Here is a 113,850-nt window from a genome sequence, read left to right on the forward strand (position 1 = left end):
CGTGCGCGGCGGTGAGTGCCCTGAGCACGGCCTCCCGGTTGGAGGTGTGGACGGCGACCGCGTGCCGGACGTTGGTGTCCCGGGTGACGAAGTACGGGATCCGCGCGTGCTCCAGGGCGGTGGCGACCAGTGCCAGGTTGTTCTGGACCACGTCCCAGGGGGATTCGCTGCCCAGCCGGCGGCACAGCTGTCCGCCGTCGCGCACGAGGCCCCGGTCGCAGCGGAGGACCGGGCGCGGCACGGCACGGCGCGGGCCCTGGAGGAACGGCTGCTCCGCTCCGACCGGGGCCTCGTGCGCGACGGCGGACAGCTGTGCCGCCGGCTGGGCAGCGAATCCCCCTGGGACGTGGTCCAGAACAACCTGGCACTGGTCGCCACCGCCCTGGAGCACGCGCGGATCCCGTACTTCGTCACCCGGGACACCAACGTCCGGCACGCGGTCGCCGTCCACACCTCCAACCGGGAGGCCGTGCTCAGGGCACTCACCGCCGCGCACGGCGGCAGCGCGGTCTACGTGGCGCTGCTCAACGAACGCCAGAGCCCCACCGCCACCGTCCTCGCCGCCTTCGCCGAGAAGTACGCCCAGGCCACCTGCCCGGCCGTGCGCGTCTACCAGAACGCCGTCACGCCCGCCCGCACCCTCCGCCTCGCCGGGGTCTACGGCTGCACCATCAACTTCTGGGAGGAGGACGCGGAGGACCCGTACATGATGGTCTCCCCGGTCCGCACCCTGGTGGGCGACCGGGTGCCCACCCGGACCATGCGGGTGCACGAGACCGTGCTCGGCGGACGCGCCTACCCCACCATCGAGCCGTACGCCCACGCCGTCCACGGGGACATCGGCTTCCCCGTCGACGCCGTGTACACCTGGGTCAACGGCGGTGACGTCTCCTGGCTGGAGCGGAAGAACGCGGTGATGCGCGCCCTCGGCATGCAGACCGAGGACTCCGCGAGCAGCGCCGCCCGCTTCCGCGACCGGGACGAGCTGCGCTACTCGCTGCGCTCCATCGACATGTACGCCCCGTGGATCCGCACCATCCACCTGGTCACCGACCAGCAGGTGCCGGAATGGCTCGACCCGAGCCACCCGCGGATCAGGGTGGTCGACCACCGGGAGATCTTCGCCGACCCGTCGGTGCTGCCGACGTACAACTCGCACGCCATCGAGAGCCAGCTGCACCGCATCGACGGGTTGTCCGAGCACTTCCTGTACTTCAACGACGACGTGTTCATCGGCCGGGTGCTCCAGCCGGGCATGTTCTTCCACGGCAACGGCGTCGCCAAGCACTTCATGTCCCCGACGACCGTGCCCATGGGACCGGCCACGACCGGCGACGAGTTCAACATGAGCGCGGCCAAGAACAACCGCGGCCTGATAGCCGACACCTTCGGACAGGTCCTCGCCCACTCGTTCCTGCACGCGCCGCATCCGCTGCGGCGCAGCGTCCTCGCCGACATCGAGCGCCAGTACCCGGACGCGGTCGCGGCGACCGCCGCCAGCCGCTTCCGCAGCCACTCCGACCTCGCGATCGCGTCGTCGCTGCACCACTACTTCGGCTTCCACACCCAGCGCTCGGCCCCGGGCAGCATCAACTGCGGCTTCGTCAACGTGGGGCTGAGCGAGCACAAGCAGCGGCTCTCCCGCCTCCAGCTCAACCGCCCGCACGACGTCTTCTGCCTGAACGACTACCACGACGGCGACGTCACCGAGGACGAGCAGGACGCCGTCCTGGCGGCCTTCCTGCCCTCGTACTTCCCGGTGGCCAGCCAGTTCGAGGCGGGTTCCCCGCGCAACCAGCGCTTCCACGCCGGACAACTGCCGCAGTGGCCGCTGTGAGCACGTCCCGCGCCGTCCGCCGTTCGCCAGCCGTGCCCGATCGGAGCATCCACCGACCATGACCCAGCCCGCCGGGGCGAACTCCACCTCGCTGTTCCAGGTGTTCGCCCACGCCGACGACGACCTCTACTTCGTCAACCCCGACCTGTACCGGCTGCTGACCGCGGGCCACCGCGTCACCAGCGTCTACCTCACCGCCGGTGAGGCCGACGGGCGCAACGTGGACACCCGCGACCCGCTGCGGGACCAGGCCCCGGTCGACTTCGCCGGATACATGGAGGCACGCCAGAACGGCCTGTGCGCCGCCTACGCCACCATGGTCCTCGGCGACCGGGAGGCCCCCTGGGCCCGGGAGCCGGTCGAACTCGTCCCCGGCGTGGCCGCGGAGCGGTTCTACCTGGAACAGGCGCCGCACGTGCAGCTCTTCTTCCTGGGCCTGCGGATGGCGGACGCCGCGCACGGCTTCCCCGCGGACCAGCCGCAGGCCCGGCTGACCAGCCTGTGGGACGGGCGCGCCGCCCGCCAGCCCACCCTGCTGGCCGCCGGGTCCGAGCTGCACCAGCCGCAGGCCCTCGGCCGCGAGGACGTCGTCACCGCCCTCGTCCAGCTGCTCTCCTACGCGCAGCCCACGGCGCTGTGGACCATGGACCCGGACCCGCTGCACGAGTCGTACGACGAGGCACGCGGCATCACCTCCAGCGACCACGCCGACCACACCGCCACGGCCCAGTTCGCCCGCGAGGCGCTCCGCCGCCACCTGCGCGCCGGGGGCCGCCCGCCACTGGTCGAGCACTTCACCGGCTACGGCAACAAGAACTGGCCGAGCAACCTGAGCGAGCGCTCCCACGCGCTGAAGAAGTCCCTGGTCGACGTGTACGCGGGGGCCGACGGCCACACCTGCGCCCACCGCCACTGCGGCGACCTCCAGCTCGGTGACGGCGCCGACATCCGCCGCTACGGCTGGAGCACCCGCAGCCGCTACCCGCAGGGCACCCGGTGGCTGCACCGGCAGGCCGACGGCCGGCTCGCCGCCTACGCGGTCCTCGGCGACCAGGCCGCGGTGTGGACGGAGACCGAAGCCGGCGCCGGACGCTTCGAGGGACCGCTCCTGCTGCCCGGCGGCGACCTCCTGCCGTATCTCGACGTCGCCCCCGACCGCACCGGCGGCGTCCACCTGGTCGGGCTGCGCCGCCTCCAGGGCGCCGAGGGCCGGGCCGACGTCGAGGTGGTGCGCATGTGGCGCCAGGCGCACACCGGCTCCGTGCTGCCCTGGGAATCCCTCGGCAACCCCGACGAGGCCACCCGCGACTGGCGGCGCTGCCGCGAGGTCGGTGTGCCCGCGGCGGTGGTGGACCCGGCCGGCCACCTCCACGTCTTCGTGCGGAACTTCTCGGTGGGCGTCAGCCTGCGGCGCGAGACGCCGGAGGGGTTCACCGCCTGGGAGACGCTCGGCGGGCGCTGGATGCAGGATTCCCTGACCACCGTGCTGCGTTCCACGGGCCGCATCGACATGTACGCCACGAACCGCACCGGCGGGGTGCGGTGGCGGCAGGAAGCCGTGTACGGGCCGTTCAAGCTGGAGGACCAGCTGGTCACCGGCGTGCCGGAGAGCTGGCGTCCGGCCTCCGGCCTCACCCCCGTGCAGGTGGGCCGCAACCGCGTGGCGCTGCTCTACCGGGAGGAGGACTCCGGGGCGGTGATGTGCCACCGGCAGCGCCCCAACGGAACGTGGGAACAGCGGGTGGAGCGGCTCAGCGACGACGGCGGCACCGGGGCGGTCGCCGCGCTCCGGCTGCTCGCACCCGACCACGACCTCCTGGTCGTCGCCCGCAGGGACGAGCGGAGCAGGCCCGCGGTGACCGTGCTGTCCGCGGACGACCACGACGCGGCGCGGCCCGACTGGGAACGCCACGAGATCCAGATGGCCGGTGCCCCGGCCGTCGCCGCCGACGCGTACGGCCGGGCGGTCGTCACGGTGCTCGGCACGGACGGCCGACTGCACTGGGCACGGCGGGAAGAAGCCCGGCCGGGCGCCGCCCTCGGCCCCTGGCAGACGTGCTGACCCCCGACCCGGGGGCCGCACGACAACGGAGACGAGAAGAAGACATGCGAAAGATCTGCGTCATCGGCAACTCGGTGGCCGCCTCCCGCACCGAGGAGGAGGCACCGCTCGCGGGCTGGGGCCAGTACCTGGAGGAGTTCCTGGGCCCCGACTGCGACGTGCGCAACTACGCGCGCGACGCCATGACGCTGCGGGACTATTACACGGGGCGGTTCGCGGCGCTGCTCACCCTCGTCGGCCCCGGCGACCTCGTGCTCATCGCCTTCGGCCACGTCGAGCAGCGCATCAACCAGCTCAACCGGTACCACGGCCCGCGGGAGTACAAGGAGTACCTGCGGCTGTACGTCGAGACGCTGCGGGCCGAGGGCGCCGTGCCGGTCCTCGTGACCCCGGCGGCCCGCTGCGTGTTCGACACCTCGGGAAACCCGGTGGACACCCATGACGGATACGCGCGGCTGACCCTGGAGGCCGCCGCGGAACTCGGCTGCCCGGCCGTCGACATGAACGCCTCCACCACCCGGCTCCTCGCCGAGCTGGGCCCCATGCGCGCCCGCGGCCTCTTCCGGTGGCTGGATCCGGGCGAGCACCCGGGGCACCCGCAGGGCATCGTCGACGCCTCCCACTTCAACCACGCCGGGGCCCGGGAAGCGGCGCGGCTGGTGGCGAGCGGCCTGGCCGGCGTGCCGGGACTGCCGCCCGGGCTGGTGGACGTCCAGCGACTGGTGCCGGGACAGGCGCCGCCGGTGCAGACCGAGTTCACCGTGCAGCAGCCGCAGCTCGCGCTGACCGCGCGGCCCGAGGTGGCCGTCGCCCCGACCGTGACGTCACCGGCCTTCGCGGAACCGGTCGGCGCCGGACGCAAACTGACGGGAACGGCGCCGGCGGGCGCCGATTACGTGATCTTCTTCGAGGAGGGGGAGTACCTCGGCGGGACCCGCGCCGCCGAGGACGGGACGTGGCAGTGGCGGCGCGCCGTGCAGTGGCCCGCCGGCCGGCACGAGGTGACCGTGATCGCCCTCGCGGGCAACGCGGTGTCCACGGCCGCGGAGACGCAGTTCGAGGTCCTCGACCGGCTGGAGGCGCCCGAGGTGATCGGGCCGCGCAAGGGGGCGTGGAGCGGCCCCCGCCCCCGGTTCTCGGGCACGGCCGCACGCGGCGTCCGGAAGGTCATGGTGCTGGAGCGGGGCCGGCTGATCGCCGAGGCCCCGGTGCAGGACGACGGGAGCTGGCGGGTCACCCACCCCCACGACTGGCGGCCGGGCACCTACACGGTGGAGTTCGTCGCGGTGTTCAGCGCCATCCACTCGCCCCCGACGCGGCTGGAGCTGAAGGTGCACGGCGTTCCCGAGGACAGCTGGCTGCACACCTCGATGTCCGCGCGCACGTCCTGCGGTCCGGGCTGCGAGCACTACCCGGCGCTGCCCGCCTGGTGACGCGGCGGGACCGCCCGCCCCACCCCCGAAACGCGGAACGGGCCGTACGGAGTGGTCTCCGTACGGCCCGCCGTCGCGTCGGCGAAGAGGCGTTACGCCGGAACGCTCGCCACGCCCTGCGCGAGGAACTTCTTGCCGTTCACCCGCTCCGAGACGCCCTCACGGTCCAGGTACGGCGTGATGCCGCCCAGGTGGAAGGGCCAGCCCGCGCCGGTGATCAGGCAGAGGTCGATGTCCTGGGCCTCGGCGACGACGCCCTCGTCCAGCATCAGACCGATCTCCTGCGCCACCGCGTCCAGGACCCGGTCGCGGACCTGCTCCTCGGTCAGGACGACGTCGCCCTGCTTCAGGAGCGCGGCGACCTCCGGGTCCAGCTCCGGCTTGCCGGAGTCGTAGACGTAGAAGCCGCGCTTGCCGGCCTTCACGACCGCGGCCAGGTTCTCCGAGACGGTGAACCGGTCCGGGAAGGCGCGGTTCAGGGTCTCCGAGACGTGCAGACCGATCGCCGGGCCGACCAGCTCCAGGAGCACCAGCGGGGACATCGGCAGGCCGAGCGGCTCGATGGCCCTCTCCGCGGTCTCGACCGGGGTGCCCTCGTCGATGACGTTCTGGATCTCGCCCATGAAGCGGGTGAGGATGCGGTTGACGACGAACGCCGGGGCGTCCTTCACCAGCACCGCGGTCTTCTTCAGCTTCCGCGCCACACCGAACGCCGTGGCCAGCGAGGCGTCGTCGGTCCGCTCGCCGCGGACGATCTCCAGCAGCGGCAGGATCGCGACCGGGTTGAAGAAGTGGAAGCCGACGACCCGCTCGGGGTGCTTCAGCTTCGACGCCATCTCGGTGACCGAGAGGGACGAGGTGTTGGTGGCGAGGATCGCGTGCGCCGGGGCGACCGCCTCGACCTCCGCGAACACCTGCTGCTTGACGCCGATCTCCTCGAAGACGGCCTCGATGATGAAGTCGGCGTCGGAGAAGCCCTCGGCCTTGTCCAGCACACCGGAGACCAGGGCCTTGAGGCGGTTGGCCTTGTCCTGGTTGATCCGGCCCTTGCCGAGCAGCTTCTCGATCTCGGCGTGGACGTAGCCCACACCCTTGTCGACCCGCTCCTGGTCGATGTCGGTCAGCACGACCGGCACCTCCAGGCGGCGCAGGAACAGCAGTGCCAGCTGCGAGGCCATCAGACCGGCGCCCACGACGCCGACCTTGGTGACCGGGCGGGCCAGGCTCTTGTCCGGGGCCCCGGCCGGGCGCTTGGCGCGCTTCTGGACCAGGTTGAAGGAGTAGATGCCCGAGCGCAGCTCGCCGCCCATGATCAGGTCCGCGAGGGCCTGGTCCTCGGCGTCGAAGCCGGCACCCAGGTCGCCGTCCTTCGCCGCGGCGATGATCTCCAGCGCGCGGTACGCGGCCGGGGCCGCACCGTGCACCTTGGAGTCGGCGATGGCCCGGCCGCGCGCGACGGCCTGGTCCCAGGCCTCACCGCGGTCGACCTCGGGACGCTCCACCGCGACCGTGCCGTTCAGCACGTCCGCCGTCCAGACCAGCGACTGCTCCAGGAAGTCGGCGCCCTCGAAGATCGCGTCGGCGATGCCGAGCTCGAAGACCTGCTTGCCCTTGAGCTGGCGGTTCTGGTTCAGCGAGTTCTCGATGATGACGGAGACCGCGCGGTCGGCACCGATCAGGTTGGGGAGCAGCGCGCAGCCGCCCCAGCCCGGGACCAGACCGAGGAAGACCTCGGGCAGCGAGAACGCGGGCAGCGCCTTGGAGACGGTGCGGTACGAGCAGTGCAGACCGACCTCGACGCCGCCGCCCATCGCCGCGCCGTTGTAGTACGCGAACGTCGGGACCGCGAGGCCGGACAGGCGGCGGAAGACGTCGTGGCCGCCCTTGCCGATGGCCAGCGCGTCGTCGTGGTTCTTCAGCAGCTCGACGCCCTTGAGGTCGGCGCCGACCGCGAAGATGAACGGCTTGCCGGTGATGCCGACGCCGGTGATCGCACCCTCGGCGGCCTCCTTCTCGACCTGGTCGATCGCGGCGTTCAGGTTCGCCAGCGACTGCGGTCCGAAGGTGGTCGGCTTGGTGTGGTCCAGGCCGTTGTCCAGGGTGATGAGGGCGAAGCGGCCCGCACCGGCCGGGAGGTCGAGGTGGCGTACGTGCGCCTGGGTGACGACCTCGTCGGGGAACAGTTCGGCCGCACCCTTCAGAAGCTCGGTGGTGGTGCTCACTTGTCGCCTCCGTCGAAGTTCGGGTTCTCCCAGATGACCGTGGCGCCCATGCCGAAGCCGACGCACATGGTGGTGAGGCCGTAGCGGACCTGCGGCTGCTCCTCGAACTGGCGGGCCAGCTGCGTCATCAGACGCACGCCGGAGGAGGCCAGCGGGTGGCCGTAGGCGATGGCGCCGCCGTACTGGTTGACCCGGGCGTCGTCGTCGGCGATGCCGTAGTGGTCGAGGAAGGCCAGCACCTGGACGGCGAAGGCCTCGTTGATCTCGAACAGGCCGATGTCGCCGATCGTCAGCCCGGCCTTGGCCAGGGCCTTCTCGGTCGCCGGGATCGGACCGTAGCCCATGACCTCCGGCTCCACGCCCGCGAAGGCGTAGGAGACCAGGCGCATCCTGACCGGGAGGCCGTTCTCGCGGGCGAAGTCCTCGGAGGCGATGATCGAGGCCGTCGCGCCGTCGTTGAGACCGGCGGCGTTGCCGGCGGTGACCCGGCCGTGCGCGCGGAACGGGGTCTTCAGGCCCGCCAGGTTCTCCAGCGTGGTGCCCGGTCGCATCGGCTCGTCGGCGGTGACCAGGCCCCAGCCGGTCTCACCGGCCTCCGGGTTGGTGCGGCGCACGGAGATCGGCACCAGGTCCTGCTGGATCTTGCCGTCGGCGTACGCCTTGGCGGCCTTCTCCTGCGAGCGGACCGCGTACTCGTCGGCGCGGACCTTGGTGATCTGCGGGTACCGGTCGTGCAGGTTTTCCGCGGTCATGCCCATGAACAGGGCGGACTCGTCGACCAGCTTCTCCGAGACGAAGCGCGGGTTCGGGTCCACGCCCTCGCCCATCGGGTGACGGCCCATGTGCTCGACGCCACCGGCGATGACGGCGTCGTACGCGCCGAAGGCGATGGAACCGGCCGTCGAGGTGACGGCGGTCAGGGCGCCCGCGCACATGCGGTCGATGGAGTAACCGGGGACGGACTGCGGCAGACCGGCCAGGATTCCGGCGGTGCGGCCCAGCGTCAGCCCCTGGTCGCCGATCTGGGTCGTCGCGGCGATGGCGACCTCGTCGATCTTCGCGGGGTCCAGGGCCGGGTTGCGGCGCAGCAGCTCCCGGATGGCCTTCACGACGAGATCGTCGGCGCGGGTCTCGTGGTAGATGCCCTTCGGGCCCGCTTTGCCGAACGGGGTGCGGACGCCGTCGACGAAGACGACGTCCCGGATGGTACGAGGCACGGTGGCTCTCCTCCAGGGTGCGGGATGGCACTGCTGCGGGCGCGCCCGAGCGCGCCGCACCCTCATGCTACTTGCGGGTAACCAGACTGCCCACCCCTGGTGCCGGGAGCGGCGAAGGTCACATGCGGGAAAGGCGCCCGCCCGACCCGTTCCGGCCGGCGGCCGCGAGACCCCGCACGGCCGCGCGACCGTGCGCGCGGGAGCGGGGCGCGGGTGCGGGGGAGGAGCGGATACGGCGACGAGCGCCGGACGGGGTGGAATCAGCCCGTCCGGCGCTCGTGGCACGGCGTGCGCGCCGCCGTGGAACCTGGCGCGAATGCGACCCCGGTACGCGTCCGGCGGGGCGCTCGGTGACGGCTCGTCAGGCCGTCGCGGCCAGCGCGCGGACCAACAGCGGGGCCACCTGCTCGATCTGCCAGTGCCGCGCCCCGTACCCGGCGAGCGCGGTCTCGACCGTGTCCGGCGTCGGGTGCTTGGGCGGCTCCCAGCAGATCCGGCGCACCGTGTCGGGGGTGATCAGGTTCTCCTGCGGCATGTTCAGCCGCGCGGCGAGCTCCGACACCGCGGCGCGCGCGGCCGAGAGCCGGGCCGCCGCGGCCGGGTCCTTGTCCGCCCAGGCGCGGGGCGGCGGCGGACCGGCGAGGGCCTGGCCGGGCTGGGGGAGTTCGGAGTCGGGCAGCGCCTTGGCGCGGTCGACGGCCGCCTGCCACTGCTCCAGCTGACGCCGCCCCATGCGGTGGCCGAACCCGGGCAGCGCGGTCAGCGCCTGCGTGTTCGGCGGGAGCGCGAGCGCCGCCTCGACGATCGCGGCGTCGCTCAGCACCTTGCCCGGCGAGATGTCGCGGCGCCGGGCGACCTGGTCACGGGTGGTCCACAGCTCCCGGACCACGGCCATCTGCCGGCGGCGGCGGACCTTGTGCATGCCGGACGTGCGGCGCCAGGGGTCCTTGCGCGGCGGGGCGGGCGGCGCGGAGGCGATCGCGTCGAACTCCTCGCGGGCCCATTCCAGCTTGCCCTGCCGGTCGAGCTCCTCCTCCAGGGCGTTGCGCAGGTCGATCAGCAGCTCGACGTCGAGCGCCGCGTAGCGCAGCCAGGGGTCGGGCAGCGGGCGGGTGGACCAGTCGACGGCGGAGTGGCCCTTCTCCAGGGAGTACCCGAGCACGTTCTCGACCATGGCGCCGAGACCGACGCGCGGGAAGCCGGCGAGCCGTCCGGCCAGCTCCGTGTCGAAGAGCCCGGTGGGGGTCATCCCTATCTCGCGCAGGCAGGGCAGGTCCTGGGTGGCGGCGTGCAGAATCCACTCGCTGCCGCTCAGTGCGCTCCCGAGCCCCGACAGGTCGGGGCAGCCGACCGGGTCGATCAGTGCGCTGCCCGCACCGTCCCGGCGCAGCTGCACGAGGTAGGCGCGCTGACCGTAGCGGTAGCCGGAGGCGCGCTCGGCGTCCACGGCCACCGGGCCGGAGCCGGCGGCGAAGGCGGAGACCACCCGGGCCAGGGCGTCGTCGGATGCCACCACCGGGGGGATGCCCTCGCGAGGTTCGAGCAAGGGGATCGGCGCCGGGGCGACGTCGTCCGGGGGAGCGCCCCCGGTGGTTCGCAGTGATGTGTCTGCTGCGGTCTCTTGGGCGTCGGTCACGTGTCAAGGGTATCTGTGTATGTGCGGCGCCCGTCGACGGAACGTTCCGTCGACGGGCGCCGGCCGGGGCGGGGGCGTCAGTGGATGATTCCCGTGCGCAGGGCGACGGCGACCATTCCGGCGCGGTCCCCGGTGCCGAGCTTGCGGGCGATGCGGGCGAGGTGGCTCTTGACGGTCAGGGCGGACAGGCCCATGGAGACGCCGATGGCCTTGTTGGACTGGCCCTCGGCGACCAGCCGCAGGACCTCGACCTCGCGGCCGGACAGTTCGCGGTAGCCGCCCGGGTGGCTCGGGGTGCCGGGGGGCCGGCGGTGCATACGGGCGGCATTGGCGCCGATGGGGGCGACGCCGGGGCGGGCGGGATGGCCGATATTGGTTCGGGTGCCGGTGACGACATAGCCCTTCACACCGCCCGCGAGGGCGTTGCGCACGGCGCCGATGTCGTCGGCGGCGGAGAGTGCGAGACCGTTCGGCCAGCCGGCCGCCCGGGTCTCGGACAACAGGGTCAGCCCGGAACCGTCGGGCAGGTGGACGTCGGCAACGCAGATGTCGCGCGGGTTGCCGACGCGGGGACGAGCCTCCGCGATGGACGACGCCTCGATGACGTCACGTACTCCGAGAGCCCACAGATGGCGGGTGACGGTGGAACGGACGCGCGGGTCGGCCACGACGACCATGGCCGTCGGCTTGTTCGGGCGGTAGGCGACCAGGCTTGCGGGCTGCTCTAGGAGAACGGACACCAGGCCTCCTGGGGGGAGTGGTGGGACGGGCCGGCTCGGGGATGAAGCCGGGGCAACCGTGCTTGAAGGGTTATTGACCTCTTCGGCAGCGGGCCCGTCCTCCTTTAGGGGAAGATCGCGATTTAGTGAGTAACAATTCCTGGCAAACCGGACATTCGATTGATTGTACGAAAAGAACGCCGGTAACGGTGCATCGAATGTGACGCACGGTTACCGGCGTGGAGATGATTTTCGGCCAGAGAAAGAGAGGAGGGCGGAGTCGGTGGCTCCGGACCGCGACGCCCCGACGGGCGCCGAGACGCCCGACGGACCCGGTGCCTCAGTGGGGCTGGGGGCCGCGGCGCTGAGGGAGCGTCACCACCGTCGCGTCCACGGGGTCCGACGGCGGCAGACCGGCGACCTGGCACAGCAGGTCGCCCCACGCCATGAGGTGCGCCGAGGCGTCCGGGACCCCGCCGCGCCCCTCGCGCGGCGTCCAGGACGCCCGGATCTCGATCTGGGTCGCCGGCCGTCTTTCGCCCAGCGCCCCGAAGTAGTGCGACCCCGCCCGGGTCACCGTGCCGCCCGCCTCCCCGTACGACAGGCCGCGCGCCTCCAGCGCGCCGGTCAGCCAGGACCAGCACACCTCCGGCAGCAGCGGATCGGACGCCATCTCCGGCTCCAGTTCGGCCCGCACCAGCGTCACCAGGCGGAAGGTGCCCCGCCAGGCGTCCTGCCCGGCCGGGTCGTGGAGCAGCACGAGACGGCCGTCGGCGAGGTCCTCCTCGCCGTCGACGACCGCGGCCTCCAGGGCGTACGCGTACGGGGCGAGCCGCTTGGGCGGTCGTGTCGGCTCCACCTCCAGCTCGGGTCGGAGCCGCGCCGAATGCAACGCGTCCACCGCCGAACGGAACGCGGGCGGGACGGAGCCGCCCTCCTCGCCGTCGCTGGTGTCGGCGCCATCGGTCTGATCGGAGAACTGTCCCTGAGCCGGAGCCATGCGGGGAAGAGTAGGCGGAACCGGGGCTTCGCGCAGGGAGGGACACCCGGGGCGGGCCCGGCGGCTTGCGGCTTCGTGCGAAGATTCCTGGTGTGAGTGCCAACGATCGCCCCATGGGCCAGCAGACGAAGACCTCCGCCACCCATGAGTCGGCGTTCCTGAAGGCGTGCCGCCGCGAGCCCGTGCCGCACACCCCGGTCTGGTTCATGCGCCAGGCCGGACGCTCGCTGCCCGAGTACCTGAAGGTCCGCGAGGGCATCCCGATGCTCGACTCCTGCATGATGCCGGAGCTGGTCGCGGAGATCACGATGCAGCCCGTCCGCCGCCACAAGGTCGACGCCGCGATCTACTTCAGCGACATCGTCGTACCGCTCAAGGCCATCGGGATCGACCTCGACATCAAGCCCGGCATCGGCCCGGTCATCGCCGACCCCATCCGCACCCGCGCCGACCTGGCCCGGCTGCGCGACCTCACGCCCGAGGACGTCTCCTACGTCACCGAGGCCATCGGCCTGCTCACCGCCGAGCTGGGCGCCACCCCGCTCATCGGCTTCGCCGGGGCGCCCTTCACCCTCGCCAGCTACCTCGTGGAGGGCGGCCCGTCCCGCAACCACGAGCACACCAAGGCCCTGATGCACGGCGACCCGGAGCTCTGGGCGGACCTGCTCGACCGGCTCGCCGAGATCACCGGCGCCTTCCTCAAGGTGCAGATCGAGGCCGGGGCCTCGGCCGTCCAGCTCTTCGACTCCTGGGTGGGCGCCCTCGCCCCCGCCGACTACCGGCGTTCGGTGCTCCCCGCGTCGGCGAAGGTCTTCGACGCCGTCGCCCCCTACGGCGTCCCGCGCATCCACTTCGGCGTCGGCACCGGCGAACTCCTCGGCCCGATGGGCGAGGCCGGCGCGGACGTCGTCGGCGTCGACTGGCGCGTCCCGCTGGACGAGGCCGCCCGCCGGGTCGGCCCCGGCAAGGCGCTCCAGGGCAACCTCGACCCCGCGGTGCTGTTCGCGCCGACGGCGACGGTGGAGGAGAAGGCCCAGGAGGTGTTGGACGCCGCCGCCGGCCTGGAGGGCCACGTCTTCAACCTGGGCCACGGCGTGATGCCGTCGATGGACCCGGACGCGCTGACCCGGCTCGTCGAGTACGTGCACACCAGCACCGAGCGCTGAGCACGGCGCGGACACCACGCGCGCGGAGCCTGCCGGGCGGCCACCCCGCCCCCGGCAGGCCCTCAGTCGGTACCCGCCCGCCGCACCGCGGCCACCGCCTTGCGGGCCGCCACCAGGACCGGGTCCCAGACCGGTGAGAACGGCGGTGCGTACCCGAGGTCCAGGGCGGTCATCCGCTCCACCGTCATCCCCGCCGTGAGCGCCACGGCCGCGACGTCCACCCGCTTGGCGGCCCCGTCCCGGCCCACGATCTGCACCCCCAGCAGCCGGCCCGTGCGGTACTCCGCCAGCATCTTCACCGTCATGGGCAGCGCCCCCGGGTAGTAGCCCGCCCGCCCCGTCGACTCGATCGTCGCCGTGACGAACCGCAGGCCCACCGCGCGGGCGTCCTTCTCGCGCAGACCGGTGCGGGCGATCTCCAGGTCGCACACCTTGCTCACCGCCGTCCCCACCACCCCCGGGAACGTCCCGTAGCCGCCGCCGACGTTGGACCCGATGATCTGGCCGTGCTTGTTGGCGTGGGTGCCCAGCGCGATGTGCCGGGTCCGGCCCGCCACCAGGTCGAGCACCTCCACGCAGTCGCCGCCCGCCCAGATGCCGTCGTGCCCGACGACCCGCATCGACAGATCGGTCAGCAGACCGCCGTGCGGGCCCAGCGGCAGGCCCGCGGCGCGCGCCAGCGTCGTCTCCGGCTCCACCCCGATGCCGAGCACCACCACGTCCGCCGGGTAGGAGGTGTCGCCCGCCGCGACCGCCCGGACCCGGCCGTCCGGCCCGGTGAGGATCGCGGTGACCTCGGCCCGGCCGACCGTGGTGATGCCCATGCCGTCCATCGCCTCGTGCACCAGCCGGCCCATGTCGGGGTCGAGCGTCGCCATCGGCTGCTCGCCCCGGTTGAGGACGGTCACCTCGAAGCCGCGCTTCAGCAGCGCCTCCGCCATCTCCACACCGATGTAGCCCGCCCCGACGACCACCGCCCGCCGCCCCGGCGCCCGGTCCAGCGAGTCCAGCAGCGCCTGCCCGTCGTCCAGCGTCTGCACCCCGTGCACCCCGGGCGCGTCCATGCCGGGCAGCGCCGGACGCACCGGCCGGGCCCCCGTCGCGATCACCAGCTTGTCGAAGCCCGTCCAGTACGACTCGCCGGTCCCCAGGTCCAGGGCCCGCACCCGCCGCCCGGCCACGTCGATCTCCGTGACCTCGGTACGCGTCCTGAGGTCGATGTCGCGGGCCCGGTGCTCCTCGGGCGTACGGGCCACCAGGTCGTCCCGCTCCGCCACGTCGCCGCCGACCCAGTACGGGATCCCGCACGCGGAGTAGGAGGTGAAGCGGCCCCGCTCGAAGGCGACGATCTCCAGTTCGCCGGGGCCCCTCAGCCGGCGGGCCTGGGACGCGGCGGACATGCCCGCCGCGTCACCGCCGATGATCACCAGTCGCTCCGCCGCCATGCCCGTCCCTCCGACGCCCGGGACCCCCGCCCGGATCGACATGATCCAAACGGAAAATCCTAGTCCGAGGGGCCCACGCTACGACGTGGGGGAAGCGGGTGGGCGCCCGGACGGGTTTGAGAGAGTGGGGGCATGCAGCGTTCAAGCAACAGCGCGGACACGGGCCCGGGACACGTCGTCGTCATCGGCGGCGGCATCGCCGGCCTCGCCGCCGCACACCGGCTCCTCGGCGCCGGCCTCCGGGTCACCCTGCTGGAGGCCACCGAGCGGCTCGGCGGCAAGCTCATGACCGGCGAGGTCGCCGGGGCCCGGGTCGACCTGGGCGCCGAGTCGATGCTCGCCCGCCGGCCGGAGGCCGTCGACCTGGCCCGCGCCGTCGGGCTCGGCGACCGCCTGCAACCACCCGCCACGACCACCGCGTCCGTCTGGACCCGCGACGCCCTGCGGCCCATGCCCAAGGGCCACGTGATGGGCGTGCCGGGCGACCCGGCGGCGCTCGCCGAGGTGCTCTCCCCGGAGGGCCTCGCCCGCATCGCGCAGGAGCGCGACCTCACCCCGACCACCGTCGGCGACGACGTCGCCGTCGGCGCGTACGTCGCCGACCGGCTGGGCCGGGAGGTCGTGGACCGGCTCGTGGAACCGCTGCTCGGCGGCGTGTACGCGGGCGACGCGTACCGGATCTCGATGCGCGCCGCCGTGCCCCAGCTCTTCGAGGCGGTGCGGGAGGGCGGCCCGCTCCTCGACGCCGTCCGCCGCGTCCAGGACCGCGCCGCGGCCCGGCAGCGGACCGGACCCGTCTTCCAGGGCATCGACGGCGGCATCGGCTCCCTGCCCGGAGCGGTCGCCGACGCGGTGCGCGCGGCCGGCGGGGAGATCCTGACCGCCACCCCCGTCCTCGGCCTGACCCGCACCACCACCGGCTGGGACGTCCGCACCGACGCCCGGGTGATCACCGCCGACGGCATCGTGCTGGCCGCGCCCGCCTGGTCCGCCTCCACCCTGCTCGCCGCCGAGTCCCCGGCGGCCTCCGCCGAGCTGGCCGGGGTCGAGTACGCGTCGATGGCCCTGGTCACCATGGCGTTCCGCCGCTCCGACACGGCCGCCACGACCGCGCTCGCCGGACGCTCCGGCTTCCTCGTCCCCCCGGTCGACGGCCGCACCATCAAGGCGTCCACCTTCTCCACCCACAAGTGGGGCTGGGTCGCCGAATCCGCCCCCGACCTCTTCGTCCTGCGCACCTCCGTCGGCCGCTACGGCGAGGAGGACCACATCCACCGCGAGGACGGCGAACTCGTCGACGTGTCGCTGCACGACCTCGCCGAGGCCACGGGGCTGACCGCGAAGCCCGTGGACACCGTGGTCACCCGCTGGACCGGCGGGCTGCCCCAGTACCCCGTGGGCCACCTCCCGCGGGTCGAACGGATCCGGGCCGAGGTCGCCAAACTGCCCGCGCTGCGGGTCTGCGGGGCGGTCTACGACGGCGTCGGCATCCCCGCCTGCGTCGCGAGCGCCCACCGCGCGGCGGACGAGATCGTCCACGACCTCACGGGCCGTCCGGCGGAAGAGATCATCGCCACGCCGACCCTGGTTCAGGGCACTCGGAGCGAGGCGGGACAATAGCCGTATGAGTGCGCCTGAGACTGTGAAATCAAGCAAGGGCCCCAACGCGGGCAAGAAGGCCAAGGACCTCAACGAGGTCATCCGCTACACGCTGTGGTCCGTCTTCAAGCTGCGCGACGTCCTGCCCGCCGACCGGGCCGGTTACGCCGACGAGGTCCAGGAGCTGTTCGACCAGCTCGAAGCCAAGGACATCACCATCCGCGGCACCTACGACCTCTCCGGCCTGCGTGCCGACGCCGACATCATGATCTGGTGGCACGCCGAGACCGCGGACGAGCTGCAGGAGGCGTACAACCTCTTCCGGCGCACCAAGCTGGGCCTGGCGCTCGAACCGGTCTGGTCGAACATGGCGCTGCACCGCCCCGCCGAGTTCAACAAGTCGCACATCCCGGCCTTCCTGGCCGACGAGACGCCGCGCAACTACATCAGCGTCTACCCCTTCGTGCGCTCCTACGACTGGTACCTGCTGCCCGACGAGGACCGTCGCCGCATGCTCGCGGACCACGGCAAGATGGCCCGCGGCTACCCCGACGTCCGCGCCAACACCGTCGCCTCGTTCTCGCTCGGCGACTACGAGTGGATCCTCGCCTTCGAGGCCGACGAGCTGCACCGCATCGTCGACCTGATGCGTCACCTGCGGGGTTCCGAGGCGCGACTGCACGTCCGTGAGGAGATCCCGTTCTTCACCGGGCGCAGGAAGTCCGTCGCAGACCTGGTGGCCGGGCTCGCGTAGCGAGCGGGTTCCGACCACCCCAGCCCGGAAGATCAGAGGGCGGGCAACGGCGCGTTCCGCGCCGCCCGCCGTTCCAGCGACACCGGGTTCGGCTCCCGGTGCGGCGCGCGTCCCGCGCGCCGCACCGGTGTTTTTCTGCCCCGTGCCGACGGCCTTCGGTACCCGCCGCGCTACCGGTCGTGCCCCGCCGGACCGCCACCACCGTTGCCCCCGCCGAGCGCGGACCGCAGCGCCGGATCGTCCACGGCGCTCACCCCCCGTACCGCGAGCGCCGACAGGACGTCGTGGTCCGCCGCCCCGGGCGGCACCTCGTTCGCGGCCAGCAGCCGCTGACCGGCGGGCGAGGCCCAGGAACTGTACGGGTGGACCTCCAGCCGGGCGATCGCCAGGCAGCCCAGCGTCAGCGCGAGCGGCAGCCCGAACCAGGCGAGCAGCGACACCACCGGACCGCCGGGGCCGTGGTCCTGGCCGGGGACCAGCAGCACGACGGCCGCCATCGCGACCACCAGCAGCGCCGCGCCGCGCACCCCGCGCACCGCGGCGGCCACATCGCTCCCGGCGCCGACCGGGCGCGCCAGCCCGGCGGCGACGAGCCGGTCGGCCAGGGCGCGCACACTGTCGGCGGCCGCCGCCGCGGCCCGCACCGGCGGTATCGGTGACTGGCCCTGCGGCCCTATGGCACGGATCACCGTGCGCTCCATCTCGTCCCGGCCCTCCGGATCGACCACCGTCGCCCAGCCGGTGTGGGCGAGCAGCAGCCGCCGGCGCAGATGCATGGTGACCAGCGCCAGATCTATCACCCGGTGCGGGCCACCGGCCAGGAACGCGGTTTCGTACAGGGTCAGTTCATGACCGGCGCCGAGGTCCCGCGCGGCATCGTCGGACGCGTCCGGCAGCAGCCCCGTGCGGGCCGCGACAAGACAGAGCCGGATGCACGAGAAGGCTGCCGCCCCCCAGGCGACCAGCAGGAACAGTACCCAGAACATGGCAGATTCCTATGCGAGGCGGACGTGGATGACCATGGGCTGTTCACCATGCGGACGATTCGGCGGCGCCGGCGGGGCGCCGCCCGTGCTCAGGACCCGCCGCCGCAACTGGACCCGCCCCCGCAGCTGGAACCACCACCGGAACAACTGGAGCCGCTCGACCCGCCGCAGCTCGACCCGGACCCCGAACCGCAGCTCGAACCCGAACCGCAACTCTCCCAGGACTCCTCCGCGTTGCTGCTCGCACCGGTGCTGTGGTGCCCCGGTCCCGTACCGGCGCACCACAGCACCGGTGCGAGCAGCAACGCGGAGGAGTCCTGGGACGACGACGGCACCGGGCCCGTCGGCCGACCGCCCGCCGGGCGCATCCGCGCCGCCGCGACCAGTTGGGCCCGGAAGACGGGGTCGGGCAGGTGCCGCAGCCCGCGCGTGGCCACCAGATGGGCCGGGCACGGGTCCTGCGTCAGGGCGGTGGCGTACGTCCCGGCGGCCCGCCGCCCCGCCCCGGTGACGCGTCGCCGGGCGGCGCCGGCACAGGCGAAACCGACGGGGATGCCGACGAGCAGGACCGGGAGCACCTTCAGGACGAAGGGCGCGGAGTACTCCGCCATCGGGTCGGCGGACGTGTACTGGGCGACCGTCACCACGACGGAGACCGGGACGGCCAGCACGCAGGCCAGCCCCTGGGCGATGCCCCATCGACGCCACTTCCGGCCCGCTGCGGGCAGGGCCAGCAGGCCGCGGGCGGCGAGCCCGTCGCCGATCTCCTGCACGGCGGGGTGCCGCATCACCGCCTCGCGCAGGGTGTGCAGCGCACCGCTGGGGCCGGCGGCGTGCTCCTGGAGCACCGCGCGTTCCACCGGGTCGTGCGCCTCGGCCCGCCGGACGGCGACGATCCCCGGGCCGCCGACGGCGATCCGGCCGTCCGTGTGCATCGCGGTGAGCGCGGTGTCCGCCACCCTGCCGGGGCCGCCGTTCAGGAAGGCGACCTCGTGGAGGTCGTGGACGGGGCCGCCGGGGCCGCGGCGGGCACGCGCGAGCCCCGCGATCAGGAGGACCGAGGAGATCACGACCGAGAGGTCCAGCAGACCCGCGACGACGTTCATGCCGGTCACCTCCCGACCAGGGCCGCGCGGGCCGCCCGGATCAGCCGGGTGGTGCGGCGCGGCGGTCGAGGGGCGGCCCGGTCCTGCCACCAGTGGGTCAGTTCGCGCCGGGCCGCGTCGTCGGCGGGTCGCCCCGCGATCAGCAGCGATTCGGCGAAGTCCAGCGCGTCGCGCCGGTAACCGGCGGACATGGGGCGGCTCCCGGCGTACGCGAGGAAGGCGGGCCGGTAACCGGTGCCCAGGATCTCCGGCAGCTCGGGTGCCACCTTGGCGACGACCCCGGCCCGTTTGGCGGCCAGGGCGCGGCTCTGGACGCCGAGCCGGTGCGCGTCGAAGCCGGGCGGGGCGGGGTCCCCGGCGACGAGCGCGCGGAGCAACGCGGACTGGGCGCCCGCGAGCCGGTCCCGCACGCCGTCCGCGACGGCGGTGGGGCCGGAGGGCGGCCGGTGCGCGGTGCCGGTGGCCGCTGCCGGGGACGTCGCCCCGGGCGCCGCCAGGTCCAGCGTGGTGCGGATCGTGGCCAGTTCGGCCGCCAGCTCACCGGCAGGAGGGAAGTCGTCGTCGCGTTCCAGCAGGACGCCCGGCGGGTCGACCCGGGAACGGAGTTCGGCGAGGACGTCGAGGACCGGCCGGGTGACCGGGTGGGCGTGGGTGTCGTGCCAGACGCCGTCCTTCTCGATCCCGCCCGCCACGTGGACGTACGCGATCGCCTCCACCGGCAGCTCGTCGAGCGCGGTGGCCGGGTCCTCACCCCGGTTGACGTGGTTGGTGTGCAGATTGGCGACGTCGATCAGCAGCCGGACCCCGGTGCGTTCGACCAGCTCGGCGAGGAACCGCCCCTCGCTCAGCTCCTCGCCGGGCCAGGAGACCAGCGCCGCGATGTTCTCCAGGGCCAGCGGCACCGGCAGCGACTCCTGCGCGATGCGCACGTTCTCGCACAGCACGTCCAGGGCGTCCCGGGTGCGCGGCACGGGCAGCAGGTGGCCGGCCTCCAGAGCGGCCGAAGCGGTGCGCGGCCCCCCGGCCCGTACGAACGCGATGTGCTCGGTCACCAGCGGGGCGGCGAGCAGTTCGGCCCTGGCGGCGAGATCGGCGAGCCGGTTCGCGTCGGGGCGGTCGGCCCCGCCGAGCCCCAGCGAGACGCCGTGCGGGACGACGGTGACGCCGCGTTCCCGGAGCCGTACCAGCGAATCGGGCAGATGGCCGACGCAGATGTTCTCCGCGACCGCCTCCACCCAGTCGATCCCGGGCAGCGCCTCGACGGCGTCCGCGATCTCCGGCCGCCATCCGATGCCGATCCCCAGCTTCATGTCGTCCCCCTCCTCCACTCCGTGCAGGGCTGATGGCCCCGACGGGCGGTGGTGAATCCGGGAAGGAGGACGTTCAGAGGATGATTTGAGGTTCCGGACCGGGCGGGGGCGGCCGAGGACCACCACGCAGGCCCTTCCCGGACCCCCTACCGGTTTCCCGGGACCGGCCGGAGCGTGATCCAGTAGTGCCGCGCGGGGCCGTGCTCGGTGTCCCGCACGCCTTCGAGGACGCCGCCGTGGCGCTCGACGGTCCTCGCCGACGCGAGGTTGTCGGCCGCGCAGACGATCAGCAGCCGGTCCGGGCCCAGCGCCCGCGCCTCGTCGAGCATCCGCCCGAGCGCCCAGGTCGCCAGCCCGCGCCGCCGGGCGGACGGCCGGATGCCGTATCCGATGTGCCCGAACCGCGGCACGGAGCCGTCCGGCCCGTGCCGCAGCGCGATCCCGCCGAGCACCCGGCCGTCCTCGACGATCCACCGGTACGTGCACCCCGCCCGGCCGGTCCCCGCCGGTTCCGATTCCCCGGTCAGCCGCGCCACCCAGGCCGCGAACCCGGCCGGTGAGCCGACCTCGTCGGAGGGCTCCAGCCCGAACCCGTCCTCGTGGGGGCCGGGGCCCCACTCGTCATGTGCCTCGGTCCAGGCGGAGTGCAGGAGGACGGTGGGTGCGATCAGTTCGGGCATGCGGCCGACGCTACCGGCCGTCCCGGTCCGGCCGGGCTCAGGTGTCGTAGTAGCCGTCCCAGGGGGCGAAGAACCCCAGGGAGTCGGGGAGGAACTCCGCCCGCGCGGTGTCCGTCCCGTCGCCCTCCTCGACGACCAGACCGAACAGGATGCCCTCGGACCGGACGGCGAAGGGGGCGATCGCGATGTCCTCGTGGTGCCGCTCCGGCAGGGCCTCCAGCCACTCGTCGAGCAGGAGCCGGGCGGCGGCGATCGCCTCCCGCTCGCCGCCCGCCGCGGTGCCGGTGACCCGGATCCGCGAGTCCAGGTGCCGGCCGGCCGCGTCGAACCGGTGGAGCACGGCACACCAGCGCTTCTGCTCCTGCCAGTCGGCGCCGCCGCCCCAGTCCTCGGGGAAGGCCCCGGTGACGGAGGCGAAGAACTGGCCGCCCCGCCACCGCCCGATGGTGTCCGTGCGGTAATCGGCCTCGTGCTTGATCGGAATGATCCCGGGAACGGTCATGCGCGGAACCATAGGCGCCGCCTGTGACAACGGGCGGTGCTCAGCCGCGCAGCGCGGGATGGTCGGCGACCACCGTGCACGAGCCCGGGGCGATCTCGGTGAACCCGGCGTCACGCACCACCGGCAGCCCGCCCGCCGTCAGTCCGCGCCAGCGGTCCGGATCCGCGGCGGCCACGGAGAGCGGGAAGCCCGCCTCGCGCCACGCCTTGCGGTCCGTCTCCGAGAGCTCCCACCAGGCGAGCTGCGCGCCGTGCCCGGCCTGCGCCATCGCCTTGCCCGCCGACATGTCCAGCTCCGGGTTCAGCCACAGCACCGGCTCCCCGGGGACGGGCGCGGGCGGCGGTTCGGGGTCGTCCAGGTCCGTGCCCGACACCTGGAGCTTCACCAGCTCCTTCGGCCAGCCGTCCAGGGGCACCGGCGGGAAGACCCGCACCTCGGCGCTCTCGCCGGTCACCGTGATGCCCGGCAGCCCGGACGCCCTGCGCCACTCCGCACCGCGCGCCCGCCGCACCACCTTGCGGATCCGGGCGTCCTGCCAGTCCCGCATCGCCCGCGCCCACTCGCCCTCGCCGACCGAGCGCTCGTCGGAGAGCATCACGAGCACCGCGCGGGCGGCGGTCCGCAGCGCGTCGGTACGTGCCGGGGGAGTCGCCTTCTCGATGTGCACGACCAGCGGCAGGACGTACTGCGGGGCCTCGTCGCGGTCCGTCCGCCGCGACCCGAACGGGCCGTCCGCCGCGGACGGCCGGGAAACGGCCGGGGACTCGGGGATGTCTTCGCTGCTCACCCGCCCCAGTCTGCCAGCCGCCGGGGCCGCGTTTCTTGGCAGAACGGGACACTCCGGGTGAGGATGCACCCCATGAGGAGCGATCTCTTTTCCAGCGAGCATCTGGCGCAGCAGGCGACGGTCCCCGGGATGACCCTGCAGAACGCCAAATCCATCAAGTACGCCGTCGACGGCGAGATGCACGCCCGTCAGGGAGCGATGATCGCCTTCCGCGGCGAGCTGCAGTTCGAGCGCAAGGGCCAGGGCATAGGCGGCATGCTGAAGCGCGCCGTCACCGGCGAGGGGCTGCCGCTGATGGCGGTCCGCGGCCGGGGCGAGGCGTGGTTCGCGCACGAGGCCGCCAACTGCTTCATCGTGGAGCTGGAGCACGGCGACGTCCTCACGATCAACGGCCGCAACGTGCTCTGCTTCGACCCCACGATCTCCTACGAGATAAAGACCGTGAAGGGCGCCGGGATGACCGGCGGCGGGCTCTTCAACAGCGTCTTCACCGGCTACGGAAAGCTCGGCCTGATGTGCGAGGGCCACCCCATCGTGATCCCCGTGACGCCGCAGCAGCCGGTGTTCGTCGACACGGACGCGGTGGTCGGCTGGAGCGCCAACCTGACCACCTCGCTGAACCGCTCGCAGAGCTTCGGCTCGATGATCCGCGGCGGTTCCGGCGAGGCCGCCCAACTGCGGCTGGACGGCGAGGGATTCGTGATCGTGCGACCCAGCGAGGCCAAGCCCGAGAAGGCGACGGCCAACTGAGGCTGAACGCCGTCGGCCGCCGCCACGGCCCCGGCGGCCCGTGGGTGCTGCGCGGAGTCGAACTCGACCTGCCGCCGCACACCCTGATCCGGATCGAGGGGGCCAATGGCACCGGCAAGTCGACCCTGTTACGGCTGCTCGCCGGGATCGACACCCCGACGGAGGGCCGGATCACCGGCCGCCGGCCCCGTACGGCATACGTTCCCGAACGCTTCTCGGCCGCGCTGCCGTTCACCGCGGCCGGATACCTCGTCCACCTCGGGCGCGTCCACGGCCTGCGGTCCGCCGAGGCCGCGGACCGCGCACGGTCGTGGCTCGACCGCCTCGGGGCCGCCGGCCACGCCGATACCCCGCTCCCGGAACTCTCCAAGGGCACCGGCCAGAAGGTCGCCGTCGCCCAGGCGCTCCTGGCCGAGCCGGAGCTGCTGGTCCTGGACGAGGCGTGGACCGGACTGGACGCGGCGGCCCGCGACGAACTGGACCGGGCCGTGACCGAGCGGGTCGCGGCGGGGGCCACCGTCGTCTACGTCGACCACGACCCGCTCAGGCTCGCCGGATCGGTCGACGTCGGCTACCGGGTGGAGGGGCGGGGCCTTCGCGCCGTACCCGTGACGGGACCGGCGCGGACGGGGCCGCGGGTGCGGATCGAGGCGACGGGACCGGCGGGGGCCGCGCTGCCCGCAGGACTGCCGGGCGCACCGGAACAGGACGCCCTGGCCGACGGCGTACGGCTCACCGTCGCGGCGACCCACTCCGACGCGCTGCTGCGCGCCCTGCTCACGGCCCGTCCGCCCTGGCACATCCGCCGGCTGGCCACCGTCCCCGACCCCGCCGGGCCCGACGGCCCGCCTCCCGGCCCGGACCCGTCCGGCACCGCACCGGTGCCCGGGGCCGTCCCGCGTTCCCGGGGCCGTTCGACCCCCGAGGCATCATGACCGCGCTCCTGCGCTACCAGGCCGCCCTGCTGGTCCGTTCCCAGCACTGGCTCGCCCCCGTTCTGCTGTACGCGGCCTTCCTCGCCGTCGGCGTGCAATGGGGACAGCCCGTCCTCGACTCGCTCGGCTACGCCGCCGCCGGGCTCCTGCCCGTCACCGCCTGGCTCGTGCGGCTCTGCGTCAACCAGGAACCGCCCGCCGCCCGGACCGTCACCGCCGCCGCGGCCGGACCGGTGCGGGCCCATCTGGCGGCGCTGCTCGCCGCGCTCGGCTGCGCCGGGCTGCTCGGCACGGCCGGCACCGTGATCGTGCTGGTGATCAGCAAGCCGGCCGGTGCCGGCAACGGCGTACGGGTACCGCTGCTGCCCGCCGGGATCGCCGGACTGCTCGCCGCCGCCTGCTGCGTACTGCTGGGCGCGGCCGTCGGCGCGCTGTGCACCCGGCCGCTGCTGCACCGGCGCGGCTGGTCCGTCGCCGCCACCGTGCCGGCCGCGCTGCTGGCCCTGGTGATCGACGGCTCGCCCGCGAACTCCGCAGTGGCGGGCCTGGTCACCGGCTCGCGGACGGGCACCGTGCACGTGCCGGTCCTGGCGGTCGCCCTCGCCCTCGCCCTCGCCGCCGCGACGGCGGCGCTCACGTGCCGGCTCGTCCCGGTGCGCGGCTGAGTAGGCTCGTACGCATGGACGAGCGTGAGGAAGAGGGCGTCGGCGGGATTCCGGACGGGGCGTACTGCGGTGCGCCGCCCACGCCTCCCGTGCCCGACGGCACGGAGCCCGCCGGACCCCCGTACGCCGCGTGCGTGCTCTGCCGGAAGCCGACCGAGTACCCGGAGTCGGTCAAGGGCATCACGCTCTGCCCGGTCTGCGAGTGGCAGGAGGCCCAGCGCATGGCGTGCTCGGGCTGAGCCCCCTGCCGGGAGGGGCGGGCCGGTCCGTCAGGAGGACCGCGTCCGCATCAGGTCGGAGACCTTGACGAAGCGGTAGCCGCGCTCGCGGAGTTCGGGGACCACCCGGCGCACCGCCTCGTCCGTGACCGGGGCCGCGCTGCGGGTGCAGTGCATGACGACCAGTGACCCCGGCTCCACCCCGGCCAGCACCTGCTCGGCCACCGCGTCCGCGTCCGTCGCGAAGGCGTCGCCGCTGACGACGTCCCACTGCACCGCCGTCACCTTGGCGGGGGCGAGGGCGCGCAGCGACGCGTCGTCGTGACAGCCGCCGGGGAAGCGGAAGTACGGCACCGTGTTGCGCACACCGGCCCGCCGGAACGCGGCGAAGGCCCGCTCCACGTCGGCGCGCATGTCGTCCTTCGCCACGGTCGGCAGCCCGTAGCAGGGGGACGCGAAGGCGTAGTGGCTGTACGAGTGGTTGGCGACCTCGAACAGCGGATCGGCACCGATCGACCTGGCCTGTTCCGGGTACTGGTCGGCCCACCGCCCCGTCATGAACACGGTCGCGGGCACCTTCAGCCGGCGCAGCAGCGCGATCAGCCCGGGATTGTCGAAGCGCTCGCCCGCCTCCGCGCGGGGGCCCTCGTCGGCCGTCATGTCGGCGTCGAAGGTGAGGGCCACGACCTTGTCCGCGGTCCTCGGAGCCCGTTCGAAGACCGGCGTCAGACCCGCCGGTCCCGGAGCCGGGACGGGTGGCTCCGGCGGTCCCGGGGCCGCCCCCACGGACGGTGACGGCGACGGCGGAACCGGGAGGGAAGTGCGCTGCGGGGCATGGGCTCCGACATCCGCCGCGCCGCTCCCGGTCGCGGCGCCGTCCATCCCGCAACCGATCAGAGCAGTGCCCAGTACAGTTCCCAGAACCGCCGTCGCCGTAAGTCTTCGTGCAGAGTTGATCACTTGCGGAACGTAGACGATCACCCGGGGCGTGATCGCGGACGGCACTCCGGCCGGAGGCGGATAAACATACCGCTACCCCCGACCGGCCCAGTGCCCACCGGACCCGACCGGCCCGGTGCCTGCCGGCCCGTGCTCCGGCCCGCGCTCCGGGCGGGCCCGCAGGCCCGCCCGGTCCGTCAGTCCGCGAGGCCCGTCAGCGCCACGGCCCCGTCACCGCGAACGTCGTCCCCGGCGTGTAGCAGTTCACGAACATCGTCCCGCCGTCCGGGGAGAACGTGACCCCGGCGAACTCGCCCCACTCGGGCTTCTCCGGCGTCCCGATGTTCTGCCGGCCCCGCGCCATGGCGTACACCTCGCCGCGCCGGGTCAGCCCGAACACGTGCTGGGCGCCGTCTCCGTCCTCGCACACCATCAGACCGCCGTCGGCGGCGAGACAGATGTTGTCGGGGGACTCGCCGGGCAGCTGGACGTCCTTGCCGGGGCCGAAGACGATCACCAGCGTGAGGCGGCGCCGCCCCGGTTCGTACCGCCACACCTGGCCGTGGTGGTCGGCGGCCGAGCCCTCCGCGCTGCGCGCGAAACTGGAGACGAAGTAGACCGAGGACCCGCCCCAGTAGCAGCCCTCCAGCTTCTGCGCGTGCGTGATGCCCTTCGGGCCGAAGTCCTGGAACCGGATCGGCGTCCCGGTCGCCAGCGGGTCCGGTACGGGCACCCACTCGACGCCCTCGAAGCAGGCGCCGGTCTCCTGGATCGCCGAGAGGTCGGGGACGCCCGGCACACGCATGGCCTCCAGCCGGCCGCCGGCCCGCAGCGAGCCGGTACCGCCGAGCGGCCTGTCCGGCAGGAAGCGGTAGAAGAGCCCGAACGGCTTCTCGAACGCGTCCTCGGTCTCGTAGACGATCCCGTTCCTCGGGTCGATCGCGATGGCCTCGTGCTGGAAGCGGCCCATCGCGGTGAGCGGCACGGCCCCGGTGCGGCGCGGGTCGGCGCCGTCCACCTCGAAGATGAAGCCGTGGTCCTTGGTGTAGCCGTTGGTACCGGCCTTGTCCTCGGTCTCCTCGCAGGTCAGCCAGGTGTTCCAGGGGGTGCGGCCACCCGCGCAGTTCACCGCCGTACCGGCGATGGCGACGCGTTCGCCGAGGACGTTGTTGCGGCCGTCCAGTTCAAGGGCGGTGCAGCCGCCCTTGCCCATCGGGTCGTAGGTGAGCCCCTCGACGACCGGCACCGGGATCTTCCCCGTGACCCGGTTCTCGTGGTTGCGCACCAGGTGGACGCGGCCGCGGCGGCCCGCGAAGGCGGCCATGCCGTCGTGGTTGCTGGGCACCTTGCCCTCACCGGAACGGAGCTGCTCGCCCTCCCGGGACAGGACCCGGTAGCGGAAGCCCCTCGGCAGGTCGAGCAGGCCGTCGGGGTCGGGCACGAGCGGGCCGTAGCCGCTGTGTCCCCGGGCGGCGGCGGTGCCCGCGAAGAGTTCGGAGAAGGCCCCCGCGAAGGCGATGGAGGCGACGGCCGCGCCGCTGCCGGCCAGGACCTGGCGGCGGGTGGCGGCCGGACGTGACACTTCTTCGACCGGACGTGACGTCTCGTCGGTCGGACATGACGCTTCGTCGGTCGGGCGTGACGTTTCTGAAGACATGAGGCAACTCCCTGCTGGCGGACAGGAGAAGTGACCCGCATGTGTGTATCACGCGCATCGCCGCGCGGGAACCATGCGGGCCACCGAGCCCCTTGTGTGTCCCGTTGCCTCTTGGGCCGGAAGTGGCCCCTGCGAATCAGATGTGCATCAGATCCGCATCAGACCAGCGAGGCGGAGAGGGTGATCGTCGTGCCGGTCAGCGCCTGGCTGACCGGGCAGTTCGTCTTGGCGTTCTCGGCGGCGGCGACGAAGCCCGCCTCGTCGAGCCCGGGGACCGTGCCCTGGACGGTGAGGTGGATGCCGGTGATGCCGGTGCCGGGCTGGAAGGTGACGTCGGCCGTGGTGGTGAGCTGGGTCGACGGGGTGCCCGCCGAGGCCAGGCCGTGCGCCAGCGCCATCGAGAAGCAGCTGGAGTGGGCCGCCGCGATGAGCTCCTCGGGGCTGGTCTTGCCGTTCGCCTTCTCCGCGCGCGACGGCCAGGAGACGTCGAACTCGCCGATGCCGGAGGAGTCGAAGGTGACGACCCCCTTGCCCTCGATCAGGTTGCCGTCCCAGACCGTGTGCGCCTGACGCGTGGTTGCCATGCCGAATCCCTTCGAGCGGTGTGCGCGGGTGATGCGGGAGAACCGGGGCGTCCTCGAACGCCCCGGGTGGTACGTCCCGAACCTACTTCGCCACCAGGTCCTTCGCGTCGCGCGCCAGCGCGGTCAGCCGTGAGATCGCCCGGAAGTACTTCTTCCGGTACCCGCCGTTCAGCATCTCCTCACTGAACAGCCGGTCGAACGGCAGCCCCGAGGCGAGCACCGGGACCTCCCGGTCGTACAGCCGGTCCGCGAGGACGACCAGCCGCAGCGCGGTCGACTGGTCGGGCACCGGCTGGACCTCGGTGAGGCAGACCGCCCGCAGGCCGTCCGTCAGCGCGCCGTAACGGCTCGGATGGACGCGGGCCAGATGGTCGAGCAGTGCGGGGAAGTCGTCCAGGCTGGCCCCCTCGGTGGCGTACGCGGCCCGGGTGACCTGCTCGTCGGAGTACGGGGGCGGCGCCTCGGGCAGCCCCCGGTGGCGGTAGTCCTCGCCGTCGATCCGCAGCGGGCGGAAGTGCGAGGACAGCCCCTGGATCTCCCGCAGGAAGTCGGCGGCGGCGAACCGGCCCTCGCCGAGCTTGCCGGGCAGCGTGTTGGAGGTGGCGGCGAGCGCGACCCCCGCCTCCACCAGCCTGCTGAGCAGCGACGACACCAGCACGGTGTCGCCCGGGTCGTCCAGCTCGAACTCGTCGATGCACAGGAGCCGGTGCCCGCTCAGCGTCTTCACGGTCTGCTGGAAGCCCAGCGCGCCCACCAGGTTCGTCAGCTCGACGAAGGTGCCGAACGCCTTCAGCGAGGGCTCGGCGGGCGTGGCGTGCCAGAGGGACGCCAGCAGGTGGGTCTTGCCGACCCCGTAACCGCCGTCCAGGTAGACCCCCAGTGGGGCCGAGGGCGCCGACGGCTTCCTCCCGAACCACTTGCGCCTGCCGGAACCACTGGCATGCGCCCCGCCGAGCCCGGCCGCGAAGTCGCTCAGGACCTTGACCGCCTCTATCTGGCTCCGCTGATTGGGGTCCGGCACATAGGTATCGAAGCGTACGGAGTCGAAGCGCGGCGGCGGCACCATCTCGGCGACCAGCCGGTCGGCCGGTACGTGGGGCTCGCGTGCGCACAGGGACAGGGGAGCTGTTTCGGCTATGGGGCTCTGCCCCGACAGGGCTGTGGAGGACGACACAACTCTCCACTCTAAGCGCCGTGCCAGACTGCAGGACATGCGACGCCTCTTCCCTGTGACCGACCTGACACCGGCCGACGACGAGGGGGAGTGGCCCCTGGACGCCCTGGCCGACGCCTACGCCTACCCCGAGCAGGACGGCCCCTGGCTCCGCGCCAACATGGTTTCGACCCTCGACGGGGCCGCCCAGCACGACGGCCGCTCCCAGCCGATCTCCTGCGAGAGCGACATGCGGATCTTCGGCACCCTGCGCGGACTGGCCGACGTGATCGTGGTGGGGGCGGAGACGGTGCGGATGGAGGGCTACCGGCCCGCCAGGGCGCGTGAGGCCTTCGCCGCCCGCCGTGCCGCGGCCGGGCAGGGGCCCGCGCCGGCGATCGCCGTGGTGAGCGGCAGTCTGGACCTCGACTTCTCGTTGCCGCTGTTCACCGCGCCGCTCGTGCCGACCATCGTGCTGACCGGCGCCGGGGCCCCGCCGGGCCGGATCACGGAGGCGTGCGCGGTCGGCGCCGATGTGGTGATCGCGGGAGAAGGGTCCCGGGTGGACCCGGCCAGGGCCGTACGGGAACTGGCGGCCCGCGGGTTCCGGCGGCTGCTGACCGAGGGCGGCCCGAGGCTGCTGGGCCAGTTCGTGGCGGCCGGGGTGCTGGACGAGATCTGCCTGACCCTCTCGCCGATGCTGACCGCCGGGGACGCGCAGCGGATCGCCGGGGGTCCCTCGATGGCAGTGCCGGAACGATTCGTCCTGGCTTCCCTGCTGGAGGAGGCCGGGTTTCTCTTCACTCGGTACCGTCAGGGCTGAAAAGAGCGGAATTACCCGTTCCGGTTAGCTTCGGGTGGGCACAATTACTCTCGCAGACCCCGTGCGAGCACGGGGAAGGATGGTTTCAGCAGAGACCGGTGACGGTCACTGAAGCAGAAGGGCACCCGTGGTGTTCACCAGCGTTTTGATGATCGAGAAGCCCCTCACTTCCGGGGATGTCGACTTCGTCACCACCCTGCACGGCGAGGAGCAGATCTCCTTCGTCGTGCTCATGCAGCCCCGCGGTGACCAGGCCGATGTGCTGCTGCGGGCGATCGACGACCTGGCGATGGGCGAACTGAAGGAAGCCGTCCGCGAGGGCGAGGAGCCCGAGGGCAAGAACGCCAGACAGCCTGCCGAACTCGCGCTCGAAGTGTCGCTGGAGGCGCTGCGCCGGGCGGGTTCCGAAGCGGTGGGACAGGTGATCGAGGACCACCCCCTGGACAAGCTGAAGTCCGTGGTCGACGAGGCGGAGGCGGACGAGGTCATCGTGCTGACCGCACCGCACTACGTGGAGGAGTTCTTCCACCGCGACTGGGCGTCCCGGGCCCGTCACAAGGTCGGCGTACCGGTGCTCAAACTCTTCGCGCACAGCGAATAGGCTGGGCGGGCACCTTCGTACCGACTCGGGTACTCGTACCGACTTCTTGGGGAGACACACGCATGGCACCCGGTATTCCTGCCGCCATGGAACGGCCGCACTTCATCGGCATCGGCGGCGCCGGAATGTCGGGCATCGCGAAGATCCTCGCCCAGCGCGGCGCCAAGGTCGCGGGCAGCGACGCCAAGGAGTCGGGTACCGCCGAGGCACTGCGGGCGCTGGGGGCGACCGTCCACATCGGGCACGCCGCCGGGAACCTGGCGGACGACGCCTCGTGCGTGGTCGTCTCCAGCGCCATCCGCCCCGACAACCCGGAGCTGGTGCGCGCCGCCGAACTGTCGGTCCCCGTCGTGCACCGCTCCGACGCGCTGGCCTCCCTCATGGGCGGCCTGCGCGCCATCGCGGTGGCCGGTACGCACGGCAAGACGACCACCACCTCGATGCTGGCCGTCGCCCTGACCGAGCTGAACCTCGACCCCTCGTACGCCATCGGCGGCGACCTCGCCGGGCCCGGCACCAACGCCACGCACGGCGAGGGCGAGATCTTCGTCGCCGAGGCGGACGAGAGCGACCGCAGCTTCCAGAAGTACGACCCCGAGGTCGCGATCGTCCTCAACGTCGAACTGGACCACCACGCGAACTACGCCTCGATGGACGAGATCCACGAGTCCTTCGAGGCCTTCACCGACAAGATCGTCCCCGGCGGCACGCTGGTGATCTCCGCCGACCAGGCCGGCGCCGTCGAGCTGACCGCCCGCGTGCGCGACCGCGCGGGGGCGAACGTCGTCACCTACGGCGAGGCCGACTCCGCCGACGTGCGCGTCCACCGGATCACCCCGCGCGGCCTGACCAGCGAGGTCACGGTCCTCCTGGGCGGGAAGTACCTCACCTTCACCGTCTCCGTGCCCGGCCGCCACTACGCGCTCAACGCGGTCGCGGCCCTCGCCGCCGGCGTCGCCCTCGGCATCCCGGCCCACAACCTGGCCTCCGCCCTCGGCAAGTACACCGGGGTCAAGCGTCGCCTCCAGCTCAAGGGCGAGGCGGCGGGCGTCCAGGTCATCGACTCGTACGCGCACCACCCCACCGAGATGACCGCCGACCTGGAGGCGATGCGCGGAGCCGTGACCGACTCCCGGATCCTGGTGGTCTTCCAGCCCCACCTCTTCTCCCGCACCCAGGAACTCGGCACCGAGATGGGGCAGGCCCTCGCGCTGGCCGACGCCTCCGTGGTCCTGGACATCTACCCGGCCCGCGAGGACCCGGTCCCCGGCGTCACCAGCGAGCTGATCATCGACGCCGCGCGGGCCGCGGGCGCCGACGCCACCCCCGTCCACGACAAGTCGGCCGTCCCCGGCGTCATCGCGGGAATGGCGAAGCCCGGCGACCTCGTTCTCACCATGGGGGCGGGCGACGTCACGGACCTCGGCCCGCAGATCCTGGACCACCTGTCGAGCTGAGGGAGCGACGTGTCGTACGACATCGAGAAGCCGGACGAGCAGTGGCGCGAGGAGTTGACCCCGGCCGAGTACGCGGTCCTGCGCCAGGCCGGCACCGAGCCCGCCTTCGTCGGTGAGTACACCGACACCAGGACCGAGGGCGTCTACTCCTGCCGCGCCTGCGGCGCCGAGCTGTTCCGCTCGGACACCAAGTTCGAGTCGCACTGCGGCTGGCCGTCCTTCTACGACCCGAAGGACACGGACGCGGTCGAGCTGGTCCAGGACCGCAGCCACGGCATGGTCCGCACCGAGGTCCGCTGCGCCCGCTGCGGATCGCACCTCGGCCACGTCTTCGAGGGCGAGGGCTACCCCACCCCGACGGACCAGCGGTACTGCATCAACTCGATCTCGCTGCGCCTGACGCCCACCGGGGACTGACCGCCGCCCACCGGGCGGAACGGCACGGGCGGGGGCCGACGCGGCCGGGCGTCAGTCCTCGTCCCCGTCCGGGCCCTCGTCCCCGGCGGCCACCGGCCGCAGCAGCGGATGGGCGACGCCCGGGAAGACCACGGCCCGCGCGGCCCGCTCCCCGGGCCCGGCCGGTGCCGCCCCGGCGATGCCCCACGGGCGGCCCGGCAGCACCACGGTCAGGACGTACGAGGACGCGCAGCCCATGCAGTCGTAACGGTCCGCCCAGGTCTCCACGTCCGTGACGCTGCCGGGATACCGCGCCACGTGCCGGTGCAGGGCGTGGCAGCGCCCGCACCGCTCCCCGGGCTCGCAGGTGCTGCCGCAGGGGCACGGCACGTCCGGCGACTCGGCGGGGTGCCAGCGCTGGGTGAGGACGGCCTCACGGGTGGCGCCCATGTCCTTCATCGCCTTCAGATGCCGCGCGGCGACGTTGTAGGACTCGCCGGTCGCGGCCATCCGGTCGCGGATGACGTCCTTGCGTCCGCGGTTCGTCGTCATCTGCTCCTCCTGAGGCATGTCACGCAGCCCGCCGGGAGCACACGAGATCGGTACGCCCCACGGTACCGGCAACTTCGCACCGCTTCGCCGCCGCGCGCTGCTGCGGACACTGCCACGAGTACCGCACCCGGCGGGAACGGCCCCGCTCCGCCGCCGCGCGCTGCTACGAACGCCGCACCCTGGCCGTCAGCCGGCTGCCGAGCCGCCTGCCGAAACCGCCCGGCCGGCTCCACGTCCGGAACGCCTCCGCCGTGCGGCTGCTGCCGATGCGCCCGGCCGCCTCCTCGACCGCCGCGGCCCCGTCGGCGGGCAGACCGCGGACCACCGGCCGCAGCACCTCCTCCAGCAGCGCCGTCCGGACCTCGCCCCAGGCGGGACCCGCGTGCGGATGGGCGCTCCAGACCGCGAAGCAGTCGGCGACGTAGGCCGGTTCGGAACGCAGCCGGGCGAGGACCGCTTCCTGCCGGGCGGCCCTGCCGTAGGCCGCGAGGAGATCGGCGTCGTCGCTGTGGACGAACGCGTACAGCTCCGCCTCCGGGCGGTCCGGGGACAGCAGCCGCTGCGCCAGCGCCCCGAACGCCTGATCGCGGACGCCCGGCTCCACCGGCTCGGCCGCCGCGCACAGCCGCCGGGCCCGCTGCGCCCAGTCCGGCTCCGCCGCGCCCGACCGGAGCTCCCGCGCGAACTCCAGGAGCAGCAGGGCGCCGCGCGCCCGCGCGTCGATCTCCCCGGGAAAACCGCGCAACAGGTCATGGGCCAGCTCGGCGGCCTCCGCGTCGTCGCAGGGCGCACCGAGCGCCGCCGCGACGAGCACGGACCACGTACCGGCCGCCCGGTGCGCGTCGGAGGTGGACCCGCCCAGCAGCAGCCGGGCCTCGCCCGCCGTGGGCGTGCCGTCGCCCCAGACCAGCCCCATCGCCGTACGCAGCACCAGCGGCTCGGCGAAGGGCGACAGCCCGCCGGCCCGCAGCACCGCGTGCAGCGACCCCACCCGGTCGTCGCCACCGCCCGCCTTGGCGTCCGGCGCCGCCGCGCACATCCGCAGATGCGGCAGCACCTGCGCCCCGGTGAACGGCAGCGCGACCCCGGACAGCAGCCGCTCCGTACCCGACGGGTCGTACGGGGCGAGCCGGTCCAGCTCGCCGAGCAGTGCCGTCCGCACGTCGAACTGCTCGTCCAGGAGGGCGAGCAGCACCGGCCCGAAGTCGCCCGCCCCCTCCTCCAGCAGGGACCGGGCCATCCGGCCCACGACGGCGGGGAGCAGATCCGTACAGTCCACGTCGAGCAGCCGCGCGATGCGCAGCAGCTGAACGGTGCGCCCCACGTTCCGGCCGGGGGCGGCGTCCGGGACGGCCACCGGCCCGCCGGTGGCCAGTTCGGCGCGCAGATCGTCGCCGACGGCCCCGACGAGCGCCGCGGCGACGCGTTCCCCGTCCGGACCGGCGAAGACCGAGCGCCCCGGGGGAGTCACGAGGACATCGCCCCCGTAGACCGCCTCCGTCACCAGCAGGGCGCCGAGGGAACCCGTCACGGCGGCCGGGGCCCGTCCGTCGAGCGCGGTCGACAGCCGGGCCACGGCGGCGAGTTCACGGGGCGTGCGGTCGATGTCCGGGTCGGTCAGCGCGTCGGTGAGCCGGTGCGTGCGCTCCTCGTCCAGGGCGTACGGCCGCTCGGCGGCCCACTCGGCCGCCGCGGCCCGCTCGCCGGGCCCGAGCGGAACGCCCGCGCAGAGCGCCGTCACGGCGAGCGGCCCGGCGGCGAACGGCCCGCCGGGCAGTTCGGCCGCCGCCCGGAACAGCTCGGGGGACCGGTTCCGCCAGATCCGGGCGCAGGTCTCGGCCCAGGCGTCGTCCACCGGCTCCCCGGGCCGGGCACCCGAGCAGTCGTGCACCCGCAGCGGCCCGGCCCCCGGGCCGTCGGGGCCGTTCGCCGGCGGGGCGTCCTGCGGGAGCACACCGACGATCCGGTACGGGGAACGCGCCGGACGGCGGGTGTACGTGGTGAACGTCAGCCGGTGCGCGTCGTCCGGCGGGAGCACGGCCGAGGCGAGGGCGATCCACCTGGCCACATCGGCGCTGTGCCGCTCCACCAGCACCAGGCGTCCCGCCGCCGGGTCCTCGCACACCCGGCGCAGATCGGCGAAGACCGCCGCCAGCCAGGGGCCCCGGGAGACCGCGAAGTCGTTCAGCGCCCCGGGGCCGAAGGCGGCGGAGGCGGGCAGCGCGGATATCCGGTCGGGGGCGCCGCCCTCCGGCGGCGTGGAGGCCCAGTTCGGCGACCGCCAGGCGGTGATCGGCAGGGCGCCGCCCGGCAGCCGCGTACCGGCCGGCAGGTGCACCGCGTGCGCGTGGAACCCGAGGGTGCCGTGCCCGGCGAACGCCACCGCGCGGGACAGCAGGTGCCCGCCGTCCGGCAGAGACCCGAAACTGAACGCCTCGGGCAGCGACCGGAGTTGGTCGGTAGTCGGCCGGTGCGGGGCGTCGGCGGGCGGCTCGTAGCGAAGCAGTTGCTCGGCCTCGGCCAGTACCTGCGTGGGCAGTCCGGCACTGACCGCGGTGAAACGCGCGCCGCTGCCGCCCCCGTCGTCGTCCGCGGAGGCGGCAGCGGCAGAGGTGTAGTGCAACTGCGCGAGACTCATGCGTCGGGCCCTCTTCGTCCTTGCCGCGGAACTCCCCGTGCCCCTCGGGGCGGACCGTACGACGCACGGCGACGACCCCGGCGGGAGGCGGGAACCGCGATCGCGGGAGCGACGCTATCAAGGCGCGCGCCTCCCCGCGCGCCCCGCCGAACGGCCGTACCGCGCACCGGAATCGCCGCCCCTCGCCCGACGGTCACCGCCCCGGCCGGTGGAGCAGGTGCGGGACGGGAGAGCCGCCCGTCCCGCACCTGCCGGGCCCGGCGTGCGGCGAGGAAGCCGGGGTCGTCAGTCGGCGAGGACCTTTCCACCCCAGAGCCCGCCGCTCGGGACGCACTTGTAGTCGTAGACGTTCGAGGCGGCCATGTAGTAGGACTTCCGGGCCTTGCAGGCGGACTCCGTGGAGAAGTACTCGCCGGTCCACTGCCAGGTCGCCGGGACGGCGGACGCGCTCCGGGAGTCGGCGGGCGCGGTGGCGGCCTGGGCCGGAGCGGCGACGGCTCCCCCGAGCAGGAGAGCGGCCCCCACCGCCGTACTGGCAAGGACGTGACTGATACGCATGACGCATTCCTCGTTTCTCGGGTGCGTTGCGGGTTCCCGACACGGTGCCGGGCACCTTCTCCGAGCGGCACGGACACGGCCCGACGGCCCCGATTCCCCCTTCATCGCGCCCGTCCGACCGCAGTCGGGCCGGGCCGTCGATGACCAGGGACGAAGTGAACCGTGTCCGTGCTCGCTCATGGACAAGAGTGGCCGGGCGGCCGATCGTTGATCGACGTGATTTGGTCTGGCCCGAATAACGGCATCCCGGACATGCTCTGCGTCATGCCACTGCGTATCCACTTCACCGCCGAGGACCTGGCCCGCACCCGGCTGGCCAACGGGCCTGGGCCCATGCTGGAGTTGGACATCGCGCTGCGGCTGCTGCAGGAGAGCAGCCATCCGACCAGGTTCGGTGCCTGGCGCCGGGAATCGTTGCGGCGGCTGCCGCCGCGGGTCGGGCGGCTGTGCGACCTGATCCCGCCGACGGGCTGGACCGTGGGGTTCCTCGGCCACGCGACCGCCGGCACCATCGAGGAAGCGCTGGACCGGGTCCGTGCCACGCCCGCCGCCCGGATCCGCAAGGACATGGAGACCTGGGCCGGGCACGACCACCGGCGCCCCGTACCGGCCTGGACACAGGCACTCGGCAGCGACGGGCGGCTGCTGCGGGAACTGGCCGACACCGCCGCCCACGCGCACCGGCAGATCATCGCCCCGTACCAGCAGCGGATCGACGCCCTCAGCGGCGCGGACCAGGCGCTGCGCGCGCGTCAGGTCGCCCACGGCGGGCTCCAGGCCCTGCTGTCCGGGCTCAACCCCCGCCACATCCGGTGGAAGCCGCCCGTCCTGGAGCTCACCATGGCCTCCGGCAGCACGGGCGACATCCATCTCGCGGGCCGCGGACTGCTCCTGATCCCCTCGGTCTTCGGGGCGGTGTACCCCGCGCTGGACGACACGGCCGAACCCCAGCCGTGGCTGACCTACCCCGTCGGCCTCCGCGACACCGACCTCTTCCTGCCGCCCGTCGAGACGGCGCGGACCCTCGGCACCGTCCCCGACTCGCTGGCGGCGCTCCTCGGCCACACCCGCGCCGTGGTGCTGTGGACCATCGCGCACCGCCCCGGCTGCACGACCACCGAACTCGCCCGCCACGCGGGCATCTCCCCGGCCAGCGCCAGCCAGCACGCGACCGTCCTCCGCACGGCCGGCCTCGCCCACACCACCCGGCATCACAACACGGCTCTTCACACCACCACCCCCGCGGGCCACAACCTCCTCGGCACCACCGGCTGACGGCGCACTCCGCGCGGCGGGCCGTACCGAGTGCGCCGGGCGCACCTCAATGGCCCAGGCACCGGCCGCCCCGTCGGTCGTTGGTCGTCTTCGGATCGATCGATTCCCCCGAGGGCACCGCTCGATGGGCCCAAGGGGTCATCCGAGCAGAGGAGTTACTCCGTTGAATCTCAAGACTCTCTCCGTGGCGACGGCCGTTCTGGCCCTGGCCGGTCTCGCCGGTGCGGCCACGGCCGGCGCGGCGCCCGGCACGGTCTCCGGCGACGGCGGCAACCGCATCGGCACCCTGCGCGTCAACGGCGACGCCTACGTGAAGGAGGGCGGTCTCAGCGCCACCTGGGTCAAGGAGTCCGGGAACGTCAAGCAGATCGCCCTGTCCGGCAACCGCATCGGTGTGCTCACCGGTGACGGAGTGGCGTGGGTGAAGGAGGGCGGCCTCAGCGCGACCTGGGTCAAGGAGGCCACGGACGTCAAGCAGATCGCGCTGTCGGGCGACCGCATCGGCGTCCTGAAGGACAACGGCGACGCCTATGTGAAGGAGGGCGGGCTCAACGCGACCTGGGTCAAGGAGTCCGTCAAGGTCAAGGAGCTGGAGCTGTCCGGCAACCGCATCGGTGTCATCACGGGTGACGGGGTGGCGTGGGTGAAGGAGGGCGGCCTCAGCGCCTCCTGGGTCAGGGAGTCCGACAACGCCATCGGCATCGACCTGGCCGGGAACCGCATCGGCGTCCTCGCGGGCAACGGCGTCGCCTGGGTGAAGGAGGGCGGCCTCAGCGCCTCGTGGGTGCGGGAGGCCGACGACGTCGTCCAGCTCGAACTGTCGGGCGACCGCATCGGCGTCCTCAAGGACGACGGCAAGGTTCACGTCAAGGAGGGCGGCCTCAGTGCGACCTGGGTGCACGAGTACGACCAGGCCGTCCAGATCGCCCTGTCCGGCAACCGCATCGGCGTCCTCAAGGGCGACGGCGACGCCCGGGTGAAGGAGGGCGGCCTCAGCGCGACCTGGGTCCTGGAGGCGGGCGACGTGACGGAGTTGGCGCTCTCCTGACCCCGCCGTCCGGCAGGTGACCCGTGGGACCCGCCGCGCCGCGCACCGGTGCCGACTTCGGTGTGCGGCGCGGTGCCGCCCGGGACGTGTCGCCGATCCGGAAAATCGCTGGCCAGAGCTTTGCCGTTCCATTACAAAGGTGCCATGAGCACTTCCCCCTCCCCGCAGGCCGCCCAGAACCCCGGCCCCGTCGACCGCAAGTCCTTCGTCCGCACCACCTTCGATCTGGGAGACGTGGTGCTGCGCCCCTGGACCAGGGAGGACGCCGGGTCGGAAACCCTGCTGGACGGCCTGGTGGCCGCCGGGACGGACCCGGACATCGCCCTCTGGAACCCCATCGCGATCGCCGACCGGGACGCGGCCCGCGCATGGGTGGAAGCCCGCGACGGAGTGTGGGAACGCGGCGCGGCCGCCCCCTTCGTCGCCCTGGACGCCACCGACGGCACCCTGTTGGGAGGCGTCAACCTGCGCTGGGTCGACCGCGAGGACGGGCTGGCGATGATCGGCTACTGGCTGCTGCCGGCCGCCCGCGGGCGGGGCCTGGCGACCCGGGGGACCCGGGCGGTGACGAGTTGGGGCTTCGCGACGGCCGACGCCCGCCGCATCGAGATCGCCCACGCCGTGGGGAACGAGGCGTCCTGCCGGGTGGCCGACCGCTGCGGCTACCTCCCCGAGGGCACCCTGCGCGACTCCCACCGCTTCGGCGACGGCAAGTACCACGACGAGCACCTGCACGCCCGGCTGTCCACCGACCCGGAACCCGCCGGGGACGAGGGGAAGTAGCCCGGACGACACCCCCGTACGCCAGTTCGGTGACGACAACTCCCTTGAAATGCAAGTGATCTGTCGGTTCGTCACCGATATCGGCGATCGTCCGGGAATCCCGGACATCCTGATGGCGCAATAGTTTTCCCGGGAACCGGCAGCCCCTCTTCCGTACTCATAGGATCGACGCGACTTCGGGGATACGGGGGTGGTCGATCGTGCTGCGCGGCGGGCCGATACGCGGATGGCGCGGGTACGGAGTCCTGGCAGCGGTACCGCTGTTGCTGGCGACCGCGTGCGGTGGGAGTGACGGAGGGGGCGGGAACGGAGACGTGGCGAAGAAGCGGCCGAGCGCCTCGAAGGCCATCGCCGGCGCGAAGGGATCGTCCGACGCCACGGCCGGACCCGTCGTCGACGCCGACCCGGCGCGACTGCCCACCACCCGGAAAGCCGCCCTCGGCCTCATCGGGAAGGTCATCGCCAACCCTGACGACTTCGGTCCCGGCATTGTCGCCCGCACCCCGTACGAGAGCGGGCCGGACACCTGGCCGGTGCTCGGCGCCGACTGCGTGTGGCAGCAGGGCGACCCGGGCCGCGGGATCCTCGCCACCCTCACCCGCTCCTTCGAGATGCCCGCCGCCAAGGGCAAGGGGCCACTGCGACTGGCCGCGATCGTGACCGTCCACCGCACGGACGACGGCGCGCGGTGGGAGATGGCCGGATCGCTGGAGGAGTCGATGCGCTGCCCGACACAGCAGTTGCGCCAGGGCGAGTTCATCGGCGGACTCGGTGCGGGCACCCTGGCCAGGGGCGAGGCCAACCAGACCAACTCGGACGACTCGCTGATGGAGTCCGGCGAGTACCGCAGTGACGAACTCGGTGGCCCCCACCCGTACTTCTGGTCCCAGGACCGGATTCTCCGGTTCACCTTCGCCGTGACCGCCAAGGGTGCCAAGGGATGGGCGAGCGGTGAGATCGACTCCGTCGCCTTCCAGGCCCAGAGTGCCATGCTCGTCCGGCTGAGCGAGAACATCAGGAAGAAGGGCTGAGACGCATGGAAGAGCTGCGGCCCTCGGATCCGTCCTGGATCGGCGGACACCGGCTGCTGGGACGCCTCGGCGCCGGCGGCATGGGCGCCGTCTACCTCGGCCGGACCGCCGAAGGCGCACTGGCCGCCGTCAAGGTGATCCTCCCCGAACACGCCGGGGACACCGACTTCCGGGTCCGCTTCCGCCGCGAGGCCGAGGCCGCCCGCCGGGTGGACAGCCCCTGGGCGGTCCGGGTGACCGGATCCGGCACGGAGGACGAACGCCCCTGGCTGGCAACCGAGTTCGTGCCCGGACCCGCGCTCTCTGAGACGGTCGCCCGCTGCGGACCGCTGCCCGCCCGCAGCGTCCGGGTCCTCGGTCGGCTGCTGGCCCGCGCCCTGGCCTCGGTGCACGCGGCCGGGCTCGTCCACCGCGACGTCAAACCCGGCAACGTGCTCCTCACCGCCGACGGGCCCCGGCTCATCGACTTCGGCATCGCCCGGGTCACCGACGCCACCGCGCTGACCGCCGCGGACCTGGTGGTAGGAACCCCCGGCTTCCTCGCTCCGGAACAGGCCACCGAGGGCGCCGCCGCCGTCGGACCGGCCGGTGACGTCTTCTCGCTGGGCTGCCTCCTCGCGTACGCCGCGACCGGACGACCGCCCTTCGGGAGCGGCGCCGTGGACGCCCTGCTCTACCGCACCGTCCACGAGGCACCGGATCTCGGCGGCGTCGACGACCCCGAACTGTGCGCCCTGCTCGGCGCCATGCTCGACAAGGAACCGGCCGCCCGCCCCACCGCCGCCGCACTCGACGGGCGGATCGCCGAGGACGCCCCGGACAGCTCGGTCGGCTGGCTGCCCGAGGACGTCGTACGGCTGATCGCCGAGCGGTCCGCCGAGATCCTCGCCCTGCCAGGCATCGATGCCACCCACGTCGACGCCCCGGACACCGCCCCCGCCCCGTCCCGGCGCAGACTGCTCCTCCTCGCGGGGGCCGGAGCGGTGGCCGTCGCGGGAGGCGGCGCCTTCGCCGTACGCGAGTGGCTGCGCGACGACGACACCGCGGGCTCCGGCGGGGCCGGCCCCCGGACCTGGACCATCGGTGTGCAGGCCGACCTGTCCGGGCCCCGGGCCGCTGTCGGACGGGCCCAGGAGCGCGGGGTGCGGCTCGCGGTCGACCGGTTCAACTCCCGTACCGACAAGCCGTTCACGCTGCGGGTGAAGGCGATCGACGACCGGGGCGCGACCGCCGAGGGCAAGCGCGCCGCCGAGCGGTTCACCCGGGACCGCGACGTGCTCGCCGTCGTCGGCCCCACCGACGACCCCGTCACCACCGCGGTGCTCGGAACCTACGACGAGGCGATGCTGCCGATCGTCACCGTGTCATCCCAGCAGATCACCTTCGCCGCGCGGTCGATGAGGCCCTTCTTCCAGGCCGTCCCGTCCGACGTCGCGCTCTCCTACGCGATCCGCAACCGGCTGGTGCTCCGCCCCGACGTGCAGCGGCTCGGGGTACTCGTCGACCGGGCCGGGGGCCAGTCCGCCTACCTGGCGGGCTACTACCTCAACCGGTTCGTCGTCGACACCACGGACGGGACCACCTATCCGCGCGTGGTGCCCGCCGGCACCCGCGACCTCGCCCCGGTTGTCGACGACATGCTCACGCACCGGAGCGACGCCTTCTTCCACGCCGGGGACCCGGCCGGGGCCGCCCGCACCGCCCGGGAGCTCGCCGCCACCCCCTACAAGGGCCCGCGCATGGCCATGCACCCGGCCATCGGCGACCGCTTCCTGAAGGACGCCGGGGCCGCCGCCGAGGGCTGGGAGTTCGTCGCGCCCTGGATCGGCGCCACTGCCCCCGCCGTGAAAGAGTTCGCCGCCGCGCACCGCAAGAAGTACGGCGGCGCCCCCGCTCCCTGGGCCGTCGAGGCGTACGACGCGGCCGGGCTGGTCCTCGCCGCCGTCACCGCCCTCGCCCGGAAGGACCGGCCGCCCGCTCGGTCCGCGCTGGTCGCGAAGATCTCCTCGTCCACGTACCGGGGGATCTCCCGCACCTACTCCTTCACCGACGGCTACCGGCTCAAGGGCGCGGACGGCCACCTCCACGGCGTCCGGGACGGTGTGTTCCGCTACCTTGGCGCGGCCCCCGCAAAGACGGGCTGATCCGGCATGCGACCCCTCGTCCCGGAAGACCCCCGGAGCATCGGCGGCCACCGCCTCCTGGCCCGCCTCGGCACCGGCGGCATGGGCGTCGTCTACCTGGCTCGCACGGGCGGCGGGCAGCTCGTCGCCGTGAAGGTGATCCGGGCCGAGCACGCCGCCGACCCCGGCTTCCGGGCCCGGTTCCGGCGCGAGGCCGAGGCCGCCCGCCGGGTCGACGGCCCCTGGGTGGTGCCGGTGACGGATGCCGACACCGAGGCGCACGAACCCTGGCTCACCACCGTGTTCGTGCCAGGCCCCTCGCTCGCCGAGGTCGTCGTCGCCGAGGGCGCCCTGCCGCCCGCGACCGTCCGGGCACTCGGCGCCCGGGTCGCCGAAGCGGTCGACGCGGTGCACGCGGCCGGACTGGTCCACCGCGACCTCAAACCGGCCAACGTGCTCCTCGCGCTCGACGGGCCCCGACTCATCGACTTCGGCATCGCCCGCCACGAGGGCGCCACCGCGATCACCGCGACCGACGCCGTGATCGGCACCCCCGGCTACCTCGCCCCGGAACAGGCGTCGGGGCAGTCGGTCGGGCCCGCCTGTGACGTCTTCGCGCTGGGCTGCGTCCTCACGTACACGGCGACCGGCCGCCGCCCGTTCGGGGACGGCGGGGCGGCGTCCGTCCTGTACCGCACCGTGCACGACGAGCCGGACCTGGACGGGATGCCGCCCGCCCTGCTGCCGCTCGTCGAGGCGTGTCTCGCCAAGGAGCCGGGGGACCGGCCCACTGCCCGGGAAGCGGCCCAGCTGCTGGCCGCACCGCCCGGCGCGGACCCGGCCGCCTGGGCGCCGCCCGGCCTGTCCGCCCTGATCGCCGCGCGTTCGGCCGCCGCCCTCGACATTCCGGCCCCGGCCCCGGTCCCGGAGCCGCCCACCTCCGCCGGGGGACCCGTATCCTCCCGCCCCTCCCGGCGCACCGTGTTGACCGCCGGGGCCGCCGCGGTGCTGCTCGGGGGCGGCGCGGTGGCGGCCTGGACGGCGGTGGACCGGCGTACCAACGGGGCCGGGAAGCCCACCCGTAGCGTCCCCGTCCACGCCATCGGCCTGCACGCCGACCTCACCGGCCCCGGCCGGGCGGTCGGCCTGGCGCACCGGCGCGGCATGCAACTGGCCGTCGACGACCACAACGCCCGCGCCAGCACCACCTTCCGGCTCGCCCTGCGTGCCGAGGACGACGCCGGGGACCCCGCCCGCGCCCTGCGCGTCGCCGACCGGCTGGCCGCCGACCCGAAGGTGCTGGCCGTCGTCGGCCCGACCAGCGACGTCATCGACGCGACCGTCGTCCAGCGCTACGAACGCACCGGAATCGCCCAGGTCGTCGTCTCGGCCGGGGGAACCACCGTCGAGACGGCCGCCACCCAGAACCTCTGCCTGCTCCGAGCCCTGGACGACGACCTGGCCAACGGCCTCGTGGACTACCTGGTCCTGACCCGCCGGGCGAAGCGGGTGATGGTCGTGGAGGACGACGCCGACCCCGTGGGGGCCTGGGCCATCAGGAACACCCTCAGGGAGATCACGCCCGAGAGCACGACGTTGACCGTGCACCAGGTCAAGGCAGGCGTCGACGACTTCGGCCCGGCGGCCCGCGCGGTCCTCGATGCGGGCGCGGACGCCGTGGTCCTCGCCTCCACCTCCCCCGCCCGGGGAGCCCGCTGCGCCGTGGCCCTGGCCGCCGCCGGGTTCACCGGCGCCCGCGCGTCCACCGGCCCGGTCCTCGCGCCCGCCTTCCTCGACGGGGCCGGGAAGGCCGCCGAGGGTTGGGTGTTCGCCGAGGCGTATGGCGATCCCGCCGCGATGCCCGCAGCCAAGACGTTCACCGCTGCCTACCGCGAGCGTTTCGGCACAGTCCCCGCCCGCTGGGCCGCAGAGGCGTACGACGCGGTCGGGCTGATCGCCGACGCCACCCGCACCACCAGCGCCGACGGGGCCCCGCGCGAGGGCATCACCCAGCGCCTCTTCCTCACCACCCACAAAGGCATCAGCCGCACCCTGGAGTTCGCCCCGACCCGGTCGGTGGATTACCGGACGGGCCTCTTCCTCTACCGGGTCGAGGGCGGCCGGGCCCGCTTCCTGGGGCCCTACCTGAAGGTGTGAGCCGGACCGTCCGGATACCGGACGGGGGATGTGCGCCGGACGGGGGCATGAAGTGGAGCTGCGGGCGCGTTTAAGAAAACCTCGATGGACCTGTGGCGCGGGGTGCGGCAGATTTCTCCGTGACGGCGGAGGATGGTGCGCGGCAGCCGATCGACGCGCGCTGCCATGGAACCCGTCCCTCTCATTCCTCCCCGGGCCGCGGGCCTGCGCAAGGCTGCCTCCGGCCCGGGGCACTCAACGCCGTACCAGCGCAGGGAGCCACCGCCGTGAAGGCACTCGTGAAGCAGAAGGCCGAGCCGGGACTCTGGCTCATGGACGTGCCCGAGCCGGAGATCGGCCCCTCGGACGTGCTGATCAAGGTGCTCCGCACCGGCATCTGCGGCACCGACCTGCACATCCGCAACTACGACGGCTGGGCGCAGCAGACCGTGCGCACCCCGCTCGTCCTCGGACACGAGTTCGTCGGCGAGGTCGCGGCGACCGGCGCCGACGTCGTCGACATCAACGTCGGCGACCTGGTCAGCGGCGAGGGCCACCTGGTGTGCGGGAAGTGCCGCAACTGCCTGGCCGGCCGCCGCCACCTGTGCCGTGCCACGCTCGGCCTCGGCGTCGGCCGGGACGGGGCGTTCGCCGAGTACGTCGCGCTGCCCGCGTCCAACGTCTGGGTGCACCGCACCCCCGTCGACCTCGACGTCGCCGCGATCTTCGACCCGTTCGGCAACGCCGTCCACACCGCGCTGTCGTTCCCGCTGGTCGGCGAGGACGTACTGATCACCGGCGCCGGGCCGATCGGCATCATGGCCGCCGCCGTCGCCCGGCACGCGGGCGCCCGCAACGTCGTCATCACCGACGTCAGCGAGGCCCGGCTGGAACTGGCCCGGAAGGTCGGGGCCAACCTCGCCCTGAACGTCGCCGAGGAGACCATCGCCGAGGGACAGCGGCGCCTCGGCCTGCGCGAGGGCTTCGACATCGGCCTGGAGATGTCCGGCCGGCCCGAGGCGATGCGCGACATGATCGCGAACATGACGCACGGCGGACGCATCGCCATGCTCGGACTGCCGTCCGAGGAGTTCGCGGTGGACTGGTCCAGGATCGTGACCTCGATGATCACCATCAAGGGCATCTACGGCCGTGAGATGTACGAGACCTGGTACGCCATGTCCGTGCTCCTGGAGGGCGGCCTCGACCTCGCCCCCGTGATCACCGGCCGCTACGACTACCGCGACTTCGACGCGGCCTTCGACGACGCGGCGAGCGGCCGCGGCGGCAAGATCATCCTCGACTGGACCTCCTGACCGACGCCCCTCGGACCGACCGACGCCCCGGACGGCCGACACCCCCGGACGACGCCACCGTAGACAGCTGGGAGACACCCCTCATGTTCGACTCCGTACGCGACGACCTGCGCACCACCCTCGAAGAGATCGAGGCCGCAGGGCTGCACAAGCCCGAGCGGGTGATCGGCACCCCGCAGTCCGCGTCCGTCGCCGTCACCGCGGGCGGGCGCCCCGGTGAGGTGCTCAACTTCTGCGCCAACAACTACCTGGGCCTCGCCGACCACCCCGAGGTGATCGCCGCCGCCCACGAGGCGCTGGACCGCTGGGGCTACGGCATGGCCTCGGTCCGCTTCATCTGCGGCACCCAGGAGGTCCACAAGGAGCTGGAGCAGCGGCTCTCCACGTTCCTCGGCCAGGAGGACACGATCCTCTACTCCTCCTGCTTCGACGCCAACGGCGGTGTCTTCGAGACCCTCCTCGGCCCGGAGGACGCGGTCATCTCCGACGCCCTCAACCACGCCTCCATCATCGACGGCATCCGGCTGTCCAAGGCCCAGCGCTTCCGCTACGCCAACCGCGACATGGCGGACCTGGAGAAGCAGCTCAAGGAGGCGTCCGGCGCCCGCCGCCGGCTCGTCGTCACCGACGGCGTCTTCTCCATGGACGGCTACGTCGCCCCGCTGCGCGAGATCTGCGACCTCGCCGAGCGCCACGACGCCATGGTCATGGTCGACGACTCGCACGCGGTCGGCTTCGTCGGCCCCGGCGGCCGCGGCACCCCGGAACTGCACGACGTGATGGACCGCGTCGACATCATCACCGGCACCCTCGGCAAGGCGCTCGGCGGCGCGTCCGGCGGCTACGTCGCGGCCCGCGCCGAGATCGTCGCGCTGCTGCGCCAGCGCTCCCGCCCGTACCTCTTCTCCAACTCCCTCGCCCCGGTCATCGCGGCGGCCTCGCTCAAGGTCCTCGACCTGCTGGAGGCGGCCGGCGACCTGCGCGAGCGGCTCAACGCGAACACCGAGCTCTTCCGCACCCGGATGACCGCGGAGGGCTTCGACGTCCTGCCCGGCGACCACGCCATCGCCCCCGTCATGATCGGGGACGCGGCGAAGGCCGGCCGGATGGCGGAACTGCTCCTGGAGCGCGGGGTGTACGTGATCGGGTTCTCGTACCCGGTCGTCCCGCAGGGCGCGGCCCGCATCCGCGTCCAGCTCTCCGCCGCCCACTCCACCGAGGACGTGAACCGGGCCGTGGACGCGTTCGTCGACGCGCGCGCGGCACTCGGGGAACAGTGACGGGGCGGACGGGGCCGCTGTCCGGGCGCCCCGTCCGCCCATCCGCCCGAGGTCTCACCCGGGCGGCCGGGTCACCTCCGTGACCTGGGACAATGGGGACATGATCGATTCACGGCGGCTGCGCGTCCTGCGTGCGGTGGCGGACCATCGCACGGTGACGGCCGCAGCCGCCGCGCTGTACCTCACCCCCTCCGCGGTCTCCCAGCAGCTCGCCGCGCTGGAGCAGGAGACCGGGCACCGGCTGGTCGAGCGCGGCGCGCGCGGGGCCCGGCTCACCCCCGCCGGGGACATCCTGCTGACCCACACCAACGCGGTGCTGGCCCAGCTGGAGCGGGCCGAGGCGGAACTGGCCGCATACGGCTCGGGGGACGCCGGTACGGTCACCGTCGCCGCGTTCGCCACCGGCATCGGCCTGGTCCTCGCCCCCGCGATCGCCGAACTGGCCTTCACCGCGCCCGGCATCCGGGTCCGGGTCCAGGACGCGGAGGGCGACGCGAGCGTGCCGATGGTCCTCGACCGGCAGGTCGACGTGGCGGTGGCCGTGGAGTACCGGGGCGCGCCGGGCGAGGACGACCTGCGGCTGACCCGGGTGCCGCTGTACTCCGAGCCGTTCGACGCGGTGCTGCCGGTGGGGCACCGGCTGGCCGACCGGGAGCAGGTGGCGATCGCCGACCTGGAGAAGGACCCGTGGATCGGCCCGTACCCGGGCAACCCCTGCCACGACGTGGTGGTGCTGTCCTGCGAGTTCGCCGGGTTCCAGCCGAGGATGGAGCACTCCTCGGACGACTTCCGGGCGGTGGTCGCGCTGGCCGGGGCSGGGGCCGGGGTGGCGCTGGTGCCGCGGTCGGCGCTGCGGGGGATGGAACTGACGGGGGTGGTGGTGCGGCCGGTGCAGGGCAGCGCGCCGACCCGCCGGGTCTTCGCCGCGGTGCGGCACGGGGCGGAGGGGCACCCGCTGATCGCCCCGGTGCTCGACGCGCTGGCCGCTGCCGCGGGCCGGGAGGCCGCGCTGCCGCTGCCGGCGTCCTCGTGACCGGACGCGGCACCGGGACACCCACCGACGGCCGGGCCCGGAGCCGGACCGCTCCTCGGCTCATCGGCGGCCCACCGGTGAGGTGAACGACTCCGAAGAGTGATCATCCCGGTCCGGGGGCGGGTACATCGACGCCTGTACCCGCAGCACCCGCTGCCGCACCCGCAGCACCCGCTGCCGCACCCGCGGCACACGCTGCCCCACACACGGGAGATCGACCATGAAGAGGATTCTTGCCTGCGCGGCGACCGTATTCGGCCTGGTGGCAGGCATGTGCGCGGTCACCGCGACCGCGGCGACGGCATCGGACATCATCATCGTCAAGGAGAGCGGTCCGGGTGACGCCGGGGTCAGTCAGGTGAAGGACTCGCACCACGTCCTGCAGAACACGAACGACAAGAGCGTCACTACCGGTGACATCAGCACCTGGGTGAAGGGGCTGCTGAACGAGAGCCCCCTCACCTTCGAGGTCGAGGGGTCCGAGCAGGACCAGGGCGAGCAGAGCTGACCGGCCGGCCCCGTCGGTCCCGCCGCTTCGAGGCGGGACACGCGGGCGGTAGTGGTCCCGGAGCCGTGGGCGGGCCCCGGGACCACCACCGCCCGCGGGGGCCCACGCGTTCATCCCCGGCGGAGGACGGACCGGCCCCCGGCCGTGCCCGGCCACATCGTGCCCAGCCCCGCCGCCACCGTCACGGTCAGCGCCAGCACCCCGTAGTGCGCCGGTGGCAGATACGGCACCGAACCGGCCGCCGACACCGCGAACGCCGTCAACGGGACCGCCGCGACCAGCGTGCCGACGGCCAGGCCCGCCACCGCCACCAGACCGGTCTCCAGGACCAGCATCCGCCGCACCTGGCGGCGGCCCGCGCCGACCACGCGCAGCAGGCGCAGCTCCGGACGGCGGCCCACCGAGATCAGGGACAGGGTGCTGACCACGGAGAGCAGCGCGAAGCCGCCGATCACCCCGACACCGATGACGACCAGGGCGTCGTCCCCGTCCGACGTCGGCGGGGCGATCCGTACGTCGTCCGCCGTCGCCGCACCGACCCGCGCCCCCGGGTACGGGGCGAGCGCACGCCGCAGCGCCGGGGCCGCGACCGCGCCGCCGTCCGCCGAGCGGATCAGGACCTGCTGGTCGTACGGGGCCGAGACGTGCCCGGCCAGGAGCTCGCGCGGCAGCATGAACTCGCCGATTCCCAGGGCCCGTTCGTAGAGCGCCACCACCCGCAGCCGGACCCGGGCGCCGTCGCCGAGGCGGAGTTCCACCGTGTCGCCGGTGCCGATGTCCAGGTCGGCCGCCCGGTCCTCGCCGACCGCGACCGTGCCGCGGCCCCTCAGCCCCGCCAGGTCGCCCGCCGTGACGCCCGGGTCGAGGGTGCCGGACAGCCCGTCCGCCGTCACGCCCAGCACGGGCAACCGGTCCAGCACCGGCTCGCCCAGCTCGCGGCGGGCGAGGACGACGGTGGACCGCAGCACACCGGTCGCCGCGGCCACCCCGGGAACCCCGCGCACCGCGCGTACCGCGTCGGCGGGCAGCCCGCCCGGCCCGGTCGCCACCAGATCGGCCCGGAGCGCGGCGGCGGCCTCCCGGCCGGCCGCCCGCTCCAGCGTCGAACCCGCCGCCAACTGCACGCAGACGAAGGCGACGACCAGCACGACCGGGGTGATCGCCGCCCCCAGACGCCGGTGGTGCGCGGCGGCGGACCTGGCGGCCAGAAAACCGGAGGCCCCGCCGAGCCGCCGCACCGGCGTCCCCAGCACCCGGGTCGCGCCCCGGGCGATCCACGGACCGAGCAGCGCCACCGCGATGATCAGCGAGGTCGCCGCACCCGATGCGGCCACCGCCGCCGCCTGTCCGCCCTGCGCCGTCGCCGCACCGGCCGAACCGACCCCGGCCACCGCCAGGACCGCTCCGGCGATCGTGCGGAACCGGCCCGGCTCGGCCGGCTCGGCCGCCCGTGCCGCACCCGGCGCGTCGGCGGGCCGCACCCGGGTGACGGACCGGGCCGCGAGCAGCGCCACCGGCCGGGCGGCCAGGGCGATGAGCGCCGCCCCCGCGGCACCCGCCGCGACCGGCAGCCACACCGGTACGGGCAGCGGCAGCGCGTCCGTGGTCAGCAGCGACCGCATCACCAGCCCCAGCGGCAGGGCACCGGCACCGCCCAGCAGCGCGGCGTACCCGGCGACCCGGCCCGCCTCGCGGCCGACGGCGGACCTGAGCTGCCGGGGTGTCGCCCCGACCGCGCGCAGCAGCGCCAGTTCGCCGGACCGCTGGTGCACGGCCTGGGCGATGGTGGTGGCGATCACCAGGAGCGCCACCATGAGGACGGTCGCCGCGACGGAGGCGAGCAGGGGCAGCAGTTCGGCGCGTGCGCCGAGCGCGTCGAGGTGCTCGGCCCGGCCGCGCTCCGGGCCGGTGAGGACCAGGATCCCGCGGTCGCCGCGGGCCCGGTCGGGCAGCGCCCCGGCCAGCGACTCCCGCAGCGCCCCGGCCGGGACGCCCTGCTCGGCGACGATGCCGACGGCATCGACCGTGCCGGGGTGGCCGGCCAGGTCGGTGAGCCTGCGTTCGGTGAGGAAGACCGCGGGGGAGCCGCCCCGGCGACCGGTGTCGGCGACCCCGCTGACGGTGTACGGCCGGGAGGCCCCGTCCGCCCGCAGGGTCACCCGGCTGCCGGGCCCGCTCCCGGTGGCGGCGGCCACGGCCCGGTCGACGACCACCTCGCTCCCGGTCCTCGGCGCGTGCCCGGCCGTCAGCCGGTACGGGGTGAGCGCGGCGGACGCCCAGGACCGGCCCACGGCCGGGACCCCGACGGCGGCGGCGCCGCCCACGGCCAGGGGGACCGAGTCGTCCGCGACGGCCTTCGCGACCCCGTCGGCCGCGGCGGCCCGCGCCACCACGGAGCGGTCCAGGCGCACCCGTTCGGACAGGTACGCGCTCACGGTCCGCGGTTCGCTGCCCCAGGGCTTCGCCGTGTACGTCACCCGCTGGTCGGCCGTCACCACGGCGTCGGCCCCGGCGTACCGCTCCACCGGCGGCCGGGCCAGCAGCAGCGAACCGAGCACGAGGGCGAACGCGCCGATCAGCGCCGCCGCCGCGGCCGTCGCGACGAACACCGCGGTCCAGGCCCGGCGATGGGCCCGCAGCGAGCGGCGGGCCAGGAACGCGGAGGCCCGCCGCATCCCGTGCCGCACCTCCGCACCGGGCCGCTGCTCCTCGGGCCCGGACCTCCGCGCCTTCGCGCGGGGCTTCCGAGCGTCGGCACGGTCCCTCCGCGCACCCGTGCGGGACTTCCGAGCGTCGGTGCGGGACTCGGACCCACCCGTGCGGGACCTGCTCGTTTCCGTGGTCATCGCAGCCGGCCGCCGTCCATCGTCAGCACGGTGTCCGCCCGGCCCGCCGCGACCGGGTCATGGGTGACCATGACGACCGTGCGGCCCTCGGTCCGTACCGCGTCCCGCAGCAGATCCAGCACCAGCGCCGCCGATTCCGGATCCAGGGAAGCGGTCGGCTCGTCCGCGAAGATCACATCGGGTTCGGTGACCAACGCCCGTGCCACCGCGACCCGTTGCTGCTGGCCGCCGGAGAGCGTCGCGGGCCCCCGGCCGCCGTGGCCCGCCAGACCGACCCGGCCCAGCAGCTCCCGGCCCCGGCCCAGCACCCGCCCGTCCGCCGGATCGGCGCCGCCCAGCACCAGCGGCAGCACCACGTTCTCCTCGATGGTCAGCGACGGCACCAGATTCAGGGCGTGCGACTGGAAGACGAAACCGATCCGGTCCCGGCGCAGCCTGGTCAGCGCCGCCTCGGACAACGACCCGAGGTCGGTGCCCGCCACCCGTACCGTCCCCGACGTCGGACGGTCCAGACCCGCCGCGCACTGGAGGAAGGTGCTCTTCCCCGACCCCGAGGGGCCCACCACCGCCGTGAAGCTCCCGGCCGGGACCGTGCAGCTCACCCCGTCGAGCGCGACGACCTCCCCGCCCCCGCGCCGCCCGTGGCGCCGGCTCACCGACTCCAGACTCAGCGCGGTCGCCCGCGTCGTCGTGACCGTGTCCACCGTGGACCCCCGTTCCTTTTTCGTCCGTACCTCTCGACCTGCGAAAAAAGCTATGAGCCGGGCGAGGGCCGGGCGAGGGGGCACGTGCCCCGGAGGGGGTGCAGCGGACTCCACCACGGGCGTGGGAGAGGGCCCCACTCCGACCGCGGGCGGCCCGCCGTAACGTGAGGTGCCATGAGTACTGATCCCGCCCCGCTGACCGTCGCCGTCCGGCGTTCGTGGGACGCGTCGCGCTATCTGTTCATCGGGCTCGGGGTCGGGCTGGCCGCCTACGTGGGCACGTTCCTGGTGGTGGCGGTCCTGCTGTTCGCCGCGGTCGTCGTCGGGCTGCCCGCACTGCCCGAGGCCGCCAAAGCGCTGCGCGGGGCCGCGGAGTTCGAGCGCCGCCGGGCGGCGGCACGGCTCGGCGTACCGTTCACGCCCACTCCGTACCCGCCGCTGGACAGTGCCGAGGTCACCGAGCGGGTACGACGGGTGCTCGCCGACCCGACGGCCCGGCGCGACGCGCTCTGGCTGCCGGCCCAGGCCCTCGCCGGGAACGTGCTCGGCTACTTCACGATGGTGCTGTGGCCGGTGGGGCTCCTGGTGGACGGGATCGGACTGTCCGTCGTCCATCTGCTGGACCGCCGGACGGCCGACGAGTACGGCACGGAGCGGCCGGTGCGGCGGGGCTGGGTGCTGCCCCTGCACGGGGTGCTCGCCGACCTGTCGGCGAGCTGGTCCAGGGCGCTGCTCACCCCGGCACCGTCCGCCGCGCTCACCGAGCGGATCGCCCAGCTGACCGAGAGCCGGGCCGGGGCGGTGGAGGCGCACGGCGCCGAACTGCGCCGCATCGAACGGGACCTGCACGACGGGGCCCAGGCCAGGATCGTCGCCCTGTCGATGCGCATCGGCCTCGCCAAGCAGCTCCTCGACCGCGACCCGTCCGCCGCGCGGGTCCGGCTCGACGAGGCGCAGGACGGCGCGGACGCGGCCCTCGCGGAACTGCGGCACGTGGTGCGCGGCATCCACCCGCCCGTGCTGACGGACCGCGGACTGGCGGGCGCGGTACGGGCGTTGGCCGGTGACGTCGCCGTGCCCGTGACCGTCGGACTCGACGGCGTGGAGGACGGGCGCCGGCTCCCGGCCGCGATCGAGGCCGCCGCCTACTTCGTGGTCGCCGAGGCCCTCACCAACATCAGCAAGCACAGCGGCGCGACGGCCGCGAGCGTGCGCATCGAGCGGCCCGCCGGGACGCTGCGCGTGACCATCGGGGACGATGGCCGCGGCGGCGCGGACGAACGCGCCGGCAGCGGACTGGTCGGGATCAGGCGTCGCGTCGCGGCGCTGGACGGCACCACCCGCATCGACAGCCCCGCCGGGGGGCCGACGGAGATCGAGGTGGAGCTGCCGTGCGGATCGTGATCGCGGAGGACAACGCGTTGCTGCGGGAGGGGCTGATCCTGCTGCTCACCAGCTCGGGCCACGAGGTGGTGGCCGACGCGGCGACCGGACCCGAGGTACTGCCCGCCCTGCTGGAGCACCGGCCGGACGCGGCCGTGCTCGACGTGCGGCTCCCGCCCACCTTCCGCGACGAGGGGCTGCGCGCCGCGATCGCCGCCCGCGGGCGGCTGCCCGAGCTGCCCATCCTGGTCCTGTCGCAGTACGTCGAGGAGACGTACGCCGCCGAGCTGCTCGCCGGGGGCGCCCAGGGCATCGGCTACCTGCTGAAGGACCGGGTGGGCCGGGTCGACCAGTTCCTCCAGGCGCTCGACCGGGTGGCGGCCGGCGGCACGGCCCTCGACCCCGAGGTGGTGACGCAGCTGCTGACCCGCAAGGCGTCCGCCGAACCCCTGCGGAGCCTCACCCCGCGCGAGCGCCAGGTCCTGGAACTGATGGCGCAGGGCAAGGCGAACGGCACCATCGCCACCGAACTGGTGGTGACGGAACGGGCGGTGAGCAAGCACATCGGCTCGATCTTCCTCAAGCTCGGCCTGGAGCCCGACGACGGCACGGTGCACCGGCGGGTGCTGGCGGTGCTCGCCTACCTGGAGGGCAAGGGGGCCCGCTGACGTCCCGCCCGGCGGGCGGGACGGCCCCCGCGACACCGCGTCGGACGTCCGGCGGCGGCACAATGCCCCGCATGGACCTCAGCGACCTCACCGGGCTCACCGCCCGCGCCCGCCGGCTCGCCGTTCCCGGCCGGCGCCGCGTCCTCGGCATCGCGGGGCCGCCCGGAGCCGGCAAGTCCACCCTGGCGGCCCGGCTCGTCGAGGCGCTCGACGGGCTCGCCGTCCTCGTCCCCATGGACGGCTTCCACCTCGCCGGGGCCGAACTGGACCGGCTCGGACGCGCCGGGCGCAAGGGCGCCCCGGACACCTTCGACGCCGCCGGGTACGCGGCCCTGCTCGCCCGCCTGCGCGCCCCGCAGCCGGGCACCACCGTGTACGCCCCCGACTTCGACCGCGCACTGGAGGAGCCGGTCGCCGGATCCGTCCCCGTACCCCCCGACGTCCCGCTGGTCGTCACCGAGGGCAACTACCTGCTGCACGACGAAGGGCACTGGGCACACGTGCGCCCGCTGCTCGACGAGGCGTGGTACCTGGACCTCGACCGGGCCCGGCGGGTGCGGCGGCTCGTCGAGCGGCACGTCCGGTTCGGGAAGCCCCGCCCGTACGCCGAACGCTGGGTGGCGGACTCCGACGAGGCCAACGCGCGCCTGGTCGAGCGGGGCCGCGACCGGGCGGACCTCGTCGTCCGGCCCGCCCCGCAGGACCGAGAGCCTGTGGGCCGCCGGGGGTTTTGGGCCCACTCGCGTCGACCGGCGCGGACGGGCAGGATGCTGTACGCAGTGTCGCGCCGTCAGGAGGCTCCCGCATGTCCAGTCCGAACCAGCCCGCGCCGTTCACCGCCGACGACTACCGGGCCCGCATGACGCGGGCGGCCGACGCCGCCGCCGAGGCCGGGCTCGCGGGCGTGCTGGTCGCACCAGGCCCCGACCTCGTGCACCTCACCGGCTACCAGCCGGTCAGCACCGAACGCCTCACCGTCCTCGTCCTCACCCCCGGTCAGGACCCGGTCCTCGTCGTCCCGACCCTGGAGGCCCCGGACGCCGAGGGCGCCGTCGGAGCCCCGGCCCTCACCCTGCGGGACTGGACCGACGGCAAGGACCCGTACGCCGTCACCGCCCCGCTGCTCGACGGCCGGGGCCGGTTCGGGGTCAGCGACAACACCTGGGCGATGCATCTGCTCGGGCTCCAGCGGGCGCTGCCGGACACCTCGTACGTCTCCCTCACCGAGGCCCTGCCGATGCTGCGCGCGGTGAAGGACGCCCCCGAGCTGGAGCGGCTCGCCGCCGCCGGGGCCGCCGCCGACGCCACGTACGAGGAGATCCTCAAGGTGCGGTTCTCGGGCCGCAAGGAGACCGACATCGCCGCCGAACTGGCCGACCTGCTCAAGCGGTTCGGGCACTCCCAGGTCGACTTCACCGTCGTCGGCTCGGGGCCGAACGGCGCCAACCCGCACCACGAGGCGGGCGACCGCACCATCGAGCGGGGCGACATGGTCGTGCTCGACTTCGGCGGCCTCAAGCACGGCTACGGCTCCGACACCTCCCGCACCGTCCACGTCGGCGAACCCACCGCCGAGGAGCAGCGGGTCCACGACATCGTGCGGGAGGCGCAGGAGGCGGGCTGCCGGGCGGTCCGGCCGGGCGTCGCCTGCCAGGAGATCGACCGGGCGGCCCGCGCCGTCATCACCGAGTTCGGCCACGGCGAGCGCTTCATCCACCGCACCGGCCACGGCATCGGCGTCACCACCCACGAACCGCCGTACATGATCGAGGGCGAGGAACGGCCGCTGGTGCCCGGGATGTGCTTCTCCGTGGAGCCCGGCATCTATCTGCCGGGCCGGTTCGGGGTCCGGATCGAGGACATCGTGACCGTGACCGAGGACGGCGGCCGCCGCCTCAACACCACCGCGCGCGACATGGCGATCGTCGAGTAGCCGGCCGGGGCGCGGGAGGCGTCCGGGGCGTCCCGGGCCCGCGCCCCGGCCGGTTCAGCCGTCCGCCAGGACGACGCACGACTCCGGCGGCAGGTGCAGCAGGCCGTCGGACCCCGGGGCCGCCACCGGGTCCCAGGCCGCCACCACCCGGCCCGTCCGGCCCCACCGCCGGCCGCCGCCCAGCGGGATCGTGGCCGGCTCCCCGGCGAGGTTGACCGCGACGCGCAGATCGCCCCGCCGGTACGCCAGCCAGCGTGCCCGCTCGTCGTGGGCGGTGCGCACCGAGGCCAGGTCCGGATCGGAGAGGTCCGGCAGGGCGCGGCGCAGCGTGATCAGTTCGCGGTACCAGGCGAGCAGCCGGGCGTGCGGTTCCTTCGCGGGCTCGTCCCAGTCCAGGCAGGAGCGGTTCCGGGTGGCCGGGTCCTGCGGGTCCGGCACCTCGTCCGCCGTCCAGCCGTGCGCCGCGAACTCCCGCCGCCTGCCGTCGCGGACGGCCTCGGCGAGGGCCGGGTCGGTGTGGTCGGTGAAGAACTGCCAGGGGGTGCGGGCGCCCCACTCCTCGCCCATGAACAGCATCGGCGTGAAGGGCCCGGTCAGCACGAGCGCCGCGGCGCAGGCCAGCAGCCCGGGGGAGAGGGTGGCGGAGAGCCGGTCGCCCAGGGCCCGGTTGCCGATCTGGTCGTGGGTCTGGGCGTAGCCGACGAAGCGGTGGGCCGGGGTGCTGACGACGTCGACGGGGCGGCCGTGGGTCCGGCCGCGGAAGCCGGAGTACGTCCCGTCGTGGAAGAACGCGCGGGTCACGGTCTTGGCGACGGCGGCCAGCGGGGCGACGGCGAAGTCGGCGTAGTAGCCCTGGGACTCACCGGTGAGCGCGGTGTGCAGCGCGTGGTGGAAGTCGTCGTTCCACTGGGCGTGCAGGCCGAGGCCGCCGGCCTCGCGCGGGGTCGTGGTCCGCGGGTCGCAGAGGTCGGACTCGGCGATCAGCGGGAGCGGCCGGCCGAGCTCGGCCGCCAGCGCGTCCGTCGCCGCGGACAGCTCCTCCAGGAAGGTCAGCGCCCGGCCGTCGACCAGGGCGTGGACCGCGTCCAGCCGCAGCCCGTCGAGCCGGTAGTCCCGCAGCCAGGCGAGGGCGCTGCCCAGCAGGTACGCCCGCACCTCGTCCGAGCCGGGGGCGTCGAGGTTGACCGCGGCGCCCCACGGCGTGTGATGGGTCTCGGTGAAGTACGGGCCGAAGGCCGGGAGGTGGTTGCCGGACGGGCCGAGGTGGTTGTGGACCACGTCCAGCACGACCGCGAGCCCGAGACCGTGCGCGGTGTCGACGAAGCGCTTGAGCCCGTCCGGCCCGCCGTACGGCTCGTGCACCGCCCAGAGCGACACGCCCTCGTACCCCCATCCGTGGGTGCCGGGGAACGGGCAGACCGGCATCAGCGACACATGGGTGACGCCCAGCTCGGCGAGGTGCCCGAGCCGTTCGGCCGCGGCGTCGAAGGTGCCCTCGGCGGTGTACGTGCCGATGTGCAGCTCGTACAGCACGGCGCCCGGCAGGCCCCGGCCCGTCCAGCCCTCGCGCCACTCGAACAGGGAGTGGTCGACGACGGCGCTCTCGCCGTCCGGTCCGTCCGGCTGACGGCGCGAACGCGGATCGGGAAGCACCCGTCCGGCGCCCCCGCCCCCGTCCCCGTTCAGGACGAAGCCGTAGCGGTCCCCGTCCGAGGCCTGTGCCTCGACCGTCCACCAGCCGGCCCGCGCGGCGTCCCGCTCCATCGCCCGCGGCCCGCCCGCCAGCCGCAGTCCGACCGAGTCCGCATCCGGTGCCCACACCTCGAACAGCATGCAACGCTCCTCGTCTCGTCGCCGTCCTCGCGTTCCGTGCCCCGGCCCGGGGCCCGCGGTCGCGATCACCGGCCCATGACACTGGATCGAGCCCGTTACCGGCGGTTAAGGTCTGGTTCTGATCATTGCCCCGTCAGATTCTGCTCAATACGCACTCGCTCTTACGGCTGTGGAGGCCGAGATGAATGTGCCGCCGTTCCCGCCCGGTTTCCTCTGGGGAGCCTCCGCGTCCGCGTTCCAGACCGAGGGCGCGGTCGACACCGACGGGAAGGGCCCCTCCGGCTGGGACGCCTTCGCCGCCCAGCCCGGACGGATCAAGGACGGCACCGACACCACCCGAGGCACCGGCTTCCACCAGCACTACCGCGAGGACGTGGCCCTGCTGGCGGGCCTGGGCGCCGACGCCTTCCGGTTCTCCGTCAGCTGGCCGCGCGTGGTGCCCGGCGGCAGCGGCGCGGTCAACCCGCAGGGCCTCGACTTCTACGACCGCCTCGTCGACGAACTCTGCGCCCACGGCATCACCCCGGTCCCCACCCTCTACCACTGGGACACCCCGCTCCCGCTGGACGAGGAGGGCGGCTGGCTCAACCGGGACACCGCCTACCGCTTCGCCGAGTACGCCGGGATCGTCGCCGAGCGCCTCGCCGACCGCGTACCGATGTGGATCACCATCAACGAACCGGCCGAGGTGACGCTGCTCGGCTACGCCCTCGGCGAGCACGCACCGGGCCGCGCCCTCCTCTTCGACGCCCTGCCCGCCGCCCACCACCAGCTCCTCGCCCACGGCCTGGCCGTGCGCGCCCTGCGCGGCGAGGGCGCGGACAACATCGGCGTCGCCGTCTCGCACACCCCCGTCTGGACCGCGGGGGACTCCGACGAGGACCGGCTGGGCGCGGAGCTGTACGACACGATCACCAACTGGATGTTCGCCGACCCGATCCTCACCGGCCGCTACCCCGACGAGAACATCGCCGCGCTGATGCCGGGCCCGGTCGAGGACGACCTGTCCACCATCTCCACCCGGCTCGACTGGTACGGCGTCAACTACTACAACCCCACACTCGTCGGCGCCCCCGTCGCGGACGCCCCGGAGGACTTCTCCGGCTTCCGGATGCCCGCCGAACTCCCCTTCGGCATCCGGGAGATAGAGGGTTACGAGAAGACCGACTTCGGCTGGCCCGTCGTGCCCGACGGGCTGCGCGAGACCCTCGTCCAGCTCCACGACCGCTTCGGCGACCGGCTCCCGCCGCTCTACATCACCGAGAACGGCTGCGCCGTCGACGAGCCCGCCGAGGACACCCGCCGCATCGCCTACCTGGAGGGGCACCTGCGGGCCCTGCGCACGGCCATCGACGCGGGCGTCGACGTGCGCGGCTACTTCACCTGGTCGCTCACCGACAACGTCGAGTGGATCGAGGGCGCCAGCAAGCGGTTCGGCCTGGTCCACATCGACTACGAGACGCTGCGCCGGACCCCCAAGGACTCGTACGCCTGGTACCGCGACCTGATCCACGCGCAGAAGGCGGCCGGCCCGGCACGCTGACCGGGCCCGGCCCGGCGCCCCCGCCCCGGGCCGGGGACTTACGAACGACCCCGGAATGATCAATACTTCGCGCCATGGTCGCTTCCTGGTGGTCCCGGGCCGGACTGGGAATCCTCGTGCACTGGACGCCCGCCTCCGTGCCGGGCTGGGCCCCGCCGCACGTCCCGGCGGACGAACTCCCCCTGGCGGGGCGCCGCGCGCCGCTCGGCTGGACGTCGCGCGCCGAGTGGTACGAGAACGCGCTGCGCTTCCCCGGCAGCCCCGTCTCGGCCCACCACCGCGCGATCTACGGCACCCGCCCGTACACCGCGTTCGGGGGCGACTTCAACGACGCCCTGCACGCCTGGGACCCCACCGGGTGGGCCCGCGCCTTCCGGGCGGCGGGGGCCCGTTACGCGGTGCTCGTCGTCAAGCACCACGACGGCTTCTGCCTCTGGCCCTCCGCGATCCGCAACCCGCACCGGGCCGGCTGGCACACCCGGCGCGACGTGGCCGGCGAGTTCGCCGAAGCGGTACGGGCCGAGGGGATGCGCTTCGGCGTCCACTACTCCGGCGGGCTCGACCGGACCTTCGACGGCCGCCCCGTCGCGGGCCCGGCCGACCTCGTCCGGGCGGTCCCGCGCGGCGGCTACCCCGACTACGCCAGTGCCCAGCTGCGCGAACTGACCCGCCGTTACCGGCCCGACGTCCTGCGCACCGACCTCTTCTGGCCCGGCACCCGTGTCGACGCCCGGCGCCTCGTCGACTACCACCGGTTCACCGTCCCGCACGGCGTCGTCGGCCACCCGGTACCGGCCCCGCCGATCCGGCACGCACTGCGGCTGCCCGGCGCCGGGACGCTGTACGAGCGGTGGGCGCGCCGAGCCGGAACCGGGGACGGGGGACACCCCGCGCCAAGGCCCGGCGACCGCGGCCTCCGCACCGGCACCGGCCCGTACGAGGTCACCCGCGACATCGGCCCCGGCGCCGGCCATAACCGTGCCGCGCCGCCCGGGTCGTTCCTCCGCCGGGAGGAACTGGAGGCACTGGTCCGCGACACCGCCGCCGCCCACGGCAACCTGCTGCTCACCGTGGGCCCGCGCGGCGAGGACGCGACGATCCCCGCCGAACAGCGGCTCCGCCTGGACTGGCTGGCGGAGTGCTCCGGGCGTTCCCGGACCGTCGCGGCGACGGGGGAGTGACCCGGGGCGCCCCGTCCCCGGCCGGCCCTCAGTCCCAGACCATGTCGAAGGAGCGCTCGAAGTTCACGTACCCGAGACGGGCGAAGGACCTCGCCATCGGGACGTTGCCGAGGTCGGTGGCGGCCCGGATGCGTTCCACGCCGTCCTGCGCGGCCAGCACCCTGGTGCCCTCGGCGAGGACGTCGTCGATGTAGCCGTGGCCGCGTCGGGCGGGCAGCACCCCGATGTAGGCGATGATCGGGTTGTAGGAGTTGCGCGCCGGGATCACGAACCCGACCGGTTCGCCGTCCGGGAGTTCGGCGACGCGCCACCACTCCCGCGGCGTCGTGTACCCCGCCAGCTCCTCGTCGTAGTGCTTCTCGGCCGCCTCGCGGGCGCTGAGCCCGGACGCCAGGTCGGCCTGTCCGTGGGCGTCGAGGGTGCCCTCCATCACCGGGGTCATCAGCGCGAGCAGGTCCTCGCGTCCCTCGACCGGGCGGAACCGCAGCCGCCCGCCGTCGGCCGGGACCGGCGTACCGGCACGCCACTCCAGGCGCAGCCGCTCCACCAGCAGCCGTGCGCCGGAACGCTCCATCACCCGTATCCGGGCCTCGACGGCCTCGCGCACCGCCGCGTCCTCGCGCCAGTCCGGCGGGACGAACCGCCCGTACTCGGGCCGCTTCGCACCGGCCGGGACGACCGCCGCCGTCGCCGTCTCCAGCAGCCGCAGGCCCACCTCGCCGCGCTCGGGCTCGGGCAGGGTGTCGTCGAGGTCGAAGTAGTCGAGCAGCAGCGGGGCGTCACCGTCCCGGCTCCACCACGCGATCCGCGCCACCACGCGGTCGCCGCGCAGCGCCACCCACATCCATTCCGGACGGCGGCGCCCGCTCTCCAGGTCGTCGACGAGCTCGTGGTCGAGCACGTACGGGAGCTGCCGGAAGAGTCCGAGCTCCTGCGGACCGGCGAGCGGGCGGACGATCAGTTCCTGCGGAACATGGGGCACACGGTCTCCTGGAAGGACAAAAGGCCGTCCGGCGGGCGCCCGACGGCTTGCGGCGGCAGACACTAGCAACCGTCCCCGGACTCCGCGCGGGAATTCCGGAGCGGTCCTCCCCGGCCCGGCACGCGCCTCGGGGCGCAGGTCGGGGCGCAGGTCGGGACGGGGAAGCGGGACCGTTCTGGACACTCCGGGGCGGTCGGGCCGACAATTGGCCCCGTGACGTCCCCCTTCGAGTCCCACACGTATCCCGTGCGGCTGTCCGACGCCCAGCGCGACCGTGTCCTCGGCGTACTCAGAGACGGCGCCGCACAGGGCAAGCTGTCCCACGACACCTTCATGCGGCGCATGGAACTGGCCCTCACCGCCCGGCGCCCCGAGGACCTGGAGCCGCTCACCGCCGACCTGGAGGGCGGGGGCCGCTGGTCGCGGCGGATACTCCGGGTGGTGGGCGGAGTGTCCGGCTTCCCCGGCCGGGTGCGCCGCGTCTGGCAGACCGAACGGCTCCCGAAGCTCCTGCTGCCCGTTCCGAGCCCGCACCCCCTGCTCATCGGCCGCGACCCGGGCAACGGCCTGCGGCTCAACCACGAGACCGTCTCCCGGCTCCACGCGGAACTCACCGTGCGGGACGGGCGGTGGCTGCTGCGCGACCTCGGCTCGACCAACGGCACCTGCGTCAACGGGCAGCGGGTCGTCGGCACGGTCCCGGTCCACGAGGGGGACCAGGTGAGCTTCGGGCAGATGAGCTTCCGCCTCTCCGCACCCGTCGCCGGCCCGCCCGCCTGAACACCGGCCCGCCGGACCGGCCGGCCCGCCGCCGGTGAACCGGTCGCCGGGACCCGCCCGACCGGACCCGTCGCGAAGTGCCCGCAGGGGAACGGCGGTTGCGCCGGTGACGGGACGAACACCGCGCCACCGCCCGCGACTCGGGCCCCGGAAGCTCCGTCCGGCACGTCCCGACCCGGCCCCGGAGCCACGATCACCCGGACGGCCGCGCGCCGACTGCGCCGCGTCCGGGCCGGTGGTCCCCTGATGGGAAACCGCGCCGCACACCGGCGCCCTGGACCCCGGGGGTACGGATGCAGGCCGACGCGCCGCAAGGCATACCCGCCCCGGCCCCCGGCCGCACGGCGCACGGACCCAGCCTGCTCGCCCCCGGGACGGCGCACGACCCGCACCGGCTGTACCGCGTCCTGCGCGAGGAACACCCGCTCGTCTACGACGCACCCCTGGGCGCCTGGCTGATCAGCCGGTACGCGGACGTGGCCGCCGCCCTCACCGACCCCCGGTTCACCGGCTTCCCGCACGACGCCGCACCCGGCGGCGGCCCCGCGCCCCTCGGACTCTGCCACGGCGGCCCGCAGTGCGCCCCCGGCCGGCGGCCCGGCCCCGCGACCCTGCCGAGCCACACGGCCGAACGCGTCGAACGGACCGCGTACGTGCTGGCGCGCCGCATCGCGGGACGCCGGTACGTCGACCTCGTCACGGAGTTCTGCCGCTGGCTGCCCGTCGGCGCCGCACCGGGGCCGGGCACCCGCCCTCCTCGGGCGGCCCGCACCGCGCCGGGCACCGTCGTCCCGCCCTGCACCCGGCACACCGGCCTGCGCGAGACGGCGCTCGCCTCCTTCCTCGCCAACCTGCTGGACGCCCCCGACCTGCTGGCCGCCCTGCGCACCGAACCGGCCCTGGCCGAGCGGGCCTGGGCGGAGACCCTGCGCCGCGACCCGCCGGTCCAGGTCGTGCTGCGCCGCACCGTCACCGAGGTCGCCCTCAGCGGCGGCACACTGCCCGCCGGGGCGCCCGTCGCCTGCCTGACCGGTTCGGCGGGCCGCGACCCCGAACGGTTCGCCGAGCCCGACCGCTTCGACCCCTTCCGCCGCGACCAGGTCCGGTTCCTCGCGGGCCCCGCGGACTGCCCCGCCGTCCTGCTCGGCCGGCTGGAGGCCCGGCAGGGCGTGCGCGCGCTGCTCGACGCCATGCCGGGGCTCCGCTGGGCGGACGGCTTCCGCCCCGTCGCCACCGGCCTGCTCACCCGCGGCCCGCGGAGCCTCGTCGTCGGGCCCGGCTGAACGGAGCCGCCGGGACGCCGCGGGACCCCGCTCGTCAGGCCCGGCCGAGCAGTGCCACCGGCCGGTCGGCGAAGAGGTCGGCGAGCGCGACCGACGCCCCGGTGAACTTCCGGCCGGGCGCCAGCAGATCGGCCCACGGCCCGTCGTCCGGCAGCACCAGTTCCGTATCGCGCCAGCCCCCCGACTCGGCCAGCCGCAGCGACAGCCTGGTCACCGCGGTGACCACCTGGCCCCCGCGGCAGAACGCCAGGCAGTGCGCGGCCGCGGGCCCCCGCGCGCCCAGCGGGGCGTACGCGCCCGACGCGCCGAACACCTCCGGCCGCTCGCGCCGCAGCCGCAGCGCCGTCCCGGTCAGCCCGCTCTTCTCGCAGGCCGGGGCGTCGGCGGACGGGGCGCGGAAGGGGCGGCGGTTGTCCGGGTCGACCAACGCCACGTACTCCTGTTCCGTGCCCTGGTACAGGTCCGGCACGCCCGGCATCGTGAGGTGCACCAGGGCCGCCCCCAGCACATTGGCCCGCGCGTACGGGGCGAGCGCGGCCGTGAACCGGTCCAGCGCCTCGCGCACCGGCCCGGCGTCGGCGGCCGGACCGGCCGCCACGAAATCCACCACCGCCCGCTCGTACGCCGGATCGGGCTCGGTCCAGCCGGTGTGCAGCCCCGCCTCGCGGACCGCCTTCAGCAGCGCGGGCTCCAGCCGGCCCGCCGCCTCGCCGGCCGGCAGTCCCGCGCAGCCCACCGCGGTCTGCCAGGCCTGCCAGGCGAACTGCGCGTCGGGAGCGGCGGCCGGAACCGTCCGCCCCAGCTCCGTGAGCAGCCCGGACCACTTCTCCGGGCACTCCGTCAGCACCGCGATCCGGGCCCGGACATCGGCGCTCCGCTTGGTGTCGTGGGTGGTCAGCACCGTACCGCCGGCCGACCGGTCGGCGGCCGACCGGGCACAGAAGGCGTGGAACTCCTCCGGCGCCACCGCGGGCCGCCCGGGGTTCCCGCCCACCTCGTTCGCCGAGATCACCGGCAGGTACCGGTAGAACGCGGCGTCCTCGACCGACTTGGCGCGCAGCGCGGACGCGGTCTGGGCGAACCGGGCGCAGAACGCCTCCCGCTCCGGCCCCGCCCCCAGCCGCCCCAGTGCCAGCTCCCGCACCACGTCGACCGCCGCGGCCTCCTCCGGGACGGCGAACGTCGCCCGCGCGTCCCGCACGGCCGACTCCGGGAGCGTCGCCGCGGCCTCCTGCGAACAGGTCCCGCCGGCCGTCGCGTACGGGCGGTAGACGGGCACCCGCACGAGCAGTTCGCGCACGGCGGCGCGCAGGGCCCACGGGGCGTGGTCGCGCAGCGCCGGGTCGGCGGCGCAGATCCGCACGGCGAGCCGGGTCAGCACCCCGGTCTCCGCGGCCAGCTCGTGCTCCACGACCCGGTACGCGGCCCGGCGGACGGTCGAGGTCCAGTCGCCGCCGAGACCGTCCGCGGGCCCGGCGTACTCCCGGTAGCGGCCGACCAGCTCCGCCGCGCCCATCGGGTCGACGAACAGCCCGTCGATCCGGTGCAGCGCGTCGTACCCCGTCGTCCCCGCGACGGCCCAGTCCGCGGGGAGCCGCTCGGCGGGGCCGAGGATCTTCTCCACCACCGTCCACCGCCCGCCGGTCGCCGCCGCGAGCCGGTCCAGGTAGGCCGCCGGATCGGCGAGCCCGTCGGGGTGGTCGACGCGCAGTCCGTCGACGACGCCGTCCCGGACCAGTTCGAGGATCTTGACGTGGGTGGCGGCGAACACCTCGGGGTCCTCCACCCGCACCCCGATGAGGTCCGAGACGGTGAAGAACCGCCGGTAGTTCAGCTCGGTACGGGCCAGCCGCCACCAGGCGAGCCGGTAGTGCTGGGCGTCCAGCAGCTCGGGCATCGGCAGCCCCGCGGTGCCGGCCCGCAGCGGGAACTCCTGCTCGCCGTGGCGCAGCACGTCCCCGTCCACCCGCAGCCGGCCGATCTCCTCGCCGATCCGGTCGCCGAGCACAGGCAGCAGCACCTTGCCGCCGCCCGCCGCCCAGTCGATGTCGAACCAGCGGGCGTACGGGGACCCGGGGCCCTCGCGCAGCACCTCCCGCAGGGCGTGGTTGTACCGGGGATGGGCGGCCATGTGGTTCGGCACGATGTCCAGGACCAGCCCGAGGCCGTGCGCCCGCGCCGTGCGGGCCAGCTCCCGCAGCCCCTCCTCGCCGCCGAGCTCGGCCCGCACCCGGCCGTGGTCGACGACGTCGTAGCCGTGCCGGGAGCCGGGCACGGCCTCCAGCACGGGGGACAGATGGAGGTGGGAGACACCGAGCCCGGCGAGGTACGGCACGGCGCGTCCCGCCGCCGAGAACGGGAAGCCGGGCTGGAGCTGGAGGCGGTAGGTGGCGGTGGGCTTCATGCGGACGTTCGTACCCGGCCGGACGGCTTCCGTGTCACCGGACGCCGCAAAGGGCTCGACCGGCGGCGTCCCGGTGGCGGGCCGGCCCGCCACCGGGATCATCGCCCCGGCCCGGCGCGCGGCGTCACGCGGGCCGTTGCAGCACCACCATGCTCCGCCCGATCAGCGTCACCCGATCGCCCGCCGCCACCTTCGGCCCCGAGCCGGGCAGCACCCCGGCCGGGCGGGCCGTATCGACGACCACCAGCCACTGTCGGCCGTGGTTGACCGGGACGGAGAACTCCAGCGTCTCGGCGCTCGCGTTGAACATCAGCAGGAACGAGTCGTCGGAGATCCGCTCGCCGTGCGGCCCCGGCTCCGAGATCGCGTGCCCGTTCAGGAAGACCGTCAGCGCCTTGGCGTGCGCGGCCTGCCAGTCCCGCTGCGTCATCTCGTGGCCCTCCGGCGTGAACCACGCGATGTCCGAGAGCTCGTCGTGCGTGCCCTCCACCGGGCGGCCGTGGAAGAACCGGCGGCGCCGGAAGACCGGATGGTCGCGGCGCAGCCACACCATCGCCCGGGTGAACTCCAGCAGGCTGCCGGCCGCCGGGCTCCCGCCGTCCCCCTCCGCCCCGTCCGCACCGGCCCGCGCAGCCTCCGCCGGATCGGGCCAGTGCACCCAGGACAGCTCGCTGTCCTGGCAGTAGGCGTTGTTGTTGCCCCGCTGCGTCCGTGCGAACTCGTCGCCGTGGCTCAGCATCGGCACGCCCTGCGACAGCATCAGCGTGGCGATGAAGTTCCGCATCTGCCGCGTCCGCAGGTCCAGTACCTCGGGCCGGTCGGTCTCGCCCTCGACACCGCAGTTCCAGGACCGGTTGTGGCTCTCGCCGTCCCGGTTGCCCTCCCCGTTCGCCTCGTTGTGCTTGTCGTTGTACGAGACCAGGTCGTGCAGGGTGAACCCGTCGTGGCAGGTGGCGAAGTTGATGGAGGCGAGCGGGCGCCGCCCGTCGTCCTGGTACAGGTCCGACGACCCGGTCAGCCGGCCGGCGAACTCGGCGAGGGTCCTCGGCTCGCCCCGCCACAGGTCCCGCACCGTGTCCCGGTACTTGCCGTTCCACTCGGTCCACAGCGGCGGGAAGTTCCCCACCTGGTAGCCGCCCTCGCCCACGTCCCACGGCTCGGCGATCAGCTTCACCTGGCTGACCACCGGGTCCTGCTGCACCAGGTCGAAGAACGACGACAGCCGGTCCACCTCGTGGAACTGCCGGGCCAGGGTCGCCGCCAGGTCGAAGCGGAACCCGTCCACGTGCATGTCCGTGACCCAGTACCGCAGCGAGTCCATGATCAGCTGGAGCACGTGCGGCGACCGCATCAGCAGGGAGTTCCCGGTCCCCGTGGTGTCCGTGTAGTACCGCTGGTCCTCCGCCAGCCGGTAGTACGAGGCGTTGTCCAGGCCCCGGAAGGAGAGCGTCGGGCCCAGGTGGTTGCCCTCGGCGGTGTGGTTGTAGACCACGTCGAGGATCACCTCGATGCCCGCCTGGTGCAGCGCCCGCACGGCCTGCTTGAACTCCAGCACCTGCTCGCCGCGGTCGCCCCAGGAGGCGTACGCGTTGTGCGGGGCGAAGAAGCCGATGGTGTTGTAGCCCCAGTAGTTGGCCAGTCCGGCGTCGGCCAGCCGGTGGTCCTGGACGAACTGGTGCACCGGCATCAGTTCGATGGCCGTGACCCCCAGTTCCGTCAGGTGGGCGATCACCTCCGGGTGAGCCAGCCCCGCGTAGGTGCCGCGCAGCTCCTTCGGCAGCCCCGGATGGAGCATCGTCAGGCCCTTCACGTGGGCCTCGTAGATCACCGTGCGGTGGTAGTCCGTACGGGGCCGCCGGTCGTCCCCCCAGTCGAAGTACGGGTTGACCACCACCGAGGTCATGGTGTGCGGCGCCGAGTCGAGGTCGTTGCGCGCGTCGGGCCGGCCGAAGGGGTAGCCGTACACCTCCTCGCCCCATCGGATCTGCCCGGCGACCGCACGGGCGTACGGGTCGAGCAGCAGCTTCGCCGAATTGCACCGGACGCCGCGCTGGGGTTCGTAGGGCCCGTGCACCCGGAACCCGTACCGCTGACCCGGCATCACCCCGGGCAGATAGGCGTGGCGGACGAAGGCGTCGGTCTCCCTGAGTTCCACCGCCGTCTCGGAACCGTCGTCGTGCAGCAGGCACAACTCGATTCGGTGGGCGGCCTCCGAGAAGACCGCGAAATTGGTCCCGGCGCCGTCGTACGTGGCGCCGAGGGGGTATGCCTGTCCCGGCCAGACCTGCATGGAATCGACTCTTCCCCTTCTGATCCGGATGTTCGGGGCTCTGGGGCTTTGGGGCTGTTTGTTCCGGATCTCTCCGGAAATCTTCCCCGAAAGAGGTGCGGCTGCCTAGGACGTCGCGCGGTCCGGTCAACATCGGGCCCCTCCGTGTCGCCCGGAACCGCGATGTGCGCCCGGCCGGACCGCGGATCGGGCGCACGGACCGGGAAGGGGGCCCAATCACTATGAATCCCCTCACTACGGCAGATCTCGCCGTCGGGAACCGGCCCGCACCGATGGGGAGTTGGTGAAGCAGCATGCGCATCGGGCTGCATCGGCTCCCGCTCGCGGAGTACCCTTCCTTGATCGTTGGTGGGGGAGTGGAAGGCGGTGCGCGGGTGAGCTCGGGAGGGATCGAGCTGCCCCCGGGTGACACGGGTCACGAGGGGGATTCCAGCGACGTCCCACCAGGGGCGGTATCACTTGCGCGGCCCATGGAGATCGGCGCAGAACTGGACTGGGGAGCGGACGCCTGGAGCGAGGTGCGCACGCGCGCCCAACGGGCCGGACGCGCCTACATCTGGCTCAACCTGGTGGAACAGCGGCTGCGCGCGGTGGTGGCCGCCGTGCTCCGGCCCATCTACGAACCGGTCCACGGCGAGGACTGGGTGGTGGCCGCCGCCGGCCCCGCCGGGCAGGAGTGGGTGCAGCGGGCCGTCGCCGTGCGCGAGGTCTCCCGCCGCAAGGGCTATCTGCTGGACCCCGCCGACGACAACGTCCTCAGCTTCCTCACGCTCCCGCAGCTGCGCGAGCTGATGGTCCAGCACTGGCCCTGCTTCGAGCCGTACTTCGACGACCGGCGCGAGGTGGAGCTGGCGCTCGACGAGCTGGAGGTCGCCCGCAACGTGGTCTCCCGCAACCGGGCCCTGAACAAGGCGGTCCTCGCCCAGGCCGAGCGGGCCTCCGCCCGGCTCCTGGAGATCCTGGGCAGCGGTGCCGCCGTCCCGTCGGCCGACCGGCTCCCGGTCGACGCCGTCGAGGAACTGGTCGGCGACCGGTACGCGGACGTGGTCTCCGTCCACGCCGACCGGGTGCGGCTCCAGCGCCAGTTGCCGGCCGAGGACCTCTTCGGCGGTGCGCGCCGGCTGGACGCGATCGGCATCGGGCTCAACCTGCTGGTGCAGAACTTCTCCGGCCGCAGGCTGATCCGGCTCGCCGAGTCGGGCTGCCGGATACGACTGCTCTTCATCAACCCGGCCAGCAGCGCGGTCAAGCGCCGCGAGCGGGAGCTGGGGCTCAAGAAGGGCGAGCTGAGCCGGTCGGTGGAGATGAACATCCTCCACATGCGCCGGGTCCGCTCCAAGCTCCGCGACCCGGGCGCCTTCGAGATCCACGTCTTCGACGAGACGCCGCGCTTCACGGCCTATCTGGTGGACGGCGACGGAACGGACGCGGTCGGGGTCGTCCAGCCCTATCTGAGGCGCGCACGCGGCATGGAGGCGCCCGTACTGGTGCTGCGCGGCGGCGGGCGCGCCGTGGTCCGGGCGGGGCAGGACAACGAGCACGGCCTGTTCGAGACGTACCGCGAGGAGTTCGAGTCCGTGTGGACGGACTCCCGACCCGTCTCCTGAGGGGCCGCGGCGGCGTTGTCAGTGGTGCGTGCGAGGGTGGACGCACATGGGGGAGAGCACCACGAAGGAGGTTACGGGATGAGCTGGCACCGGGAGGCGCTGGTCGGCTTCGACCTGGAGACGACGGGTACGGAACCGCTGGAGGCCCGGATCGTCACGGCGGCGGTCGTCGGTGTCGACGGCCGGGACGGGGAGCCGGTGCGGCAGCGCACCTGGCTGGCGGATCCGGGCGTTCCGATCCCCGAGCCGGCCTCCGCGATCCACGGCATCAGCAACGAGCGGGCGGCGGCGGAGGGCCGGCCGGCGCGCGAGGTGGCCGACGAGATCGCCGGGACGCTCACGGAGTACTGGCGCCGCGGAGTGCCGGTCGTGGCGTACAACGCGGCCTTCGACCTGACCCTGCTCACGGCGGAGCTGCGGCGCCACGGACTGCCCTCGCTGAGCGACCGGCTCGACGGGGCGGGGATCGGCCCGGTCATCGACCCGTACACCATCGACCGGGCCGTCGACCGCTACCGCAAGGGCAAGCGCAACCTCGAAGCGGTCTGCGTCGAGTACGGGGTGGTGCACGGCGGCGCCCATGACGCGGGGGCGGACGCGCTGGCCGCGGTCCGGGTGGCGTACGCGATAGCCGAGCGGCACGGCTCGGTGGCCGGGCTGACCGCCGCCGAGCTGCACGAGCGCCAGGTGGAGTGGTACGCGCAGTGGGCGGCGGACTTCCAGCGGTTCCTGCGCCGCAAGGGCACGGCGGACGCGGTGATCGACGGCCACTGGCCCCTGCGGGAACCGGCCGGCGTCCCGGGCTGAGCCCTCCGGGCCCGCCCGGCCCGAGGACCGGTCACGGGCGCCGGACGGCGCGGGCCCGCCCGAAGGCACCGCCCGGCCCGTGACGCGTTCCGGGCGGACGGGGATGCCCCGCGCCCGGCACTCAGAACGGATACCACCGCACCGCCGGGTCGCCGTCCCGCAGCGACGCCACCCGGCGGCGGAACTCCACGAGCGCCCGCGGGTTGGACGGGGCGTGCTGGGACACCCACGCGCAGCTGGCCGTCTCCCGCGCCCCGCGCAGCACCGGGCAGCCGTCCCACTCACGGACGTCCCAGCCGTAGCCGGCGGCGAAGGCGTCGTACGCCTCGGGCGCCAGGCCGTACCGGTCCCGGGACAGCGCCAGTACGACCAGGTCGTGCTCGCGCAGATCCGCGGAGAAGGTCTCCAGGTCGACCAGCACCGGCCCGTCCGGGCCGACATGGACGTTGCGGGGAAGGGCGTCCCCGTGGATCGGCCCCGGCGGCAGATGGGGCACCAGCGCCGCCGCGGCCGCCGCGAAGCCGTCGCGCCGCTCGCGCAGGTAGTCGGCGTCGGCCGGGTCGATGGCGTCACCGGCGAGCCGCAGCCAGCGCTCGACCCCACCCAGCAGCTCGCGGCGCGGCAGGGAGATCCCCTGCGGGGCGGGCAGCGCGTGCACCAGGGCGAGCAGCCCGGCCAGGTCCCGGGGTTCGGCGGGGCGCACGGCGTCGGGGAGCCGGTGCCAGAGCGTCACCGGGTGGCCCTCGACCAGGCGCGCCCCGGACTCGGCGGCGCGCACGGCGGGGACCCCCGAGTCGGCCAGCCACCGGGCGACGGCCACCTCGCGTTCGGCCCGGTCCCGCAGTTCCGGGTGGTGCACGGAGTCCCGGCCGACCTTGACCACCAGGTCGCCGACGGCGAACACCGCGTTCTCGCCCAGCGCGAGCAGTTCCGCACCACCGGACAGTCCGGCAGCGGCCAGTACCTCGCGCGCACGCATCTCGTTCATGGATCCGATTTTCGCATCCGTGCAGGTTGCCTTGACGAACCGACGGGCCGTCAGCACGATGACGGGGGCCACCTGAGCGGCCAGAACGGTATGAAACCGATCGAATGACGCAAGGGGGCGAATTAATGACATTAGCGGATGCAACCGTACGTTCCGGAAAGAAGAGTCCACCCGATGGGCCACCCGGCGGGCAGTCCCGGCCGGCCAACCGGAACGTCGGTGCCTGGTTCCTGGTCCTGCCCGCGCTGATCCCGATCCTGGTCCTCAGCGTCGGCCCCCTCCTCTACGGCATCGCGCTGGCCTTCACCGACGCCCAGTCCGGCCGCACCCGCGCCACCCAGTGGGTGGGCGGGCTCAACTTCCAGGACCTGCTCCACGACACCCTCTTCTGGGACTCGTTCCGGATCGGGCTGCTGTGGGCGGTCGGCGTCACGGTCCCGCAGTTCGTCCTGGCCCTCGGCCTCGCCCTGCTGCTCAACCAGAAGCTGCGGCTGCGCTGGCTGGCGCGGGCCCTGGCGATCATCCCGTGGGCGATGCCCGAGGTGGTCGTCGGCATCATGTGGCGCCTGGTCTACAACCCCGACGCGGGCGTCCTCAACGAGACCATCCGCGACCTCGGCCTGGGCGACGGCCGGGACTGGCTCACCGGACTGGCCACCGCCCTGCCCGCCGTGATCGTCGTGGGCATCTGGGCGGGCATGCCCCAGACCACCGTCGCCCTGCTCGCCGGACTGCAGAACACCCCGCACGAACTCCACGAGGCGGCGGCCCTGGACGGGGCCGGTGCCTGGCGCCGCTTCCGGACCGTCACCTGGCCGGTGCTCAGACCGGTCGCGCTCGCCATCACCGCGCTCAACTTCATCTGGAACTTCAACTCCTTCGCCCTGGTCTACGTGCTGACCAACGGCGGGCCCGGCGGCCGCACCCGGCTGCCGATGCTCTTCGCCTACGAGGAGGCGTTCCACTACGGACAGTTCGGCTACGCCGCCGCCATGGGCTGCGTGATGGTCGCGGTGATCTCCGTGATCCTCGCGGTGTACCTGGCCGGCCGGATCGGGGGAGGCGAGGACCGATGAGCCGACGCACCGGCGGACCGGCACGCGCCGCGCAGTACCTCGCGCTCCTCGGGTACCTCGTCTTCCTGGCGTTCCCGTTCCTGTGGCTGGTCTCCACCGCCTTCAAACCGGCACGCGAACTGGGGTCCCTGCACCCCACCTGGATCCCCGAGAACCCGACGCTCGACAACTTCCGCACGGCGTTCGACGAACAGCCGCTGCTGCAGGCCGCCGCCAACTCCCTGCTCGCCGCGGTCTGCGCCGCGCTCCTCGCGGTCCTCGTCGCCACCCCCATGGCCTATGTGATGGCCCGTCACCGCTCCAGGCTCTCGACGGCCGCCACCGGATGGGTCGTGGTCAGCCAGGCGTTCCCGATCGTCCTGATGATCATTCCGCTCTTCCTGATCCTGAAGAACCTCCATCTGATCAACACCTTGTGGGGGCTGATCATGGTGTACGTCGTCTGGGCGCTGCCGTTCGCGCTCTGGATGCTGGTCGGATACGTACGGGCCGTGCCCGTCGAGCTGGAGGAGGCCGCCTCGGTGGACGGTGCGGGACGGCTGCGTACGCTCGTCTCGGTCACCGCCCCGCTGCTGGCCCCCGGCATCGTCGCCACCGCGCTCTTCGCCTTCATCACCGCGTGGAACGAGCTCTTCTTCGCGCTCGTCCTGCTCAAGACGCCGGAGAAGCAGACCCTGCCGGTCGTGCTGACCCACTTCATCGGGGCGGAGGGAGCGGCCGACCTCGGACCGCTGGCCGCCGCCGCGTTCCTCGCCACCCTGCCCTCGCTGGTCATCTTCGCGATCATTCAGCGGCGGATCACGGGCGGCATGATGGCCGGGGCGGTGAAGAGCTGATGCGCGCGTCCCTGACGAGGACGGTCGCCGCCGCGGCCGCGGCGCTGGCCCTGCTGCTCACCGGCTGCGCGGGCCCGGACGACGACGGGGGCGGCGACGGGCGGATCGAGCTCACCTTCCAGTCGCTGGCCTGGCAGAAGGAGTCCGTCGACGCCAACAGGCAACTGGTGGAGGAGTGGAACGAGACCCACCCGGACATCCATGTCAGCTATGTCCAGGGCAGCTGGGACACCGTCCACGACCAGCTGCTCACCTCCTTCGAGGGCGACGAGGCGCCGGACGTGATCCACGACGCCTCCGACGACCTGGCCGACTTCGCGTACGGCGGCTACCTCGCCGACCTGCGCGGACTCCTCCCCGACCGGCTGACCGCCGACATCCCCCGGGAGAGCTGGCGGACCACCACCTTCGGCGACGGCGTCTACGGGGTGCCGTTCCTCCAGGAACCCAGGGTCCTGATCGCCAACACCAGGATCCTGAAGGAATCGGGGGTCCGCGTCCCGACGCCCGAGCACCCCTGGAGCTGGGCCGAGTTCCGGCAGGTCGCCAAGGAACTGACGAAGGAGGGCAGATACGGCGTCGCCTGGCCGCTCAAGGAGCCGGTCTCCGTCACGCTGAACCTCGGCCTCTCCGGCGGGGGCAAGCTCTTCCACCGGGGCGCCGACGGCAGGGTGACCATCCGCGCGGACGAGGGCGACCGGGTCGTCCCCGGCGTCATCCACGACCAGGTCAACACCGACCGCAGCGCCTCGCGCACCACGCTCGGCATGGGGGGCTCCGACACCCTTCCCGGCTTCTTCGGCGGCAAGTACGCGATGGTGCCGCTGGGGTTCGCGTACCGCCAGCAGGTCGTCGAGCAGGCCCCCGAGGGCTTCGAGTGGACGGTCCTGCCGGCTCCCGCGGGCAGCGGGGGACTGGCCCAGGGGGTGAGCCCGCAGACCCTCTCCGTCTCGGAGGCCAGCCCGCACAAGAAGGCGGCCGCGCGGTTCATCGACTTCCTGCTCCGGCCGCCGAACATGGTGCGCCTGGCCAAGGGCGACTGGATGCTCCCGACCGGCACCGCGGCGCTCGCGGACCCCTCCCTGCACACCGCCGAGAACGGCTGGGCGACCGGCGTCGCCGTCGCGAAGGAACTGCGTCCGGCGCCCGCCCAGTCGGTGCGCGGCTACCCGGAGTGGAAGGACAAGGTCGCCACCCCCGCCCTCCAGGAGTACTACAGCGGTGCGATCGGGGCCGAGGAGCTGAGGAAACGTCTGGTCGACGACGGGAACCGGGTCCTGGCCCGTTATCAGCGCTGAACCACCGCCCACCGTCCGGCACACGGCGGCGGGGCCGCGCCTTCCGGCGGCCCCGCCGCTGTGTGCTGTGTGCTGTGCGCCGGGTGGCCCCGGAAGTTCCGCGGACGGGCGCCGGGGCGTTTCGGTTTCATCGGGAAATCAAATTTTTCTCCAAATGAATCCAGGATTACCGACCGGTACGTTTCTTTGGGTTCGTCACCCAGTCGTTCCGGTGGTCGCCCGGAAAGCGGAAACCCGGATTCAAACATCGCGCATTGTCGAAGATTCAGACATTCGGAGAGTGAATCCGACTCTTCAGGCCCTTGTGTACACGTGTCCACGGAGGTATGGGGGAGGTTGCGAGCCCCCTCGTCCTCGCTGCTCAGCGCCGTAGGTCGGGTGGAAGGGGGGTTCGGGGACTGGACGCATGGACGCTTTTTCGGGTCGCCCCCGCCGATCCGTCTCCCCGGCCGGTCGTTCCGTTATGTTCTCCGCATTCACCGCAAGTCGGACGCGACGCGAAAAGAAGTCATTGACAAGCACTTTCCCGCTGAGCTTCACTCTTTTCGGCGGTGAGCGGCAAGAGAATTCCCTTCCCGAGGCGGGGGATTGTCGTCGCGAACAGGCCGAACCACACCCCGTGAATGCAAATTCAGAGTAAAAGATGGAGGTGCTGTTATGAAGTTCCTTTTCTTGCTCAAGGACAAGATGACGCCGGAGAAGAGCCTGAAGGCGTACGCCTGGTACCACTGGTACTAAACCGACAGGGCGGTCCTTCGTCACGAGGGACACGGTCAGTCGATTCGGGCCCGTGTCCGGCCAGGCCTCATCGGCCCGCCGGACGCGGGCCCTTCCCGCTTCTTGGAGACCATCGATGCACATGTCCGGTACCGGCAGCCGCGCCCGGGAAGTCGTCTTCGCGCCGAGGCTCCAGGCGCTCCTGCGAGACCACCGGGGCGAGGACGTCTTCCGGCTGGATCCCGGCACCGTCGGCGTGGCCGGGGCCGAGCTGTCCGACCGGATCCTCGCCGCCAGACCGGCCACCGAGGACGAACGCCCCACGTTCAAGCCCCTGCACGGGCGGTCCATTCCGCGCGCCGAGGCGTCGACGGTCATGCGGGCCATCGGCCGGGACGTGCGGACGGCGCTGAAGAAGCCCGTCGGGGCGGTCGACCTCTCCGGCGAGTGGCCGCACGTCGGCCATGTGTTCCTGCGCGACCTCGTCCTGGAGGGCGACCCCTACCGGCTGCGCATCCTCATGGACCGCGCCCTGGAGCTGACGCCCAAGCTCACCTGGACGGTCATCGCCACGGGGGCGGCGCTGCCCGGCCGGCTCCGCCCCGGCGCACCCGTCTCCGCCATCGCCGGCCTGACCGCCGAGGCGGAGGGGTACGGCGACCGCCGCTACGCGATGGGGCTGTACCGGCGGGCGGCGGCCCCGGTCTGCTTCACCGTCTCGACGCTCGTCGCCAGTGCGCTCTGGCTCGGGGCGCCCTTCGACGACGACACCTCGAACCGGAACATCCTGTACGAGGCCATGCGCCTGCTGCCGCCGTCCTGGAACATCCTGCGGAGGGCGTCGCCGGAGTACCCCGCCCTCGATCCCCGGATCGGCGCGGCCGACGACGTCCTGATCCTGCCGCTGCTGAGCCACCGCGACCCCGCGCTCTGGGAGGACCCCGACGAGTTCCGCCCCGAGCGCTGGGACGAACTCGACCCCGAGACCCACCCCGGTTACCTCCCCTTCGGGCACGCCTCGGAGCGCTGCTGGGGCCGGCACATGGTGATGCCGCTCGCCGAGATGCTGCTCGACCGGCTGCGCGGCGACGGCCTGACGGTGAGTCCGGAGCAGACCACCGCGAAGGTGCCCCTGGCCGGGCTGATGGGGGTCTCCGAAGTGCGGGTCGTGAGGGCCTGAGTCCGTTTCATCACGTCGTGTGGGCTCTGTGAACATGGGGGGCGGATTCAAGCCGCCCCCGCCTTCACAGGCGCCCTCCGGCGAACCCTGCCTTCCCGCTCGCGAAGCGGGTCGATAGTGCCTGACGTGGGCGGCAAGTCCCGTGCGGGGGGCGGACGTTGCGGTGGCGGTGCCCGAGTTGGGGGCGACTGGCCGGTTTCTTATTACGAAACTTTGTTGAGTAAGTCACAGCCGGATGAAGCCCTTGATCTGGGCGCGTCAATCGGTCAGGGTTTCGAGCCAGCCCCCCGGAGATCTTCCGGCCGGGGGTCAATCCCCCCACAAAGAATGACGAGGAGATCCCTCTTCATGGCAACTCACAAGCGCGCACGCCGGATCAAGCTGACCGCAGCGATAACCGCGGTCGCCGCAGCGGCCGGTGTCACCCTGCTCAACACCTCGATCGCCGGTGCCGCCCCCGCCCCCAGGACGGGTGTCGTCTACGGCGCGGACGCGGCGGGCGCCGTGGCCGGCAGCTACATCGTCATGCTGGACAAGAAGGCCGACAAGGCGGAGCTCGCCAAGGAGTATGGCGGCAAGCTGAAGCGCAACTACAGCTCCGCCATCAACGGCTTCTCCGCCAGCGGCCTCTCGCTCGCCGAGGCCAAGCGTCTGGCGGCCGACCCGGCCGTCTCCAAGGTCGTCCAGAACAAGAAGTTCCACATCAGCGAGACCCAGGAGAACCCGCCGTCCTGGGGCCTGGACCGGATCGACCAGACCGAGACGACCGGCGACGACGCCTACACCTACCCGGACAGCGCGGGCGAGGGCGTCACCGCGTACGTCATCGACACCGGTGTCCGCGTCACCCACGAGGAGTTCGAGGGCCGCGCCACCTCGGGCTACGACGCCGTGGACAACGACGACAGCGCCGACGACGGCAACGGCCACGGCACCCACGTGGCGGGCACCATCGCCGGTGCCACCTACGGTGTCGCCAAGAAGGCCGACATCGTCGCCGTCCGCGTCCTCGACGACTCCGGCTCGGGCACCACCGAGCAGGTCGTCGCGGGCATCGACTGGGTCACCGAGAACCACGAGGGCCCCTCCGTCGCCAACATGAGCCTCGGTGGCGGCGCGGACGAGGCGCTCGACGCCGCGGTCCAGCGGGCCATCGCCTCCGGCGTCACCTTCGCGGTGGCCGCGGGCAACGAGTCCACCGACGCGAGCGGCAGCTCCCCGGCCCGAGTCCCGGAGGCCATCACGGTCGCCTCGTCCACGGTGGACGACGAGCAGTCGGACTTCTCCAACTACGGCTCGATCGTGGACATCTACGCACCGGGCTCGGACATCACCTCGTCCTGGAACGACAGCGACGACGCGTCCAACACCATCTCCGGTACGTCCATGGCGACCCCGCACGTCGTCGGTGCCGCCGCCGTCTACCTGGCCGGCCACCCGGACGCCACCCCGGAGGAGGTCGCCACGGCGCTGACCGAGGGTGCCACCCCCGACGCGATCTCCAACGCGACCGAGGGCACGCCGAACAAGCTGCTGAAGGTCGTCGAGTAACCGACGCCCCACCGCGGCCGTGACCGGGTGAACGCCGCCCGGCACGACGGAACCGAAGGCCGCCGCGCCCTCCCCCACGGGGCGCGGCGGCCGCACGGTGCGAAGAGCTCGTCCTATGGTGTGGCCATGACGATGTACGCGGCGCTGTTGCGCGGAATCAACGTGGGCGGCCACAAGCGGGTTCCGATGGCCGAACTCCGCACACTGCTCACCGAACTGGGCCACGGAGACGTCCGTACCCATCTGCAGAGCGGCAACGCCGTCTTCAGCAGTGCGTCCGGCGACGAGAACGCCCTCGCCGCCGAGCTGGAGCAGGCCATCGAGGAACGGTTCGGCTTTCCGGTCCCCTGCCTGGTCAGGGACGGCGCCTACCTGGCGGGGACCGCGGCGGCCTGCCCGTTCCCGGCCGCCGAACTCGAAGGCAGACAGCTGCACGTCACGTACTACGACCGGCCGGTCGACGCCGACCGCTTCGCCCGGATCGACCCGGCGGCCTTCCTCCCCGAGGAGTTCCGCCTCGGGGACCGCGCGCTCTACCTCTACGCCCCTGGCGGACTGGGCACCTCGAAGCTCGGTGACGCGCTGTCCCGCACCTCCGTCACCAAGGACCTCGTCGCCACCTCGCGCAACTGGAACACCGTGGTCAAGCTGGTGGAGATGACATCGGCGGCCGGGGCCGCGCAGGACGGAGCCCGCGCATGAGCGAACCGTCCCCCGGCGTGGCCGCGGCGGTCGAGGGCGAGCTGCGCCTCCTGGACCCGGCCGTACGCGCCTCCGCCGAACTCCTCTCCCGGGTGCTGCACCCGGAGTACCGCGAGATCGACCACGAGGGCCGGATCTGGAACCGCGACACGATCATCGCCGAACTCACCGCCGCGGACGCCCCGCGCCCCGGCCCGCTCACCGCGTCCCGGATGAGCGGGGTCCAGTTCGGCGACGAACTCGTCCACCTCACCTACGACACCGAGACGAAGGGCCGCCTGTCCCACCGCAGTTCGCTCTGGCGGCCGGCCGGTGACGGCTGGGTGCTGTACTTCCACCAGGCCACGCTCTTCACCGTCGTGGACCCCGGCCCCCGCACCGGCCGCTGAGCCGGTTCAGCGACGCCCCGGACGCTGCGTCCGGGCCGCCCACCGGCCGTCCGTACGGGAGATCAGCACCGGGTGCCCGAAGCATTCACCGACCCGTTCGGTGGTCAGGACCTCGTCCGCCGGACCCGAGGCCACGCACCGGCCGCCCCGCAGCAGCAAGGCGTGCGTGGTGGAGGCGGGCAGCTCCTCCAGATGGTGGGTGACCAGCACCGTCGCCAGCTCCGGATGCTCCTCGCGCAGCGCGTCCAGACTGTCGAGCAACTGCTCGCGCGCGGCGAGGTCGAGCCCGGTGGCCGGCTCGTCGAGCAGCAGCAGCCGCGGCCGGGGCATCAGGGCGCGGGCGATGAGCGTACGGCCCCGCTCGCCCTGCGACAGCGTGGGCCAGCGCGACTCTCCCCGGCCGCCCATGCCGAGCATCTCCAGCAGGCGCTCCGCGCGCTCCCGCTGTTCCGGGCTCGCCGACCAGCGGGGCACCGGTTCGACCGAGTTGGTCAGACCGGTCAGCACCACCTCGCGCACGGACAGGGCGGAGCGCAGCGGATGGCGCGGGTTCACATGCCCGAGCAGCGACCGCAGCTCCCGCAGGTCGACCCGGCCGAGCCGCCGCCCGAGCACCTCCACCGTGCCCAGGGTGGGATGGACGACCGCGCCGAGCAGCCCCAACAGTGTGCTCTTCCCGGCCCCGTTGGCACCGAGCAGCGCCCAGTGCTCACCGCGGCGCACGGTCAGCGAGACCGAGTCGAGCAGGACGTTGCCGTCCCGCACGATCGAGACGCCGTCGGCCGACGGACGATCGGGGGGCCGAAGCGGTTCTGCGCCGAGGCGGTCCCGGTCGGGGAGAGCGCCTGCTCCGGCCGGTCGGCGGTGAGGATGTCCGGACCGATGCACCGATCCTATCCTCCCGCCCCGGCCCGTCCGGGAGCCCGGGACGCCGCACCGGCCCGGGCGAAGCCGTACGGACCCTGTCGCTTTTCTTCAATCCCCGTCGCGGGGGCCGGTCCTAGGCTGCGGGCATGAAGAACGAGCACGCTCACATGACCGAAGTCGCCGCCGAGGCGGCCCGTATCGCCCGCTCCGTCGGCGCCGGCCGGCTCGACGCGCCGAAGACCCCCTGCGGCGACTGGGACCTGCGGGGACTCATCAACCACTGGGTGCTCTACACCTCCCACGGCCTGGAGCACCGGGCCCTGCGCAAGGACCTCCCCGACGAGCTCACCGGGCGGGACTTCACCGCCGACGCCGACTGGGCGCAGCGGTACGTCGAGCAGCTGGACCGGGCCGTCGCGGCCTGGGCGGACCCGGCCGTCTGGGAGGGGGAGGTGGACCTCGGCGGTTCGACCTCGCCGGCCGCCGACATCGCCGCGATGCTCATCGAGGAGACGGCCCTGCACGGCTGGGACGTGGCCCGGGCCGTCGGGGAGGAGTTCCGGCTCTCCGAGGGGGCGGCCGCGTACGTCCTCGGCGTCGTCGACAGCACCGCCGCGCTCTACCGGCAGTACGACGGCTTCGCCGACGAGGTCGCCGTGCCCGGATCGGCGTCGCTCTTCGAACGCGCGCTGGCCCACAGCGGCCGGGACCCGCACTGGACCGCGGCCTGAGCCACGGTCCGCCGGACCCCCGCCCGGTGCGGTCCGGGCGGGGGCGTCAGTCCTGCCAGTGGAAGAGCAGGGTGGCGACGTCCAGGGGATCGCGGTCGCCGAAGTGGTAGACGCACAGGCCGGTGACCCGGATCGCGCCGGTCACCCGGTCGATCCAGCGGAAGCCCGCCGCCTCCAACGCGGCGCGGGCGGTGGGCTCCGGTTCGTGGGAGGTGACGAACCGGCCCAGGGTGCTGATGAAGATCTCGCTCCCGTCCTCGTCCTCGTCGGCCTCCGCCCCGCTCCCACCGAGGCCGATGACGTGATAGGTGCCGCCGCCCTGCCGGTTGTGCTCCCCGCAGGAGACCGGGGGCCGCGGCGCCAGGCCCGCCGAGGTGAGCGCGGTCACGGCGCGGCGGAGCCGCTCGTCCTCGTCCGGCGGCACGGGCGGCCCGGCGCAGACGGCCTCGATCCGCCAGCGCGGGTCGCTCCGCTCCTCGCAGTGCTGCCCGTACTCCTGGGCGATCGCCGTGCGCAGCTCCTCGTCCAGTCCGGCGACCTCGACCCGGGGGCGGCCCAGCGAGGCGTGGATCGCGCGGGTCTCGGCGGCGTCACCGGTGAGCCGGTGCAGCGCGTACGCCGTCCACAGCTTCGCCTCGGTCGTCGGCGCCTCGTCGAGGTGGCCGCGCAGCCGGTCCGGGTCGGTGAGGAGGGACTGGGCGAGGTACGCGACCGCGCGGTCGGGGTCCGCGAGGGCGTCGGAGACGTCCGCACCGGCCCGGTGCCGCATCCGGACCCGGAAGGCGCGGTCCTCGGGGCGGGCGTCGCCGACGTCGGACAGGACCGCCCCGGCCCCGTACCGGGCCACCAGCGCGTCCAGTCCGGCCTCGCCGACCGCCCGCCACCGCCGCCAGGGGCTGGCCGCGAGCGTCGTCAGTCCGCCGGCCGCCGAGCGGTCGCCGAGCAGACCGCGTGCCTTGAGGATCGCCTCGGGCATGCCGTACGAACCCTCCTGCCGCCGGTCCGGATGCCCGAGCCAGGGCAGGAGTTCGGTCCGGTCGGCGAGCAGGTCCAGGAGCGCGATGCGGACCTCCGCCACGTCCCGCGGGTCGTGGACGCGGGCGATCAGCCCGGCGACGCGGTGCTCCGGCACCCGTCCGGCCAGCGCGAGCACACAGGGCCTGCGGCGCCACCACGGATGTGCCGGATCGGCCACGTACTCCGCCAGCCCGTCCGCGTCGAACGCGCGCAGGCCCTCGGCATCGGCCTGTCCGGCCTTCGGTATCAGGGTTTCCACGGTGGGCATCAGCGGATGCTACCGGCTGCGGCCGGCTTTCCGCCGGTGGATTGATTGGCCCAGGGGAATCGACGGTAAATGGCCCGGGATCACATGCCACTTGAAGCCTACGCTCGGTCCATGAACAGCACACCGCACACATCCGGACCGGGCCGGACGGCCGTCGACCTCTACTTCGACCCGGCCTGCCCGTTCGCCTGGATCACCTCCCGCTGGATGCTGGAGGTGGAGCGGCACCGGGACATCGAGCTCCGCTTCCGCGTCATGAGCCTGTACCTGCACAACATCGGCAACGAACTCCCCGACTGGTACCGGGACCTGGTCGACCGGTCGATCGGGCCGGTGCGGGTCGCGGTCGCCGCCGCGGCCGGGCACGGCGACGGGATCCTGCGCGACCTCTACACCGCGATGGGCATCCGCATCCACCGGGAGAAGAACGAGGACTTCGACCAGGTGATCGCCGAGTCCCTCGCGGAGCTGGGCCTGCCCGCCGCACTGGCGGACGCCGCGCACTCGGAGGCGTACGACGAGGCGCTGCGGCGCAGCCACGACGCCGGCAAGGACCCGGAGGCGGACGCCTACGTCGGCACACCCACCATCCACGTCGACGGCGCGGTCTGGTTCGGTCCCGTCCTGCGGGCCGCGCCGCGCGGCGAGGAGGCGGGACGGTTCTTCGACAGTTTCCGCACGCTCGCCGAGAACCCGGACTTCTTCGAGCTCAAGCGGACCCGGACGGGCAGCCTGGACGTGGGGTGACCGGACGCCGCGTCACGCGCTGAGCACGGCGGTCCGGGCCGCCGGGACACGGGCCCCGTCGTACCGGGCCAGCAGCAGCCGCGCCAGCTCCGGTGCCGGACCCAGGACGTCGGCCAGCACGTCCGCGCCGGCCGCGCCCGCGGCGATCCGGTCGGGGAGCCGGCCGGGCGCGATGACGTAAGGAGCCACCGCCACCCGCCGCACCCCCTCGTCCCGCAGGGCCCGCACCGCGTCCTCGGTGCGGGGGAACCCCGCGGGAGATGTGGCGGAGGCGAACGCAGGCCGCACGGAACACCAACCGGTGTGCCGCAGCTCCCGCGCGATTTCAGCGATCACTGCGATCGCCTCCGGGTCCGTGGAGCCCGCCGATGCCAGGACGAGCCCGGTCGAGCCCCGGTCGCCGGGACGGATCCCGGCCTCGTGCAGCCGCCGTTCCAGGGCCGCGTTCAGCAGCGGCGACGGGCCGAGCACCCCGGCCTGCCGGACGCGCAGCCGGGGCAGCCTCGTCCGGGCCTCGCGCAGCACCGAGGGGATGTCGGACTTGGCGTGGAAGGCCCGGGTCAGGAGCAGGGGGAGCGCGATGACCTCCCGCGCGCCCTGCGCCGCCAGCCGTTCCAGGACCCGCGGCACCGACGGCGCGTTGAAGTCCAGGAAACCGGTCTCCACCCGCAGCCCCGGCCGCAGCGACCGCACCCGCGCGGTCAGCGCGTGCACGGTCGCCGCGTGCCGCGGATCGCGGCTGCCGTGGGCGACGACGAGAAGTACCGGAGCGTTCATGACCGGGCTCAGTTCTTGACGAGGAGGCCGCGGCTGCGCAGCACCCACCGCTCCAGCGGACTGAAGACGAGCAGGTCGATCGCGATGCCGACGAACAGGATCAGGATGATGGCGAGGAAGATGCCGGGCATGTCCGCGTTGTTGCGGCCGTTCTCCAGCAACTGGCCGAGCCCCAGGCCGAGATCGGGGGAGGAGGCGATGATCTCGGCGGCCATCAGCGAACGCCAGGAGAACGCCCAGCCCTGTTTGAGCCCCGCCAGGTAGCCCGGCAGCGCGGCCGGCAGCACGATGTGCCGGGTCCCGCGCAGCCCGGTCGCGCCGAGCGTGCGGCCCGCCCGCAGGAACAGCGGCGGCACCTGGTCGACGCCGGAGACCAGCCCGTTGGCGACCGAGGGGACGGCACCCAGCAGGATCACCGCGTACATCATCCGGTCGTTCAGCCCGAGCCAGATCACGGCCGGCGCGACCCAGGCCACCGACGGCAGGGACTGGAGCCCGGACAGGATCGGGCCGATCGCGGCCCGCACGAACCGCACCCGGGCGACCAGCAGACCCAGCGGCGTACCGATGGCCACGGCCAACAGGAAGCCGAGCAGGCCGCGCGAGACGCTGGTCCAGACGACCTCCAGGAGCGTCCCCTGCAACCACATCTGCGACGCGCTGTCCCAGACCGCGGCCGGTGACGGCAGCTTGTAGTCGTCGGTGACCTGCGCCCGGACGAGCAACTGCCAGACGACGATCACCAGCGCCACCGCGAGCACCGGCGGCAGCACCTTGCGCACCAGAACCTCTCGCACCGGGGTGCGGCGCACCTGCACGGTGTCCAGCGCGTCGAGCCCCGCCTCCAGACCGGCCAGGTCGTCGGGCTTCGTGTCAGTGCCGGCCATGACGGCGGATCTCCCCACGCAGTTGTTCGGTGATCTCTACGGACAGCTCCGCGACCGCGTTGTCCTCGATGCGGCGCGGCTGCTCGATGCCGACCGTCCACTCGCGGGCGATCCGGCCGGGGCGGGACGACAGCAGGACGACCCGCTCGGCGAGCCGCACGGCCTCGCGCACGTTGTGGGTGACGAAGAGGACCGAGAGGTTCGTCTCGCGCCAGATCCGGGTCAGCTCGTCGTGCAGCACGTCCCGGGTGATGGCGTCGAGCGCGGCGAACGGCTCATCCATCAACAGCAGTTGGCTGTCCTGGGCGAGGGCGCGGGCCATCGCCACCCGCTGCCGCATGCCGCCCGAGAGTTCGTGCACGCGCTTCCTGTGCGCCCCGCCGAGCCGTACGAGTTCGAGCAGCCGCTCCGCCTCCGTGCGGCGCTCCGACCTGTCCATGCCGCGCAGCCGCAGCGCGAGCTCGATGTTCTTGCCCGCGGTCAGCCACGGGAACAGGGCGTGCTCCTGGAACATCAGGGCCGGCCGCCCGCCGGGGGTCTCGATGGACCCCGAGGTCGGGCGGTCGAGTCCGGCCACCAGATTGAGCAGGGTCGACTTCCCGCACCCGGAGGCCCCCAGGAGGGTGACGAACTCGCCCGGTGCGACATCGAGCGTGATGTCGTCGAGCACGAGCTGCTGCCCCTGTGGTCCGCCGAAGGACTTGGACACGTGCGCGATGCGGGCCGCGTACCCGACCGCCGTGCGCTCCTCGGCCTTGGTGAGAGTGGTCGCCATGGTCGTCACCTCCTGGGAATCCTGGATTCGGGTCCGGACGTTCCTACTTGACGCCGAGACCGGCGTCGGCGACCTCGGGCCTGCCCTCGGCCCTGAGCACCTTGTTCAGCGGCCGCAGGTCGTAGATCCCGGCGAGGTCGGGCTTCTCCAGCAGCCCGGCCTTCACCGCGTGCTGCGCCTGCGCGTCGAGCGTGGCGGCCAGCGGGTCGTCGGTGAGCTGGATCGACTTCCACGCGGGGTCGACGACGTCGGCGGGCAGTGCCTTGCCGGTCAGCTTCTCCAGCGCGGAGTTGGCGGATTCCTTCGCCTTCTCGGGGTTGGCGTTGATCCACGCGTTGGTCTTCACCGAACCGCGCAGCACCGCCTCGACGACGTCCGGGTGCTCGCCCAGGAACTTCTGCGACACGATGATGTTCGTGATCACGAACTTGTCGTCCGGCCACAGGCTCGACTCGTCGAGCAGTTCCTTCGCACCCTCGGCGACCAGCTTGGACGCGGTGGGCTCGGGGACCCAGGCGCCGTCGATGGAACCGGACGCGTAGGCGCCCGGGGTCACCTTGTTGTCGGTGCGGACCACGGAGACGTCGCCCTTGCCGCTCTGGGCGTCGACCTTCCAGCCCTTCTCGGAGATCCAGTTGAGGAAGGCCACGTCCTGGGTGTTGCCGAGCTGCGGGGTGGCGATCCGCTTGCCCTTGAGGTCGTCCAGGGTCTTGATCTTCTTCGGGTTCACGACCAGCTTCACCCCGCCGGACGCCGAACCGCCGATGATCCGCAGGCTCTTGCCGCCGGACTTGGTGAAGCCGTTGATGGAGGGCGACGGGCCGATGAAGCCGATGTCGATCGAGTCGGCGTTGAGCGCCTCGATCTCGGAGGGGCCCGCGTTGAACTGGGCGGTCTTCAGCCGGGTGCCGCCCAGCTCCTTCTGGAAGATCCCCTCCTGGTCGCCGACCAGGGCGGTGGCGTGGGTGAGGTTGGGGAAGTAGCCGATCCGCACGGTGTCCACGGAGAGCTTCTTGCCGCCGGCCGTCACCCCCGCCTTCCCCGCGTCGTCCTTCTTCGCCTCGGAGCCGTAGCCGCAGGCGGTGAGCGCGACGGCGAGCAGCGGCAGTGCGGCGACGGCGGCGAGGCTTCGGCGCGACGTGGTACGGGGGGCAGGCACGGGAGGTCTTCCTCTCGTCGGCCCGGCGCTCGGGTCCCCGGAACTACGGGGACGCGGCCGGGCGGTCGGCAGGTCTTCGTCTGAACTGGCGGTGCGGGTGGTACGACCGGGCGCGCAGGCGGTGCGCGTACGTCATCGCGCACATCGCGCGACCCCGCCCTGACCGCTGCCGAGGGCGCCGCTGCCGACGCGGCCGCCCTCCTTCGCGAACGTGGAGTAGACGTCGATGTCCATCAGAAGTCCCACTCGGCGTCGTCGGACGCGTCGTCCCCGGCCGCGGCCGCGGTGGCGAAGGAGGCGCCCGCCATGCCGGCCGTCAGCGTGGTGCCGTCCGCCGGGTCGATCAGGAGGAACGATCCGGTGCGCCGGGAATCCGCGTACGCGTCCAGGGCGAGCGGTTCCGCGGTCCGCAGGACGACCCGGCCGATGTCGTTGGCGACGAGCCGGCCGGGCGCCGGGTGCTGGGAGAGGTCGTCCAGCGTGAGCCGTGAGGGGATGTCCTTGACGATCGCCTTGACCGTGCGGGTGGTGTGCTTGATCAGCACCCGTTGGCCGACCCCGAGCGGCTGGTCGGCGACGTGGCAGACGGTCGCCTCCACGTCCTGGGTGACCGCCGGCGCGTCGTCGGACGGGGCGATCAGGTCGCCGCGCGAGATGTCGATGTCGTCGGCCAGCCGGAGCGTCACGGACTGCGGCGCCCAGGCGATGTCCACGCTCTCGCCGAGCGCGTCGATCGCGGCGATGGTCGACGTACGGCCCGAGGGCAGTACGGTGACGGCCTCGCCGACCCGGAACGCGCCGGCCGCGATCTGGCCCGCGTAGCCCCGGTAGTCGGGGTGCTCGGCGGTCTGCGGCCGGATCACGTACTGGACGGGGAAACGGGCGTGGCAGGCGGTGAGGTCGTGACTGACCGGAACCGTCTCCAGGTGCTCCAGGACGGTGGGGCCGCCGTACCAGTCCATGTGCGCGGACGGTTCCACGACGTTGTCCCCGGCCAGCGCGGAGATCGGGATCGCGGTGATCTCCGGGACGCCGAGCGAGGCGGCGTACGCGGTGAACTCCTCGGCGATGGCGGCGAACACCGGCTCCGCGTAGTCGACCAGGTCCATCTTGTTGACGGCCAGCACCACGTGCGGCACCCGCAGCAGCGCGGCGACGGCGGCGTGCCGGCGGGTCTGCTCGACGACCCCGTTGCGGGCGTCGACCAGGACGACGGCCAGCTCGGCCGTCGACGCGCCGGTCACCATGTTCCGGGTGTACTGCACATGGCCCGGCGTGTCGGCCAGGATGAAGCGGCGGCGCGCCGTCGCGAAGTAGCGGTAGGCGACGTCGATGGTGATGCCCTGCTCGCGCTCGGCCCGCAGGCCGTCGGTCAGCAGCGCCAGGTCGGGCGCCTCCTGGCCCCGGCTGCGCGAGGCGTGCTCGACGGCCTCCAGCTGGTCGGTGAGGACCGACTTGGAGTCGTGCAGCAGACGCCCCACGAGGGTGGACTTGCCGTCGTCGACGGACCCCGCGGTGGCGAACCGCAGCAGGGTGGTGGCCGACAACTGCTCGGCTGTGGTGGACATCTAGAAGTACCCCTCGCGCTTGCGGTCTTCCATCGCGGCCTCGGACATCTTGTCGTCGGCACGCGTCGCGCCCCGCTCGGTGAGCCGGGAGGCGGCGATCTCGGCTATCACGGCGTCCAGCGTCGTCGCGTCCGAGTCGACCGCGCCGGTGCACGACATGTCGCCGACGGTGCGGTACCGCACCTGCCGGGTCTCGACGTCCTCGTGCTCCTTGGGGCCGCCCCAGTCGCCGGCGGTCAGCCACATGCCGTTGCGGTTGAAGACCTCGCGGTCGTGGGCGAAGTAGATCTCCGGCAGCTCGATGCCCTCCCGGGCGATGTACTGCCAGACGTCCAGCTCGGTCCAGTTGGAGATCGGGAAGACCCGGACGTGCTCGCCGGGGGCGTGCCGGCCGTTGTAGAGCTGCCACAGCTCGGGGCGCTGGCGGCGCGGGTCCCACTGGGAGAACTCGTCGCGCAGCGAGAAGACCCGCTCCTTGGCGCGCGCCTTCTCCTCGTCGCGGCGCCCGCCGCCGAACACGGCGTCGAAGCGGTGCTGCTGGATCGCCTCGGTCAGCGGCACGGTCTGCAACGGGTTGCGGGTGCCGTCCGGGCGCTCGCGCAGCTTTCCGGCGTCGATGTACTCCTGCACGGAGGCGACGTGCAGCCGCAGCCCGTGCCGGGCCACCGCGCGGTCGCGGTACTCCAGCACCTCGGGGAAGTTGTGCCCGGTGTCGACGTGCAGCAGCGCGAACGGCACCGGCGCGGGCGCGAACGCCTTGAGCGCCAGGTGCAGCATCACGATCGAGTCCTTGCCGCCGGAGAAGAGGATCACCGGCCGCTCGAACTCGCCCGCCACCTCGCGGAAGATGTGCACCGCCTCGGACTCCAGGGAGTCCAGGTGGCTGAGTGCGTACGGATTGCCGGTGCCCTCCGACACGGTCGCGGCGGTCGTCATGCCGCACCCCTCTCGCTCAGCAGCGCGTAGAGCTCCGCCGCGGACTCCTGCACGGTCTGCCGGTGCGACTCGATCCGCAGATCGGGGGACTCGGGCTCCTCGTACGGGTCGTCGACCCCGGTCAGCCCGCTGATCTCGCCCGCCGCCTGCTTGGCGTACAGGCCCTTCACATCGCGTTCGGAGCACACCTCGACCGGGGTCGCGACGTGCACCTCCAGGTACGGGGTGCCCTCGGTCTGGTGCCGCCCCCGCACCGCGTCCCGGCTGTCCGCGTACGGGGCGATGACGGGGACCAGCACCTTCACGCCGTTGGCCGCCAGCAGCTCGGCGACGAAGCCGATCCGCTGGACGTTGGTGTGGCGGTCCTCACGGGAGAAACCGAGCCCCGCGGAGAGGAACTCCCGGATCTCGTCGCCGTCGAGCACCTCCACCCGGTGGCCCTCGCCGCGCAGCCGCCCGGCGAGTTCGTAGGCGATGGTGGTCTTGCCCGCGCTCGGCAGACCGGTCAGCCAGATGGTGGCTCCTGTCTCCGTCACGCTCATCGAAGTCTCCTGATCAGTCGTCATCAGTCGTGCAGCCCGCACTCGGTCTTGCCCCGGCCCGCCCAGCGCCCGGCGCGGGCGTCCTCGCCCGCCAGCACCCGACGGGTGCAGGGCGCGCAGCCCACGGAGGCGTAACCGTCCATCAGCAGTGGGTTGGTGAGCACGCCGTGCTCCGCCACGTATGCTTCCACGTCGTCCTGCGTCCAGCGGGCGATCGGCGAGATCTTGATCTTCCTCCGCCCGGCGTCCCAGCCGACGACCGGGGTGTTCGCCCGGGTGGGGGACTCGTCGCGGCGCAGCCCGGTCGCCCAGGCCGTGTACCCGGTCAGTCCCTCCCGCAGCGGCCCGACCTTGCGCAGCGCGCAGCACAGGTCGGGGTCGCGGTCGTGCAGCCCGGGGCCGTACTCGGCGTCCTGCTCGGCCACGGTCTGCCGGGGTGTGAGCGTGATGACGTTGACGTCCATCACCGCCTCGACCGCGTCGCGGGTGCCGATCGTCTCCGGGAAGTGGTAGCCGGTGTCGAGGAAGACCACGTCCACGCCGGGCAGGACGCGCGACGCGAGGTGGGCGACGACCGCGTCCTCCATGGACGAGGTGACGCAGAACTTCCGGCCGAAGGTGTCGGCGGCCCACCGCAGGATCTCGGTCGCGGAGGCGTCCTCCAGCTCCCGGCCCGCCCGGACGGCCAGTTCCTCCAGCTCCCCGGCGGTGGGTTCGGCGCCGATCCGAGCGTCCGTCATCTCCCGTCCCCTTCCACGTCGTTGCCCCGCAGGCCCCGGGTCAGCAGCCCCAGGAACCCGAGCTTGAACGCGCGGTTGCAGGAGGCGCACTCCCAGGCACCGTGACCGGCCTCGTGCGGGCGCAGGTCCTCGTCCCCGCAGTACGGGCAGTAGAACGGCGCGGCGCGTCCGCTCATGACAGCGACTCCGCACCGGCGCGCGCCGCCCAGGTCGCGAACCGCTCGCCGTCCTCGCGCTGCTCCTGGAAGCGGGCCAGGACCCGCTCGACGTAGTCGGGCAGTTCGGCCGAGGTGACCTTCAGTCCGCGGACCTTGCGGCCGAAGCCGGCCTCCAGCCCGAGGGCGCCGCCCAGGTGCACCTGGTAGCCCTCGACCTGGTTGCCGTCGTCGTCCAGCACGAGCTGGCCCTTGAGGCCGATGTCGGCGGTCTGGATGCGGGCGCAGGCGTTGGGGCAGCCGTTGATGTTGATGGTGAGCGGCTCGTCGAAGTCCGGCAGGCGGCGCTCCAGTTCGTCGATGAGCGAGGCGCCGCGCGCCTTCGTCTCGACGATCGCCAGCTTGCAGTACTCGATGCCGGTGCAGGCCATCGTGCCGCGGCGGAACGGCGAGGGCTTCACCTGGAAGCCGAGCGCCTCCAGCCCCGCGGACAGCGACTCGACCCGGTCCTGCGCCACGTCGAGGATGATCATCTTCTGCTCGACGGTGGTGCGCACCCGGCCGGAGCCGTGCGCCTCGGCCAGGTCGGCGATCTTGGCGAGGGTGGAGCCGTCGACGCGTCCGACCCGGGGGGCGAAACCGATGTAGAACCGGCCGTCCCGCTGCGGGTGCACGCCGATGTGGTCGCGCCACCGGCTGCTGGGCTCCGCGGGCGCGGGGCCGTCCGGCATCGGGCGCTTCAGGTACTCGTCCTCCAGCACCCGGCGGAACTTCTCCACGCCCCAGTCGGCGACCAGGAACTTCAGCCGGGCGCGGTTGCGCAGGCGGCGGTACCCGTAGTCGCGGAAGATCCCGACGACACCGGCCCAGACGTCCGCGACCTCGTCCAACGGCACCCAGGCGCCCAGCCGTTCGGCCAGTCGGGGGTTGGTGGAGAGGCCGCCGCCGACCCAGAGGTCGAAGCCGGGTCCGTGCTCGGGGTGCTCGACGCCGACGAAGGCGATGTCGTTGATCTCGTGCACCACGTCCTGCACCGGGGAGCCGGAGATCGCGGTCTTGAACTTGCGCGGCAGGTTGGAGAACTCCGGGCTGCCGATGTAGCGGGCGTGGATCTCCTCCAGCGCCGGGGTGCCGTCGATGATCTCGTCGGCCGCGATGCCCGCCACGGGGGAGCCGATCATCGTGCGGGGGCAGTCGCCGCACGCCTCGGTGGTGGAGAGCCCGACGGCCTCCAGCTTCTCCCAGATCGCCGGGACGTCCTCGATGCGGATCCAGTGCATCTGGACGTTCTGCCGGTCGGTGATGTCGGCGCTGCCGCGGGCGTACTCCTGCGAGATCTCGCCGATGACGCGCAGCTGCTCGGTGGTCAGCTTCCCGCCGTCGATGCGGACCCGCATCATGAAGTACTTGTCCTCCAGCTCCTCGGGCTCCAGGACCGCGGTCTTGCCGCCGTCGATGCCGGCCCGCCGCTGGGTGTACAGGCCCCACCAGCGCATGCGTCCGCGAAGGTCGTTGGGGTCGATGGAGTCGAAACCGCGCTTGGAGTAGATCGTCTCAATGCGTGTCCGCACATTGAGACTGTCGTCGTCCTTCTTGAACTGCTCATTGCCGTTCAGCGGGGTGTAGTGCCCCAGGGCCCACTGGCCTTCGCCGCGGTGGCGTCCGGCCTTGCGGCGGGGCGCCGCGGGCGCCGGCTGTTTCGGGGTAGCGGCCATGACGGTACGTCCTTCGGGACTGCAGGAGGGCGGCTCTGAACTGCACACTCGCGTTGAGGCGCGGCGGTGCGCAGGTCGTGCGGGAGAAAAGCGGAAGAAAAGGGGGAACGCGGCGGTGCTGGGACTCTCAGCCCGCCGGACAGATGGCGCTGGACATGCGGCCGAGGTCGACGTGACGTCGACTCACCAAGGCAATTCCAGTTCCGGGCATGACGGAAGCGTGGCACGCGCGTCTCGGACCAGTCCACCACTATCCAATATCTGGACGAGATCGTCCTGACATGTGGGATGGTGTGGTGCTCGTCACGCGGTGTGCCCGATCGGTTCCATCCGGAATGGCGGCAATCTCCCCACATGGCACCGGAAGCGGAAGGCCCGGTCCCGGTGGAGTTCCGGGGCCGGGCCCGGGTACGGGACGGGCGGGGGCGTCGGGCCGGGGGCTACCGCCCGGCGCCCGGCCACGGCCCGGGGGTCGCCACGTCCGGCTCCAGCTCCACCTTCGTGTCGAAGAGCCGGAAGCCGCGCCGCAGGTAGTTGTCCATGGCGTGCGGCCCGTCCTTGGAGCAGGTGTGCAGCCACACCCGCTTCGTCGGCGTCCGCTCCGGCCAGCGCTCCGCCAGGTCCCAGGCGCGGGCGACCCCGTGGGAGAGCAGGTGCCCGCCGATCCGGCGGCCCCGGAAGGCGGGGATCAGCCCGAAGTACATGACCTCCACCGCCCCCTCGTCCTGCGGGTCCAGCTCGATGTACCCGGCCGGGGTGCCGTTCTCGTACGCCACCCAGGTCTCGGCGCCCGGTCGGCCCAGGACCTCCTCCCACTGCGCGTACGTCATGCCGAGCCGGTCCGTCCACCGGATGTCGCCGCCGACCGCCGTGTAGAGGAACCGGCTGAACTCGGGCAGCGGCACCTCCGAGCGCACGATCCGTACGTCCCCCTCGGGGACGGAGGCGGGGCGCAGGTCGTCGGGGGAGGTCTGTTCCAGGGACCAGACGGTCACCTCGGTGGTGGCGGGCGGTGCGGTACGTGCGGGGCTGTTCATGACTGCCAGGGAACCACGCCGCGCCGCGCGCCCCCAAGCCGGTCCCGAGTCCCGGACCCCCGCCCGGTGCCAAAGGCCCGCTCCGGCCCCGGCTCGCACCGGAACCGGCACGTCCGCCCGGCCCGCACCAGCCCCGCTCGCACCGGCCCCGCTCGCACCGGATCCGCCCCGCGCCCGCCCTCAATCGATCGCGCGCGCCCTGACCACCACCGGGGCCGTCGAGTGCGGCAGCAGATCGGCCGGGTGGTCCGGAAGGATCACCTCCACCTCGACGTCGTCGCCGAATCGGTACGGGCGGTGCGCGAGCACCTCCGCGAGATGGCGGCGTATCCGCGAGATCTCCGCCCGCACCGTCACCGTCCGGGTCGCGTCGCCGAAGATGTCCTGGGCGAGCTCGGACGCGGTACGCCCCTCGCGGTGCAGCGCCAGGGCGTACAGCAGCTCCGCGTGGCGGGGCGAGAGCCGCTGCGTCCAGGTGCCCACCGCGCCCACCACGTTGACCGCGAGCCCGCGCGGCCTGCTCAGGTCCAGCACCACCCGCTGCGGCGCCCCGTCCGCCGGCCCGTCCGCGACCTGCACCAGCCAGCCGCCGGGCAACGGCTCGACCCGGCACATGCCGAGCGACGGCAGCCACACCCGTCCCGGCCGTAACGACTTGGGCAGCGGCAGCCGGTCCACCGGCGGCATCCCGGTCACCGCGGCGAGCCAGCCGTTGGTGTCCACCGCCAGGGCCCGCCCGCCCAGCCGGCACAGCAGCGGCGCCGCCACCGAACGCAGCCGGTCGAGCGACTGCAGATGCCTGTTCCTGATCTCGCTCTCGGCCAGCCGGGCGACCGAACCGACCAGGGCGAGCGTCGTCGGATGGAACGTGGACGCGGGGCCGCTCATGTCGACGATGCCCATCAGCCTGCCGTCCCGCGGGTCACGTATCGGGGCCGCCGCGCACGTCCAGTTGTGCAGCGTCCGCACGAAGTGCTCCGTGGAGTGCACCTGGATCGGGGTGCGCGAGATCAGCGCCGTGCCGATCGCGTTCGTCCCCGCGCTGGTCTCCGCCCACGTCGCGCCCTCCGACAGGCAGATGCTGTCCGCCCGGCGCAGCACCCGGGTGTTGCCCTGGCGCCACAGCACCCGGCCCTCCATGTCGGTGACCACCACGATCTGCTGGGCGGTGTCCGCCAGTGAGACCAGACCGTCGTTCAGCAGCGGCATCACCTCGCTCAGCGTCGAGGTCCGGCGCCGGTGCTCGATCTCCTCCACCCCGAGCAGCACGCTCTCGGTCGACTGGTCGGGATCGACGCCTTCGCGCACCATCCGGTCCCACGAGGCACAGATCTCGGCCCGCGGCGCGACCGCCGGACGGTCACCGGAGAGCCTGGCCTCCCTGGCCCGGTGGACCAGGCGGACGGCCTGGGCGGACTGGGGGACGGCCGATCGCTTCACCCCGGCAGCACTGGTCTCCACGCTCGACTCCCCCCGCCCGACAGACACTGCTCGACACTCCACGGTTCCATCCTGCCGCCGCGCGGGGCCCGATACCGCACTCTCCGCACAATGGTTGCAACCCTTTGCAACTCTGGCGAGGGCATGCGGGTTCGTATGAGAGTGGAGGAACACCGTGCGGCGGAGCCTGTGCCCCCCGTCCGGTGTGCACAGCAAGGAGGGTGGTGCCGTGTCGGCGCAGCACCACCCTCCGTCGCTGTGCGTTCTTCCGGACGGCCCCGTCAGCCCTCCCCGCCGTACCGGTCGGGCCGGGCCCGTTCCACCACCGAGGCCAGGTCCAGGCTGTGCGGCAGCGTCCCGAAGGCCGCCCCCCAGTCCCCGCCCAGCCGGGACGCGCAGAACGCGTCGGCCACCTCCGGCGGGGCCCAGCGCACCAGCAGCGAACCCTGGAGCACCAGCGCCATCCGCTCGGCCAGCCTGCGGGCCCGCGCCTCGATCCCGTTCAGGTCGGCGAGCTCCGTCAGCAGGTCCCTGATCGCCCCGTCCAGCCGGTGGTCGGCGCCGCGCGCCCGGCCGACCTCCTGGAGGAACGCGTTCAGCGCCATCGGCTCCCGCTGCAGGGCCCGCAGCACGTCCAGCGCCTGCACGTTCCCCGAGCCCTCCCAGATCGAGTTGAGCGGCGCCTCGCGCAGCAGCCGCGGCATCCCGGACTCCTCGACGTAGCCGTTGCCGCCCAGGCACTCCAGTGCCTCGCCCACCAGGGGCGTGCACCGCTTGGTCACCCAGTACTTCGCCGCGGGCACCGCGATCCGCAGGAAGGCCCGCTCGCCGTCCGTACCGGCGTCGTACGCCGCCGCCAGCCGCATCGCCAGCACCGTCGCGGCCTCCGACTCCAGCGCCAGATCGGCCAGCACGTTGCGCATCAGCGGTTTCTCGATCAGCACCCCGCCGAACGCGCTGCGGTACGCGCAGTGGTGGACCGCCTGCGCGACCGCCTGCCGCATCAGCGCCGCCGAACCGAGCACGCAGTCCAGCCGGGTCGCCGCGACCATCTCGATGATGGTGCGCACCCCGCGCCCCTCCTCACCGACCCGGCGCGCCCACGTGCCGTCGAACTCGACCTCGGCAGAGGCGTTCGACCGGTTGCCCAGCTTGTCCTTGAGCCGCTGGATCGCGAACGGGTTGCGGGTGCCGTCGGGCAGCACCCGGGGCAGCAGGAAGCACGTCAGTCCGCCGGGTGCCTGCGCCAGCACCAGGAAGCCGTCGGACATCGGCGCCGAGCAGAACCACTTGTGCCCGGTGAGCAGGTACTCGCCCGCCGCGGCCAGCGGCTGGGCCCGGGTGGTGTTCGACCGTACGTCGGTGCCGCCCTGCTTCTCCGTCATGCCCATCCCGAGGAGCGCCCCGGCCTTCCGCGCGACGGGCCGCAGCCCCTGCTCGTACACGGACGAGGTCAGCAGCGGCTCCCACTCGGCGGCCAGCGCCGGATCGGTCCGCAGCGCGGGCACCGCCGCGTGCGTCATCGACAGCGGACAGCCGTGCCCCGCCTCGGCCTGTGTCCACACGAGGAAGCCGGCCGCCCGCCGCACGTGCCCGGCGGGCCGGTTCCAGGCGCCGGTGAGGCCCGCCGAGACCGCGTGGCCCAGCAGCCGGTGCCAGGCCGGGTGGAAGTCCACCTCGTCGATGCGGTGGCCGTACCGGTCATGGGTGCGCAGCACCGGCGGATTCGCGTTCGCCCGCTCGCCCCACTCCTGCGCCTGCGCGGAGCCGGCGGCCCTGCCGAGTTCGCCGAGCTCGCCCCGGATCCCGGTCAGCAGAGCGGGCGGAACATGCCGCCGCACGGCCTCGGTGAGCACCCGGTCGGCGGCGAAGACGTCGTAGCCGACCAGCGGCGGGGCCTGGTTGGACACTGTGTGGGTGGTGGCTGCCATGCCGATACGGTAAGGATGTGCAGGCAGCAAATGAAACACCCGAGCGGCCAACGGGACGGCTCCACCGGGCCCGAGTCCTCTACCGCAACGTGTCCAAGCGGCAGATGGTCTGGCAGCTGCTCAAGGACACCGTCAACTCGTGCATGGAGTACCGCATCCTGGGACTCGCGGCCGAGGCGGCGTTCTTCACCCTGCTGTCCCTGCCGCCCCTGCTCCTCGGCCTGATCGGACTGCTCGGCTACGTCGACGAATGGACCAGTACCACCACGGTCGCCTCCATCGAGCGCAACATCCTCAACGCCGCGCACACCGTGCTCAGCGAGCGCGGTGTCAACGACTTCGCCAAGCCGCTGCTGGCCGACATCACCACCGGCGCCCGGCCCGACGTCATCTCGATCGGCTTCGCGATCGCGCTCTGGTCCGGCTCCCGCGCGGTCAACGTCTTCATCGACACGATCACGGTGATGTACGGGCTCGACGGCCACCGGGGCATCGTCAGGACGCGCCTGCTCGCCTTCCTGCTGTACGTCGTCGCGCTGCTGCTCGGGGCCGTCGTGCTGCCACTGCTGGTCGTCGGCCCCGACCGGGTCGTGGAGTTCGTCCCCTGGGGCACCGAACTCATAAGCATCCTGTACTGGCCGCTGGTGGTCCTGCTGTCGATCGCGTTCCTGACGACGCTCTACCACGTGTCCGTGCCGGTGCGTTCGCCGTGGATCGAGGACGTGCCGGGCGCGCTGGTGGCGTTCGTCATGTGGGTGCTGGGCAGCTTCCTGCTGCGGATCTACCTCACCAGCACGGTCGAGGGGCCCACGATCTACGGCTCGCTGGCGGCCCCGATCGCCGTTCTGCTGTGGATCGGCATCTCCGCGTTCGCGGTGCTGGTGGGCGCCGCGGTGAACGCGGCCATCGACCGGGTGTGGCCCTCGCTGGCCACGGCCGCCGCCCGCGCGGCCAACGACCGGCTGCGCGCGGCCCAGGCGGCGGAACTGGTCGCCAGGGCGCAGGCGGAGAGCCGGGCGGCGTACTGGGACGAGGAGGACGACGAGGACGATGACGAGGGCGACGAGGACAGCCCCTACATGCCCTCCGAGTTCCCGGAGCGCTGGTCGAAGTTCCTGCCGCCGGACGACGTGAAGTCCAGGCTGCAGCCGAGCCGCGACAAGGAGCCGGACAAGGACAGGGACGCGGACGGGGCGGAGGAGCCGGACGGCGGGGCGGACCGGCCGCCCGGCGCCTGAGCACCCGGTCCGGCCGGTGTCATCCGGCGGATGGTGCCGGAGGCGCGGGTGCGGCCTGCGGGGGCACCGGCGGGGCGTTCGTGGTCCCGGGAGCGGGCGGCGCCGCGTCCTCCCGTTCGGCCCCGGGGGACCAGGACAGCTTGACCAGGAGGTGGCCCTCCACCGCGCTCTTGGCGATCACGGCTCCGGCCTCCGCCGTGATCTTCACCCCGAACTCGAGCTCCACCCCGTCGGGTTTCAGGGCGCCGTCCCGGAACACCGCGAGCGCGGACTCGGCCGCGGACCGCATGCCCGTGAGTGCGCTGTCGAACGTACGACCGGCTCTGGTCAGGGTGTTGTCATCGCCCAGGGCGACCAGATTCGCGCCCTGCGCCTGACGGTCGACCTCGACCGTCACCGTCGCACCGCTGTCGGTGGTGAACTCCATCAGTGCCGTCATGAGTGCCCCCGGGAAGCCGATTCGGTCCGCCGACGAGACTAGCGTGTGGCCATGGGCAACGGGTACGAGGAACGGGCGTCGCGGTTCGGCGGGGCGACCGTGTGGACGCTGGAGGTGCCGGGCGGCCGGGTCGGTCCGGTGCTGCCCGACGGATGCATGGACCTGCTCTGGATCGGCGGGCGGCTGCTCGTCGCGGGCCCCGACACCCGTGCCACGGTCCCGGACGTGGCGGCCGGCGGACGGTACGCCGGAATCCGCTTCGAACCCGGCGTCGCCCCCGCCCTCCTCGGCGTACCGGCGCACGAACTGCGCGACCTGCGCACCGATCTGGCGGACCTGTGGCCCGGCGCCCTGGTCCGCGAGCTCACCGAACGCGTCGCCGAGGCCCCCGACCCCGCCGCCGCGCTGGAGGACGTCGCCCTGCGCCGGGCGGCCGACACCGCGCCGCCGGACCCGCTGATGCGGGCCGCGGCCGCCCGGCTCGCCGCCGGGGGGTCCGTCGCGGACACCGCGCGCACGACCGGTCTCGGCGTCCGCCGGCTGCACCGGCGCTCGCTCGCGGCCTTCGGCTACGGGCCCAAGACGCTCGCCCGGATCCTGCGGCTGCAACGGGCGCTGGCCCTCGCCCGGGCCGGGACGCCCTACGCCGAGGCGGCGGTCGCGGCGGGCTGCACCGACCAGGCCCACCTCGCCCGGGAGATGCGCGCCCTGACCGGCACCACCCTGACCGCCCACCTGGCGCGGGACACGTCCTGAGGGCCCGCCCGGCCGGGGCGCCGCTCCTTTCGCGAGCCGCCCCGTCCGGGCGGCTGCCGTGCCTCCGGCGTCCGCCCTTCCCGAGATCCGTTCCGCCCCGCCGGGCCCGGTCTCAGTCGTTCGCGGCGAACAGCGACACCTCGCAGCCGTCCGGGTCGAGGACCGTCGCGTAGCGCTGCCCCCAGGCCGCGTCCCACGGCTTCAGCCGTCCCTCGTGCCCGGCTCCGGTCAGGTCGTCGTACACCGCGTCCACCTCCGCCGGGCCGTCGCAGCGGAAGGCGAGCCCGAGGCGCTGCCCGTCGGCGGGCTCGGTCCACCCGGGGTCGAACGAGCGGATGACGTCCTCGGTGTCCCACATCAGGCGCATGCCGTTCGGGAGCGTCGCTTCGACGTGGGGCGCCGAGGCGGCGTCGGCGGGGATGTCGAGACCGAGCCGGCGGTAGAAGGCGAGCGATGCGGTCAGGTCCTTGGTGACGATGCCGATCGCATCCATGCGTGGAGTCATGCCCCGAACCCTAGGCCGGGGCCGGGCAGGGGTCTTGTAAGGAACGGACACCTGCCCGAGCGGGGCGGGACGGGCCCGGTCCGTCCCGGTGCACGGCCTCGGGGCGGGCCCGGCCGCGGTCCGGTGGGTTCCGGTCCGGGCCCGCCCGCGCGTCACGAGGGCGCGGGGCCGTCCACGCAGTCGGCGGGCGACGTGCCGGGGTCGGTCAGCGACAGGCCGAGCAGGGCGCGTTCGGTGACCCAGCGGCTCGGACGGTGGCGCGGGTCGTCCGTCGTGCGGTGCAGCGCCCGGTGCAGCTCCAGCATCCGTCCGGCGCCGACCCGGTCGCCCCAGGCCAGCGGGCCGACCGGGTAGCCGAGCCCGGCCGTGACGGCCAGGTCGATGTCGCCGGGGGAGGCGATGGAACGCTCCGCGATCCCGGCCGCCACCGACACGATCGAGGCGAGCAGCCGCTGGGCGACCGAACCCGCCGTGTCCCGCACCACCGAGACCGCGCGGGGTTCCTCGCCGTCCGCCGACCGGGCCAGCACTGCGCGGGCGTCGCGCGCGGCGGCCGGGTCCGCCGCCGGGGTCACGGCCAGCACCCGGCGCCGGCCCGCCGCGGGCAACGGGTCCACCCCGAAGGTGCGCGCCGCGGGCAGCCCGTGCCCGGCGACCGCCCCGGCCACCGAGGTGCCCCAGACCGGGACCAGCACGAGGGCACCGGCCGACGGCCCGTCACCGGTCTCCACGACGGCGCCCGCGGCGGCCAGCGCCGACCGCAACGCGMKCGCGTTGCGGTCCCGGCCCTCGGCGGCGTGGACGAACACCGGGCGGTCCGGGTCACCGGTGACCGGCGGCTCCGGGGCGGGGGCGGGCGCCTCGGGACCGTACGCGTACCAGCCGCGCCCGGTCTTGCGGCCGTGCAGCCCGGCCGCCACCCGGTTCGGGGTGAGGTAGGAGGGGCGGAGCCGGTCCGCGTGGCGGAAGCCCTGCCAGATCGAGTCGATCACCGCGGCCGTCACGTCCAGCCCGGTGAGGTCCATCAGCTCGAACGGGCCCATCCGCAGCCCGAGCACGTCCCGGGCGATCCGGTCGATGTCCGCCGGTGTGCCGACCCCCTCCTCCAGCAGCGCGAGCGCCTCGGTCACCAGCCCGCGCCCGGCGTGGTTGACGAGGAAGCCGGGGGTGTCGGCGACGGTGACCGCGCGGTGGCCGCAGCCCTCGACGAACGCGGTGAGGGCCGGCGGGATCTCCGCGCGGGTGGCCGCGCCCGGCACGATCTCGACGATCCTCATCAGCGGCACCGGGTTGAAGAAGTGCAGCCCGGCCAGGCGGCCCGGGTCCTTCAGCCCGGCGGCGATCCGGGTGACCGACAGGGAGGAGGTGTTGGTCGCGAAGACGGCCGTCGCGGGCAGCGCCCGCTCCAGCCGGCCGAAGACCTCCGTCTTGGTGTCGAGGTCCTCCCGCACGGCCTCGACGACCAGCTCGACCTCCGGCCCGTCCGCCCACGGGTCGTCGAGCGGGACCAGGCGCGCCGCGGTGGCGTCCCGGTCCTCGGCGGACAACCGGCCCTTCCGCACGGCCCGTTCGAGCATGGACCGTACGAAGTCCAGGGCTTCCGTCACCGCCTGGGGGCGTACGTCGCACAGCTCGACGGTGTGTCCGGCGGTCGCCGCCCACTGGGCGATGCCGCGGCCCATGGCCCCGGCGCCGACGATCCTGATGCGCATGGTGGTTGCGGTCCTCTCGGGGATGGCGTGTGATCCGTCTCGGCGAAGATAGACGCGGTCCGGGGCCGCGCCCTCGCGCGGGGCCGGGCGGGCGGGACGGTCCCGGCCGTGTCGGCCACCGCCCGGCCCGTCCTGTCGTTCCGTTGCGGCAACGGCGCTCCTCCGGCTCCGCGCGCGTCCCGGTCCGCGCGTCGCCCCACCGTGTCAGCGGCCATTGATCGCTGTCCAATACCGAATTAAGGTCGCATCGAGACGGCCGGGAGATGAATGGACCGCCGGACCGTCGGGCTCGGGGCGGACGGGACCGGCCGGTGCGGCCGGGGACCGGAGGAGCGGCATGGAACTGCGTCATCTGTCCGCGTTCGTCGCCGTGGCCGAGGAGTTGCATTTCGGGCGGGCCGCGAAACGGCTGCAGATGGCCCAGCCGCCGCTGAGCCAGCAGATCCGCCGGCTGGAGAAGGAACTGGGCGTCCAGCTCTTCGAACGCAACACCAGGTCGGTGCGGCTCACCGGCGCGGGGGAGTCCTTCCTCCGGCCGGTACGGACGGTCCTCGCCGACCTCGACACCGCGGTGCGGGCCGCGAGGGCGGCGGGCCGCGGCGAGTACGGACGGGTCACGATCGGCTTCGCGGGCGCCTCCAGCCACGAGACGCTGCCGCTCCTCACCCGGGCCGTGCGCGCCGCCCACCCCGCCGTCGAACTGGCCATGAAGGGGCAGACGTACGCCAACGTCGCCCTCGACCGGGTCGCCGACGGCTCGCTCGACCTGGGGTTCGTCCGGCTGCCGGTGACCCGGCCCGGGGTGGCCCACCGGGTGATCGCCGAGGAGGAGCTGGTGTGCGCGCTGCCCTTCGACCACCCGCTCGCCCGGCTGGAGAGGGTCCCCGTCGGGGCGCTCGCCGACGAACCCTTCGTCGCCTTCCCCGCCAACACCGGCTCCACCGTGCGCGACGCGATGGTCGGCGCCTGCGAGGCCACCGGCTTCAACCCCCGGGTGGTGCAGGAGGCGCCCGACTCGTACACCATCCTCGCGCTGGTCGCCGCGGGCGTCGGCGTCACGCTCACCGTCACCTCCGTCCAGCACATCCAGCAGAACGGCCTCGTCTACCGGCCGCTGTCCGGCCCGCCCGTCCGGCTCCGGGCCGCGCTGGCCTGGCGGGCCGACAACCCCTCCGCCGCCCTGCGGGCGGTGCTCGCGGTGGCGGAGGAGGCACTGCCCACCCCGGCGGGCCCGGCCGGGGAAGGGACCACCGCGCCCCATGGCTGAGACGTGCCCCACGACTGGGACGCGCCCTACGACTGGGACGCGCTCTACGACTGGGACGCGCCCCGCATCGCCCGCCACTCGTCACCCGTCATTTGCCACTCGTCACCGAAAGGCCACGCCGTGCCCGACCAGCAGCTCGATGTCGTCATCTGTGAACCGCTGCGCACCCCCATCGGCCGTTTCGGCGGAGTGTTCGCGCAGCAGACGCCGGCCGCACTCGCCGCACGCGTCATCGCCGAGGTCGTCGCCCGTACCGGGATCGATCCCGACGCGGTCGACGAGGTGATCCTCGGACACTCCTACCCGTCCGCCGAGGCACCCGCCATCGGCCGGGTCGCCGCCCTCGACGCCGGACTGCCCCAGACCGTCACCGGCACCCAGGTCGACCGCCGCTGCGGCTCCGGCCTCCAGGCCGTGTTGGACGCGGCGATGCAGATCCGGGCCGGTTTCAGCGAGGTCGTCATCGCGGGCGGCGTGGACGTGATGAGCGCCGCCCCGTACTACACGCACGAGGGCCGCTGGGGCATCAAGGGCCCCGGCCTCCAGCTCCACGACGCACTGGCCCGGGGCCGGGTCACGGCGGGCGGCGTCAACCACCCGGTGCCCGGCGGCATGATCGAGACGGCGGAGAACCTGCGGCGCGCGTACGGCATCGGCCGCGCCGACCAGGACGCCCTCGCCCTGCGCTCGCAGCGGCGTGCCGGGCGGGCGGCGGCGGAGGGCCGCTACGACGCGGAGATCGTGCCGGTCACCGTACGGACCCGCAAGGGCGAGACCGTCGTCACCGCCGACGAGCACCCCCGCCCCGACACCACCGCGGAGCAACTCGCCGTGCTGCGCCCGATCATGGCGAAGACCGACCCGGAGGCGACCGTCACCGCGGGCAACGCCAGCGGACAGAACGACGCGGCCGCCGCCTGCCTGGTGACCGGTGCGGCCACCGCCGAACGCCTCGGCCTCACCCCGCTGGTCCGGCTCGTCTCGTTCGCCCGCGCCGGGGTGCCCGCCGCGACGATGGGCATCGGGCCCGTACCCGCCACCCGGGCCGCGCTCGAACGTGCCGGACTCACCCTCGCCGACCTCGACCTGATCGAGCTCAACGAAGCCTTTGCCGCCCAAGTGCTCGCCTGCACCCGCGAGTTGGGGCTCGGCGAGAAGGACCACGAGCAGCGCGTCAACGTCAACGGCTCCGGGGTCTCCCTCGGCCACCCGGTCGGCGCCACCGGCGCCCGCATCCTCGCCACGCTCACCCGCGAACTGCACCGCCGCGAGGCCCGGTACGGCCTGGAGACGATGTGCATCGGCGGCGGGCAGGGCCTCGCCGCGGTCTTCGAGCGCATCACGCACTGACCGCACGACCGCGGGCGCGGCGGGGCGGGAGCGACGGTACGGGCCGGGCGGTGTGCGCCGCCCGGCCCGTACCGAGTCCCGTTCCCGCTCCGCCGCCGGCTCAGCCGACCGGGTGCCGCCCGGCCTCCGGAGCCGGTGCGAGGTGGTCCCGCGGCGCGTCCGGGTCGGTCAGCCGGTTCAGCCTGGCCGGTACGTCGAGGCCGACCAGCAGCACCACGATCACCGTGCCCGCGAAGGTCAGCACGGCCAGCGCCTGCCCCAGCTCCATCCCGGACGCCAGGTGCGCACCCAGGACCGGGGCCACCGCACCGCCCAGCGCGCCCACGTTGTACGTGAAGCCGAGCGCCGCGCCCCGGCTCCGGGTCGGGAAGTGCCCGCCGATGTAGCGGGGCAGCAGCCCGGAGATGCCGAAGCTGGTCGCCTGGAGCAGGAAGAGCAGGACGCCGAGCAGCAGCAGGTTGTCCTGCACGGCGAAGACCGGGTACACGAAGGCCAGCGAGGCGAGCAGCGTCAGCGCGTACGCCTTCTTCGCCCCGATCCGGTCACCGAGGAAGCCCGCGGCCCAGCAGCCGACCATGGTGCCGAAGCCGGCGAAGTACAGCACGTCGGTGACCTGGTCGGTGGTGTAGCCCAGCTCGGTCTTCAGATACGTGGGCAGCAGCGCCTGGATCGGCCACGAGTACAGGAACGCGAAGAACAGCGTCACGATCATCGACAGGTAGAGCGCCCAGCCGCGCCGCCCGCCCAGCTGCACGGCGAAGGCGGCGAGCGCCAGCCCGGCGACCACCGAGAGCACCGGGACCGCCCCGGCGCCGCCCGGGGTGAACACCAGGAACAGTGCCACGGTGGCGACGACGACCAGGACAGTGTTGGCCAGGGCCCGGCCCCGGGTCACGAACAGCGGCCGGAACGGGTTGGGCCGGGCGCCCTTGTCCGCGACGTCCTCCGTCCACTCCTCGGCCTCCGGCAGCGCCCGCCGCATCCACAGCGCGATGACGATCGGGACCAGCCCCAGATAGAACATCCACCGCCAGCCGAGCGAGGGCACCACCCAGTTGTAGACCTGCGCGGCGAGCACCGAGCCGACCGAGAAGCCGGAGATCAGGAAGCCGCTGGCCCGGCTGCGGAGCCTGGCCGGCCAGCTCTCCATGACGTACGTGGCACTGGCGCTGTACTCGCCGGCCATGCCCATGCCGATGGCGAGCCGGGCGGCGAACAGGCTCTGGTAGTTCCACGCGAACCCGCAGGCGAAGGTGCCCAGCGAGTACAGCAGGATGCTCAGGACCATGGAGAGCTTGCGGCCGTAGCGGTCGCCGACGGCGCCGAGCACCGCGCCGCCCAGCCAGCGGGTGATGAACGCGCCGGAGACCAGACTGGCGGCCTGCACCGTGCTCAGCCCGAAGTCGTCACCGATCTCGGTGAGGACGAGCGTGATCAGCACGAAGTCGAAGCCGTCGAGGACATAACCGACCCAGGCGGCGAGGAACGACTTCCACTGGGTGCCGCTCACCTCTCGGTACCAGGGGAGGGTGGGGGGTGGTGTGGTCTGCACGGTGACTCCAGGGTGCGGGACGGCACTCGCCCTTGAGCGCCGACCCGCGGAACGGTTACGGGTCAGGACCGGGCGATGCCCGAGACGAAACGGGCGGTCAGGGCGGTGGGGGCGGTGATGGCGGTGCCGACGACGACGCTGTGCGCGCCGCGGGCCAGGGCCTCGGCGGCCTCCTCGGGAGTGTTGACGCGGCCCTCGGCCACCACCGGCACGTCGATCGCGGCGGCGAGCGCGGCGACCAGGTCGAGATCCGGACCGGTCTGTTCCGGGGTGCCGGGAACATAGCCGGAGAGGGTGGTGGACACGAAGTCCGCGCCCTGCGCGGCGGCGGCGACGCCCTCGGCGAGCGTGGCGACATCGGCCATGACCAGGGCCCCGGCCCCGTGGACCGCGGTGACCAGCTCGGCGAAGGAGGAGCCGTCGGGGCGGGGCCGGTCGGTGGCGTCGGCGGCGACGACGGTGGCCCCGGCCCCGGCGACCGCCAGGGCGTGCCGGACGGTCGGGGTGATGTAGACGCCCTCGTCGCCGTCCTTCCACAGGCCGATGACCGGGAGGTCCACGGCCGCCACGATCGCGGCGACGACCTCCGGTTCGTTGGCGCGGATCGCCGCGCCGCCACCGGCGGCGGCCGACCGGGCGAGCCGGACGAGGGTGCCGGTCTCCCGCATCGGGTCGCCGGGGGGCGCCTGGCAGGACACGATCAGCCTGCCCCGGAGCGAGTCGGCCAGTTCCTGGGCGGAGACCGGCCCCGGGGCGGGCTGATCGTGTCCTGCCAGGCGCCCCCCGGCGTGCACTGCTGGTTCTGCGGCGAGGACAGGACGTTGATGTCCTGGACCGCGATCGGGATGGCGCCGAGCACCGAACCGACGTTGGCCTTGGCCGGCAGCGCGATGCAGGGCTTGTTGAGCGAGCCCTGGATGAGCGCGAACTGCGGGCTCCAGTCGCCGTGGGTGGCGGGTGGACGGGAGGCGGAGTGCTGGTGCCGCCCGACTGGTTCTCGCAGTTGTTCCCGGCCGCCGGGTTCAGCGCACCGATGACGTTGACGGTGTTGCCGCACACGTTGACCGGGATGTCGACGGGCGCCTGGACGACGTTGCCGGAAAGCACACCGGGGGAGTGGGCCGCGACGCCCTCGGCGCTCGCACCCTGACCCGTGCCACTGCCGCCGCTCTCGTTCTTGCACTTGTTGCCGAAGGCGGGGTTCAGCAGGCCGATCACGTCGACGGTGTTGCCACATACGTTGACCGGCACGTGCACCGGCACCTGCACGGTGTTGCCCGAGCCGACGCCCGGCGAACCGACGGCCGCGCCCTCGGCAGAAGTGTCCGCGAACGCGTACCCCCCGGACGCGGCCAGGATGCCTGACGCCGCCGCCATCACCAGCACGCTCTTACTCAAGGCTTTTCGCATTGGTGCCCTTTCCTAGGACATTCCGTGCGAGCGGAACGCTCGCTTGTTCGTACATCAGGCGATGCGGACACTGTCGGGACGCCACCCCGACGGCCTTCGTGCGTGAGACCGGAGAGCGACGGTTACGGAAAGCGTGGAGACCACGAGGGCGTGTTCTTCCTGTTGCTGAGTACTGCTTCTGCCGGTCAAGCGCCCGAGCGCGCACGCTTGTGACACTCATAACGGGAAGATTTTGTTCAGGAAACTCACGTGGCCGTGGAAGTTTCGTAACCACACGAATGGAGTAGCGCAAGCGGCCCATGGGCGGCCCCGCCCGCGGCGGCCGGGATGCTCCGTATCGGCGCGCGAATACGGTATGGATGGCGGTGCGACGACCAGGTGCGCTTTTTTCCCGACCGGTCCGCGGGTGCGATTTCGCACGGTTGTGCGCGCGCTCCGGGCATTCGGGTGAAAGGCGGGAAGTACGAGAACCAAAAGCCAGGTCGCGAGTTGGGCAGGGGGCTCCGGTACGGGGCATCCGGTACGAGAAGGGTTGAAGCGTGATCAAGAAGGTTCTGGCTACGGGCGCCGTCGCCGCCTCCATCCTGGGTCTGGGCGCGACGCAGGCCATGGCCATCGGTGACGACGGCGGCACGACCTCGATCAACGGCAACGGGGCCTCGCAGTCGTTCGGCAACGCCGAGACCCGTGGTGACGGCAGCCCGCAGTTCGGCCTGGTCCAGGGCAGCCTGAACAAGCCGTGCATCGGCCTGCCGGCCAAGGCCAACGTCGGTTCGGTCCTCGGCCTGATCCCGATCGCCGTTCAGGACGTCAACGTTCTGTCCTCGCCGCAGAACCAGCAGTGCACCGAGAACTCCACCCAGGCCAAGGGCGACGAGCCGCTGTCGCACATCCTGGACGGCATCCCGGTGCTCTCCGGCAACGGCGCCGGCAACAGCTGACCGGTGGCTGATCGACACCTGACCCAGCCGTAACGACAGGCCCGGGCCGCCGGCCTTCCTCCCCCGGCGGTTCCGGGCCTGTTGCTGCCCTCCCGGGCCCGGGAGGGGCGGGGTGCGTCGCGTGACCGAACGGGCCCATCCGTGACGTCAAGTGATCGATATTGCATCTTTTGGGCGATTCTTGAGAATTTTCAGCTCCCCGAGTTTCGCCCGTGGCCCTGAATCGTTACGAATGAGAGCGGCGGAGTTACGAGTGATCGGGATCGCGCTCGTGTGGCACGAAAGACGTGGCTGCTTCGGACTCCGTCAAAGAAAGGGAAAAACGTGAAGTACACCAAGGTTGCCGCCATCGCCGCAGGAACCCTCATGGCGATGGGCGCCGCCGCCCCCGCCTTCGCCGACTCCGGCGCCGAGGGCGGCGCCGCGCACTCGCCCGGTCTGGTGTCCGGAAACAACATCCAGGTTCCGCTCCACATTCCGATCAACCTCTGCGGCAACACGATCGACGTGATCGGCGTGCTGAACCCGGCCTTCGGCAACACCTGCGCCAACGTCTGACCTCCGGTCGATCGGGTCGAAATCCCGTGACCGAAAGGCCCCGGAACGCATCTCCACGTTCCGGGGCCTTTCCCTGCTCTTTTCCGGTTCCCGAAAATCGAACGAGTGGCCCCGAGGGAAAAAGTGCCCACGTCCAGTTGCCGGGCCGCAATCGCATCGTTACCCACTGCGAAAGCGGCAGGAGGGCACGGCCACAGAGGGCTCGTGCGGCGCGGTTCACGCGACCGATGAAGCTGCCGCTGCAGAAGGGAATCCGAAAGTGAAGTACGCGAAGACCGCCGCAATCATCGCCGGTTCCGTGGCCGCGCTCGGAACGGCTGCCCCCGCCTTCGCCGTCACCACCACCACGGCCCCCAACTTCAGCCTCAACGGCGGTGTCAACCAGGTGGTGGAGAGCGCCCCGCAGGCCGTCGACCCGGTCGTCGACGCGGTCGACAACGCCGCGGGCGCGGTGAAGGACGGCACCCTCGTCGACCTGGCGGGCAAGGCCACCGGCGCGGCCAAGGGCGCGGCCCCGCTCCTGGGCGGTCTGCCGGCCGGCGGTTGATCCGTCGCCCGCGGCGGTTCCCGCCCGGCGAAGCCTTTCGCATTCCTCCGATGCCGCGCATCCGGTGAACAGCTGAACGCGAGAGCACCGTTCGAGTGAACGGGCACAACCATCCCCGTCGCCGCGAGTTGATCAGAACGCTCCGGACAGGCGGGCAACAGAGAAACCCCAGAAGGGCTATTTCATGATCAAGAAGATTATGGCCTCGGCAGCCGTCGCCGCTTCGATCGTCGGCGTCTCCGCCGCGGCCGCCCCGACGGCCATGGCCATCGGCAACGACAGCGGCACGACGTCGGTCAACGGCAACGGTGCCGTCCAGTCGTACGGCAACTCCGCCACCCACGGCGACTGGAGCCCGCAGTTCGCGCTCATCCAGGGCTCGCTCAACAAGCCCTGCATCGCGCTGCCGGCCAAGGCCAACGTCGGTTCGGTGCTCGGCGCCATCCCGATCGCGGTCCAGGACATCAACGTCCTGTCCTCGCCGCAGAACCAGCAGTGCACCGAGAACTCCACCCAGGCCAAGGGCGACGAGGCCCTCTCGCACATCCTGGACGACATCCCGATCCTGTCCGGCAACGGCGCCGGCAACAACTAAGGCCGTACCGCCCCGGGCGCTCCCCCCGACTCCTCGTACGCGCGGGGGAGCGCACCGCGGGCCGCTTCGGGCCCGCCTGCCCGCAGCACATGACGTACCCGTGGGGCCGGCACATCCACGCGGCAGCCGTTCGTCGGCCGCCCGGACGTGCCGGCCCCGTCGTGCGTCCGGGGCGCCGGGCCCCTCGAAGGAGCGGGTGCACTGGGCCGGTTGCCGTAGTGGCGGCGGACACCGCCCACCGCATCGGGTAGGGCCACCTCATGGACCAGTACGACAGTCAGAGCCCCCACGGCCGACCGGGGCACGGACAGGACGGCACCCCCATCTACGACCGGTTGCTCGCCGAGTGGCGCGCCACCCACGGCGACCCGGAACGGACGCCGTACCCGGAACCCGCGCGGCCCCGCGCGGAAAGCCGGATCCCGGCGGCCCGCACCTCCGGCGAAGCCGTCGAGGGATGAACAGGAACGGTCGAACTCATGCCGGATCGAACCCATTCGGGTGGTACTGCGGAACCCACGCTTCCGTAGCGGGTTGATCAGTACGTTCCACAACGGGACGCTCCGAAAGGTGAAGCGTGATGAAGAAGATGATGACCGGCGCAGCAGTGGCCGTGTCCCTGGTCGGCCTGTCCGCCGCGATGGCCCCGGCGGCCATGGCGATCGGCAACGACGGTGGCACGACGTCGGTCAACGGCAACGGCGCCGTGGACTCGTTCGGCAACAGCGTGACCGAGGGCGACGGCAGCCCGCAGGTCCAGCTCGTCCAGGGCACGCTGAACAAGGCCTGTGTCGGCCTGCCGCTCAAGGCCAACGCCGGTTCCCTCGTCGGCCTGCTGGTGCCGGTCGCGGTCCAGGACGTCAACGTCCTGGCCTCGCCGCAGAACCAGCAGTGCGCCGAGAACTCCACCCAGGCCAAGGGCGACGAGGCACTGTCGCACCTGGTCAACGGCATCCCGGTGCTGTCGGGCAACGGGATCGCCAACAACTGACGCGTCCGGCGTGCGGGCGACCCGGGACCGTTCCCGCGGTCGCCCGCACGGCTGTGCCCCACCGGTTCACGGGGCACGGCAGGCCGCCGAGCAGGACCGGGGCGGCGACGTCCCGGGGCTTCGTACATGACGATGCCCACCGCGCCACGGGGGCGGTGGGCATCGTCATGTGCCGGGGCGGGTCAGCCCAGGCTGCGCACCGGGAGCACGCAGTGGGCGGAGGACATGATGACCTCCGGGTCGCCGGCGAAGGACCGCAGCAGCCCCTCGTCGACCGGGCGGCCCGGAGCGCCCTGGGGCCACGGGCGGGTCGCGAACATCGCGTGCACCTCGCCCCGCTGGTTCGCGGCGGCGAGCCACTCGGCAGGAGCGGGGTACTGCGCGGTGAAGTGGGGCAGCGTCAGAACGGCCTGGCCCGCCTGGACGAGCAGCTTCACCTGGAGGCCGGGGTGCTCCGCCGCGTATACCGGACCGCTGCCGACCGGCAGCCCGCAGCGCTCCAGGGCCACACGCATGGCGGCCTCACCGGCGGCGGGGCCGTCCGTGCCGTCGCCCAGCGAGTAGACGAGGAGGAAGGCGACGTCGTGGCCGCCGTCAGGGTGTTCGCCGCTCCACCCGATCAGTGTGATCGTGCCCAACTGGGCCTGGGTGAACGTGCCGTTGGCGGTCTGGGGTGAGGTCATGCTCGGCACCATAACGGCCCCGGACCGGTGGTTGTGCATGCGTATCACCTGATCGGGCGAGATAGCCGGATAACTCCGATGAATACGGCCCGGGGCGTGGTCCCCGATCCGGCGGAAGCGGCGGATGCGGCACGCGTCCCGGTAAATGTGTTGAGCCGCCCGACGGACGCGGGCTATCGTGTGCGGAGTTCCGGACGGCGTGCTGAGCCGCCGGTGTCGGGTTCGTGTGTGAACCAGGAGGTGAGGACCGTGATGACTGTCGTTGCGATGGGCGTTGCCCACAACCGGAAGAACACCGTTCCCACCCCTGTGGTCACCGGCTGACCTTTTTTACAACTCTCCGCGCCAGCAAGCGCGTTGCCGGGGCCACCCTTCGAAGGGTTTCCCTTGTCTCTCCAGTCTTTTTCGTCCGCTCTCTCCTCCCTCCAGGGCTCGTCCGCCGCGCACCCGCTGTCCCCGTACGGCTGGGACGCCGCCTGGGAGGCCGAGTTCGCACCGTACGCCGAACAGGGCCTGCTCCCCGGGCGTGTGGTGCGGGTCGACCGCGGCCAGTGCGATGTCGTCACCCCGGACGGCACGCTCAGGGCCGACACCGCCTTCGTCGTCCCGCGCGATCCGATGCGGATCGTCTGCACGGGCGACTGGGTCGCCGTCGATCCCGACGGTGATCCGCAGTTCGTCCGCACGCTGCTGCCGCGGCGCACCGCCTTCGTCCGCTCGACGTCGTCGCAGCGCTCCGAGGGGCAGGTGCTCGCCACCAACGTCGACCACATCGTCATCTGCGTCTCGCTCGCCGTGGAGCTCGACCTGGGGCGGGTGGAGCGCTTCCTCGCGCTCGCCATGTCCAGCTCCTCCGGTGACGCGCTGCTGCGGGCGGACGGGTCCGCCGGGGACGGCGCCGCCGAGCCGATCGTGGTGCTGACCAAGGCCGACCTGGTGCCGGACGCCGCCACGTTGTCCTACCTGGTCCAGGACATCGAGGGCGTCGCCCCCGGGGTGCAGGTGCTGTCCGTCAGCTCCGCCACGGGAGAGGGCATCGATGTCTTCTCCGCCATCGTCTCGGGCGGTACGAGCGTGCTGCTCGGGGCGTCCGGCGCGGGCAAGTCGACCCTCGCCAACACCCTGCTCGGCCAGGACGTGATGGAGGTGCAGGCCGCGCGTGACGTCGACGGCAAGGGCCGGCACACCACCACCACCCGCAACCTGCTGGTCCTGCCCGGCGGGGGAGTGCTGATCGACACCCCCGGGCTGCGCGGGGTCGGCCTCTGGGACGCGGAGGAGGGCGTCGGCCAGGTCTTCTCCGAGATCGAGGAGCTGGCCGAGCAGTGCCGGTTCCACGACTGCGCCCACGAGTCCGAGCCGGGCTGCGCGGTGCTCGCGGCGATCGAGGACGGTTCGCTGCACGAGCGGCGCCTCGACAGCTTCCGCAAGCTGCTGCGCGAGAACCAGCGCATCGTCGCCAAGACCGATGCCCGGCTGCGGTCGGAGATCCTGCGCGACTGGAAGCGCAAGGGGGCCGAGGGACGCGCCGCCATGGACGCGAAGCGGGGCCGGCTGCGGTAGCCGGGGCCGTGGTCCCGGGGTCCCGCGCACCGGCCGACCGTGCGCAGGGCCGTGTCCGAAATCCGCCAGTGCGGTGCCGGGGGGTGCCGCACACTGGATTCCGTGATGGACGAACGGACCAGGTACGAGGCGGTGAGCAGCCGCGACGCCCGTTTCGACGGGGAGTTCTTCTTCGCCGTCGAGACGACCGGCATCTACTGCCGGCCGAGCTGCCCCGCCGTGACCCCCAAGCGGAAGAACGTCCGCTTCTACCCGACTGCGGCCGCAGCGCAGGGCAACGGCTTCCGGGCCTGCCGGCGCTGCCGTCCGGACGCGGTGCCCGGCTCGGCGGAGTGGAACGTCCGGGCCGACGTCGTGGGCCGCGCCATGCGGATGATCGGCGACGGCGTGGTCGACCGGGAAGGCGTGCCCGGCCTCGCCCACCGGCTCGGTTACAGCTCGCGCCAGGTGCAGCGGCAGCTCAACGCGGAGCTGGGCGCCGGACCCGTCGCGCTGGCCCGCGCCCAGCGGGCCCACACCGCACGGGTGCTGCTCCAGACGACCGGGCTGC

The 113,850-nt window shown here is 73.2% G+C and carries 103 protein-coding genes and 4 pseudogenes (1 of these 107 cut by a window edge); 56 read left to right on the forward strand and 51 right to left on the reverse strand.

Annotation, left to right across the window (positions count from 1 at the left end; genetic code table 11):
• Window positions 1–241: hypothetical protein (locus EAO76_RS34410; protein WP_262376058.1), on the reverse strand; the 241-nt coding region annotated here is incomplete at its 3' end.
• Here EAO76_RS34410 and EAO76_RS34415 point away from each other — a divergent pair.
• The 3 genes and pseudogenes from EAO76_RS34415 to EAO76_RS34425 all read left to right on the forward strand — a co-directional run.
• Window positions 167–1,837, forward strand: a pseudogene (locus tag EAO76_RS34415) (stealth family protein); the annotation flags it as partial. The gene EAO76_RS34410 and the pseudogene EAO76_RS34415 overlap by 75 nt on opposite strands.
• A gap of 58 nt (window positions 1,838–1,895) precedes the next feature.
• Window positions 1,896–3,899 (forward strand): PIG-L family deacetylase, encoded by a 2,004-nt coding sequence (locus tag EAO76_RS34420; protein WP_148839999.1) that lies wholly within the window; start codon window positions 1,896–1,898, stop codon window positions 3,897–3,899.
• A gap of 44 nt (window positions 3,900–3,943) precedes the next feature.
• Window positions 3,944–5,332, forward strand: coding sequence for a GDSL-type esterase/lipase family protein (locus EAO76_RS34425; RefSeq protein WP_148840000.1), 1,389 nt, complete (start codon window positions 3,944–3,946; stop codon window positions 5,330–5,332).
• A gap of 92 nt (window positions 5,333–5,424) precedes the next feature.
• Here the strand turns inward: EAO76_RS34425 and EAO76_RS34430 are convergent, their stop codons facing one another.
• From EAO76_RS34430 to EAO76_RS34450, 5 genes are all read right to left on the reverse strand, one after another.
• Entirely contained in the window at window positions 5,425–7,554 is a 2,130-nt protein-coding gene (locus EAO76_RS34430) for a 3-hydroxyacyl-CoA dehydrogenase NAD-binding domain-containing protein (RefSeq protein WP_148840001.1), read from the reverse strand.
• On the reverse strand, window positions 7,551–8,771 hold the full coding sequence (locus EAO76_RS34435) for an acetyl-CoA C-acyltransferase (protein WP_148840002.1): 1,221 nt from the start codon (window positions 8,769–8,771) through the stop codon (window positions 7,551–7,553). Before EAO76_RS34435 ends, EAO76_RS34430 begins: the two co-directional genes overlap by 4 nt.
• 361 nt (window positions 8,772–9,132) lie before the next feature.
• Window positions 9,133–10,407 (reverse strand): ribonuclease D, encoded by a 1,275-nt coding sequence (locus EAO76_RS34440; protein ID WP_187438882.1) that lies wholly within the window; start codon window positions 10,405–10,407, stop codon window positions 9,133–9,135.
• A 77-nt stretch (window positions 10,408–10,484) separates the two neighbouring features.
• Window positions 10,485–11,147: a response regulator transcription factor gene (locus tag EAO76_RS34445; RefSeq protein WP_148840003.1), complete on the reverse strand. Its 663-nt coding sequence runs from the start codon at window positions 11,145–11,147 to the stop codon at window positions 10,485–10,487.
• 319 nt (window positions 11,148–11,466) lie between these two features.
• Window positions 11,467–12,126 (reverse strand): DUF3000 domain-containing protein, encoded by a 660-nt coding sequence (locus EAO76_RS34450; RefSeq protein WP_148840004.1) that lies wholly within the window; start codon window positions 12,124–12,126, stop codon window positions 11,467–11,469.
• A 92-nt stretch (window positions 12,127–12,218) separates the two neighbouring features.
• On the opposite strand from EAO76_RS34450, the gene hemE reads away from it, so the two are divergent.
• Window positions 12,219–13,292, forward strand: coding sequence for a uroporphyrinogen decarboxylase (gene hemE, locus EAO76_RS34455; protein ID WP_376041234.1), 1,074 nt, complete (start codon window positions 12,219–12,221; stop codon window positions 13,290–13,292).
• A gap of 62 nt (window positions 13,293–13,354) precedes the next feature.
• Here the strand turns inward: hemE and EAO76_RS34460 are convergent, their stop codons facing one another.
• A complete protein-coding gene (locus tag EAO76_RS34460) occupies window positions 13,355–14,737 on the reverse strand; it encodes an FAD-dependent oxidoreductase (RefSeq protein ID WP_148840474.1) in 1,383 nt (460 codons plus the stop codon).
• Window positions 14,738–14,869: 132 nt separating this feature from the next.
• Here EAO76_RS34460 and hemG point away from each other — a divergent pair, with 132 nt between their 5' ends.
• Window positions 14,870–16,357, forward strand: a complete 1,488-nt coding sequence (gene hemG, locus EAO76_RS34465; protein WP_148840005.1) for a protoporphyrinogen oxidase — start codon at window positions 14,870–14,872, stop codon at window positions 16,355–16,357.
• Window positions 16,358–16,361: 4 nt separating this feature from the next.
• The gene (gene hemQ / locus EAO76_RS34470) at window positions 16,362–17,090 is read left to right on the forward strand and encodes a hydrogen peroxide-dependent heme synthase (RefSeq protein ID WP_148840006.1); all 729 of its coding nucleotides are present in this window, start codon (window positions 16,362–16,364) and stop codon (window positions 17,088–17,090) included.
• A gap of 170 nt (window positions 17,091–17,260) precedes the next feature.
• On the opposite strand, the gene EAO76_RS34475 is transcribed toward hemQ, so the two are convergent.
• From EAO76_RS34475 to EAO76_RS34500, 6 genes are all read right to left on the reverse strand, one after another.
• Window positions 17,261–18,076, reverse strand: a complete 816-nt coding sequence (locus EAO76_RS34475; RefSeq protein ID WP_148840007.1) for a TIGR04222 domain-containing membrane protein — start codon at window positions 18,074–18,076, stop codon at window positions 17,261–17,263.
• Between the two features lie 89 nt (window positions 18,077–18,165).
• Entirely contained in the window at window positions 18,166–19,182 is a 1,017-nt protein-coding gene (locus EAO76_RS34480) for a TIGR04222 domain-containing membrane protein (protein WP_148840008.1), read from the reverse strand.
• Between the two features lie 5 nt (window positions 19,183–19,187).
• Complete coding sequence (locus EAO76_RS34485; protein ID WP_148840009.1) at window positions 19,188–20,492, reverse strand: DUF692 domain-containing protein; 1,305 nt, start codon at window positions 20,490–20,492, stop codon at window positions 19,188–19,190.
• A 146-nt stretch (window positions 20,493–20,638) separates the two neighbouring features.
• A complete protein-coding gene (locus tag EAO76_RS34490) occupies window positions 20,639–21,172 on the reverse strand; it encodes a GNAT family N-acetyltransferase (protein ID WP_148840010.1) in 534 nt (177 codons plus the stop codon).
• Window positions 21,173–21,209: 37 nt separating this feature from the next.
• Window positions 21,210–21,674: a hypothetical protein gene (locus tag EAO76_RS34495; protein WP_148840011.1), complete on the reverse strand. Its 465-nt coding sequence runs from the start codon at window positions 21,672–21,674 to the stop codon at window positions 21,210–21,212.
• A gap of 40 nt (window positions 21,675–21,714) precedes the next feature.
• Complete coding sequence (locus EAO76_RS34500) at window positions 21,715–22,461, reverse strand: peptidyl-tRNA hydrolase (protein ID WP_148840012.1); 747 nt, start codon at window positions 22,459–22,461, stop codon at window positions 21,715–21,717.
• A 72-nt stretch (window positions 22,462–22,533) separates the two neighbouring features.
• On the opposite strand from EAO76_RS34500, the gene EAO76_RS34505 reads away from it, so the two are divergent.
• Genes EAO76_RS34505 through EAO76_RS34515 form a run of 4 tightly spaced genes read left to right on the forward strand, consistent with a single transcriptional unit; the run spans window position 22,534 to window position 25,050 of the window.
• The gene (locus tag EAO76_RS34505) at window positions 22,534–23,211 is read left to right on the forward strand and encodes an AIM24 family protein (RefSeq protein ID WP_148840013.1); all 678 of its coding nucleotides are present in this window, start codon (window positions 22,534–22,536) and stop codon (window positions 23,209–23,211) included.
• 44 nt (window positions 23,212–23,255) lie between these two features.
• The gene (locus EAO76_RS46830) at window positions 23,256–24,146 is read left to right on the forward strand and encodes an ATP-binding cassette domain-containing protein (RefSeq protein ID WP_262375940.1); all 891 of its coding nucleotides are present in this window, start codon (window positions 23,256–23,258) and stop codon (window positions 24,144–24,146) included.
• The gene (locus EAO76_RS46835; RefSeq protein ID WP_262375941.1) at window positions 24,143–24,811 is read left to right on the forward strand and encodes an ABC transporter; all 669 of its coding nucleotides are present in this window, start codon (window positions 24,143–24,145) and stop codon (window positions 24,809–24,811) included. Before EAO76_RS46830 ends, EAO76_RS46835 begins: the two co-directional genes overlap by 4 nt.
• 14 nt (window positions 24,812–24,825) lie before the next feature.
• Window positions 24,826–25,050, forward strand: a complete 225-nt coding sequence (locus EAO76_RS34515; RefSeq protein WP_148840014.1) for a hypothetical protein — start codon at window positions 24,826–24,828, stop codon at window positions 25,048–25,050.
• A gap of 30 nt (window positions 25,051–25,080) precedes the next feature.
• Here the strand turns inward: EAO76_RS34515 and EAO76_RS34520 are convergent, their stop codons facing one another.
• From EAO76_RS34520 to zapE, 4 genes are all read right to left on the reverse strand, one after another.
• Window positions 25,081–25,911 (reverse strand): polysaccharide deacetylase family protein, encoded by an 831-nt coding sequence (locus EAO76_RS34520; RefSeq protein WP_148840015.1) that lies wholly within the window; start codon window positions 25,909–25,911, stop codon window positions 25,081–25,083.
• A 271-nt stretch (window positions 25,912–26,182) separates the two neighbouring features.
• On the reverse strand, window positions 26,183–27,625 hold the full coding sequence (locus EAO76_RS34525; protein ID WP_148840016.1) for an alkaline phosphatase PhoX: 1,443 nt from the start codon (window positions 27,623–27,625) through the stop codon (window positions 26,183–26,185).
• A 158-nt stretch (window positions 27,626–27,783) separates the two neighbouring features.
• A complete protein-coding gene (locus EAO76_RS34530; protein ID WP_148840017.1) occupies window positions 27,784–28,209 on the reverse strand; it encodes an OsmC family protein in 426 nt (141 codons plus the stop codon).
• Between the two features lie 82 nt (window positions 28,210–28,291).
• Window positions 28,292–29,383, reverse strand: coding sequence for a cell division protein ZapE (gene zapE / locus EAO76_RS34535; protein WP_148840018.1), 1,092 nt, complete (start codon window positions 29,381–29,383; stop codon window positions 28,292–28,294).
• Window positions 29,384–29,420: 37 nt separating this feature from the next.
• Between zapE and EAO76_RS34540 the strand changes: the two genes are divergently transcribed.
• From EAO76_RS34540 to msrB, 4 genes are all read left to right on the forward strand, one after another.
• Window positions 29,421–30,185 (forward strand): pyrimidine reductase family protein, encoded by a 765-nt coding sequence (locus EAO76_RS34540; protein WP_262375943.1) that lies wholly within the window; start codon window positions 29,421–29,423, stop codon window positions 30,183–30,185.
• Between the two features lie 148 nt (window positions 30,186–30,333).
• Complete coding sequence (locus tag EAO76_RS34545) at window positions 30,334–30,786, forward strand: indole-3-glycerol phosphate synthase (protein WP_148840020.1); 453 nt, start codon at window positions 30,334–30,336, stop codon at window positions 30,784–30,786.
• Window positions 30,787–30,848: 62 nt separating this feature from the next.
• On the forward strand, window positions 30,849–32,243 hold the full coding sequence (gene murC / locus EAO76_RS34550; protein ID WP_148840021.1) for a UDP-N-acetylmuramate--L-alanine ligase: 1,395 nt from the start codon (window positions 30,849–30,851) through the stop codon (window positions 32,241–32,243).
• A 9-nt stretch (window positions 32,244–32,252) separates the two neighbouring features.
• On the forward strand, window positions 32,253–32,660 hold the full coding sequence (gene msrB / locus EAO76_RS34555) for a peptide-methionine (R)-S-oxide reductase MsrB (protein ID WP_148840022.1): 408 nt from the start codon (window positions 32,253–32,255) through the stop codon (window positions 32,658–32,660).
• A gap of 51 nt (window positions 32,661–32,711) precedes the next feature.
• Here the strand turns inward: msrB and EAO76_RS34560 are convergent, their stop codons facing one another.
• From EAO76_RS34560 to EAO76_RS34570, 3 genes are all read right to left on the reverse strand, one after another.
• Window positions 32,712–33,191 carry a hypothetical protein gene (locus EAO76_RS34560; protein ID WP_148840023.1) on the reverse strand — a complete coding sequence of 160 codons (480 nt, stop codon included), beginning with the start codon at window positions 33,189–33,191 and terminating at the stop codon, window positions 32,712–32,714.
• A 163-nt stretch (window positions 33,192–33,354) separates the two neighbouring features.
• Window positions 33,355–35,829, reverse strand: a complete 2,475-nt coding sequence (locus tag EAO76_RS34565; RefSeq protein WP_148840024.1) for a GTPase-associated protein 1-related protein — start codon at window positions 35,827–35,829, stop codon at window positions 33,355–33,357.
• Between the two features lie 285 nt (window positions 35,830–36,114).
• Window positions 36,115–36,387 (reverse strand): hypothetical protein, encoded by a 273-nt coding sequence (locus EAO76_RS34570; RefSeq protein WP_148840025.1) that lies wholly within the window; start codon window positions 36,385–36,387, stop codon window positions 36,115–36,117.
• A 264-nt stretch (window positions 36,388–36,651) separates the two neighbouring features.
• Here EAO76_RS34570 and EAO76_RS34575 point away from each other — a divergent pair, with 264 nt between their 5' ends.
• The 10 genes from EAO76_RS34575 to EAO76_RS34620 all read left to right on the forward strand — a co-directional run bounded on the left by EAO76_RS34575 (window position 36,652) and on the right by EAO76_RS34620 (window position 48,920).
• Entirely contained in the window at window positions 36,652–37,662 is a 1,011-nt protein-coding gene (locus EAO76_RS34575) for a winged helix-turn-helix domain-containing protein (RefSeq protein WP_148840026.1), read from the forward strand.
• Window positions 37,663–37,825: 163 nt separating this feature from the next.
• On the forward strand, window positions 37,826–38,710 hold the full coding sequence (locus EAO76_RS34580) for a peptidase S1 (protein WP_148840027.1): 885 nt from the start codon (window positions 37,826–37,828) through the stop codon (window positions 38,708–38,710).
• 144 nt (window positions 38,711–38,854) lie between these two features.
• Window positions 38,855–39,493: a GNAT family N-acetyltransferase gene (locus EAO76_RS34585; protein WP_148840028.1), complete on the forward strand. Its 639-nt coding sequence runs from the start codon at window positions 38,855–38,857 to the stop codon at window positions 39,491–39,493.
• A gap of 314 nt (window positions 39,494–39,807) precedes the next feature.
• Complete coding sequence (locus EAO76_RS34590; protein ID WP_376036909.1) at window positions 39,808–40,524, forward strand: hypothetical protein; 717 nt, start codon at window positions 39,808–39,810, stop codon at window positions 40,522–40,524.
• Window positions 40,525–40,529: 5 nt separating this feature from the next.
• Window positions 40,530–42,668: a bifunctional serine/threonine-protein kinase/ABC transporter substrate-binding protein gene (locus EAO76_RS34595; protein WP_148840030.1), complete on the forward strand. Its 2,139-nt coding sequence runs from the start codon at window positions 40,530–40,532 to the stop codon at window positions 42,666–42,668.
• Between the two features lie 6 nt (window positions 42,669–42,674).
• Entirely contained in the window at window positions 42,675–44,804 is a 2,130-nt protein-coding gene (locus EAO76_RS34600) for a bifunctional serine/threonine-protein kinase/ABC transporter substrate-binding protein (protein ID WP_148840031.1), read from the forward strand.
• A 266-nt stretch (window positions 44,805–45,070) separates the two neighbouring features.
• Entirely contained in the window at window positions 45,071–46,099 is a 1,029-nt protein-coding gene (tdh, locus tag EAO76_RS34605) for an L-threonine 3-dehydrogenase (protein WP_148840032.1), read from the forward strand.
• 83 nt (window positions 46,100–46,182) lie between these two features.
• Window positions 46,183–47,379, forward strand: coding sequence for a glycine C-acetyltransferase (locus EAO76_RS34610; RefSeq protein ID WP_148840033.1), 1,197 nt, complete (start codon window positions 46,183–46,185; stop codon window positions 47,377–47,379).
• Window positions 47,380–47,479: 100 nt separating this feature from the next.
• Entirely contained in the window at window positions 47,480–48,412 is a 933-nt protein-coding gene (locus EAO76_RS34615) for a LysR family transcriptional regulator (protein WP_148840034.1), read from the forward strand.
• Window positions 48,413–48,632: 220 nt separating this feature from the next.
• A complete protein-coding gene (locus tag EAO76_RS34620) occupies window positions 48,633–48,920 on the forward strand; it encodes a hypothetical protein (RefSeq protein WP_148840035.1) in 288 nt (95 codons plus the stop codon).
• 110 nt (window positions 48,921–49,030) lie between these two features.
• Here EAO76_RS34620 and EAO76_RS34625 read toward each other — a convergent pair whose 3' ends face one another.
• Both EAO76_RS34625 and EAO76_RS34630 read right to left on the reverse strand, forming a co-directional pair.
• Entirely contained in the window at window positions 49,031–51,595 is a 2,565-nt protein-coding gene (locus EAO76_RS34625; protein ID WP_148840036.1) for an FtsX-like permease family protein, read from the reverse strand.
• Between the two features lie 167 nt (window positions 51,596–51,762).
• Window positions 51,763–52,470, reverse strand: coding sequence for an ABC transporter ATP-binding protein (locus EAO76_RS34630; RefSeq protein ID WP_148840037.1), 708 nt, complete (start codon window positions 52,468–52,470; stop codon window positions 51,763–51,765).
• A 174-nt stretch (window positions 52,471–52,644) separates the two neighbouring features.
• Here EAO76_RS34630 and EAO76_RS34635 point away from each other — a divergent pair, with 174 nt between their 5' ends.
• The 4 genes and pseudogenes from EAO76_RS34635 (at window position 52,645) to EAO76_RS34650 (ending at window position 56,454) form a co-directional block, all read left to right on the forward strand.
• Window positions 52,645–53,874 carry a sensor histidine kinase gene (locus tag EAO76_RS34635; RefSeq protein ID WP_148840038.1) on the forward strand — a complete coding sequence of 410 codons (1,230 nt, stop codon included), beginning with the start codon at window positions 52,645–52,647 and terminating at the stop codon, window positions 53,872–53,874.
• Entirely contained in the window at window positions 53,862–54,521 is a 660-nt protein-coding gene (locus EAO76_RS34640; protein ID WP_148840039.1) for a response regulator transcription factor, read from the forward strand. Before EAO76_RS34635 ends, EAO76_RS34640 begins: the two co-directional genes overlap by 13 nt.
• Window positions 54,522–54,592: 71 nt before the next feature.
• A pseudogene (locus tag EAO76_RS34645) lies at window positions 54,593–55,210 on the forward strand (nucleoside/nucleotide kinase family protein); the annotation flags it as partial.
• Window positions 55,211–55,326: 116 nt separating this feature from the next.
• Window positions 55,327–56,454, forward strand: a complete 1,128-nt coding sequence (locus tag EAO76_RS34650) for an aminopeptidase P family protein (RefSeq protein WP_148840041.1) — start codon at window positions 55,327–55,329, stop codon at window positions 56,452–56,454.
• A 54-nt stretch (window positions 56,455–56,508) separates the two neighbouring features.
• Here the strand turns inward: EAO76_RS34650 and treZ are convergent, their stop codons facing one another.
• On the reverse strand, window positions 56,509–58,287 hold the full coding sequence (gene treZ, locus EAO76_RS34655; RefSeq protein ID WP_148840042.1) for a malto-oligosyltrehalose trehalohydrolase: 1,779 nt from the start codon (window positions 58,285–58,287) through the stop codon (window positions 56,509–56,511).
• Between the two features lie 181 nt (window positions 58,288–58,468).
• On the opposite strand from treZ, the gene EAO76_RS34660 reads away from it, so the two are divergent.
• Both EAO76_RS34660 and EAO76_RS34665 read left to right on the forward strand, forming a co-directional pair.
• Window positions 58,469–59,830, forward strand: a complete 1,362-nt coding sequence (locus EAO76_RS34660) for a GH1 family beta-glucosidase (protein WP_148840043.1) — start codon at window positions 58,469–58,471, stop codon at window positions 59,828–59,830.
• 74 nt (window positions 59,831–59,904) lie between these two features.
• Window positions 59,905–61,011, forward strand: a complete 1,107-nt coding sequence (locus tag EAO76_RS34665) for an alpha-L-fucosidase (RefSeq protein WP_148840044.1) — start codon at window positions 59,905–59,907, stop codon at window positions 61,009–61,011.
• Window positions 61,012–61,039: 28 nt separating this feature from the next.
• On the opposite strand, the gene EAO76_RS34670 is transcribed toward EAO76_RS34665, so the two are convergent.
• The gene (locus EAO76_RS34670; protein WP_148840045.1) at window positions 61,040–61,993 is read right to left on the reverse strand and encodes a GNAT family N-acetyltransferase; all 954 of its coding nucleotides are present in this window, start codon (window positions 61,991–61,993) and stop codon (window positions 61,040–61,042) included.
• A 213-nt stretch (window positions 61,994–62,206) separates the two neighbouring features.
• Here EAO76_RS34670 and EAO76_RS34675 point away from each other — a divergent pair, with 213 nt between their 5' ends.
• A complete protein-coding gene (locus EAO76_RS34675; RefSeq protein WP_148840046.1) occupies window positions 62,207–62,773 on the forward strand; it encodes a DUF1707 and FHA domain-containing protein in 567 nt (188 codons plus the stop codon).
• 293 nt (window positions 62,774–63,066) lie between these two features.
• A complete protein-coding gene (locus EAO76_RS34680) occupies window positions 63,067–64,056 on the forward strand; it encodes a cytochrome P450 (protein ID WP_148840047.1) in 990 nt (329 codons plus the stop codon).
• A gap of 34 nt (window positions 64,057–64,090) precedes the next feature.
• Here EAO76_RS34680 and treY read toward each other — a convergent pair whose 3' ends face one another.
• The gene (treY, locus tag EAO76_RS34685; protein WP_148840048.1) at window positions 64,091–66,460 is read right to left on the reverse strand and encodes a malto-oligosyltrehalose synthase; all 2,370 of its coding nucleotides are present in this window, start codon (window positions 66,458–66,460) and stop codon (window positions 64,091–64,093) included.
• A 124-nt stretch (window positions 66,461–66,584) separates the two neighbouring features.
• Window positions 66,585–68,750 (reverse strand): glycogen debranching protein GlgX, encoded by a 2,166-nt coding sequence (glgX, locus tag EAO76_RS34690; protein ID WP_148840049.1) that lies wholly within the window; start codon window positions 68,748–68,750, stop codon window positions 66,585–66,587.
• A 374-nt stretch (window positions 68,751–69,124) separates the two neighbouring features.
• Here glgX and EAO76_RS34695 point away from each other — a divergent pair, with 374 nt between their 5' ends.
• Both EAO76_RS34695 and EAO76_RS34700 read left to right on the forward strand, forming a co-directional pair.
• Entirely contained in the window at window positions 69,125–70,357 is a 1,233-nt protein-coding gene (locus EAO76_RS34695) for an SAV2148 family HEPN domain-containing protein (RefSeq protein WP_148840050.1), read from the forward strand.
• A gap of 78 nt (window positions 70,358–70,435) precedes the next feature.
• Window positions 70,436–71,164 carry a 3'-5' exonuclease gene (locus tag EAO76_RS34700; RefSeq protein WP_148840051.1) on the forward strand — a complete coding sequence of 243 codons (729 nt, stop codon included), beginning with the start codon at window positions 70,436–70,438 and terminating at the stop codon, window positions 71,162–71,164.
• Window positions 71,165–71,285: 121 nt separating this feature from the next.
• Here EAO76_RS34700 and EAO76_RS34705 read toward each other — a convergent pair whose 3' ends face one another.
• Entirely contained in the window at window positions 71,286–72,152 is an 867-nt protein-coding gene (locus EAO76_RS34705; RefSeq protein WP_148840052.1) for a phosphotransferase enzyme family protein, read from the reverse strand.
• Window positions 72,153–72,277: 125 nt separating this feature from the next.
• On the opposite strand from EAO76_RS34705, the gene EAO76_RS34710 reads away from it, so the two are divergent.
• From EAO76_RS34710 to EAO76_RS34740, 8 genes are all read left to right on the forward strand, one after another.
• Window positions 72,278–73,228 carry a carbohydrate ABC transporter permease gene (locus EAO76_RS34710; protein WP_148840053.1) on the forward strand — a complete coding sequence of 317 codons (951 nt, stop codon included), beginning with the start codon at window positions 72,278–72,280 and terminating at the stop codon, window positions 73,226–73,228.
• Window positions 73,225–74,064 (forward strand): carbohydrate ABC transporter permease, encoded by an 840-nt coding sequence (locus EAO76_RS34715; RefSeq protein WP_148840054.1) that lies wholly within the window; start codon window positions 73,225–73,227, stop codon window positions 74,062–74,064. Before EAO76_RS34710 ends, EAO76_RS34715 begins: the two co-directional genes overlap by 4 nt.
• Window positions 74,064–75,362 carry an ABC transporter substrate-binding protein gene (locus EAO76_RS34720; RefSeq protein WP_148840055.1) on the forward strand — a complete coding sequence of 433 codons (1,299 nt, stop codon included), beginning with the start codon at window positions 74,064–74,066 and terminating at the stop codon, window positions 75,360–75,362. Before EAO76_RS34715 ends, EAO76_RS34720 begins: the two co-directional genes overlap by 1 nt.
• Window positions 75,363–76,019: 657 nt before the next feature.
• Window positions 76,020–76,100 (forward strand): tryptorubin family RiPP precursor, encoded by an 81-nt coding sequence (locus EAO76_RS47805; RefSeq protein ID WP_350985409.1) that lies wholly within the window; start codon window positions 76,020–76,022, stop codon window positions 76,098–76,100.
• A gap of 115 nt (window positions 76,101–76,215) precedes the next feature.
• Window positions 76,216–77,259 carry a cytochrome P450 gene (locus EAO76_RS34725; RefSeq protein ID WP_148840056.1) on the forward strand — a complete coding sequence of 348 codons (1,044 nt, stop codon included), beginning with the start codon at window positions 76,216–76,218 and terminating at the stop codon, window positions 77,257–77,259.
• Between the two features lie 348 nt (window positions 77,260–77,607).
• Window positions 77,608–78,810 carry a S8 family peptidase gene (locus EAO76_RS34730; protein ID WP_148840057.1) on the forward strand — a complete coding sequence of 401 codons (1,203 nt, stop codon included), beginning with the start codon at window positions 77,608–77,610 and terminating at the stop codon, window positions 78,808–78,810.
• A 126-nt stretch (window positions 78,811–78,936) separates the two neighbouring features.
• Complete coding sequence (locus EAO76_RS34735) at window positions 78,937–79,512, forward strand: DUF1697 domain-containing protein (protein WP_262375945.1); 576 nt, start codon at window positions 78,937–78,939, stop codon at window positions 79,510–79,512.
• Window positions 79,509–79,901 (forward strand): DUF4440 domain-containing protein, encoded by a 393-nt coding sequence (locus EAO76_RS34740; protein WP_148840058.1) that lies wholly within the window; start codon window positions 79,509–79,511, stop codon window positions 79,899–79,901. Before EAO76_RS34735 ends, EAO76_RS34740 begins: the two co-directional genes overlap by 4 nt.
• Before the next feature lie 6 nt (window positions 79,902–79,907).
• Here EAO76_RS34740 and EAO76_RS34745 read toward each other — a convergent pair whose 3' ends face one another.
• Window positions 79,908–80,669 carry an ATP-binding cassette domain-containing protein gene (locus EAO76_RS34745; RefSeq protein WP_187438915.1) on the reverse strand — a complete coding sequence of 254 codons (762 nt, stop codon included), beginning with the start codon at window positions 80,667–80,669 and terminating at the stop codon, window positions 79,908–79,910.
• Between the two features lie 245 nt (window positions 80,670–80,914).
• Between EAO76_RS34745 and EAO76_RS34750 the strand changes: the two genes are divergently transcribed.
• The gene (locus EAO76_RS34750) at window positions 80,915–81,499 is read left to right on the forward strand and encodes a TIGR03086 family metal-binding protein (RefSeq protein ID WP_148840060.1); all 585 of its coding nucleotides are present in this window, start codon (window positions 80,915–80,917) and stop codon (window positions 81,497–81,499) included.
• A gap of 46 nt (window positions 81,500–81,545) precedes the next feature.
• Here EAO76_RS34750 and EAO76_RS34755 read toward each other — a convergent pair whose 3' ends face one another.
• Window positions 81,546–82,784, reverse strand: a complete 1,239-nt coding sequence (locus EAO76_RS34755; protein WP_148840061.1) for a hypothetical protein — start codon at window positions 82,782–82,784, stop codon at window positions 81,546–81,548.
• Window positions 82,785–82,895: 111 nt separating this feature from the next.
• Between EAO76_RS34755 and EAO76_RS34760 the strand changes: the two genes are divergently transcribed.
• Window positions 82,896–83,531, forward strand: coding sequence for a DsbA family protein (locus EAO76_RS34760; RefSeq protein ID WP_148840062.1), 636 nt, complete (start codon window positions 82,896–82,898; stop codon window positions 83,529–83,531).
• Between the two features lie 12 nt (window positions 83,532–83,543).
• Here the strand turns inward: EAO76_RS34760 and EAO76_RS34765 are convergent, their stop codons facing one another.
• The 14 genes from EAO76_RS34765 to EAO76_RS34825 form a co-directional block, all read right to left on the reverse strand.
• Window positions 83,544–84,308 (reverse strand): sirohydrochlorin chelatase, encoded by a 765-nt coding sequence (locus EAO76_RS34765; RefSeq protein WP_148840063.1) that lies wholly within the window; start codon window positions 84,306–84,308, stop codon window positions 83,544–83,546.
• Between the two features lie 8 nt (window positions 84,309–84,316).
• The gene (locus tag EAO76_RS34770; protein WP_148840064.1) at window positions 84,317–85,195 is read right to left on the reverse strand and encodes an ABC transporter permease; all 879 of its coding nucleotides are present in this window, start codon (window positions 85,193–85,195) and stop codon (window positions 84,317–84,319) included.
• Window positions 85,182–85,970 carry an ABC transporter ATP-binding protein gene (locus EAO76_RS34775; protein WP_148840065.1) on the reverse strand — a complete coding sequence of 263 codons (789 nt, stop codon included), beginning with the start codon at window positions 85,968–85,970 and terminating at the stop codon, window positions 85,182–85,184. The genes EAO76_RS34770 and EAO76_RS34775 overlap by 14 nt, the downstream gene beginning before the upstream one ends.
• 43 nt (window positions 85,971–86,013) lie before the next feature.
• Window positions 86,014–87,129: an aliphatic sulfonate ABC transporter substrate-binding protein gene (locus tag EAO76_RS34780; RefSeq protein ID WP_148840066.1), complete on the reverse strand. Its 1,116-nt coding sequence runs from the start codon at window positions 87,127–87,129 to the stop codon at window positions 86,014–86,016.
• Between the two features lie 233 nt (window positions 87,130–87,362).
• Window positions 87,363–88,697 (reverse strand): sulfate adenylyltransferase subunit 1, encoded by a 1,335-nt coding sequence (locus tag EAO76_RS34785; protein ID WP_148840067.1) that lies wholly within the window; start codon window positions 88,695–88,697, stop codon window positions 87,363–87,365.
• Window positions 88,698–89,633 carry a sulfate adenylyltransferase subunit CysD gene (cysD, locus tag EAO76_RS34790; protein ID WP_148840068.1) on the reverse strand — a complete coding sequence of 312 codons (936 nt, stop codon included), beginning with the start codon at window positions 89,631–89,633 and terminating at the stop codon, window positions 88,698–88,700.
• Complete coding sequence (cysC, locus tag EAO76_RS34795) at window positions 89,630–90,199, reverse strand: adenylyl-sulfate kinase (RefSeq protein ID WP_148840069.1); 570 nt, start codon at window positions 90,197–90,199, stop codon at window positions 89,630–89,632. Before cysC ends, cysD begins: the two co-directional genes overlap by 4 nt.
• The gene (locus EAO76_RS34800; RefSeq protein ID WP_148840070.1) at window positions 90,199–90,915 is read right to left on the reverse strand and encodes a phosphoadenylyl-sulfate reductase; all 717 of its coding nucleotides are present in this window, start codon (window positions 90,913–90,915) and stop codon (window positions 90,199–90,201) included. The genes cysC and EAO76_RS34800 overlap by 1 nt, the downstream gene beginning before the upstream one ends.
• On the reverse strand, window positions 90,912–91,091 hold the full coding sequence (locus tag EAO76_RS34805; RefSeq protein ID WP_148840071.1) for a hypothetical protein: 180 nt from the start codon (window positions 91,089–91,091) through the stop codon (window positions 90,912–90,914). Before EAO76_RS34805 ends, EAO76_RS34800 begins: the two co-directional genes overlap by 4 nt.
• Window positions 91,088–92,785 carry a nitrite/sulfite reductase gene (locus tag EAO76_RS34810; RefSeq protein ID WP_148840072.1) on the reverse strand — a complete coding sequence of 566 codons (1,698 nt, stop codon included), beginning with the start codon at window positions 92,783–92,785 and terminating at the stop codon, window positions 91,088–91,090. The genes EAO76_RS34805 and EAO76_RS34810 overlap by 4 nt, the downstream gene beginning before the upstream one ends.
• A 127-nt stretch (window positions 92,786–92,912) precedes the next feature.
• Window positions 92,913–92,996: a putative leader peptide gene (locus EAO76_RS47405; RefSeq protein WP_316248393.1), complete on the reverse strand. Its 84-nt coding sequence runs from the start codon at window positions 92,994–92,996 to the stop codon at window positions 92,913–92,915.
• 229 nt (window positions 92,997–93,225) lie between these two features.
• The gene (locus EAO76_RS34815; RefSeq protein WP_148840073.1) at window positions 93,226–93,822 is read right to left on the reverse strand and encodes a GNAT family N-acetyltransferase; all 597 of its coding nucleotides are present in this window, start codon (window positions 93,820–93,822) and stop codon (window positions 93,226–93,228) included.
• A 180-nt stretch (window positions 93,823–94,002) separates the two neighbouring features.
• Entirely contained in the window at window positions 94,003–95,283 is a 1,281-nt protein-coding gene (locus EAO76_RS34820) for a GAF domain-containing protein (protein ID WP_148840074.1), read from the reverse strand.
• 260 nt (window positions 95,284–95,543) lie between these two features.
• Entirely contained in the window at window positions 95,544–97,193 is a 1,650-nt protein-coding gene (locus tag EAO76_RS34825) for an acyl-CoA dehydrogenase family protein (RefSeq protein WP_148840075.1), read from the reverse strand.
• 17 nt (window positions 97,194–97,210) lie between these two features.
• Between EAO76_RS34825 and EAO76_RS34830 the strand changes: the two genes are divergently transcribed.
• The gene (locus EAO76_RS34830; protein ID WP_187438883.1) at window positions 97,211–98,431 is read left to right on the forward strand and encodes a YihY/virulence factor BrkB family protein; all 1,221 of its coding nucleotides are present in this window, start codon (window positions 97,211–97,213) and stop codon (window positions 98,429–98,431) included.
• Window positions 98,432–98,450: 19 nt separating this feature from the next.
• On the opposite strand, the gene EAO76_RS34835 is transcribed toward EAO76_RS34830, so the two are convergent.
• Window positions 98,451–98,870: a CU044_2847 family protein gene (locus EAO76_RS34835; RefSeq protein ID WP_222872220.1), complete on the reverse strand. Its 420-nt coding sequence runs from the start codon at window positions 98,868–98,870 to the stop codon at window positions 98,451–98,453.
• 51 nt (window positions 98,871–98,921) lie between these two features.
• On the opposite strand from EAO76_RS34835, the gene EAO76_RS34840 reads away from it, so the two are divergent.
• Entirely contained in the window at window positions 98,922–99,626 is a 705-nt protein-coding gene (locus EAO76_RS34840) for a DUF6597 domain-containing transcriptional factor (RefSeq protein ID WP_148840076.1), read from the forward strand.
• A 112-nt stretch (window positions 99,627–99,738) separates the two neighbouring features.
• Here EAO76_RS34840 and EAO76_RS34845 read toward each other — a convergent pair whose 3' ends face one another.
• Together EAO76_RS34845 and EAO76_RS34850 are read right to left on the reverse strand one after the other, a co-directional pair.
• The gene (locus EAO76_RS34845; protein ID WP_148840077.1) at window positions 99,739–100,131 is read right to left on the reverse strand and encodes a VOC family protein; all 393 of its coding nucleotides are present in this window, start codon (window positions 100,129–100,131) and stop codon (window positions 99,739–99,741) included.
• A 152-nt stretch (window positions 100,132–100,283) separates the two neighbouring features.
• On the reverse strand, window positions 100,284–101,843 hold the full coding sequence (locus EAO76_RS34850) for a 3-hydroxyacyl-CoA dehydrogenase (RefSeq protein ID WP_148840078.1): 1,560 nt from the start codon (window positions 101,841–101,843) through the stop codon (window positions 100,284–100,286).
• Window positions 101,844–102,180: 337 nt separating this feature from the next.
• On the opposite strand from EAO76_RS34850, the gene EAO76_RS34855 reads away from it, so the two are divergent.
• On the forward strand, window positions 102,181–103,110 hold the full coding sequence (locus EAO76_RS34855) for a LysR family transcriptional regulator (protein ID WP_148840079.1): 930 nt from the start codon (window positions 102,181–102,183) through the stop codon (window positions 103,108–103,110).
• Between the two features lie 120 nt (window positions 103,111–103,230).
• Window positions 103,231–104,460 carry an acetyl-CoA C-acetyltransferase gene (locus tag EAO76_RS34860; RefSeq protein ID WP_148840478.1) on the forward strand — a complete coding sequence of 410 codons (1,230 nt, stop codon included), beginning with the start codon at window positions 103,231–103,233 and terminating at the stop codon, window positions 104,458–104,460.
• Window positions 104,461–104,560: 100 nt separating this feature from the next.
• Here the strand turns inward: EAO76_RS34860 and EAO76_RS34865 are convergent, their stop codons facing one another.
• The 4 genes and pseudogenes from EAO76_RS34865 to EAO76_RS47410 form a co-directional block, all read right to left on the reverse strand.
• Window positions 104,561–106,012: a sialate:H+ symport family MFS transporter gene (locus tag EAO76_RS34865; protein ID WP_148840479.1), complete on the reverse strand. Its 1,452-nt coding sequence runs from the start codon at window positions 106,010–106,012 to the stop codon at window positions 104,561–104,563.
• 62 nt (window positions 106,013–106,074) lie between these two features.
• A complete protein-coding gene (locus EAO76_RS34870) occupies window positions 106,075–106,788 on the reverse strand; it encodes an N-acetylmannosamine-6-phosphate 2-epimerase (protein ID WP_148840480.1) in 714 nt (237 codons plus the stop codon).
• Between the two features lie 11 nt (window positions 106,789–106,799).
• A pseudogene (locus EAO76_RS34875) lies at window positions 106,800–106,964 on the reverse strand (rodlin); the annotation flags it as partial.
• Window positions 106,964–107,422: pseudogene (locus tag EAO76_RS47410) on the reverse strand (chaplin); the annotation flags it as partial. The pseudogenes EAO76_RS47410 and EAO76_RS34875, both read right to left, overlap by 1 nt.
• A gap of 539 nt (window positions 107,423–107,961) precedes the next feature.
• Here EAO76_RS47410 and EAO76_RS34885 point away from each other — a divergent pair.
• The 6 genes from EAO76_RS34885 (at window position 107,962) to EAO76_RS34910 (ending at window position 111,054) form a co-directional block, all read left to right on the forward strand.
• Entirely contained in the window at window positions 107,962–108,363 is a 402-nt protein-coding gene (locus EAO76_RS34885; protein ID WP_148840080.1) for a rodlin, read from the forward strand.
• 324 nt (window positions 108,364–108,687) lie between these two features.
• On the forward strand, window positions 108,688–108,921 hold the full coding sequence (locus tag EAO76_RS34890; protein WP_148840081.1) for a chaplin: 234 nt from the start codon (window positions 108,688–108,690) through the stop codon (window positions 108,919–108,921).
• Window positions 108,922–109,180: 259 nt separating this feature from the next.
• Window positions 109,181–109,468, forward strand: coding sequence for a hypothetical protein (locus EAO76_RS34895; protein ID WP_148840082.1), 288 nt, complete (start codon window positions 109,181–109,183; stop codon window positions 109,466–109,468).
• A gap of 184 nt (window positions 109,469–109,652) precedes the next feature.
• Window positions 109,653–110,063, forward strand: a complete 411-nt coding sequence (locus EAO76_RS34900) for a rodlin (protein ID WP_148840083.1) — start codon at window positions 109,653–109,655, stop codon at window positions 110,061–110,063.
• Between the two features lie 260 nt (window positions 110,064–110,323).
• Window positions 110,324–110,524, forward strand: coding sequence for a hypothetical protein (locus tag EAO76_RS34905; RefSeq protein ID WP_148840084.1), 201 nt, complete (start codon window positions 110,324–110,326; stop codon window positions 110,522–110,524).
• 119 nt (window positions 110,525–110,643) lie between these two features.
• The gene (locus EAO76_RS34910; RefSeq protein WP_148840085.1) at window positions 110,644–111,054 is read left to right on the forward strand and encodes a rodlin; all 411 of its coding nucleotides are present in this window, start codon (window positions 110,644–110,646) and stop codon (window positions 111,052–111,054) included.
• A 182-nt stretch (window positions 111,055–111,236) separates the two neighbouring features.
• On the opposite strand, the gene EAO76_RS34915 is transcribed toward EAO76_RS34910, so the two are convergent.
• The gene (locus EAO76_RS34915; RefSeq protein ID WP_148840086.1) at window positions 111,237–111,737 is read right to left on the reverse strand and encodes a DUF5949 family protein; all 501 of its coding nucleotides are present in this window, start codon (window positions 111,735–111,737) and stop codon (window positions 111,237–111,239) included.
• A 387-nt stretch (window positions 111,738–112,124) separates the two neighbouring features.
• Here EAO76_RS34915 and rsgA point away from each other — a divergent pair, with 387 nt between their 5' ends.
• Window positions 112,125–113,300: a ribosome small subunit-dependent GTPase A gene (rsgA, locus tag EAO76_RS34920; RefSeq protein ID WP_148840087.1), complete on the forward strand. Its 1,176-nt coding sequence runs from the start codon at window positions 112,125–112,127 to the stop codon at window positions 113,298–113,300.
• Window positions 113,301–113,405: 105 nt separating this feature from the next.
• On the forward strand, window positions 113,406–113,850 hold the 5' portion of the coding sequence (locus tag EAO76_RS34925; RefSeq protein WP_148840481.1) for a bifunctional transcriptional activator/DNA repair enzyme AdaA. Its footprint extends 917 nt past the window's final position; 445 of the gene's 1,362 nt are visible here — the first part of the coding sequence; its start codon is at window positions 113,406–113,408; its stop codon lies off the right edge, out of view.

The organism is Streptomyces sp. sk2.1 (assembly GCF_008120935.1).
In the GTDB taxonomy this organism is placed as follows: Bacteria; Actinomycetota; Actinomycetes; order Streptomycetales; family Streptomycetaceae; genus Streptomyces.

Excerpts from the sequence above, each read along its gene's own strand:
- EAO76_RS34845 (WP_148840077.1), bottom strand. The coding sequence starts at position 100,131 with ATGACTCCACGCATGGATGCGATCGGCATCGTCACCAAGGACCTGACC.
- EAO76_RS34650 (WP_148840041.1), top strand. The coding sequence starts at position 55,327 with ATGTCCAGTCCGAACCAGCCCGCGCCGTTCACCGCCGACGACTACCGG.
- EAO76_RS34625 (WP_148840036.1), bottom strand. The coding sequence starts at position 51,595 with ATGCGGCGGGCCTCCGCGTTCCTGGCCCGCCGCTCGCTGCGGGCCCAT.
- EAO76_RS34765 (WP_148840063.1), bottom strand. The coding sequence starts at position 84,308 with ATGAACGCTCCGGTACTTCTCGTCGTCGCCCACGGCAGCCGCGATCCG.
- EAO76_RS34635 (WP_148840038.1), top strand. The coding sequence starts at position 52,645 with ATGAGTACTGATCCCGCCCCGCTGACCGTCGCCGTCCGGCGTTCGTGG.
- EAO76_RS34840 (WP_148840076.1), top strand. The coding sequence starts at position 98,922 with ATGGGCAACGGGTACGAGGAACGGGCGTCGCGGTTCGGCGGGGCGACC.
- EAO76_RS34495 (WP_148840011.1), bottom strand. The coding sequence starts at position 21,674 with ATGACCGTTCCCGGGATCATTCCGATCAAGCACGAGGCCGATTACCGC.
- cysD (WP_148840068.1), bottom strand. The coding sequence starts at position 89,633 with ATGACGACCGCCGCGACCGTGTCGGAGGGCACCGGCAATCCGTACGCA.
- EAO76_RS34575 (WP_148840026.1), top strand. The coding sequence starts at position 36,652 with ATGCCACTGCGTATCCACTTCACCGCCGAGGACCTGGCCCGCACCCGG.
- EAO76_RS34805 (WP_148840071.1), bottom strand. The coding sequence starts at position 91,091 with ATGAGCGGACGCGCCGCGCCGTTCTACTGCCCGTACTGCGGGGACGAG.
- EAO76_RS34520 (WP_148840015.1), bottom strand. The coding sequence starts at position 25,911 with ATGGACGGCGCCGCGACCGGGAGCGGCGCGGCGGATGTCGGAGCCCAT.
- EAO76_RS34425 (WP_148840000.1), top strand. The coding sequence starts at position 3,944 with ATGCGAAAGATCTGCGTCATCGGCAACTCGGTGGCCGCCTCCCGCACC.
- EAO76_RS34490 (WP_148840010.1), bottom strand. The coding sequence starts at position 21,172 with ATGCCCGAACTGATCGCACCCACCGTCCTCCTGCACTCCGCCTGGACC.
- cysC (WP_148840069.1), bottom strand. The coding sequence starts at position 90,199 with ATGACGACTGATCAGGAGACTTCGATGAGCGTGACGGAGACAGGAGCC.
- EAO76_RS34755 (WP_148840061.1), bottom strand. The coding sequence starts at position 82,784 with ATGCCCACCGTGGAAACCCTGATACCGAAGGCCGGACAGGCCGATGCC.
- EAO76_RS34915 (WP_148840086.1), bottom strand. The coding sequence starts at position 111,737 with ATGACCTCACCCCAGACCGCCAACGGCACGTTCACCCAGGCCCAGTTG.
- EAO76_RS34770 (WP_148840064.1), bottom strand. The coding sequence starts at position 85,195 with ATGGCCGGCACTGACACGAAGCCCGACGACCTGGCCGGTCTGGAGGCG.
- EAO76_RS34900 (WP_148840083.1), top strand. The coding sequence starts at position 109,653 with ATGATCAAGAAGATTATGGCCTCGGCAGCCGTCGCCGCTTCGATCGTC.
- EAO76_RS34800 (WP_148840070.1), bottom strand. The coding sequence starts at position 90,915 with ATGACGGACGCTCGGATCGGCGCCGAACCCACCGCCGGGGAGCTGGAG.
- EAO76_RS34545 (WP_148840020.1), top strand. The coding sequence starts at position 30,334 with ATGATCGAGAAGCCCCTCACTTCCGGGGATGTCGACTTCGTCACCACC.
- EAO76_RS34660 (WP_148840043.1), top strand. The coding sequence starts at position 58,469 with ATGAATGTGCCGCCGTTCCCGCCCGGTTTCCTCTGGGGAGCCTCCGCG.
- EAO76_RS34570 (WP_148840025.1), bottom strand. The coding sequence starts at position 36,387 with ATGCGTATCAGTCACGTCCTTGCCAGTACGGCGGTGGGGGCCGCTCTC.
- EAO76_RS34905 (WP_148840084.1), top strand. The coding sequence starts at position 110,324 with ATGGACCAGTACGACAGTCAGAGCCCCCACGGCCGACCGGGGCACGGA.
- EAO76_RS34620 (WP_148840035.1), top strand. The coding sequence starts at position 48,633 with ATGAAGAGGATTCTTGCCTGCGCGGCGACCGTATTCGGCCTGGTGGCA.
- EAO76_RS34515 (WP_148840014.1), top strand. The coding sequence starts at position 24,826 with ATGGACGAGCGTGAGGAAGAGGGCGTCGGCGGGATTCCGGACGGGGCG.
- EAO76_RS34530 (WP_148840017.1), bottom strand. The coding sequence starts at position 28,209 with ATGGCAACCACGCGTCAGGCGCACACGGTCTGGGACGGCAACCTGATC.
- EAO76_RS34705 (WP_148840052.1), bottom strand. The coding sequence starts at position 72,152 with ATGAACGAGATGCGTGCGCGCGAGGTACTGGCCGCTGCCGGACTGTCC.
- EAO76_RS34595 (WP_148840030.1), top strand. The coding sequence starts at position 40,530 with ATGGAAGAGCTGCGGCCCTCGGATCCGTCCTGGATCGGCGGACACCGG.
- EAO76_RS34740 (WP_148840058.1), top strand. The coding sequence starts at position 79,509 with ATGAGCGAACCGTCCCCCGGCGTGGCCGCGGCGGTCGAGGGCGAGCTG.
- EAO76_RS34810 (WP_148840072.1), bottom strand. The coding sequence starts at position 92,785 with ATGGCCGCTACCCCGAAACAGCCGGCGCCCGCGGCGCCCCGCCGCAAG.
- EAO76_RS34775 (WP_148840065.1), bottom strand. The coding sequence starts at position 85,970 with ATGGCGACCACTCTCACCAAGGCCGAGGAGCGCACGGCGGTCGGGTAC.
- EAO76_RS34855 (WP_148840079.1), top strand. The coding sequence starts at position 102,181 with ATGGAACTGCGTCATCTGTCCGCGTTCGTCGCCGTGGCCGAGGAGTTG.
- EAO76_RS34525 (WP_148840016.1), bottom strand. The coding sequence starts at position 27,625 with ATGTCTTCAGAAACGTCACGCCCGACCGACGAAGCGTCATGTCCGACC.
- EAO76_RS34565 (WP_148840024.1), bottom strand. The coding sequence starts at position 35,829 with ATGAGTCTCGCGCAGTTGCACTACACCTCTGCCGCTGCCGCCTCCGCG.
- EAO76_RS34710 (WP_148840053.1), top strand. The coding sequence starts at position 72,278 with ATGACATTAGCGGATGCAACCGTACGTTCCGGAAAGAAGAGTCCACCC.
- EAO76_RS34725 (WP_148840056.1), top strand. The coding sequence starts at position 76,216 with ATGCACATGTCCGGTACCGGCAGCCGCGCCCGGGAAGTCGTCTTCGCG.
- EAO76_RS34600 (WP_148840031.1), top strand. The coding sequence starts at position 42,675 with ATGCGACCCCTCGTCCCGGAAGACCCCCGGAGCATCGGCGGCCACCGC.
- glgX (WP_148840049.1), bottom strand. The coding sequence starts at position 68,750 with ATGCAGGTCTGGCCGGGACAGGCATACCCCCTCGGCGCCACGTACGAC.
- treZ (WP_148840042.1), bottom strand. The coding sequence starts at position 58,287 with ATGCTGTTCGAGGTGTGGGCACCGGATGCGGACTCGGTCGGACTGCGG.
- hemG (WP_148840005.1), top strand. The coding sequence starts at position 14,870 with ATGCAGCGTTCAAGCAACAGCGCGGACACGGGCCCGGGACACGTCGTC.
- EAO76_RS34460 (WP_148840474.1), bottom strand. The coding sequence starts at position 14,737 with ATGGCGGCGGAGCGACTGGTGATCATCGGCGGTGACGCGGCGGGCATG.
- EAO76_RS34475 (WP_148840007.1), bottom strand. The coding sequence starts at position 18,076 with ATGTTCTGGGTACTGTTCCTGCTGGTCGCCTGGGGGGCGGCAGCCTTC.
- EAO76_RS34585 (WP_148840028.1), top strand. The coding sequence starts at position 38,855 with ATGAGCACTTCCCCCTCCCCGCAGGCCGCCCAGAACCCCGGCCCCGTC.
- EAO76_RS34715 (WP_148840054.1), top strand. The coding sequence starts at position 73,225 with ATGAGCCGACGCACCGGCGGACCGGCACGCGCCGCGCAGTACCTCGCG.
- EAO76_RS34720 (WP_148840055.1), top strand. The coding sequence starts at position 74,064 with ATGCGCGCGTCCCTGACGAGGACGGTCGCCGCCGCGGCCGCGGCGCTG.
- EAO76_RS34910 (WP_148840085.1), top strand. The coding sequence starts at position 110,644 with ATGAAGAAGATGATGACCGGCGCAGCAGTGGCCGTGTCCCTGGTCGGC.
- EAO76_RS46835 (WP_262375941.1), top strand. The coding sequence starts at position 24,143 with ATGACCGCGCTCCTGCGCTACCAGGCCGCCCTGCTGGTCCGTTCCCAG.
- treY (WP_148840048.1), bottom strand. The coding sequence starts at position 66,460 with ATGAAGCCCACCGCCACCTACCGCCTCCAGCTCCAGCCCGGCTTCCCG.
- EAO76_RS34700 (WP_148840051.1), top strand. The coding sequence starts at position 70,436 with ATGAGCTGGCACCGGGAGGCGCTGGTCGGCTTCGACCTGGAGACGACG.
- EAO76_RS34450 (WP_148840004.1), bottom strand. The coding sequence starts at position 12,126 with ATGGCTCCGGCTCAGGGACAGTTCTCCGATCAGACCGATGGCGCCGAC.
- EAO76_RS34680 (WP_148840047.1), top strand. The coding sequence starts at position 63,067 with ATGCAGGCCGACGCGCCGCAAGGCATACCCGCCCCGGCCCCCGGCCGC.
- EAO76_RS47405 (WP_316248393.1), bottom strand. The coding sequence starts at position 92,996 with ATGCCCGGAACTGGAATTGCCTTGGTGAGTCGACGTCACGTCGACCTC.
- EAO76_RS34815 (WP_148840073.1), bottom strand. The coding sequence starts at position 93,822 with ATGAACAGCCCCGCACGTACCGCACCGCCCGCCACCACCGAGGTGACC.
- EAO76_RS34480 (WP_148840008.1), bottom strand. The coding sequence starts at position 19,182 with ATGAACGTCGTCGCGGGTCTGCTGGACCTCTCGGTCGTGATCTCCTCG.
- EAO76_RS34665 (WP_148840044.1), top strand. The coding sequence starts at position 59,905 with ATGGTCGCTTCCTGGTGGTCCCGGGCCGGACTGGGAATCCTCGTGCAC.
- hemQ (WP_148840006.1), top strand. The coding sequence starts at position 16,362 with ATGAGTGCGCCTGAGACTGTGAAATCAAGCAAGGGCCCCAACGCGGGC.
- EAO76_RS34560 (WP_148840023.1), bottom strand. The coding sequence starts at position 33,191 with ATGACGACGAACCGCGGACGCAAGGACGTCATCCGCGACCGGATGGCC.
- EAO76_RS34610 (WP_148840033.1), top strand. The coding sequence starts at position 46,183 with ATGTTCGACTCCGTACGCGACGACCTGCGCACCACCCTCGAAGAGATC.
- EAO76_RS34540 (WP_262375943.1), top strand. The coding sequence starts at position 29,421 with ATGCGACGCCTCTTCCCTGTGACCGACCTGACACCGGCCGACGACGAG.
- EAO76_RS34825 (WP_148840075.1), bottom strand. The coding sequence starts at position 97,193 with ATGGCAGCCACCACCCACACAGTGTCCAACCAGGCCCCGCCGCTGGTC.
- EAO76_RS34420 (WP_148839999.1), top strand. The coding sequence starts at position 1,896 with ATGACCCAGCCCGCCGGGGCGAACTCCACCTCGCTGTTCCAGGTGTTC.
- murC (WP_148840021.1), top strand. The coding sequence starts at position 30,849 with ATGGCACCCGGTATTCCTGCCGCCATGGAACGGCCGCACTTCATCGGC.
- EAO76_RS34735 (WP_262375945.1), top strand. The coding sequence starts at position 78,937 with ATGACGATGTACGCGGCGCTGTTGCGCGGAATCAACGTGGGCGGCCAC.
- EAO76_RS34505 (WP_148840013.1), top strand. The coding sequence starts at position 22,534 with ATGAGGAGCGATCTCTTTTCCAGCGAGCATCTGGCGCAGCAGGCGACG.
- EAO76_RS34760 (WP_148840062.1), top strand. The coding sequence starts at position 82,896 with ATGAACAGCACACCGCACACATCCGGACCGGGCCGGACGGCCGTCGAC.
- EAO76_RS34750 (WP_148840060.1), top strand. The coding sequence starts at position 80,915 with ATGAAGAACGAGCACGCTCACATGACCGAAGTCGCCGCCGAGGCGGCC.
- EAO76_RS34730 (WP_148840057.1), top strand. The coding sequence starts at position 77,608 with ATGGCAACTCACAAGCGCGCACGCCGGATCAAGCTGACCGCAGCGATA.
- EAO76_RS34485 (WP_148840009.1), bottom strand. The coding sequence starts at position 20,492 with ATGAAGCTGGGGATCGGCATCGGATGGCGGCCGGAGATCGCGGACGCC.
- EAO76_RS34785 (WP_148840067.1), bottom strand. The coding sequence starts at position 88,697 with ATGTCCACCACAGCCGAGCAGTTGTCGGCCACCACCCTGCTGCGGTTC.
- EAO76_RS47805 (WP_350985409.1), top strand. The coding sequence starts at position 76,020 with ATGAAGTTCCTTTTCTTGCTCAAGGACAAGATGACGCCGGAGAAGAGC.
- EAO76_RS34835 (WP_222872220.1), bottom strand. The coding sequence starts at position 98,870 with ATGACGGCACTGATGGAGTTCACCACCGACAGCGGTGCGACGGTGACG.